Origin of the sequence: Streptomyces sp. AgN23 (genome assembly GCF_001598115.1) — a bacterium.
Lineage (GTDB): Bacteria > Actinomycetota > Actinomycetes > Streptomycetales > Streptomycetaceae > Streptomyces > Streptomyces antimycoticus.
The window spans coordinates 3,781,549-3,896,891 of record NZ_CP007153.1; the positions used below are offsets into that span (position 1 = coordinate 3,781,549).

Genomic DNA, 115,343 nt, shown 5'->3' on the forward strand with positions numbered 1-115,343 from the left:
GACAGTCAGTCGGAACCGGTCCGGCACGCCCAGGGCATCATCGAGGACGCCTTGTCCCGCGCGACCAAGGCCGACACCACGGCGGCGGCCGCGCTGCGGACCATCAGGGGCCTCACGGAGATCTCCGATCCGAAGCTGGTCAAGGAGGCGCTGAAGAAGAACAGCCCGCTGGCCATCGCGCTGCGCCTGACGGGAGCGCCGGACGGCCCGCATCAGATCAACGTCTCCCCCGCGCAGCTCGCCGCCGTGGAACGGGCCGCGAAGGAGACTGGGATGAGCAAGACGCTGCTGCTGTCGATCCTCTGGCAGGAGCAGCAGTGGTACCAGAACTACGACAAGGACGGCCGCGGTTTCCTGCCGAGCATCGGCAGGATGTTCAACTGGACGCTTCAGCAGACGATCAAGCCGGACAAGTCGCTCGGCATCACGCATATGAAGCTGGGAACGGCCCGCAACGTCATAGGGCAGCACCGACAGGCGTTCACCACGCCGGACGGCACCTATCTGGGAGACCTCAGCGATGCCCAACTCACCAAGTACATCGAGGAGAACCCCAACGAGGACATCCGCCTGAGCGCGTACCACCTGCAGGAGCTGCAGAAGAATCCGTACGGCGCGGACACGGACAAGCAGTTGTTCATGCTCTACGCCGCCGACACTCCCGACGTCCGCGAGAAGAACGAGCAGTACGGGGACGACTCGGACCACCGAGGGGGCGACATCAAGGCCCGCGGCGAGAACTGGGACAAGCTCCAGCCGCGTCTCGAGGACGCCAAGGCATGGGAGGCCCTGAGCGACGAGGAGCGCCAGAGGGCCCTGGAGCAGTTGGAGGGCGACACCCCCAAGGGGCACTCGTTCACCATCGACCCGATCTACGGCGGCGATTCGCACGGCACCGGCACCGGCGAGCCGGAGCCCGGCACACCGTCGCCGGAGCCCGGGCCCTCCCCCACCCCGCCGTCCGATTCCTCAGGCGGCAAGGATGACGGGGGCGGAGACAAGAAGCCGACCGAGCCCAGCCCCGGTCTCACACCGCGTCCCTCGGCGACGGGCTAGGCCCCCTGAAGAAGTGAGTTCATGAAGCGAGTGATCAGCGTGTTCGCGGCGGGGGTGGCCATGGCCGTCCTCGCCGCGTGCGGCAACACCACGCGGAACGGCGCCGACTCGTCGCCCAGCCCGAGCGCCACGATGCCGGGCAACGTGCCCACGAAGCCCGAGTACGCGAGCGCCGACGCGGTCGTGAAGGCCCTCGAAGCGGGGGGTGTCCCATGCGAGGTCACCCGCCGCTCGCAAGGCGGCAGCGCCGGAGGAAGCGGCCTCGGATGCGCCTCCGTCATCGACGGCACCAAGTTCGAGAACGACATCCAGGTACTGAACCCGAAGAAGTTCAGCCGCGACGAGATCGGCGAGTCCATCGCCTCCCACAGACAGCCGCCGACCAGCCACACGTTGGTTGCCGCTGGTCACTGGTTCGTATGGGTCACCGAGCCCCGCTTCGCGAACCGGATCGCGGCCGCTCTCGGCGGTGTCGTGCTGCCGCCCGAGAAGGCCAAGATCCCCGCGTATCCGCTCCCGGACATCCCCCGCACACCCCGCTACCGGACCGTCGGCGCCCTCGCCGACGACGTCGCGGCGGCGGTGGGCTGCGACGACCGAAAGCAGCGGTCGGACACGGTGCTGACCTGCACCACCGGCAAGAGCACCGGCGCGCCCAACTGCGCCACCCTCGCCCTGCACGCCTCGGACGCCGACCGTAATGCGGTGCTGCGCGAGGCCATCGCCTACAAGGGCGTGCCCGCGACGCTGGTCACGGCCGGCAACTGGACCGTCAACCTCTGCGACTACGACCTCGGTTCACGCGTCGCCGACGCCCTGCACGGCACGGTCGTGTCGTACGACGGAGGCTGACTGCCGATGCCGGTGCCGATGCCTTCGGGAAACCCCGACCGCGCTCCTGCCCGCGCGCTGCGCCGAGCGGGCTCCGCCCTCGGGCGCGGGAGGTCGGCATGCGTACACCACTGGTCCCATCCGTGCCTGAGGTGGCCCAAGCGCGTCGCCACGGGCACCGCCGTGCTCCTGGTCGTGCCCTTCCTGACCGCCGGAGTGTCGCTTCGGCTGCAGTACGCGGGAGACCCCGCCCCCGGAACGCATACTCGCGGGCGGGACGCGGTGTGGCTCGGGCACGCCTGGGTGGACGGGCGCCATGGCGAGGACCAGCTCGCCGAGCTGGTCCAGCGGGTGCGCGACACCGGCATCCGGGACTTGTATGTCCACGCGGGCCCGCTGGAGCACGACGGCACGCTGCCCACCTCGCGCTACCCGAAAGCCCGCTGGCTGGTGGAGGCGGTGCGGCGCGAACTGCCCGGCGTGCGCGTCCAGGCGTGGCTCGGCGACGTCCTGTCCACCGAGGGCCGAACAGGGATGGACCTCGGCGAGCGGGCGACGCGCGAACGAGTCGTGCGCTCGGCCCGCCAAGTGCTGGACGCGGGGTTCGCGGGCGTCCACTTCGACCTGGAGCCCCTGCACTCCGGCGACCGGGACTACCTGTCGCTGCTGGACGCCGTGCGCGCGATCACCCGCGCGCGCGGCGCACCGCTGTCGGTGGCCGCGCACCAGATCGATCCCCTTCCCTCCCTCCACTGCGTCGCGGGTTTCGTCGCCGGTCACCCCAAGTGGTGGTCGCGGTCGTATTTCGGCGCGGTCGCTCGCCGAGTCGACCAGATCGCGGTGATGTCCTACGACACGGCGCTGCCGCTGGAGAGCCTGTACGGGGGCTATGTGGCCCAGCAGACGCGACTGGCCCTGGAGGCGACCCCACGCGGCACCGACCTGCTGATGGGCCTCCCGGCGTTCCATACCGACGACATCGGCCACCACGAATCGGCCGAGACGGTGGCGGCGGCCGTCCGGGGCGTCCGCCTCGGCCTGAGCCGCGAAGACGCGCGCCGCGAGCGGTTCGGTGTCGCGCTGTATGTGGACTTCGCGGCGGCGCCGGGCGACTGGGCCGCGTACCAGCGGGGCTGGGGTGCGCCGACATCGGATTGATCTCCGTCGGGGATTGTGGATACGGTGCCGACGTGACGAGCCCTGAATCAGACAGAACGGAGCCGCCGGTCGCTCGGCGGCGAGCAGTTGGCTGAACCCCTGACCTGACGTTTGGGTCGATCTCGCTTCCAGCGACCGGACACGACTCCGTGTGTCTGGTTCCGTTTCGGGCTCGCCGTATCCATGGCGTCGTCATGACGTATTCATGGCTCGTCATGGCGTAGTCCGACATCCAGCACGCGGCTGTTCTCGCTCGCATCCGCTCTTCGCTGGAGTCGACCTCTTGCCTGTTTTCCTTTACGTCCTCGCGCTCGCCGTCTTCGCGCAAGGAACGTCCGAGTTCATGCTGTCCGGTCTCGTACCGGGCATTGCCCAAGACCTCTCCGTGTCGGTGGGAGCCGCGGCGAGCCTGACGTCCGCGTACGCGATCGGGATGATCGTCGGCGCCCCGGTGATGGCCGCGCTGAGCGCGCGATGGCCGCGGCGCAGGGCCCTGGCGGGGTTCTTGACGGCGTTCGTCGTGGTGCATGTGATCGGGGCGGTCACGACGGACTTCGCCGTGCTCTTCGGTACTCGGATCGTGGCCGCGATCGTCAATGCCGGTTTCCTGGCGGTCGCGATGTCCGTCGCGACGGCCCTCGTACCGGCGGCGCAGCACGCCAGGGCCACCGCCGTTCTGCTGTCCGGGGTCACGCTGTCGTGCGTCGCGGGCGTCCCCGCGGGGGCGTTGCTCGGGGAGTGGTCCGGCTGGCGCTCCGCGTTCTGGGCCGTGGCCGCCCTGTGCCTGCCCGCGCTGGCGCTGGTCTTCCACCAGGCGCCCACCGACGCGGCTGGTCGGAAGGAAGTCTCGATCAGGCGGGAAGCGCGTGTGGTGGCGTCGCGACCGGTGCAGTGGGCCATGGTCCTCGCGGCGGTCGTCAACGGGGCGACATTCGCGACCTTCGCCTACCTGGCCGTCATCGCGACGGACATCGCCCACCTCCCCGACGCCGCCGTCCCCGCCCTTCTCGCCGCGTTCGGGGTGGGCGCCTTCGTGGGGGTGACCACGGCCGGACGCAGGGCCGACGGCGGATTCGGGAAGGGCCTGCTCCTGGCCGTGTGTGCCCTGCCGCTCGGCTGGGCCGTACTGGCCGCGACCAGTCCCTATCCGGCACCGCTCTTCATCGTGACGGTCCTCCAGGGCGGCCTGTCGTTCGGCATCGGCTCGACGCTCGTCACGCGTGTCATGCGTACGGCCTCCCGGGCCCCTTCGCTGAGCGGCTCGTTCGCCACGGTCGCGCTGAACGCGGGCGCGTTCCTCGGCCCGTTGGTCGCGGGCGTCGTGACCGAGACGACGGGCGACTACCGGGGCGCGGTGTGGGTCAGCGCCGCGCTGGCCGCGACGGCGGTGGGTGCTGTCGCCGCTTCGCGGGAATGGGGTGCCCGCGTGGGCGCCGAGGAAGCCGGATAGTGATGTCGGCGAGCCGGACGATGGCGTTCCGCTGAAGCGAGTCTCCCCGGCGGTCAGTTGCTCGCGGGCGACCTGCAACACCCGAGCCCGATTCCGCGCAGCGTCCGCCCGCAGCCCCGGCCACTGCTCGCCCTTCGGCGTCACGGGCCCAGCACAAGGGGCCGCCTACCGCTCCACGGCAACGGTCACATGGAGAGGGTCAGGCAGCCCCACCGGGGCCTCGTCGGTGTACCAGGAGTACTCCAAAGCCGACAGACTCCCATCGCTTACCCATAGCAGATGCCCGGTCGCGGTGTCCGGGTCCCGCCGGCCCGGCTCGGCGAGATCCTGGCCGCTCTGCTGTCCGGCGCGCTCGCCTTCGAGGACCTGGTGCGCAACATGGACGTGTACGGCATGTACCAAGGCGGCGGTGGCCGACCGGCCTTCCCCACGCCGACGGTGCCGCCGCTCCGGTCCTTCCCCGCACTGCCCGCCACCGACGTGGCCCTGCTGGTCCGAACCTCCTTCGACGACGAGGACGGCTGGCGCGCTCTGCTCGACGAGCTGGGCGGGGCCGACGAGGACAGCTGGGTCGGTGCGGACCCGGACCCGGATGAGATCGATCCGGAGCACTACTCGTTGACCGCGCTGGTCGTCGACGACCGAGCCTTCGAGGGCCTTGGGCCGGGCCAGGTCCCTGCGCTGGTCCCGCCCACGGAACACACCACACTGGTCGCGCTCGCCGACGCCAGGACCTTTGCCGAGCCCGGCCGACCGCTGACCGTCGTCGACTTGTACGACACCCCGGGGCAGCCCGCCGTGCTTCCGTGCCGCCAGGTCGGATCAATGGCGTGCAACCTGGAGATCGGCAACATGGACTTCCACGAGTTCGTCGCCGTGGAGGGCACAGTGCCGTGGTGGGAGGGGTGATCAGCGATATCAGCGGCGGGTGAGGTGGGTGAGGGTGACGCCGTTGGGGAAGGCGGTGCGTTCGGCGACGTCGAAGACGGTGGGGTCGAAGGCGCCGTCGAAGACCGGGACTCCGGCACCCGCGACGACCGGGTAGTTCTTGATCACCAGCTCGTCGACCTCGGGCAGGAGGGCACCCGCCAGCTTGCCACCGCCGCAGAGCCACACGTCCAGCTCCGTGTCCTCCTCCCGCTTGAGCTCGCGTACGAGGGCGAGCGGGTCGCCCGGGACGACGGTGACGGCCGGGTCGATGTCGGGCTCGAGGGTGCTGGACACCACGTACTGACGCAGATGCGCGTACGGACTGCCGACGCCCGCGTCCAGGGCCGGGCGGTAGGAGCCGAGGCCCATGACGACGGTGTCGAAGTGGCGGTTGGGCGCGTCGGCCAGGCCGACCGCGGCGCGGTAGGCGGTCGGGACCGTCTCGGGAAACAGATTGTTGGTCCAGGCCGAGTAGGCGGCGGACTGCTGTTCGTCGCCTCCGGGGAAGAAGTCGTACTCGCCGCCAGGGCCCGCGATGCGGCCATCGAGCGTGACGGCGACGTAGTAGACGAGCTTTCGCATCGTTGGCAGCTCCATCCGTAGTACTCTGCTTGAAGTGGTTTGAACGTAGTACTACAGATGGAGTGGTGTCAATGGTGCGACGGAACGACGAGCGGCGCGCCGCACTCGTCGACGCGGCGATCGAGGTGTTGGCCAGGGAGGGCGCACGCGGCCTGACCTTCCGGGCGGTGGACACCGAGGCCGCCGTCCCCGCCGGTACGGCATCCAACTACTTCGCCAACCGCGACGATCTGCTCACCCAGGCCGGCGCCCGCGTCTATGAGCGGCTCCAGCCCGACGAGGCCACGATCGCCCGCCAGCGGGCGGCAGGCCGCGACCGGGAAACCTACGTGGAGCTGATGCGTGAACTCGTCGGCCGCGTCGCCTCGTTCCGCACCGGCTATCTGGCACTGCTGGAGCTCCGCCTCGAGGCCACCCGCCGCCCCGCGCTGCGTACGGTCCTCACCGAGCGGGTGCGGGCCGACGTCGATGCCAACGTCGCCTACCACGAGGCGTCGGGGCTCCCCGGCGACGCCATGGCCGTCAAGCTGCTGATACTGGCGCTGAACTGGCTGATCGTCGAGCAGCTCACCTTGCCGGACGTCTTCACGGAGGCGGAGCGTGACCGGCTGGTGGCGGCCGCGGTGGAGCGCATCGTGGCGGCGGAGTAGGCGGGGCGGCGGAGTAGGTGCGGCGGCGGAGTAGGTGCGGCGGCGGCATAAGCGGGCCGGCGGCATAAGCGGGCCGGCGGCATAAGCGGGCCGGCGGCATAAGCGGGGCGGCGGCATAAGCGGGGCGGCGGGGCAGGCGGGCCCCGCTCCTCCCATCTACGCGCCCGCCCGCTCAGGTTCTGTGCGGGGTCTGTTGCGGACGGTTCGACATCACCGTGCGCACAACCGGTCCAATGCCGACTGGCTCTCCTCGTCCGCGGGACGGAAGATCACCAACCGCTGCTCCGGATCTTCAAGCGGTATCAGCACTTCGAAATCCACCGCGATCACACCGACGTCAGGATGCCGCATCACCTTGTGCCCGCGGCCATTGACCTTGATGTCCCGCTCAGCCCACAATCGCGCGAATTCCTCGTCACGCGCGATGAATTCGGCAATGCGGTCGGTCAACACCCGATCCTCCGGATGCGTGGCCCACGCGGCGCGCAGATGGGCGATCCCCTCCCGCACGACGCGTTCCCGGTCGACGTAGAACTCGCGTATTTCCGGATGCATCAGGCACAGCCACATCGCATTGCGCTGCGCCGGGGGCAGGGTGTCGAAATCCAGCAGCACCCTGGTCATTTCGTGGTTCCAGGCCAGGATGTCGTAGCGGTGGTTCATCAGCATGGCCGGCAGCGGCGACACGTCGGCGACCAGCCCGGCCAGCGGCGGCGCCGCGGTGGTGGCGGGCTCGTCGGCGTTGCGGGGGCGCTGCCGGGTCAGGTTGAAGAGGTAGGCGCGTTCGACGGGGGCCAGGCGCAGCGCCCGGGCCAGCGCCTCCACCACGTCCGCCGAGGGCCGCAGCCCGCGCCCCTGTTCCAGCCGCACGATGTAGTCGACGCTGACCCCGGCCAGCTCGGCGACCTCTTCGCGGCGCAGTCCCGGGGTCCGCCGGGCCTGCCGACGCGACGGCAGACCGAGATCGCGCGGGTCCAGCCGTTCGCGCCGGGCCCGCAGGAACGCGGCCAGCTCCTGTGTGGTGTCCACGGTGGGGGTCGTCATGTTCGTTCCAACAGCCAGGGTAGGACTGACCTTCCCAGGAACTTCTCTCCCTTACCTCCGGCTCGCGGCGGTCACAGGCTGATGCTCGACAACGGATCACGAGCACAGGAGGACACCATGTCGCTCACCCTCGACACCTACCGGCTGCTGGGCCGCTCCGGGCTGCGGGTCTCACCGCTGGCACTGGGCGCGGCGACCTTCGGCACCGAGTCGGGCTGGGGAGCCGAGCAGGACGAGGCGCGCAAGCTGTTCGACCGCTACGTCGAGCGAGGCGGGAATTTCATCGACACCGCCAACACCTACAGCAATGGCACTTCCGAGCGCATGCTGGGCGAATTCACCCGCGACAACCGCGAAAGCCTGGTGCTCGCGACGAAATACACGACCCTGCGCCGGCCCGGCGACCCGAATTCCGCGGGCAGTCACCGCAAGAGCCTGTTCACTTCGGTAGAAGCGAGTCTGCGACAGCTCAATACGGACTACATCGATCTGCTCTATCTGCACGTGTGGGATTTCACGACACCGGTCGAGGAGATTCTGCGCGGCATGGACGATCTGGTCCGGCAGGGCAAGATCTTGTACGTGGCGATCTGCAATGCCCCGGCCTGGCAGGTTTCGCGCATGCAGGCCATCGCCGACCTGCGCGGCTGGTCGCCACTGGTCGCGCTCCAGATCGAATACAACCTGATCGAGCGCACCGGGGAACGTGACCTGATCCCCATGGCACACGAGATGGGGCTGGGTGTGCTCCCGTATTCGCCCCTGGCCGGCGGGGTACTCACCGGCAAGTACAGCCGCGACGACCTGACCGCGACGGGCGTCGCATCCGACGACGGCACCCGCAAGAGCTTCAACCTCGCCCTGGGCACGCTCACCGAACGTAACCTCGCCATTGCCGATGTCGTGAAGGAGGTCGCCACGGAGCTGGGCGTCACACCCGCCCAGGTCGGGCTGGCCTGGACCCTGCGGAACCCGACCGTGACGGCACCGATCATCGGCGCCCGCACCCCCGCGCAGCTGGAGGACAATCTGGGCGCCCTGTCGGTCGACCTCACCGCCGCCCAACTGGCCCGCCTCGACGAGGCCAGCGCGATAGGACTCGGCTTCCCGCACGACATGCTCGCCGGCGACCACATCCGCAATGTGACCGCAGGTGACCTGAGGCTCGAAACCCGCCGCTGATACCTGGGCGCTTACGCGGACGGCGAATCGCCCTTCGGCTGCTCCTCGTTCGGGATCGCCCCACCGAAGCGGCGGTCCCGCGAGGCGTACTCCAGACACGCCCGCCACAGGTCGCGGCGGTCGAAGTCGGGCCACAGCACGTCCTGGTACACCATCTCGGCGTACGCGCTCTGCCAGATCAGGTAGTTGGACGTCCGCTGCTCGCCCGACGGGCGCAGGAAGAGGTCCACATCCGGCATGTCCGGGTAGTAGAGGTACTTCGCGAACGTCTTCTCGTTCACCTTCGACGGATCGAGCCGCCCCGACCGGACGTCCTCCGCCAGCGCCTTCGCCGCGTCCGCGATCTCCGCCCGGCCGCCGTAGTTCATGCAGAAGTACATCGTCATGGCGTCGTTGTCCTTGGTCTGCTCCTGAGCGACCTGGAGCTCCTGCGCCACCGACTTCCACAGCTTCGGCATCCGGCCCGCCCAGCGGATCCGTACGCCCATCGCGTCCATCTCGTCGCGGCGGCGGCGGATGACATCGCGGTTGAAGTTCATCAGGAAGCGCACCTCGTCGGGCGAGCGCTTCCAGTTCTCGGTCGAGAAGGCGTAGAGGGAGAGGTTCTTGACGCCCATCTCGAGGCAGCCCTTGAGCACGTCCAGCACGACGCCCTCGCCGACCTTGTGCCCCTCGGTGCGCGGCAGCCCGCGCTCCTTGGCCCAGCGGCCGTTGCCGTCCATCACGCAGGCCACGTGCTGCGGTACCAGCTCACCGGGGATCTTCGGCGGCCGGGCGCCGGACGGGTGCGGCTCCGGGGTCCGGTACTCGCGCCGCTGTCGGCCCAGAAACCCGCGTCCTGCCATGCCTGCCACGTCTCCCTCAGCTCTTGCTCTCGCTCTTGCTCTCTGTGCTGCTCATGCTGCCGCTTGCAGCTATTTCTCTACGTACCGCAGCGACCGAAGTCCCCGCTCCAGGTGCCAGTGCAAATACGCCGCCACGAGGCCGCTGCCCTCCCGGGCGTGCCGCAGCTCACACGCGTCCGCCGTCTCCCAGTCCCCCGTCAGCAGCGCGCCCAGCAGTGTCAGCGACTCCGCCGAGGGTACGACGCTTCCGGGCACCCGGCACTCTCCGCAGATGACCCCGCCCGCGCCGACCGAGAAGAACCGGTTCGGACCGGGCATCCCGCACTTGGCGCAGTCGTCGAAACTCGGTGCGTAGCCGTTGACCGCGAGGGAACGGAGCAGAAACGCGTCCAGGACGAGATGCGGCTCGTGATCCCCGGCGGCGAGGGTGCGCAGCGCGCCGACGAGCAGCAGATACTGCTGTACGGCGGGCTCGCCCTCGTGGTCGGTGAACCGCTCGGCCGTCTCCAGCATGGCCGTACCGGCGGTGTAGCGGGCGTAGTCGGTGACGATCGACCCACCGTACGGAGCGATCGTCTCGCTCTGCGTACAGAGCGGCAGCCCGCGGCCGATCAGCTCGCCGCCACCGCGCGAGAAGAACTGCACGTCCACGTGGCTGAACGGTTCGAGCCGCGCGCCGAACTTCGACTTCGTCCGGCGCACGCCCCGCGCGACGGCGCGGACACGGCCGTTGTTGCGGGTGAGCAGGGTGATGATCCGGTCCGCCTCTCCCAGCTTCTGGGTGCGCAGCACGATGCCGTCGTCGCGGAACAGACTCATGGCGCCCATTGTCCCCTAGCGGGACAGATGATCGAACCGCCCTGCCTTCACGGCCCGGGCAAGCGCCCGGAGGGCGGCGGGGGTGGTGGCGATCACGGTCTGGGGTTCGTCGCTCTCGCGGAGGAGGACGGCGGCGTCGGCAGCCCGCGCGACCTCGACGCAGTTGTTGGCCGCGTCACCCGAGTACGAAGACTTCCGCCACTGACGTATGTCCGACATCCCCACGCCTTCAGAGTTGTTCTGCGATCGCGCGCACAAAGTCACGCGTGTCCTCGGGACTGAGTGACAGCCCTTGTGTCCGTTCCAAAACTTGCCAGTAATTGGTGACGAGCGTCTCCGCGTCCACCAAGGCGACTCCGGTCGCCACGTCGAGCTGCACCGTGTCCAACTGTGGCACCGGCCCGGCCGCGTACAGGACCGAGGCTCCGGCGCCCGGAAAACCTCCTGCGGAGAACGGGATGACGCGCACGGCCACGTTGTCCCGCTCTGATGCTTCCAAGAGGTGCCCCAACTGGCCACGGGCCACTTTGGCCCCGCCGAACTGCATCCGCAGCGCAGCCTCATGAACTAGGAAGGTGCACTCCGGGGCGTCATCCCTGTCCAGCACATCACGGCGCCTCAGCCGGTGGGACAGCCTGCGACGCAGCTCGACAGCGGTCAGGTCGGGTACGGCAGTGGAGAACACGGCTTTGGCGTAGTCCTCCGTCTGAAGAAGCCCCGGGATATGCATGGGCTGCATAGACCGCAAGCTCACGGCGTGGTGTTCGAGCTCAGCAAGATCGAGGGCGCCCGCGGGAAGCTTCCCGTGGTACTCCTCCCACCAACCCTGTACGCGCTCCAGGGCCATGTCCACAAGTGCGTCGATGTACGCCGTGTCGCCGCATGAGTAGATCGCCGCAAGCGCACGGACGCGCTCCTCGCTCACGCCGAAGCGACCGGCTTCCGTATTGCTGATCCGGGTCCTATCCACGCCCAGTTGCTGGGCGGCCTGCGCGACGTTCATCCCAGCGTGCTCGCGCATCTTGCGCAGCTCCGTACCGAGGCGTCGTTGCCTCGCGGTCGGCGCCGTCCTCGGCATGCGCTCTCCCCTTCGCTTCCGGACACAGTTTCGCGTGAGACGTTCCCACACGTCCAATGAGAGCATGTATTTCATGATGGCGTAGCACGAGTGCTCACCGATGCCTTATGGTCCTGCTAGCGCAGCGCATCGAACCAATCACGCACCGCGTTGGGAGCACCGTCATGCCCGAAGTCGCCGAGACCACTGAACCCCCATACGCCTACCGCCTCAGCGCCCCCAACTCCCCCAAGAGCCCCAGGGTCTGCCGGGACGCCATCGCCGCCCTCCTCCAGGCCAACGACCTGCACGACCTCGCGGACACGGCGAAACTCCTGGTCTCCGAGGCCGTGACGAACGTCAACCGGCACACGAACACCCAACTGATCCACATCGACACCCTCGTCCGCGACCGCATCGCGACGATCGCCGTACGCGACGACTCCCCGGACCGCCACCCGTACCCCCGCGACGCGGCGCCCGACGAGGAGGGCGGCCGGGGGCTGTTCCTGATGCAGGAGCTGGCCTACGCATGGGGCGTCACCTGGGAATACCGGCTGCGCCCCACCAGCAAGCACATCTGGTTCGAGCTGCGCGAGCCGGTGAACGAATGAGGGGTGGCCGGAGAGGACTCCTCCGGCCACCGCTACATCACCTCCCGGTAAGGAAGTTGGTGCGCACGGCACGGATTTGGTGGGGCGGCACGGATGTACGGACCGTCCGAAGTGATCCGCGTGATCCGCGATGTCACAGCCGTGTGCTGGGTGCGATCTGGGGCGGTCACAACCTGGCGGTGGGGCGGCAGTTGGCGGCCGTGCGGCGTTCTCCATTGCGCACACTGGTTCTACAGAGCAGGTCAGCACGGGCACAACGGACGACGAGTGGGGGGAATGCGCCATGGCGGACGGTTGCCGGGACTGTGAGACGTGTACGAGGTCGTGGCTGGGGCGGCTGCTCCAGAACGCGGCGGTGGGGCTGATGCATGTGGTGACGATCGGCATCAGCTATCTGGTCAAGAAGGGGTTCAGGCGGCACTGCCCGCAGTGCAAGCACCTGCTGTCGCGGCACTCGCGCAGGGCGGATGGTTCATTCCGGGACTGAGCACTCCTCACGGCGTGAAGGTCGGTTGTCCGAGGGTGCCCTTAAGGTCTTCGGATCAGCATGGAAGAGCTCATCGATGCCGAGCGCGCGAAGCGGGGTATCGCCTGAGCCCCGTAATGGATCAAGCGCCCTGGAGCTTGTCGAGTTGGTCGGCCAGGTCGGTCAGGCCGTCGGCGTGCAGGTCGAAGCGGTCCGAGGCGGTGGGCGGGTCGCCTAAACGGGGCACCGACTCCCAGTAGGCCGCCGTCGCTATGGGGCGGCCCCTGTTCCCGGTGGGGTTCCCGCCGGGCCCGGGGTGATTGCGCTGATCATGCCGGTCAGGCGGTGCAGTTGCGCGGCCAGGGCGCGGCGCTCCTGCGGGGTGAACTGCGACAGCGCCTCGTACTGGCGCGCCCGTAGCTCGGTCTGCATCGCCGTGAGGCGTTCGGCGCCTTCTTCGGTGAGGCGGACGAGGACCTGGCGCTCGTCCTGCGGGGAGCGACGGCGCGTGATCACGCCCTTGGCCTCCAGTTGCTGGAGCATGCGGGTCGCGGTGGGCACGCTGACCTCGGCGCCGGCCGCCAGGCGGCCGACCGGCAGGCCCTCCCCCTCGGCATCCTGCGCCAGGGGATCGAGCAGGGCCACCTGCGACATGGACAGGCCGACCGCGGACTGGCCGACGGTGGCGGCCCGCGAGCGCCGCATGGCGTAGAAGAGCCGGTCGGCGGCCTGGGCCAGGTCTTCCACGCCCGCTTCGGGGGCGGGGTCGGGCACGGGGCCGGGCCCTGGTCCGCCCGCCTCTTGGTTGCCTGCCTCTCGCATGATTGTTAGCTTACTAAATAAGATTGGTTAGCAACCTAAGTACTAGGAGGCTCATCATCATGACCTTCCCCGCCCGTATCGACGTCCACCAGCACATCGTCCCGCCCCTCTGGGCCGAGACCCTCGCCGCGCACGGCCTCGACTCCGGCGGCTGGGCCATCCCCGCCTGGAGCCCGACCAGCGCCCTCGCGATGATGGACCAGCAGGGCATCGCCACCGGCGTACTGTCGGTCACCTCCCCCGGCATCCACCTGGGCAGCGACGCACAGGCGCGCGACCTCGCCCGCGCGGTCAACGAGTACGGCGCCGATGTCGTCAGGGACCACGCCGGCCGCTTCGGCCACTTCGCCAGCGTTCCGCTGCCCGACGTGGACGCCGCCCTGGCCGAGACCGCGCACGCGCTGGACACCCTGGGTGCCGACGGCGTCGTCCTGATGTCCAACGCCCACGGCCGCTACCTCGGCGACCCCGACTTCGAACCCCTGTGGGCCGAACTCGACCGCCGCGGCGCCACCGTCTTCGTCCACCCCGCCCAGCCGCCGATGCCGCTGCTGCCCGGCACCCCCGCCCCGCTCGCCGACTACGTCTTCGACACCACGCGCACCGCCCTCAACCTGGTGCTGAACGGCGTCATGAGCCGCTACCCGAACCTGCGCGTGATCCTCTCCCACGGCGGCGGCTTCCTGCCCTACGCCGCGTACCGCTTCTCCGGCCTGGCCTCCACCGTCGACCGTGAGCGCAACGCCGAGGACCTCCTGCGCGACCTGAAGCGGTTCTACTTCGACACCGCCCTGTCGGCCAGCCCCAGCGCCCTGCCCGCGCTGCTGGCCTTCGCCGAGCCCGGTCACGTCCTCTACGGCAGCGACTGGCCCTTCGCGCCCCAGGACGCCGGCACCTACTACAACCACTACCTGGAGACCTACCCCGACTACGCCCCCGGCCAGGCCGAGGCCATCGACCGCGGCAACGCCGAGGCGCTCTTCCCCCGCCTCGTCCGCTGACCCGCCGCCTCGCTGCCCGGCCGCCTGGCTGCCTCGCCGCCTCACCGCCTCACCGGCTCGCCGCCTCGCCGCCTCACCGCCTCACCGCCGGGATGGAGACGCAGGCCACATGCGGTCCTGTCACATCTCCCCGAGCCGTTCCGTCAGGGAGGTGTCAGCACGGCAACGGCATAGGAGAACCCATCATGGATGCTCGCTTGAACCTCTTCGGCAGCCCGCTCCTCGGCACGGCCCTGAGGCACCTCAATTCCGCGGGCAAGGCGGTCACGGAATCGGCGCTGCCGACCGCGACGCAGGAGCTGGTGAAGCTCCGCGCCAGCCAGATCAATGGCTGCGGCTTCTGCACCGACATGCACACCAAGGAGGCCGCGAAGGCCGGCGAGACCTCGACGCGCCTCCACCTGGTGGCGGTCTGGCGGGAGGCCACGGTGTTCACCGATGCCGAGCGCGCCGCCCTGGAGCTGGCGGAGCAGGGCACGCGCATCGCCGACGCGGCCGGGGGTGTCACGGACGAGGTGTGGGCGAACGCGGCCAAGCACTACGACGAGGAACAGCTCGCCGCCCTGGTGGCCATCATCGCCATCATCAACACCTACAACCGCCTGAACGTCATCGTCCAGCAGCCCGCCGGGGACTACCAGCCCGGCCAGTTCGGCTGAGACCCGGCCCGGCGTCCGCCCGGCGTCCGCCGTTGGAAGCCCTCACGGGCGGTCGAGCCGGAGGCGATCGGCCTTCGGCAGCCCCGCGACCACCAGGTCGTAGGAGTCCTCGATAAGCTCCCGGACCAGCCGGTCCGGGAGGTCGCCGTCGACCGTCACCGTGTTCCAGTGGCGCTTGTTCATATGCCACCCCGGGATGATCAGCCCCGGATGCCCCTCACGGAGCCGGCCCGCGTCCGCCGGGTCGCACTTCAGGTTCACCGTGAGGGGACGCGCGTCCAGCGTCGTCAGGGCGAAGATCTTGCCGAGCACCTTGAAGGTCGAGACCTCCGGGTGGCGGGAGAACGGGGACTCCTCCGCCACCGCGTTGAAGGAGAGGCAGAAGGACCGCAGTTGTTCGGGGGTCACTCCGGATTCTCCTCGTACTCGACGTACTCGGCCGAAAAGGCTCAAGGGGTGCGACAACGAACCCACCGTAGCCCAGCCCTCCGACAGCCGACCGGCGAGAATCCGCGCAGGCTCCGCGGAAACGCTCGTCGTTGCTGTCACGGCCCGTGCATAACGTGCCGAAAACGCGATTCCACGCGCTTGCGGCACACCGGCGCCCGTCTGCGGTCCGGGGCCCATCCGCCGGCGTCATCCTCTCAGTCGACCCGGACCGGTTCGCCCAGGTCGTGGAGGCCGCGCGGCGGGCCGGGCCGACGGTCACCGGTGAGCAGCAGATCCTCGGGGCGCTGTCCGGGACCATCGCCGAGGACCGGATCCCGGTTCTGGAGGCGGTGGACGGCGTCGAGTCGGTGGACCGGGAACAGATCGTCCGGCTGCCGCCGCCGCCCGACGCGCCGATCCAGTGAGCTCCGGCTCGCGGCCTGGGGCTCGGTGGTCCGGGGCACGAGGTCCGGGGTCCGGGGTCCGGGGTCCTGCGTCGGTCCGGGGCCCGGGGCCCGCGTTCCGGGCCGCGGGCTGCCGGCCGCGGGCTCAGACGTGGTTGAACGGCTCGGCGTACGCGAAGGCCCCCTTGAGGGTGGGCTGATAGGCGGTCAGGGTCCGGACCTGGAAATAGTCGCCCCAGGCCGGATCCGGGGCCGTGATGCCGTAATCGGTTGACGGGCGGAAGCCGAACCGGCCGTAATAGGCGGGGCTGCCCAGCAGGGCCACCAGCGATTCACCGAAGGCGTCCGCGGCGCCGAGCACCGCGTGGACGAGGGCCTGGCCGACGCCGCGGCGCTGATGGGCGGGGTGCACGCTGAGCGGGCCGAGACCGAGGGCGAGGGCCAGGTCGGAGCCGACATGGCCGCGGGTGCAGACGACATGTCCGATCACCTCGTCCCGGTCGCCGGTGGCGACGAACGACAGCGCGGGCAACCAGCCGTCGCTGATCCGGAGTTCGTCCAGCAGCGTGGTCTCGACCGCGACCGGGGGATCCGGAGTACCCGTGGTATCCGAGGTGTCCGACTTCGCGAACGCGGCCGAGGTGACGGCCCGGATGGCGTCGATGTCGGAGTGGGTCTCTCGTCGGATCAACATCGGGTCAGGATGCGTCCCAACCCGGTGCGGTAGCAAACCAATTGTGCGCCGTCGCGCGGGACGGGCTCGGGGTCAGCCCTTCGTGGCGCGGGCGGTGAGGACCCGTTCGACCTGGATGTACGTCACGTCGTGATCGGCCAGGACATGCGCGGCGACACCGGGGCGGGCGGTGAGGGCGAGCAGCAGATGCTCATCACCGATGTACTTGTCGCCGCGGGCGAGGGCGATCCGCAGCGAGCGCTCCAGCACCGACTTGGCCTCCCGGGAGAACGGGCGGCGCAGGGGGCGCCTGCCGCGGCGGGGAGCGCGTGCGGAGGCGGATCCGGCGGTGGGGCCGGGGGTCGCTCCCGGGGTCGACCCGGCCGCGGCGAGGGCGCCCACGCCATGGGCCTCCTCCACCCGCGCGACGATCTCGTCCACATCGATGCCGAACCCGGCCAGCGCCTCCGCATCGGCGCCGGTGATGCCCCCGCGCCGACGGACCTCGGCCAGAGCCCGCTCGATCGAGGCGCGGCGGCCGTGCGCGCCGAGGGCGGTGAGAACCTCGGCGGCGGGGCTGCCCTTACGGTCGCCGCGGGTACGGCTGCGGTCCTTACGGCCGCCGGGATCCTCCGTACGGTTGCCGCCGGTAGCGCTGCCGCCCTTACGGTCGCCGTCCGTACGGTCCAGGAGCGCGAGCAGCAGCTCGGCCTCGCCGACCGTGTCGGCCCCGGTGTCCTCCGCGTGGCGGACGGCGCCGCGTACGACCTCGCGGGCACTGGTGGTGAACCTCTCGAACATCAACGCCTCCCGTGCTTCTTGTGGACCGCCTGCCTGCTGACGCCCAGTTCGGCGGCGATCTCCTGCCACGACCAGCCCTGGGCGCGGGCGCTGCGCACCTGAACGGCCTCCAGTTGCTCCAGCAGCCGGCGCAGCGCGGCGACGGCACGCAGTCCGACCCGGGGGTCCCGGTCGCCCGCGCGCTCGGCGAGATCCGTTGCTTCGGTCATGGTGTCAATGTAGGTTGACGCCCCGCCGCTGTCAACATGAGTTGACGAATGGGGGCGTAATTGGTTCGACGCGGTGGCCGTACGTCCGGCAGCCTCCCGTCATGGACCCCCATTACTGGCCCCTGTACGGCCTTCGCCTTCGTACGCCGCGCCTGGAACTGCGGCTTCCCGACATCCCCCTGCTCGACGAACTCGCCGCGGTCGCGGCGGACGGGGTGCACGACCCGGCCGAGATGCCCTTCAGCATCCCCTGGACCGACGCGCCCCCGGAGGAGCGCGGACGCAGCTCCTTCCAGCATCTACTGGGCACGATCGCCGAGTGGCGGCCGGAGAAGTGGGCACTGAGCCTCGCGGTGCTGTACGAGGGCGCGGCGATCGGGCGGCAGGACCTCTTCGCGACCGAATTCGCGGTCACGCGAGAGGCCGAGACGGGCTCCTGGCTGGGCGCGACCCATCAGGGCAAGGGTCTGGGCACGGAGATGCGGGCCGCGGTGGCGCACCTGGCGTTCGAGGGCCTGGGCGCGCTGTCGCTGACCTCGGGCGCGATGGTGGAGAACGGCCGCTCCTTGGGGGTCTCCCGGCGGCTCGGCTACCGCCCCGACGGGCTGTCCATGGTCGCCGTAAGGGGCGAGGCACGCACCATTCAGCGGCTGCGGCTGGACCGCGCGGCCTGGGAGGAACACCGCACCACCCCGGTCGAGATGGCCGGACTGGAGCCGTGCCGCCCGCTGTTCGGGGCTCCGTGACGGGCGCCTTGATGTGAGAGTACGCCGCATCGCCCGCTCTACGGGGGTTTGAGGGGGTCGGTGCGGCTCATGGAGGTGGCATCCATGGCGGGCACGTCAGGTAGCCGTGCCCTCGCGCGGGCAACCGCGTTCGCACGGCGCTGGTTACCCTCCCTTCCGTGGTCAAACCTCATATATCGAAGCCTCTGGCCAAGGGGCGCGCCTCGCTCCGGCGTCTGCGCAAGGCGTTCCTGCGCCGCTGGCGCCATCCGCGGCTGAAATGGCCCAAGCGGATCGTGGCCGCCTTCGTCGGCTGCCTGGTGCTGGCCGTAGTCGCCGCCGGGATCTCCCTGCGGCTGCTGTACGCGGGCGATCCCGGGCCCGGTACACAGACCCGGGGCCGGGACGCCGTATGGATCGGACACGCGTGGGTGGACGGCCGCAAGGGCGAGGCCGAACTCCAAGGGCTGGTGCGGCGGGTGCGCGGCACCGGGATCCGCGATCTGTACGTCCACGCGGGCCCGTTGGAGCATGACGGCAGCCTGCCCCGAGGCCGCTACCCGAAAGCGGGGTGGCTGCTGAAGGCGGTCCATCGCGAACTGCCCGGCGTCCGCGTCCAGGCGTGGCTCGGCGACGTGCTGGACACCGAGGGCCCGACCGGGCTCAGCCTCGCCGACGGCGACAACCGCACCCGGATCGTGGCCTCGGCACGGCAGGTGCTGGACGCGGGGTTCGACGGCGTCCACTTCGACCTGGAGCCGCTGCACTCCGAGGACCGCGCCTATCTCGCCCTCCTCGACGCGCTGCACGCCCTCACCCGTCCCCGCCACGTCCCGCTGTCGGTCGCGGCCCACCAGATCGACCCGCTGCCCGCCCTTCACTCGGTCGCGGGATTCCTCACCGGCCACCCCAAGTGGTGGTCGCAGTCGTACTTCGGGCAAGTGGCACGGCGGGTCGACCAGATCGCGGTGATGTCGTACGACACCTCGATGCCGCTGGAGAGCCTCTACGGCGGCTATGTGGCCCAGCAGACGGAACTCGCGCTCGAGGTCACCCCGCCGACCACGGATCTGCTGATGGGCCTCCCCGGCTATCACACCAACAACTTCGGCCGTCACGCCTGGGCGGAAACCGTCCCGGCGGCGGTGCGCGGCGCCCGCCTCGGCCTCGGCCGCGAGGACCGGCGGCGTGAGCGCTTCGGAGTGGCGCTGTACGTGGACTACGCGGCGACGGACGACGACTGGGCGGCGTACCGGGACGGCTGGGGGCGACGCGGGGCGGACTGACAGCGCTCTGGGCGGGCGTCCGGCTCGGGGGCGCCCGGTCAGGAGCGGGACGGGGTGACCAGGCCGGACTCGTAGGCCGCGATGACCAGTTGGGCGCGGTCGCGGGCGCCCAGCTTGCCCATGATGCGGCTGACATGGGTCTTGGTGGTGAGCGGTGAGAGACCGAGGGTCTGGGCGGCCTCGGCGTTGTTGAGGCCGCGGGCGACGAGGGCGAGCACCTGGCGCTCGCGCTCGGAGAGCGCGGCCAGTGCGGCGGGGGCCGGGGCGCCGGGCGGCGGGGCGTCCGGGAGCCGCAGGACGCGGGCGATGAGGCGGGCGGTGGGGCCGGGCGAGAGCAGGGACTCCCCCGCCGCCACCGTCCGTATGGCGTCCAGGAGTTCGGCGGGCCGGGTGTCCTTCACCAGGAAGCCGGACGCACCCGCGCGCAGCGCCTCGACGATGTGCTCGTCGGTGTCGTAGGTCGTCAGGACGAGGACCCTGACACCGGCGAGGTCCTCGTCGGCGGCGATGCGGCGGGTCGCTTCGATGCCGTCGAGGTCGGGCATCCGGATATCCATGACCACGAGGTCGGCGCGGGCGGTGCGGGCCAGTTCGACGGCCTCGCGGCCGGTGCCCGCCTGCCCGACCACGTCCATGTCACGGGCCGAGGAGACCAGCATGGCGAAGGCGGAACGGACCAGCCTCTGGTCGTCGGCGAGCAGCACCCTGATCGGCGCGGCGGTGCCGGACGCCGGATCCGGTGCGGCGCTGCCGGACGCCGGATCCGGTGCGGCGGCGCCGGAGGCGGAATCCACGGGGGCAGTACCTGACGCCGGGTCCGCTGGGCTGGTCCCCGGTGCCGGGTCCGGTGCGGTCGTCATGCGGTGGCCTCCCTGGGCGCTGCGACGGTCTGTCCGGTGCCGGTACCAGTGCCGGTGCCGACATCAGGGGTGGTACCTGTGCCGGTGCCTGCGCCGGTACCAGCGGTGGTACCTGTGCCGGTGCCTGCGCCCGTACGGCCGCCGGGCGGGCCGCTCCTCCCCCACGGCAGCGCGGCCCTGATCGCGAAGCCGGGGCCGTCCTCGCGCGGTCCGGCGGACAGGGTGCCCGCGACGCTGCGGGCCCGCTCACGCATGCCCACGATGCCGTAGCCCGTCTCGACGGGCACGGTAAGGGGCTCGCCCTCGCCCCTGGGCCCGTCGTCCACGGCGGCGACGCTCAGCTCCCCCTCGTCCCGTACGAGCGTGATCCGCACCCTCGTACCGGGCGCGTGGCGAACGGCGTTGGTCAGGGCCTCCTGCACGATCCGGTACGCGGCGGCGCCCACGGCGGGCGCCAGTTCGGACGCCTCCACGTCGACCGTAAGGTCCACACGGACGCCCGCCGCCTCCGCCGCCGCCGCCAGGTCGGCGAGTCCGGCGAGCCCCGGCAGCGGCCCGGTGTCCTCCTCGTCCGCGTGGTCGGCGTCGCCGCCCGCGCCGCCGCGGAGCACCTGGAGGGTGGCCCGGAGCTCGGCGCGGGCGTCCCGGCAGGTGTCGGCGATCGAGTCGAGCGACTTGGCCATCGCCTCGCGGTCCAGCCGTTCGGGGTCGGCGATCAGGACATGCGCCGCGACCGAGGTCTGGACGCCGATGAGGGTGATGCTGTGCGCGAGCAGATCGTGCAGATCGCGGGCGATGCGCAGCCGTTCCTCTGCGACCCGCCGGGCCGCCTCGTCCTCGCGGGTCCGCTCCGCGCGTTCGGCCCGCTCCAGGATCGCGGCGATGTACTTGCGGTGGATGCGCACCGCCTCGCCGATCACCACGACCGACAGCACCCAGCCGGAGGTGCGCAGCATGTCGAGGCCGGCGTGCGGCTTGCCGCTCAGGGTCATCGCCGACACCATGATCGAGATCACGGCGGTGACGGTGAGGAAGGACCGCAGCGGCGGGCCGATGACGGCGAGCGTGTAGACGGCGAGGAGCCCGGCCGGGACGACCGCGATATGGACGTTGTCCATGGCGTGGTACGGCCCGACCATGAACACCACCATCACGGTGACCAGCATCGGGCTGTGCCGCCGCCCGATGAGCACCATGGCGCTGGCGACGAGCAGCGCCCAGCCGAACGTGTCCGGGCGGTGGCCGTTCCGGTCGGGGTTGAGCAGCGCCAGAACCACCTGGAGGACCAGCACCGCACCGGCGATCCGGGCGTCCACCCGCCGCCGTCTGCGGGCGTCCTCCGGGGCCTCGGCCGGGCGGGGGCCGTTGTGCAGGGCGCGCGACGCGGAGGCGACCGCGCGGTGGACGGCGGAGCGCGCCGCGGGATGCGGGGCGTCGGCGGCACGCTCCGGCGGGTTGGTCGCGGAGTGGGTCGTAGGAGGCACGGGCACGGGCTCCATCCTCGGGGATCCGCCTCGGGCCGATCCATAGGGCTGTATGCGTCGCCCAGGGCGGTAAGGATCCCATGGGTACGGGTCCGGAGAGCGGCCTACGGGTCCGGAGAGCGGCCACAGAGCGCCTGGGGGCGGCCTGGGTCTGCCTGGGTCTGCCTGGGTCGGCCTGGGTCGGTACGAAGGGTGTCCCGGACCGGGCGTGTCGGACCGGCCGTCCCCCGTGCGGCCGGTCCGGGCTGAGGGACGGCGTCAGCCGCCGCGTACGGCCGGTTCCGGACGGGACCCGGCGGCGGGTCCGTCCTGGACGGCCGGGGCCGGTGCGGCGGGCGTACGGCGGAAGAGGGCACCCGGCCACCACACCCATCGCTTGAGCAGCAGGCTCGCCGACGTCACCAGATACGTCCGCACGAGGAAGGTGTCGAGCAGCACGCCGACCGCCACCACGAACCCCATCTCGACCAGCATCACCATCGGCAGCGTGGCCAGCACCGCGAAGGTCGCCGCCAGCACCAGACCGGCCGAGGCGATCACCCCGCCCGTAGTGCGCAGCGCGGTCACGGCCGCGTCCGGTACGTCCGCCCCGCGCAGCGACTCCTCCCGCATCCGGTGCATCAGGAAGATGCCGTAGTCGACGCCGAGGGCGACCAGGAAGACGAAGGAGAGCAGCGGGAGCCCGGGGTCCACTCCGGCGAAGCCGAAGACCGGGTCGAAGAAGAGCCCGCCGACTCCCATCGCGGCGGCCCATACGGCGACCACGGCGACGACCAGGACCAGCGGCGCGACGAGACTGCGCAGCAGGGCCGCGAGGATCAGCAGCACGGCGATCAGCACCAGCGGGATGACCAGCATCCGGTCGCGGGCGTTGGTGTCCTTCAGATCGAGTTGCTGGGCGCTGGGCCCGCCGACCACCGCGTCGGCGTCCTCGACCCGTACGAGACCCGAGCGCAGGGCGTGCAGGGTGGCGGTCTCCCCCGCCGTCTGCGGGGCGCCCCGGGGGAAGACGTCGATCTCCGTCCAGCCGCCACCGCTGCGTCCGCGGTCCGCCCGCGCGACCCCCTCCGTGTCGCGCGCCCGCCGCAGCACCTCGTCCGCCCCCGTGGTGCGCGTCATCACGCTGATGGGCTGGCTGCTGCTGTCCGGATAGGCGTGGGCGAGGGTCTGGGTCGCGGCCACCGACTCGGGCTTGTCGGTGAAGGTGTCGTCCTGTTTGAGGTCGCCGGGCAGATTGAGCACGCCGATGGCCAGGGCGCCCAGCAGCGCGGCGCCGCCGAGCAGGACGGCTCCGGGCCGATGGCGGGCCGAGGCACCCATGGCCTCGAAGAACCCGCGCCGGGTCGCCCGCGGCTCACTGCCGTAGGTCGGGATCAGCGGCCAGAACACCCGCCGCCCCAGCAGCACCAGCACCGCGGGCAGCAGCGTCATCATGGTCGCCAGCGCGCAGACGACCCCGACCGCGCCGACCGGGCCCAGTCCGCTGCTGCTGTTGAGGTCGGCGGCGAGCAGGCACAGCAGCCCGGCGGCGACGGTGCCGCTGGAGGCGAGCACGGCCGGACCGCAGCCGCGCAGGGCCTCGCGCATCGCGTCGTACGGGGCACGGTGGCGGCGGAGCTCCTCGCGGTAGCGGGAGACGATCAGCAGGGCGTAGTCGGTGCCCGCGCCGAAGACCAGCACCGTCATGATCGAGGAGCTCATGCTGGTGACGACGAGGTCGAAGCCCTGGACGAGGCCGTAGACGAGCGCCATCGCGGCCATGGCGGCGACCCCGACCACCCCCAGCGGAACCAGCCACAGCAGGGGGCTGCGATAGGTGATGATCAGCAGCAGGGCGACCACCCCGGCGGTGGCGAACATCAGCGTGCCGTCGGTGGAGGCGAAGACCTCCTGCGAGTCGGCGCTGAGCGCCCCTGGACCGCCGACCTGGACGCTCAGGCCCTCGGGGTGGGAGGCGAGCTCGGCGCGGACGTCCCTGACGGCGTCGGCCCGCTCCTTCTCGTCCGTCACGCCGGTGAGCGCCATGGGGTACATCAGGGTCGTGCCGTCCTTGGACGGTATGGCGCGCGGCGCCTGCCCGCCGACGATGTCGTGGCGCCCCGCCACCTCGGCGACCTTCCCGCCGGCCGCCTTACGGTCGGCGTCGGTCAGCCCGCCGTCGCGGTGGTAGACGAGGACGAGGTCGATGGTGTCGCCACCGGGCAGCCGCTCCTGGAGCCGGGCCACCCGGGTGGAGTCGGCGCCCGCCGGGAGGTAGCCGACGGCCGTGTCCCGCTTGACGCCCTCGAGCTTGCCCGCGAACGGGACGGCGACGAGGAGCAGCAGCACCCAGCCCGCGATGAGCGCCCAAGGCAGTGAGCGGCGTCGCTTGCCGCCGGGCCCGGAGGGCGGCCCGGCCGCGGAGGGCGGCCCGGCCGCGGAGGGCGGCCCGGCCGCGGAGGGCGGCCCGGCCGCGGAGGGCGGCGCCGCGTCCGGTTGATGGGGATCGCTCGGGACCCCTGACGATGTCGTCTGCATGCCCCCAGGCTTCCGGCGCGGGGGCGCCGATACGTCGCGCCGGCGACGGAGATGGCGGCTACTGCGCCGGGGGCGGGACAGGGCCGATTACTCCCTGGGGAGTACGGAGACGAACCGGAATTCCCGTTTCAGGACGCCTGACCTCGTGGCGGCTTCAGAACGCCGCCCGCGTCGCTGCCAGCAGCCGGGCCGTGTCGTCCGGGCAGATCATCAGGGCCCGGCCGACGGTTTCCAGGACCGCGCGCTCGGCCGGGCGGTACGGCCCGTCCGCCACGGCGATCCGGGCGCCCTGGAGGAGGATGGCCTCCCGGCCGGTGGGGGCCAGATGCGGGGCCAGCGGCTCCAGGGCCTCGTGCAGCTCGATGGCCAGCGCCGTACCGCACGGGTCCAGGCCGTCGCGCTCGCCGCACGCGCCCGGGAGCCGCCCGGTGTCGGCGGCGAGCGCCTCGATGAGCGCGAGGAGCTGGTCCTCACTGCAGTCGGCGAACCCGGCGGCGCGCACCGCGCCGACCGCGACCTGCCGGACCGCCGTCGCCTCGGTGCCGCCCGCGGCGAGGACCGCGAGGGCCACGGTGTGCACCGCGTCGCGGAGCATCGCGGAGAAGCGGATGGTGGTGGGGTGGTCGAGCACCTCCGTGCCATAGCGGCTGCCGCAGGCCGCGCATTCCACGATGGGCGCGACCGGTCCGCGCGGCAGCACGGGCAGGCCGAGCACCACGATGCGACGGCGGCCGGTACGGCGGCGGAAATTGCGGTCACCTCCGCACTCAGGGCAGAAGAACTCACCATCGCCGACGGTCCGCCACAGAGTGCGCACGCCTACCACACACAGGTCCCGGTCACGGCGGGCTCGCCGGTGCACCACGTCACACCTCCATAACGCTTCGGCCACGTTGCCGCGTTGACGTGATGCTAGCCACATCCGTGATGTGACGTCAGTACCCCGAACGGAGACAACAGGCCAAACCCGAGGCCCCGCCCACCTCGCATGGTGAACGGGGCCCGTGTGGGTGACAAGGTCAACGGGGTGATGAGCCCGTCGGATCCGTCGGTCGAGAGATCATCTACGCGCCGAAAAAATCACCGGCGCGCCCGGTTCACCGCGGAGACGACCGCCTTGAGCGAGGCCCGCACGATGTTGGCGTCGATCCCGACACCCCACAGCACCTGCCCGTCGATCGCGCATTCGATGTACGCGGCGGCCTGGGACGCGGCGCCCTCGCTCAGGGTGTGCTCGGAGTAGTCCAGCAGTCGTACGTCCACATCGATCGAGGCCAGGGCGTCGAAGAAGGCCGCCAGCGGGCCGTTGCCGGTGCCGGTCAGCACCGTCTCGGTGCCGTCCACGACCGTCTCGACGGTGAGCGCGTCGGTGCCCTCGCTGGTGGTGGACGTCTGCGCGCTGCGCAGCGCGATCCGGCCCCACCGGTTGTCGTCGGTCGGCAGGTACTCGTCCTGGAAGGCCGCCCAGATCTGGCCCGGGGTGACCTCGCCGCCCTCGGCATCGGTTTTGGCCTGAATCGTCTTGGAGAACTCGATCTGCATCCTGCGCGGCAGGTCCAGGTTGTGGTCGTTCTTCAGGACATAGGCGATGCCGCCCTTGCCGGACTGCGAATTCACCCGGATCACGGCCTCGTACGAGCGGCCGACGTCCTTGGGGTCGATGGGCAGGTACGGGACCGCCCACTCGATCTCGTCCACCGTCTTGCCCTGCTCGGCGGCGCTCGCCTCCAGCGCCTCGAATCCCTTCTTGATGGCGTCCTGGTGGGAGCCGGAGAAGGAGGTGTAGACCAGATCGCCCGCGTAGGGGTGGCGCGGGTGGATCTCCATCTGGTTGCAGTACTCGGCGGTGCGGCGGACCTCGTCGATCTGCGAGAAGTCGATCTGCGGGTCGACGCCCTGGGAGAACAGGTTCATGCCCAGCGTCACCAGGTCGACATTGCCGGTGCGCTCGCCCTGCCCGAACAGACAGCCCTCGATCCGGTCCGCCCCGGCCATGATCGCCAGCTCGGCGGCGGCGACGGCGGTGCCGCGGTCGTTGTGCGGATGCACCGACAGGCAGATGTACTCGCGCCGGGACAGCCGGCGGGACATCCACTCGAAGCGGTCCGCGTGGGTGGACGGGGTCGAGCGCTCGACGGTGGCCGGCAGATTGAGGATGATCTCGCGGCCCTCCTCGGGCTGCCAGACGTCCATGACGCCCTCGCAGACCTCCAGCGCGAAGTCCAGCTCGGTGTCGGTGAAGATCTCCGGGCTGTACTGGTAGCCGAAGACCGTCTCATCTCCGAGGATCTTGTCCGCGTACTCCACCACCAGCCGGGTGCCGTCCACCGCGATCTGCTTGACCTGCTCCCGGGTGCCGCGGAAGACGACGCGGCGGAAGGTGGGGGCGGTGGCGTTGTACAGGTGCACGGTGGCCCGGTGCGCCCCGCGCAGCGACTCCACGGTGCGCTCGATCAGCTCCTCGCGCGCCTGGGTGAGGACGGAGATCGTCACGTCCTCCGGGATCGCGCCCTCCTCGATGATCGACCGTACGAAGTCGAAGTCGGTCTGGCCGGAGGAGGGGAAGCCGACCTCGATCTCCTTGTAGCCCATGCGCACCAGCAGGTCGAACATCTCGCGCTTGCGGGCCGGGGACATCGGGTCGATCAGCGCCTGGTTGCCGTCCCGCAGATCGGTGGACAGCCAGCGCGGGGCGACGGTGATGCGGTTGTCCGGCCAGGTGCGGTCCGGGATGTCGACGGCCTCGTACGGGCCGTACTTGTGGATCGGCATACCGGAGGGGCGCTGGGTGACGGTCGCGGCCGTGAGGGGCGTGGGACGGCCGACGGCGCTGCCGGAGGTCGCGGAATGGCCGGGCGTATCGGAATGAGTCGTCATGGTGCGCGGGGCTCCTTGGGTAATCCGCTGTCCACAGGACCGATCCACTGTCGCGAAGGTCCTGGGGCGGCCGACAGGGCGTGATCACTGCAACGCCGAACTCCGCGGGGAGGGGGTCGGCCTTCGACTACAGGCCCTCGCCGCGGCAGCTAAGAAGAAGCAGCCCGAAACGCATGATGCGGAGCAGCCTAACCGAGACACATCGAAGCGGCGGAACCCGTATCACCATGCGGACGGAAACATGGTCCGCGGAGGAATACACATCTTCCACTCGTTTTCAGCAATCATGACCGCAAGGCGTGACACACACATCACGTGGTGCGACATTGCCAGCCATGGACGCCAACGCCAATGCCCCCACGCGGGCCCGCAGTCACCGCCGTGGCACCTTCTGCACGATCGTGCCGCCGCATGTCCTCGACAAGCTGTCCCATGCCGAGGACGCCTCGCTGGCCGATCTCGCCCGCCGCACCCTGGAGCACGACGCCCTGCAGCGCACCCGCCGCCGGATCACCACCGTGCGCGGGATCCCCGCCGCGCGGGCCGCCGCGCCCTCCGACAAGCCCGAGCGCACCATCTACGACGCCCACCGCAAGACCTCGCTGCCGGGGAAGAAGGTGCGCGGCGAGGGCGACCAGGCGAGCGGGGACGACTCGGTGAACCGCGCCTACGACGGGCTCGGCGCGACCTTCGAGCTCTTCCTCAAGGCGTACGGCAGGCGCTCGATCGACGACTCCGGCCTGCCGCTGAACGCGAGCGTCCACTACAGCGAGGACTACAACAACGCCTTCTGGGACGGCGAGCAGATGGTCTTCGGCGACGGGGACGGCGAGGTCTTCCTGGACTTCACCATCCCGGTGGACGTCATGGCCCATGAGCTCACCCACGGCGTCACGCAGTACACCGCCAACCTCGAGTACTTCGGCCAGTCCGGGGCGCTCAACGAGTCGATGTCCGACGTCTTCGGCTCACTGGTCAAGCAGCATGTGCTCGGCCACAGTGCCGAGGAGGCCGACTGGCTGATCGGCGCGGGGCTGCTGACGGACCGGGTCACCGGGGTGGCCCTGCGCTCCATGAAGGCCCCGGGCACGGCGTACGACGACGATGTGCTGGGCAAGGACCCGCAGCCGGGCACGATGGACGACTACGTCCGCACCTCACGCGACAACGGCGGCGTCCACATCAACTCCGGCATTCCCAACCACGCCTTCTACCTGGCCGCCACCGCCCTGGGCGGCAACGCCTGGGAGCGCGCCGGGCAGATCTGGTTCGACGTGCTGACCGGCGGCGATCTGGCCTCCGACGCGGAGTTCGCCGACTTCGCCCACCTTACGGTGGCCGCGGCGCACGCCCGCTACGGCGAGGGCGAGGAGCAGACGGCGGTGCAGGAGGCGTGGGCCGGGGTGGGCATCACCGATCTGCGGGCCCGCGTGGGCGCGCGGTAGAGCACGCCATCGGGTAGTGATGGAGCCATGCGCATCTCCGTCACCCGCACCGGCGGTTTCGCCGGAATCGAGCGCCGGGCCGAGCTGGACACCACCGGCCGGCCCGACGCCACGCATCTGGACGCCCTGGCCCATCAGGCCGTCGAGACCGGCCACATCACGGCCGCCCGCGGCGTCCCCGACGGCTTCCAGTACGAGATCACCGTCGACGGCCGCACCGTCCACGCCGCGGACCCCCAGCTGAGCGACGCCCAGCGGGAACTGATCCGCACGGTGCTGAAGGAAGGCGCGTAGGGGCGCTCAACGGGGGCTCAGAACCCCAGTCTCCGCAGCGGCGTGGGCCCAGGCTCCCCGGCTCAGAACCCCAGCTTCCGCAGCTGCTTCGGGTCACGCTGCCAGTCCTTGGCCACCTTGACGTGAAGGTCGAGGAAGACCGGCGTGCCCAGCAGTGCCTCGATGTGCTTGCGGGACTTGGTGCCGACCTCCTTGAGGCGGCGTCCCTTGGGGCCGATGATGATGCCCTTCTGGCTGGGCCGCTCGATGTAGAGGTTGGCATGGATGTCGAGGAGCGGCCGGTCCGCAGGGCGGTCCTCGCGGGGCAGCATCTCCTCCACGACCACCGCGATGGAGTGCGGCAGTTCGTCCCGTACGCCCTCCAGCGCGGCCTCCCGGATCAGCTCGGCGACCATGACCTGCTCGGGCTCATCGGTAAGGTCGCCCTGGGGGTAGAGCGCCGGGCCCTCGGGCAGCAGCGGGACCAGCAGATCCGCCAGCAGGCCCACCTGCTTGTCGCCCACAGCCGACACCGGGACGATCTCGGCCCATTCGATGCCCAGCTCCGTGCCGAGCCGGTCGATGGCGATCAGTTGCTCGGCCAACTGCTTGGACTCGACCAGATCGGTCTTGGTGACGATCGCGACCTTGGGGGTCTTCTTGATCCCCGCGAGTTCGGTGGCGATATAGCGGTCGCCGGGGCCCAGCTTCTGGTCGGCGGGCAGGCAGAAGCCGATGACGTCGACCTCGGCCCAGGTGGTGCGCACGACATCGTTGAGCCGCTCGCCGAGCAGGGTCCGCGGCTTGTGCAGACCGGGGGTGTCGACGAGCACCAGCTGGGCCTCGGGGCGGTGCACGATGCCGCGGACGGTGTGGCGGGTGGTCTGCGGGCGGTTCGAGGTGATCGCGACCTTCGTCCCCACCAGCGCGTTGGTCAGGGTCGACTTGCCCGCGTTGGGGCGGCCGACGAAGCAGGCGAAGCCCGAGCGGTGCGGGGTCTCCCGCTGCTCGGTCGGGGACGGGGAGGTACCGGCAGTCATGGACCCCATTCTCCCCGATGCCCCGACCCGCTCGGACCAGGCGTCCCGGACCTCTTACGGCCGGTGGTCCCGGCCCCGTACGGCCCGTCGCCCCGCGCCCCGTACAACCAGCCGTCCCGGCCCCGTACGACCGCCGAGGGCGGGGGGCCGGGGTCAGGCGTCCAGCGTGGCCCGCAGGGTGCCGTCGGGGCCCGCGAGCAGCATCGGGGTCCCGGCCCCGCCGAGGTCCCGGACGGCCGCGCGGTCCTCCTCCGAGGCGCTCTGCGCGTCGGTCACCACGGCCGCGGCCTCCAGGGACGTGGCACCGCTCGCCACGGCCATGGCGACGGCGGTCTGGAGGGCGCTCAGCTTCAGCGAGTCGAGGGCCACGGTCCCGGCGGCATACGTACGCCCCGTCTCGTCGCGGACGGCGGCGCCCTCCGGCACGGAGTTGCGGGCCCGCACGGAGCGGGCCAGCGTGATGATCTTGCGGTCTTCGGGGTCCAACTGCGCTGCTTCGCTCATGCGGATGAGCATATGCGGGGCGCCCACCGGCGGTGATGCCGGTGGGCGCACGGCGGCCCGCGCCGGGCCGCGGTGCGGCGGCCCGGCGCGGGCGATACGCGGTTGCGCAGTTGTGCTCAGCTCCTTACGGGAGGAGCGGCGTCGCCTGGAAGGTCAGCGAGGCCGAACCCGACGACGGGCTCAGGCCCGGAGCGCCCGCGAAGGAGGCCGTGTACGTGAAGGCGGTGATCACCGTCGACGGGACGGCGACGTTGCTGAGCGTCGCCGTGCCGCTGGCGTCGGTGACCGCGCTGCCCAGCGGGAGCGGGCCCACCACGGAGTTGGCGACGAAGGTGAGGGTCTGGCCGGGGAGCGGGTTGTTCGAGGCGTCCCTCAACGTCGCGCTCAGGGTCGGGATGACGAACGTGCCGTTGAACCGCAGCCGGATGGTGGCCGGGGTGGCGGTCACGGTGGTCGTGGTCGACGGCGGGGACACGACCTGGGTGATCGTCGGCGAGATGGAACCGGCGAAGCAGCTGTCGCCGCCATAGGTGGCGGTGACCGCGTGCGTTCCGGTGGTGAGGGCGTTGGTGCTGACGGTGGCCTGTCCCGCGGCGTTGAGTGTGCCGGTGAGGGTGGGCCCGCCGCTGATCACGAAGGTGACGGTTCCGGTCGGGGTGCCCGTCGCCGGCGGCACCGCGGCCACGGTGGCGGTGAAGGTCACGTTCTGGCCTGGGGCGGAGGGGTTCGTCGAGGAGGTGAGCACGGTCGTGGTGGTCGCCTGGCCGACGGTGACGGAGCCGGAGGCCGACGAGCCCGCGACACCGGTGTCACCGGCGTAGGTGGCCGTCACCGCGTGCGGACCCGCCGGAATGGCACTCGTCGTCACACACGCCTGACCACTGGCATTCAGCGTCCCCGTCAGGGTCGGACCACCCGCGACCGCGAACGTCACCGTCCCCGTCGGAGTACACGTACCCGGCGACGTCGTCGTCACCTGCGCACACAACGTCACCGACTGACCGCACACCGGAGAAGCCGGAGTGACGGTCAGCGCGGTCGTGGACGCGGCCTGACCGACCGTGACGGACCCCGAAGCCGACGAACCCGCGACACCGGTATCACCGGCGTAGGTGGCCGTCACCGCATGCGGACCCACCGGAATGGCACTGGTCGTCACACACGCCTGACCACTGGCATTCAACGTCCCCGTCAGGGTCGGACCACCCGCAATCGCGAACGTCACCGTCCCCGTCGGAGTACAGGTACTGGGCGCCGCGACCGTCACCTGGGCGCACAGGGTCACCGACTGACCGCACACCGGAGAGGCGGGCGTGATAGTCAGCGCGGTCGTGGAGACGCCCTGACCGACCGTGACGGACCCCGAAGCCGACGAACCCGCGACACCGGTATCACCGGCGTAGGTGGCCGTCACCGCATGCGGACCCACCGGAATGGCACTCGTCGTCACACACGCCTGACCACTGGCATTCAACGTCCCCGTCAGGGTCGGACCACCCGCGACCGCGAACGTCACCGTCCCCGTCGGAGTACACGTACCCGGCGACGTCGTCGTCACCTGCGCACACAACGTCACCGACTGACCGCACACCGGAGAAGCCGGAGTGACGGTCAGCGCGGTCGTGGACGCGGCCTGACCGACCGTGACGGACCCCGAAGCCGACGAACCCGCGACACCGGTATCACCGGCGTAGGTGGCCGTCACCGCATGCGGACCCACCGGAATGGCACTGGTCGTCACACACGCCTGACCACTGGCATTCAACGTCCCCGTCAGGGTCGGACCACCCGCAATCGCGAACGTCACCGTCCCCGTCGGAGTACACGTACTGGGCGCCGCGACCGTCACCTGGGCGCACAGGGTCACCGACTGACCGCACACCGGAGAGGCGGGCGTGATGGTCAGCGCGGTCGTGGAGACGCCCTGACCGACCGTGACGGACCCCGAAGCCGACGAGCCCGCGACACCGGTGTCACCGGCGTAGGTGGCCGTCACCGCATGCGGACCCGCCGGAATGGCACTCGTCGTCACACACGCCAGGCCGCTCGCGTCGAGCGTGCCGGTGAGCGTCGGACCACCCGCGACCGCGAACGTCACCGTCCCCGTCGGAGTACAGGTACTGGGCGCCGCGACCGTCACCTGCGCGCACAAGGTCACCGACTGACCGCACACCGGAGAGGCGGGCGTGATAGTCAGCGCAGTCGTCGAGACGCCCTGACCGACCGTGACGGACCCCGAACCCGACGAACCCGCGACACCCGTATCACCGGAGTACGTCGCCGTCACCACATGCGGACCCACCGGAATGGCACTCGTCGTCACACACGCCAGGCCGCTCGCGTCGAGCGTGCCGGTGAGCGTCGGACCACCCGCGACCGCGAACGTCACCGTCCCCGTCGGGGTACAGGTGCCGGGCGGCGTCGTGGTCACCTGCGCGCACAGGGTCACCGCCTCACCGCAGACCGGCGAGGCAGGGGTGATGACGAGGGCCGTGGAGGAGGACGCCGGGCTGATGGTGAGCGGCGTCAAGGGCGAGTTGGACGGGGCGAAGTTGGTGTCGCCGTTGTAGAACGCGGCGACCTGGTGGGTGCCCACACTCAAGCCGGGAACGGTCACGGAGACGTTGCCGGACGCGTCGAGGGCCCCGGTCACCGTGGGCCCGTCCGCGCTGACGATGAAGGTGACCGTACCGGTGGGGGTGCCGCTGCCCGGAGGCACCGCCGCCACGCTGGCCGTCAGGGTCACGCTCTGGCCGCAGACGGGCGCGGGCGGGACGAAGGTGACGGTGGTGGTGGTCGCCGATTGGTTGACCTGCTGGATGGTCGTGCCGGACGAATTGTCCGTCGCGTCGGTGGAGTTGACGAAGTTCGCCGTGACCAGATGGGAGCCGACGGCGAGGGTGGAGTCGGTCACGCTGGCCGTACCGGAGTCGGGCCCGGTCGGGGTGAGCGGCACAGGGCCGAGAGTCGGGCCACCGGCGATGGCGAAGGTCACGTCGCCCCATGGAGGGGCCCCGGCGGTGATACCGGTGACGGTGGCGGTGTAGGTGACGGATTGGCCGAAGACGGAGGGATCCGGTGTGGAGAGCACCGTGGTGGTGGACATGGAAGCGGCCGCCCTTTCCTGATCTCAGGGGGTGAGCCGCCCGGCTCCGCGCGGCGCGGAGCCTTGGCCTCTGCGCGGGGGTGCCCATACGGCCGGCCTGTCTACGTCAAGCAGAAAAGCCGGCAGTCCCCCGACAGAGGTATGGGCGACCCACCAGTCGGTAGTTGCAAGTAAGCGGGGGCCTACGTCAGATGAGCCAGGGAGCGGACAGCTATTCCACTCATATGGCGCAGCGCGAGCCGCGCGTTGCCGATGCGCCGGCGCGACGGCCCGCTTTCGCGCGACCGGATGCCGCGCCCCCGCGCATATGGCGGGGGCGCGGGAAGCGGCCGGTCCGGAGAGGCCGGCGGAAGTCCGCTACGGTTCGGCAGCGGCCCGGACGGGCGCGGGGCTGTATCGACATGCGGCTCCGCCGCGGCCGTGTCGATATGCGGCTCCGCCGCGTGGGACCAGCCACGACGGCGCCGCGGATGGCCACCGACCCATCGCGGCACTTCCGGCGGAGCGCTTACTCGGCCGCGGCGGTCTCGCGGACCGGCTCGACCAGCACCGTGACAATGCGGTTGCGGCGGCCCGCCGGGGACTCGGCGGTCAGCCGCAGCGCCTTGAGCGCGGGGTCGATGCCGCCCTCGGGGACGTCGACCTGGGCCGTGGCGCCGGCGATCGGCACCCGGCCCAGCGCCTTGGCGAGCAGCCCGCCCACCGTCTCGACGTCCTCGTCCTCCAGATCCGTGCCGTACAGCTCGCCCAGGTCGCCGAGGGCGAGCCGGGCGGTCACCCGGTGGGTGCCGTCGCCGAGGTCCTCGATGGGCGGCAGCTCGCGGTCGTACTCATCGGTGATCTCGCCGACGATCTCCTCGAGGATGTCCTCGATGGTGACGATGCCGGCCGTGCCGCCGTACTCGTCGATCACGACGGCGACGTGGTTGCGCTCCTGCTGCATCTCGCGCAGCAGATCGCCCGCGTTCTTGGTGTCTGGGACGAAGGTGGCGGGCCGCATCGCGGTGGAGACCAGCTCGGTCTCGGCCTCGCGGTTGATATGCGTCTTACGGACAAGATCCTTGAGGTAGACGACCCCCACGATGTCGTCCTCGTTCTCCCCGGTGACCGGGATCCGGGAGAAGCCGGAGCGCAGCGCGAGGGTGAGGGCCTGCCGGATGGTCTTGAAGCGCTCGATGACCACCAGGTCGGTGCGCGGCACCATCACCTCGCGCACGAGGGTGTCGCCGAGCTCGAAGACGGAGTGGACCATGCGCCGCTCCTCGTCCTCGATCAGCGACTCCTGCTCGGCGAGGTCCACCAGGGCGCGCAGCTCGGCCTCGGAGGCGAACGGGCCCTTACGGAAGCCCTTGCCGGGCGTGAGCGCGTTACCGAGGAGGATCAGCAGCGGTGGGATGGGGCCCATGACCCGGGCCAGCGGGATCAGCACATAGGCGGCGACGGTCGCGGTGTTGAGCGGATGCTGGGCGCCGATGGTGCGCGGGGAGACGCCGACGGCCACATACGACACCAGGACCATCACGCCGATCGCGACGGTCAGCGCCTTCCACGTCTCGTCGAACTCGCGCAGACTCGCGAACGTGACGACCGCGCCCGCCGCGACCTCGCAGGCGACCCTGACCAGCAGCGCCACATTGAGATAGCGGGTGGGGTCCTCGGCGACGAGCATCAGCTTGGCGCTGCCCCGCCGCCCGGAGCGCACGGCCTCCTCGGCCCGGAACCGGGTGGTGCGGGCGAGACCGGCCTCCGCGCAGGCCGCCAACCAGGCCACCACGACCAGCAGGACGGTCGCGGTGACGAGCTGGGCGCTCATCGGACGGTGGGGGCCGGGGAGGGGCCGGTCACGCCCTGCTCCGCGCGCCAGCCGTCGATGATGGCGGCCTGCAGGCCGAACATCTCGGCGCGCTCGTCCGCCTCCTCGTGGTCATAGCCGAGGAGGTGGAGGACGCCGTGGACGGTGAGCAGCTGCAGCTCCTCGTCCATGGAGTGCCCGGTCGGCGCCTCCTCCCCCTGCTTCTTGGCCACTTCGGGGCAGAGCACGATGTCCCCGAGGAGGCCCTGCGGGGGCTCCTCGTCGTCCTTGGCCGGCGGGCGCAGCTCGTCCATCGGGAAGGACATGACATCGGTCGGCCCCGGCAGGTCCATCCACTGGATGTGCAGCTGCTCCATGGCGTCGGCGTCGACGACGATCACCGAGAGCTCGGAGAGCGGGTGGATACGCATCCGGGCCAGCGCGTAGCGGGCGACGTCGAGCACAGCCCGCTCGTCGATATCGGTACCGGACTCGTTGTTGACGTCGATCGCCATGGGGGTTCGTGGTTACTTTCCGTTGCGGCTGTCATACTGGTCGTATGCGTCGACGATACGGCCGACCAGCTTGTGACGGACCACGTCGGTGCTGGTGAGCATGGAGAAGTGCACGTCCTCGACGCCATCCAGGATCTCCCGCACCTGACGCAGACCGCTCTTGGTCCCGCCGGGAAGGTCGATCTGGGTGATGTCGCCCGTGATCACTATCTTGGAGTCGAAGCCGAGCCGGGTGAGGAACATCTTCATCTGCTCGGGGTTCGTGTTCTGGGCCTCGTCGAGGATGATGAACGCGTCATTGAGCGTCCGGCCGCGCATATACGCCAGCGGCGCGACCTCGATCGTACCCGCGGCCATCAGGCGCGGGATGGAGTCGGGGTCGAGCATGTCGTGCAGCGCGTCGTAGAGCGGCCGCAGATACGGGTCGATCTTCTCGTAGAGGGTGCCGGGCAGGAAGCCGAGCCGCTCCCCCGCCTCGACCGCCGGCCGGGTGAGGATGATCCGGGTGACCTGCTTGGACTGCAGGGCCTGGACCGCCTTGGCCATGGCCAGATAGGTCTTGCCGGTGCCCGCCGGGCCAATGCCGAAGACGACCGTGTGCTTGTCGATGGCATCGACATAGCGCTTCTGGTTGAGCGTCTTGGGACGGATGGTGCGACCGCGGTTGGAGAGGATGTTCTGGGTGAGCACCTCGGCAGGCGTCTCCTGCCCTCCGCCCTCTCCATTTTCGGCCGCGCGCAACATGGAGATCGAGCGCTCCACCGCATCCTCCGTCATCGGTTGACCGGTGCGGAGCACCAGCATCATCTCGTCGAACAGACGCTGGACCAGGGCGACTTCCTTCGGGTCCCCGGTGGCGCTGACTTGGTTGCCCCGTACGTGGATATCGGTCGCCGGGAACGCGTTCTCGATCACACGCAGCAGCGAGTCACCGGATCCCAGGACCATGACCATGGGGTGCTTGTTCGGGACCGTGAACTGCGCATGCGCCTGCGGTGCTGTGGTTGGTTGCGTCATGGGCCGGCTCTCTGGCCTGCTTCTACCTCCTGGCACAAGGGTTCTCGCCGCTCGACAACCTTGGCTACAAGGGTACGACGGAGCACCGACAAGACCCGAGTACTTTTCCTCCTCATCCACTCATCACCTCACCCACCTGGGGCTCCCGCGCTCCGGCCGCTCCAGGGCCCGGGGCCTCGGTGCTACGCCTGGCGGAAACCGATCGTCGGAACGGCCCGGCGCAGCGGCCAGGGGCGGGCGGCGGCCGGGAGCAGACGGTCGAGGAAGGCGTAGCGGCGCAGCGCGCGGCCGGGCTGGTCGTCGTAGGAGCGGGCGTGCTGCCACCAGGCGGCGATCTCGACCCAGCCGGGCGCGGACAGCGAGCCGCCGAACTCCTGCACCGACAGGGCAGCGGTCAGCCCGGCGAAGGCCAGCCGGTCGGCGAGCGGCCAGTCGGCGAGCGTGCCGGTGACGAAACCGGCGACGAACACGTCCCCGGCGCCGGTCGGGTCCAGGGCCTCCACGGAGATCGCGGGCACCTCGGCGGTCTCGCCGGTGCGGCCGTCGACCGCGTACGCCCCCTCGGAGCCGAGCGTGACGACGGCGAGCGGGACCAGGTCGGCGAGGGCCCGGGCGGCGGCGCGCGGGCAGTCGGTGCGGGTGTAGCGCATCGCCTCCTCGGCATTGGGCAGGAACGCCTCGCAGTGCTCCAGCTCGGCGAGGTCGGCCGGATCCCAGCGGCCGGTGTCGTCCCAGCCGACGTCGGCGAAGACCCTGCTGCCGTGGCGGGCGGCCTCGGCGACCCACTCCTGGCCGCGGCCGGGCACCAGGGAGGCCACGGCGGCCCGGGCCGGAGGCGGGCAGCTGGGCGCGGGCTCCTCGGGCGGCGGGGCCTCATGGCCGTGGGAGACCATGGTCCGCTCGCCCTCGTAGGCCATCGAGACGGTCACCGGGGAGTGCCAGCCGGGGATCGTGCGGGAGAGCGAGAGATCGATGCCCTCGCCGCGGTCCAGGGCGTCCTGGCAGTAGTCCCCGTAGTGGTCGTCGCCGAAGGCGGCGGCGAGCGAGGTGCGCAGGCCGAGCCGGGCCAGGGCGGTGGCCATATTGGCGACGCCGCCGGGGCTCGACCCCATGCCGCGGGCCCAGGACTCGGTGCCGCGGACGGGGGCGGTGTCCAGACCGGTGAAGATGATGTCGAGGAAGACGGTGCCGGTGAGATAGACGTCGCACGCCGGATCGCCGGGCCGGCGAACGGCCTCGAGCGGGTCGAGCAGGGGATAACCCGCTGTGAGCTTGTCGCCGTTGTGTGTCGTCACCGCGCTCTCCCAGGTCTGACCGGTCCGCCTCCGTCGTCGGATGCGGGTGCGGACAGTGTGCACGATGGGACGGACAACGGGCCGGGGACCGGCAGGCGTCACCCCCTCGGGGCGCCGCCGTCTCCACGAGCCGCGGCGCGGGAAGCACCGTCCCCGCGGGGCCCGTACGCCGCGTTGCGGTGCCCTCAGCGCCGTTTGGGCAGCGCCACCGTCATCAGGTCCTCGGCGACTGTGAGCTCCCCCTCGAACCCCGCCGCCCGCGCCTGGCGCTCGAAGTCGGACGGATCGCCGTAACGCTGCGAGAAGTGCGTCAGCACCAGATGCCGCACCCCCGCCCCGGCCGCGACCCGGGCCGCCTGCCCGGCGGTCAGATGCCCGTACTCGACGGCCAGCGCCTCCTCCTCGTCCAGGAAGGTCGACTCGATGACCAGCAGATCGCACCCCTGCGCCAGCGCGAAGACGCCGTCGCACAGCCGGGTGTCCATGATGAACGCGAAGCGCTGGCCCCGGCGCACCTCGCTGACCTCTTCGAGCGTGACCGTACGCCCCTCGGTCTCCAGTGCCCGCTCCCGCTGCAGCCGGCCGATGTCCGGGCCGCGGACGCCGAGCGCGGCGAGCCGCTCGGGCAGCATCCTGCGGCCGTCCGCTTCGATCAGGCGATAGCCGTAGGACTCGACGGGGTGCGAGAGCCGGGCCGCCTCCAGGGTGTACGCGGGGGTGCGGGCCAGCACCGCGCCGTCACCGGCGACCGGCTCCTCGGTCAGCGCCACCGTCTCGCGGTAGGCGGTCGCGTACCGCAGCCGCTCGAAGAACCGCTGTCCGCTCGCCGGGTAGTGGGCGGTCACCCGGTGCGGCACCCGGTCGAGGTTGATCCGCTGGATCACCCCCGCCAGGCCCAGCGAGTGATCCCCGTGGAAGTGCGTGACGCAGATCCGGTCGATGTCATGGGCGGCGACCCCGGCCCGCAGCATCTGGCGCTGGGTGCCCTCGCCGGGGTCGAACAGCAGGCCCTCGCCGTCCCAGCGCAGCAGATAGCCGTTGTGGTTGCGGTGCCGGGTCGGCACCTGGCTGGCGGTGCCGAGGACGATCAGTTCCCGTGCGGACAAGGGTTATCCGGGAGGCCAGTTGAGCCCGCGGCCGCCCAGGACGTGGGCATGGGCGTGGAAGACGGTCTGGCCGGCGCCGGAGCCGGTGTTGAACACCACGCGGTAGCCCGTCTCGACGAGCTTCTCATCGACGGCGACCGCGCCCGCCTCGCGCAGCACATCCGCGGCGACCTGCGGTTCGGCCGCCGCGAGGGAGGTCGCGTCCGGGTAGTGCACTTTGGGGATCACCAGGATGTGCGTGGGTGCCTGGGGGTTTATGTCGCGGAAGGCGACGGTGGTGTCCGTCTCGCGGACGACGGTGGCCGGCACCTCCCCCGAGACAATCTTGCAGAACAGGCAGTCGGCCTGCGGTTCTCCCGCCACCGGTGGCTCCTTACGGATCGTCGGCACATACGGTCCGGATGGTACCGGGAGCCCCTGCCGGCGGGAGAGACCGCGGCCTATTCGCCCTGACCGCCGCCCTCGGTATCGCCCTTACCGGCGCTGTCCCCGGTGTCGGCCTGCCCGGCGCCGCCCTCGGTGGTCGGGTGGTCCCAGGAGTGGCTCCGGGTCGGCTGGGGGGCCTCGGTGCTCGGGCGGTCCCACGGGTGACTACGGGTCGGCTGGGGGGCCTCGGTGGTCCGGTGGTCCCACGGGTGACTACGGGTCGGCTGGGGGGCCTCGGTGCTCGGGCGGTCCCACGAGTGGCTGAAGGTGGGCCGGGGGCTGTCGGTGTCCGGGCCGCCGCCCTGGCACTCCCCGATCACCTGCGCCTCGAAGACCTTCCGGCCGTCCACCTCGCCGGTCACATCGCCCCGGACGCAGTGGTCCGCCCGTACGTAGGTCACCCGGCCCTTGATCCTGATGTCCTTGTCGTTGTCGGTCCTGCCGTGGCAGTCCACCCGTGCGTCGGTCTCCCCGGACCGCTCGCTCCGCGAGGGCGAAGCACCGGCCGTATGGCCGTTCTTGAACTCGGCGTTGCAGCTCATCCACCGGACGCCGACACCGCCCCGCTCCAGCGCCTCCGTGACGACCCGGTCCGTGGTGATCGCGACCGTCACGGAGCTGATGCCGCCGCCCGTCGGCTCACACGCCGTCACCGCGACCGCCGCGCCGACCGCCGCGACGGACAAGAGCGCCCGTCCCCGTCCTGCCTGACTCCATACCCCCATAGGGGATAGGTTCCCATCGGCCGACGCGTAGCGGAAGGCCGTCCTCGGCCAGGTACGGGCGCACAGGAGCGCGAAGAGGCCCCAGAGGGGGTCTCTCGTTCCAAAGGGCCTCGGACGGGCCCTCTCATCCCCAGCGGCCGGTGCGGCCGAGCAGCAGCGCGGCGGCCGCCGTTCCGGCCGTGGAGGTGCGCAGCACGCTCGGGCCCAGCCGGTACGGCCGCGCCCCCGCCTCGGCGAAGGCCGCCAACTCCTCGGGGGACACGCCCCCTTCGGGCCCGACGACCAGCACGATCTGGCCACTCGCGGGCAGTTGGGCCGTCGCGAGCGGTTCGCCGCCCTCCTCGTGGAGCACGGCAGCGAACGCGGCTCCGGCGAGAAGCCGGGCCACCTGCTTGGTCGTCATCGCGTCCGTGACCTCGGGGAAGGTCAGCCGACGGGACTGCTTGCCCGCCTCGCGCGCGGTCGACCGCCACTTGCCGAGCGCCTTGAGGCCGCGCTCGCCCTTCCACTGGGTGATGCAGCGGGACGCCGACCACGGAACGACGGCGTCCACGCCGGTCTCCGTCATGGTCTCCACCGCCAGCTCGCCCCGGTCGCCCTTGGGCAGCGCCTGGACGACGGTGATCCTCGGGTCCGGGGCCGCCTCCTGGCGCACCTCGTCCACCGCGATCTGCAGCCGGTCCTTGCCCTCGACGGCCGCCACGGTGCCCTGGACGCCCGTGCCGTGGCCGTCCGTCAGCACCACGGGCTCACCGACGCGCAGCCGCCTTACGGACGCCGCGTGGCGCCCCTCCGGGCCCTCCAGCCAGACCCGGGCCCCCGCGGCCGCACCCGCCAGGGAATCGGCCACGAACACCGGGGCGGTCACGACACCGCACCACGCTGAGACTGAAGGCCCAACTCGGACCGCGCGGCGTCGAGTTCCGTCGCGAGCGTCTCCACCAGCCGCCCGGCGGGCAGTTCGCGCGCCAGCCGGTGCCCCTGCCCGGCCCACAGCGCCATCCCCTGCGGATCGCCCGCCTTGGCGGCCGCCTTACGGAGGCCGGACGTCATGTGGTGCAGCTGGGGGTAGGCGGCGGGCGCGTGCGGGCCGTGCTCACGCATGAAGCGGTTGACCAGGCCCCGGGCCGGGCGGCCGGAGAAGGCGCGGGTCAGCTCGGTCCGGCCGAACAGCGGATCCGTCATCGCCTGCTTGTGCAGGGCGTTCGCCCCGGACTCGGGACACACCAGGAACGCGGTCCCCATCTGGGCCGCGACCGCGCCCGCGGCCAGCGCCGAGGCGATCTGCGAACCACGCATAATCCCGCCCGCCGCGATGATCGGGATCTGGACGTACTCACGGACCAGCGTGATCAGCGACAGCAGACCGAGCCCGGCGCCCATTCCGTCGACGGCCGGGTCATTGCTGTAGGTGCCCTGGTGGCCGCCGGCCTCCACTCCTTGCACGCAGACGGCGTCGGCGCCCGCCCACTGGGCGGTCTGCGCCTCGACGGGCGAGGTCACGGTCACGATCGTGCGGGTGCCGGCCTGGGCGAAGGCGTCGAGGACGGCACGGGTCGGACAGCCGAAGGTGAACGAGACGACCGGAACCGGATTGTCGAGGAGCACGGCGAGCTTCGCGTCGTACGCGTCGTCCGTGCCCGCGTCCGGGTCGCCCAGCGGAGTCTCGTACCAGGCCGCCTCGCCCGTGAGCCGCGCCCGGTAGGCCCCGACGGCGGCCGTGTCGGCGTTGGACGGCTGCGGCATGAACAGATTGACACCGAAGTGCCGTCCGGTCAGCCCTCGCAGCTGTTTGATCTCCTCATACATCGCTTCCGGCGTCTTGTAGCCGGCAGCGAGGAAACCGAGACCACCGGCCTCGGAGACAGTGGCGGCGAGCTGCGGGCAGGAGGCTCCACCCGCCATCGGCGCCTGCACGATCGGGTACCGGTAGAGATCGGTCAGCGCGGAGGACATGGCCACATCGTGCCATGCCCTCCACACGGGCTCACCACCGGATCAGCGGTGCTGCGGGCGTCGGCGGCGCTACCGGCCGTACCCCCGGCCGGAGCGCCTACCGCCCGTTGAACGCGTCCTTCAGCCGCGAGAACAGCCCCTGCTGCCCCGGCTTACCGCACTCCCCCGGGGGACAACCCCCGTACCCCCGGCCGGAGCGCCTACCGCCCGTTGAACGCGTCCTTCAACCGCGAGAACAGCCCCTGCTGCCCCGGCTTGAATTCGCCGACCGGGCGCTCCTCGCCGCGCAGCTTGGACAGCCGCCGCAGCAGCTCCTCCTGCTCCGGGTCGAGCTTGGTCGGGGTGGTCACCTCGACATGCACGATCAGGTCGCCCCGGCCGCCGCCCCGAAGATGGGTGATGCCGCGCTGGTGCAGCGGGATCGACTGGCCGGACTGGGTGCCGGGCCGGATGTCGACCTCCTCCAGGCCGTCCAGCGTCTCCAGCGGCACCTTGGTGCCCAGCGACGCCGCCGTCATCGGGATGGTCACCGTGCAGTGCATATCGTCGCCGCGCCGCTGGAAGACCGGGTGCGGGACCTCGTGGATCTCCACATACAGGTCGCCCGCCGGGCCGCCGCCCGGTCCGACCTCGCCCTCACCGGCCAGCTGGATCCTGGTGCCGTTGTCCACACCGGCGGGGATCTTCACGGTCAGGGTGCGCCGCGAGCGGATCCGGCCGTCGCCCGCGCACTCCGGGCACGGGGTGGGCACCACGGTGCCGAAGCCCTGGCACTGGGGGCACGGCCGCGAGGTCATGACCTGACCCAGGAAGGACCGCGTCACCTGGGAGACCTCACCGCGGCCACGGCACATGTCACAGGTCTGCGCCGAGGTGCCCGGCGCCGCGCCCTCGCCGCTGCACGTGGTGCAGACGACCGCGGTGTCGACCTGGATGTCCTTGGTGGTCCCGAACGCGGCCTCGTTGAGCTCCACGTCCAGACGGATCATCGCGTCCTGACCGCGCCGGGTCCTGGAGCGCGGACCGCGCTGCGAGGCGGTGCCGAAGAACGCGTCCATGATGTCGGAGAAGTTGCCGAAGCCCCCGCCGAAGCCTCCGGCGCCACCGCCGCCGGCCCCGGACATCGGGTCCCCGCCCAGGTCGTAGACCTGCTTCTTCTGTGGGTCCGACAAGACCTCGTAAGCGGCGTTGATCTCCTTGAACCGCTCCTGGGTCTTCGGATCCGGGTTCACATCCGGATGCAGCTCGCGTGCGAGCCGGCGGAATGCCTTCTTGATCTGGTCCTGCGAGGCATCACGCGGCACGCCCAGGACTGCGTAGTAGTCCGTCGCCACTTACGACTCCGCCAGGATCTGTCCGACGTAACGTGCCACTGCGCGTACCGCTCCCATCGTTCCGGGGTAGTCCATGCGGGTCGGTCCGACCACGCCGAGTTTGGCGACCGCCTCGTCGCCGGAACCGTAGCCGACCGCGACGACCGAGGTGGCGTTGAGCCCCTCGTGAGCATTCTCATGCCCGATCCGCACGGTCATACCCGAGTCCTTGGCCTCGCCCAGCAACTTGAGGAGGACGACATGCTCCTCGAGTGCCTCCAGGACGGGCCGGATCGTCAGGGGGAAATCATGCACGAAACGCGTGAGGTTCGCGGTGCCGCCGATCATCAGCCGCTCCTCGGTCTCCTCCACCAGCGTCTCGAGCAAGGTCGACAACACGATCGAGACGGTCCCCCGGTCCTCCTGTTCGAAGGACTCCGGAAGATCCTGCACCAACTGCGGCACATCCGCGAAACGCCGACCCACGACCCGGCTGTTGAGCCGGGCGCGCAGATCGGCCAGCGAGTCCTCGGTGATCGGAGTGGGGCAGTCCACCATGCGCTGCTCCACCCGGCCGGTGTCCGTGATCAGCACCAGCATCACCCGGGCCGTGGCCAGCGGCAGCAGCTCCACATGGCGCACCGTCGAGCGGGTCAGCGACGGATACTGCACCACCGCCACCTGCCGGGTCAGCTGCGCCAGCAGCCGGACCGTACGGCCCACCACGTCATCGAGGTCGACCGCGCCGTCCAGGAAGTTCTGAATGGCCCGCCGCTCCGGGCTGGACAGCGGCTTCACTCCGGCCAGCTTGTCCACGAAGAGGCGATAGCCCTTGTCGGTGGGGATCCGCCCGGCGCTCGTATGCGGCTGGGCGATGAACCCCTCGTCCTCCAGAGCGGCCATGTCGTTACGCACCGTGGCCGGGGAGACCCCCAGCCGGTGCCGCTCGGTGAGCGCCTTGGAGCCGACCGGCTCCTCCGTCCCCACATAGTCCTGGACAATGGCACGCAGCACCTCGAGTCTGCGTTCGCTGAGCACCCCGCGCACCTCCAGTCCAGCGGTCTCATCAGATCGTCCGCCCTGGCACTCACCGGGCACGAGTGCCAGAACCCCTCCGCCAGTGTACGGCGGGGTGCGGTGGCATGGGCAAGAGCCGCCGCTGGCAGCAACTCTCCCCCATCCCCGTTGAGCTAGCGTCGCGGTATGGAGACGTGTTGGGAAGAGGCAGGCTGGGAGCGGCTCGCGCCCGGTGTGGCCCGCCGTCGGTTGCCGGAGTGGGACGAGACGGTCGGCGTGGTCGTCGGCCGGACCGACATCCTCGTCGTGGACACCGGCGCGACCCTGCGCGCCGGGGCCGAGCTGCGCGCCCTGATCACCCGGCTGACCGGCCGCCGCCCCACCCGGATCGCGCTCACCCATCCGCACTTCGACCACGTCCTGGGCTCGGCCGCCTTCGCGGGCTGCCAGGTGTACGGGGCCATGGGCATGGACGAGCTGCTGCGCCGTGAGCGGGAGACACTGCGCGAGGACGCGATCCGCCACGGGGTGGAACAAAACGCCGCCACCGAGGCCGTGGACCATCTGGTCGGCCCGCACCACCTGGTCTCCGGCGAGCTCACCTTGGACCTGGGCGACCGGCAGGTGCTGCTGGCCAATGTGGGGCCCGGCCACACCGCCCATGACCTGGCCGTTCTGGTGCCCGGCCGGCCCGAGGTGGTCTTCTGCGGCGATCTGGTGGAGGAGTCCGGCACGCCGCAGGCCGGGCCCGACGCGATCCCCGGCCGCTGGCCCGCCGCCCTCGACCGGCTGCTCGCCCTCGGCGGCCCGGACGCGCGGTATGTCCCGGGGCACGGCTCGGTCGTGGACGCCGGGTTCGTCCGGGCCCAACGTGACGAATTGGCGGCCCGCTTCGGCGTGTCCCTCTAGGTGTCCGCCCAGCCGCCCAACTAGGCGTCCACCTAGTTGTCCGCACCGCAGGAGCGGGGGGTCGTCGCGCGCTATCGTCATCCGGATGCGACAGTACGACCCGGACCTGACCCCGCCCTGGAAGCGGCAGCGGCCCGCCCCCGAGGTCCCCGCCGAACCGGACCTCGTCGTGGAGGAGGTCACCACCGGCTTCTGCGGCGCCGTGATCCGCTGTGAGAAGACGGCCCAGGGCCCCACGGTCACTCTGGAGGACCGCTTCGGCAAACATCGCGTCTTCCCCATGGAGCCGCGCGGTTTTCTGCTCGAGGGGCGTGTCGTCACCCTCGTACGCCCGCGCGCGGCGGCCCCCAGTGCGCCCCAGCGCACGGCCTCGGGGTCGATCGCCGTTCCGGGAGCGCGCGCGAGGGTCGCCCGTGCGGGGCGCGTCTACGTCGAGGGGCGCCATGACGCGGAGCTGGTGGAGCGGGTCTGGGGCGACGATCTGCGCATCGAAGGCGTCGTCGTGGAGTACCTGGAGGGCGTCGACGACCTGCCCGCCATCGTCGACGACTTCTCCCCCGGCCCGGACGCCCGGCTCGGCGTCCTCGTCGACCATCTGGTGACGGGCTCCAAGGAGTCCCGTATCGCCGGGCAGGTCACCGGCGAGCATGTGCTGGTCCTCGGCCACCCCTATATCGACATCTGGGAGGCCGTGAAGCCGTCCTCCGTCGGCATCCGGGCCTGGCCGACAGTGCCGCACGGCCAGGACTGGAAGAAGGGCGTCTGCCGCGCCCTGGGCTGGCCGGAGAACACCGGGGCCGCCTGGCAGCGGATCCTGTCCTCGGTCCACTCCTACAAGGACCTCCAGCCGGAGCTCCTGGGCCGGGTGGAGGAATTGATCGACTTCGTGACGGCCCCGCAGGGCTGACGGCCCCCGTCCCCACAGGGCTGACGGCTCCCGTCCCCACAGGGCTGACGGTCCCGTCTCAGTCCACCAGGTCCCGCACCACCGCGTCCGCCAGCAGCCGCCCGCGCAGCGTGAGCACGGCCCGCCCCCGTCCGTACGGCTCCGGGTCCAGCAGACCGTCCTCCAGCGCCCCGGCCGCGGCCACGGCCCCGGCCGGGCGCAGCAGCTCCAGCGGGCAGCCCTCGACCAGCCGCAGCTCCAGCAGGATCCGCTCCACCCGGCGCTCCTCGGCGGTCAGCAGCTCCCGGCCCGCGCCGGGCGACCTGCCCTCGCCCAGGGCCTGTGCGTACGCCCCGGGGTGCTTCACGTTCCACCACCGCACGCCGCCCACATGGCTGTGCGCGCCGGGGCCGGCGCCCCACCAGTCGGCGCCGCGCCAGTACAGCTCGTTGTGCCGGCAGCGCCCGGCGGGCGAAGTGGCCCAGTTGGAGACCTCGTACCAGGCGAACCCGGCGGCCGACAGGATCTCCTCGGCGATCAGATAGCGGTCCGCGTGCACATCGTCGTCGGTCATCGGGACCTCGCCGCGCCGGATCCGCCGCGCCAGCTGGGTGCCCTCCTCCACGATCAGTGCATACGCCGACACATGGTCCGGCCCCGCCCCGAGCGCCGCCTCCAGCGAGGCCCGCCAATCCGCGTCACTCTCCCCCGGCGTCCCGTAGATCAGGTCCAGGTTCACATGGTCGAACCCGGCCGCCCGGGCCTCGGCCACGCACGCCTCCGGCCGCCCGGGGGTATGCGTACGGTCCAGCACCTTCAGGACGTGCTGCCGGGCGCTCTGCATCCCGAAGGAGATCCGGTTGAACCCCGCCTCCCGCAGCTCCGCCAGATAGCGCGGATCGACCGACTCCGGATTCGCCTCGGTCGTGACCTCGACCCCCTCGGCCAGCCCGAACTCCTCCCGGATCGCGCCGAGCATCCGCCCGAGATCCGCCGCGGCGAGCAGGGTCGGGGTCCCGCCGCCGACGAAGACGGTCTCCACGGGCCGCGGGTCGTCGCCCAGCACCTTCCGCGCCAGCCGCACCTCCTCGACGACCTGCTCGGCGTAGTTGTCCCGCGAGGCGAGCACACCGCCGGAGCCGCGCAGCTCACTGGCGGTGTAGGTGTTGAAGTCGCAGTAGCCGCAGCGGGTGGCGCAGTACGGCACATGCAGATAGAACCCCAGCGGCCGCCGCTCCGCCCCCGCCAAAGCGGTCGCGGGCAGTGCGCCGTCCTCGGGCATGGGCTCACCATCTGGCAGTACGGAAGGCATGCCCCCCATTCTCCGTCACGGCCCGCGTCGCCCGGGACCACGAGGTGCGGACCCCGGAACCCCGCGGCCCGCCGGACAAGGTCTCGCCGGAGTGGGCCTCGCCGGACGGCGCCTAGCTAGACCACCTTCAGGACCAGCATCGCCAGGTCGTCGTCCGGCGGCTCCGCCGCGAACTCGTCCACCGCCTGCCGCACCCGCTCCGCGACCTCCCGGGCGCTCAGCCCCGCGCACAGCGCGAACGCCGCCGCCAGGCCGTCCTCGTCGTCGAACTGCCGGTCGCCGGATCGATGCTCCGTCACCCCGTCCGTCACACAGAGCAGCGTTTCCCCGGGCGTCAGATCGAACGATTCACTCTCGTACGTCACATCGTCCACAACGCCCAGCAGTATCTGCGGCGCCGCGACGGTCCGCACCTCGCCCTCGGGCCGCAGCACCAGCGGCAGCGGATGCCCCGCGCTGGCCAGCGTGCAGCGCACCCCTTCGCCCTCGCCCAGCGGCTCCAGCTCCCCGTACAGCAGCGACAGGAACCGCGCGACCCCGCCGCCCGCCGGGAGCCCCCTGCCGACCAGGCCGCCGTCCATCAGCTCCACGACCCCGGCAGGGCCTCCCACGGCCTCCACACCGGCCTCCACACCGGCCGCCACGGCCTCCGCCGCGCCCTCGACCGCCTGTTCCACCGCCTCCTCGCCCAGAAGCTGGTTGAGCCGGTCCAGGACCTCGCCCACGCCGTATCCCTCGCGGGCGAGCAGCCGCAGCCAGGGCCGGACGAGGCCGGTCACCACGGCCGCCTCCGGGCCGTTTCCGCAGACGTCGCCCAGGACGAAGCACCAGCGGCCGTCACCGGCCGGGAAGACGTCGTAGAAGTCGCCCCCGGCCGAGATGTCGCCGGTCGGCTCGTACACGACCGCCGACTCGACGCCGGGGATGCGCGGGATGACGGACGGCAGCAGGCCGCGCTGCAGCACCCGGCTGATGGTCGCCTGCCGGGTGTAACGGCGGGCGGAGGCGAGTGCCAGGGCGACGCGGCGGGCGAAGTCCTCGACCAGACCGACCGCTTCGTCCGGCATCCGCACCAGCCCGGCCCGCCCGAGCAGCAGCGTGCCGAGCGCGCGGCCGCCCGCGACCAGCCGGCAGGCCATGGCCGCGCCGCCGGGCCCGTACGCGGCGGGGTCGGCCGGCCAGGGCCACTCCACGGCGCTCCCGCGGACGGCGGCGGGCACCTGGGGCGGCTCCTTCTCCAGCACCCGCCGCAGGCCCTCGATGCGCCCCTCGCTGGCGTGCCAGACGCGGGCCAGCCGCGGCGGGCCGCTCGTGGAGTCGAGCCAGATCGCGCACCAGTCGGCGAGCCGGGGCACCAGCAGCTGGCCGGCCAGCGAGGTCACCATGTCCTCGTCGAACTGCCCGGCCAGCAGGTCGGACGCCTCGGCGAGGAAGGAGAGCGCGCCGCGCTGGATCCAGTCGGGGTCCAGGCGGACGGGGGCGCGGCCCGGCGCGGGCGCGACGATCTCGACGGCCTCCTTGCGGCCTTCACAAACGACTCCCGCGCCCTCGGGGACGGGGCCCAGGCCCTCGCGGACGGTCCCCGCGCCGAACCCGCCCTCGGGCTCGGCCGCGGTGGCGGTCGCCGGGTCCATGGCGGCCGCGGCGTCCATGAAGCCCGAGCCCATGGCGCCCGTCCCCGCGGCGGCCGCGCTCGTGGGCGCCACCGCCATCTGGAACCACACCGACTTGGTCGCCCGCCGGTAGGTCGTCCCCCAGGACTCGGCGATCTCGGCCACCAGCCGCAGCCCGTGGCCACCGGCGTACTCCGGCCGCTCGTCCGGATCCGGCGGATCGCCGTTCACCACCCGGGTGGGATGGTGATCGGTCACCTCCACGACCAGGGACGGCGGTTCGCCCTCGCGGTCGGACACATCGAGCGCACAGCTCACCTCGACGGCGGTGCCGGCGTGCACCACCGCGTTGGTGACCAGCTCGCTCACCAGCAGTATGGCCTCGTCCGCGACCCGTTCGGTGACCCGGTCGGCGGCCGGGACCTCGAGCGCGGCCCAGTCGGCGAGGGCGGCACGGACGAACCGGCGGGCGGCCGAGGCCGCCAGCGGAGTGCCGGGCAGGCTGACGCGTGCCGAGGCGCTGGTACGAATGGGGCCGACCCCACCCCCGACCGGTAGAACAACCCCACCGCCCTCAACCGACCCACCAGAAGTGGCAGAAGATGACGTCCCCACTGTGCGGCTCCTGAAGAAGCTCCGTCATAACGCCGTATCCGTAACCGTATCCGGCACGGACAGAGTGACAGACGGACCGCCCTCATATGCACCGGGTCACGCAAGTGAACCGCGATAAGGGGAAAATTCATGTGTCCGGCGGGCCGGTCAACCTGAAATCCGGTGCGGGGTCGTATCCTTGGCCGTTAAACCTCCCGCGTGCCCGCGTACATGTCCTCGATCAGAGCCTTGTACTCACGCTCGACCACCGGCCGCTTCAGCTTCAGACTGGGCGTCAACTCCCCGTGTTCCACGTCGAGATCGCGCGGCAGCAGCCGGAACTTCTTGATCGTCTGCCAGCGCTGCAGCCCCTCGTTGAGCCGGAGCACATAGCTCTCGATCAGCTTCTGTGTCTCATCGGTGGCCACGACCTCCGCGTAGGACTTGCCGCCGAGGCCGTGCTCGGCCGCCCACTTCATGATCGTCGGCTCGTCGAGGGCGATCAGCGCGGTGCAGTAGTTGCGGTCGGCGCCGTGCACCAGGATGTTGGAGACGAACGGGCACACCGCCTTGAACTGGCCCTCGACCTCCGCCGGGGCGACGTACTTGCCGCCCGAGGTCTTGATCAGGTCCTTCTTGCGGTCGGTGATCCGCAGATAGCCGTCGGGGGACAGTTCGCCGATGTCTCCGGTGTGGAACCAGCCGTCGGACTCGAGCACCTGCTCGGTCAGCTCCGGCAGCCCGTGGTAGCCCTGCATGATGCCGGGTCCGCGCAGCAGCACCTCGCCGTCGTCGGCGAACCGCACCTCCAGGCCGGGGAACGCCTTGCCGACCGTGCCCGTGCGATAGTCCGCCGGGTTGAGGAAGCTGGCGGCGCTGGACTCGGTCAGGCCGTAGCCCTCCAGGATGTTGATCCCGGCGCCCGCGAAGAAGTAGCCGATGTCGGGGGCGAGCGCGGCGGAGCCGGACACCGCGGCCCGCAGCCGGCCGCCGAACGCCTCGCGCAGCTTGCCGTAGACCAGCTTGTCGGCCACCGCGTGCTGAGCCTTGAGGCCGAAGGGCACGGAGGCGGTGCCGGTGCGGCGGAAGGTGTCCTGTGAGGTCTTGGCGTACTCCCGGGAGACCTCGACGGCCCACTGGAAGATCTTGTACTTGGCGCCGCCGCCCTCGCGCGCCCGCTGGGCCACCCCGTTGTAGACCTTCTCGAAGATCCGCGGCACGGCGCACATGTAGGTCGGCCGGACCACCGGCAGATTGTCGATGATCTTGTCGACCCGGCCGTCCACCGCCGTGGTGTGACCGACGTAGATCTGCCCCGCCGTCAGTACCTTGCCGAAGACATGCGCGAGCGGCAGCCACAGGTACTGCACATCGTCGGGGAAGAGCAGCCCGTCCCGGGTGCCGATCACAATGGCCATGTACGACCACGAGTCATGCGCCAGCCGTACGCCCTTGGGGCGCCCGGTGGTACCGGAGGTGTAGATGAGCGTCGCCAGCTGATCGCCGCGCAGGGCGTCCATCCGCTCCCGTACGGCGCCCGGCTCGCGCTCCAGACGGGCCGCGCCCCGCTTCTCCAGCTCGGCGAGCGAGAGCACCCAGCCCTCGGGGTCGTCCTCGGCGGGGATCGCGTCCCCGGCCTCGATCACCACCACATGGGCCAGCTCGGGGAGTTCATCGCGCTGCGCCCGCACCTTGGCGAGCTGCGTCGCGTCCTCGGCGATCAGCACCCGGCTGCCCGAGTCGGAGAGGATGAAGGAGGTCTCGTCGGCGTTGGTGGTCGGGTAGACCGTGGTGGTGGCCGCGCCCGCGCACAGCACGCCGAGGTCGGCCAGGATCCACTCGACGCGGGTCGAGGAGGCCAGCGCCACCCGCTCCTCGGGGCGGATGCCCAGTTCGATCAGTCCGGCGGCGATGGCGAAGACCCGATCCGCGCTTTCCCGCCAGGTCAGCGGCCGCCAGTCATCGGGGCCTGTGCCCGAGGCGGGAGGCACCGGATAGCGGTACGCCTCCCCGTCCGGTGTCGCCTCGACGCGCTGGAGGAAGTGCGTCGCCAAAGACGGCGGCCGGTTCTCGAGCAAGGTCTGTGTGTCGGTCACGGCATCCTCCGGGGCCCGCCTCATTGCTTGGTGACTCGCGAGTAACCTTCGAGTGATGATCAGAGTAGGGGCCGAATCCTTACCGCGTAAGGGGGCCCGCGTCACGTTGTTCTCACGAGATGCCCAAGAGGTTCCCCCGCACACAGCAGGCCCGGCGCAACCATCACGCCGGGCCCGCTGACCACACTCGCTCCGTGGGCTCCGCCCTCACCTCAGCCAGGGCTCCGCGCCCGCCCGGGGCGGCTGCTACTTCTTCGCCTTGGCGTCCTTACCGTCGGAGTCGGAGGACAGCACCGCGATGAAGGCCTCCTGCGGGACCTCCACGTTGCCGACCACCTTCATCCGCTTCTTGCCTTCCTTCTGCTTCTCCAGCAGCTTCCGCTTACGGGAGATGTCACCGCCGTAGCACTTGGCGAGGACGTCCTTACGGATGGCACGGACCGTCTCACGGGCGATGACCCGGGAGCCGATGGCCGCCTGGATGGGCACCTCGAAGTTCTGCCGCGGGATGAGCTCGCGCAGCTTGGCGACCAGCCGGACGCCGTACGCGTACGCCTTGTCCTTATGGGTGATCGCCGAGAACGCGTCCACCTTGTCGCCGTGCAGCAGGATGTCGACCTTGACCAGGTCCGAGGTCTGCTCACCGGTGGGCTCGTAGTCGAGCGAGGCATAACCGCGGGTCTTGGACTTCAGCTGGTCGAAGAAGTCGAAGACGACCTCGGCCAGCGGCAGGGTGTAGCGGATCTCGACCCGGTCCTCGGAGAGGTAGTCCATGCCGAGCAGCACCCCGCGGCGGTTCTGGCACAGCTCCATGATCGCGCCGATGAACTCGCTCGGGGCGAGGATCGTGCCCCGGACGACCGGCTCGTGCACCGTGTCGATCTTGCCCACGGGGAACTCGCTGGGGTTGGTCACCGTGTGCTCGCTGCCGTCCTCCATCTCCACCCGGTAGACCACATTGGGTGCGGTGGCGATCAGGTCGAGATTGAATTCGCGCTCCAGGCGCTCACGGATGACCTCCAGGTGCAGCAGCCCGAGGAAGCCGACGCGGAAGCCGAAGCCGAGAGCGGCCGAGGTCTCCGGTTCGTAGACCAGCGCGGCATCGTTGAGCTGCAGCTTGTCCAGGGCCTCACGCAGCTCCGGATAGTCGGAGCCGTCCAGCGGATACAGCCCCGAGAACACCATCGGCTTCGGGTCCTTGTAACCGCCCAGAGCCTCCTGCGCACCGCGGGTGACCTGGGTGATCGTGTCACCGACCTTGGACTGGCGGACGTCCTTCACACCGGTGATCAGATAGCCCACCTCGCCCACGGACAGCCCGTCGGCCGGGGTCATCTCCGGGGAGTTGGTGCCGATCTCCAGCAGCTCATGGGCGGCGCCGGTGGACATCATCTTGATTCGCTCACGCTTGCTGAGCGTGCCGTCGACGACCTTCACATAGGTCACCACGCCCCGGTAGGCGTCATAGACGGAGTCGAAGATCATCGCGCGGGCGGGGGCGTCATAGACGCCCACCGGGGACGGAACGAGCTCGACGACCCGGTTCAGCAGCTCGGCCACGCCCTCGCCGGTCTTCGCGGAGACCCTGAGCACGTCGGAGGTGTCGCAGCCGATCAGATGGGCCAGCTCGGAGGCGTACTTCTCGGGCTGGGCCGCGGGCAGGTCGATCTTGTTGAGGACCGGGATGATCGTGAGGTCGTTCTCCATCGCCAGATAGAGGTTGGCGAGGGTCTGGGCCTCGATGCCCTGGGCCGCGTCGACCAGCAGGATGCAGCCCTCACAGGCGGCGAGGGAGCGCGAGACCTCATAGGTGAAGTCCACATGGCCGGGGGTGTCGATCATGTTGAGGATATGGGTGGCCGGCTCGCCGCCCTCGTCCTTCGTCGGCGCCCAGGGCAGCCGGACCGCCTGGGACTTGATCGTGATGCCGCGCTCGCGCTCGATGTCCATGCGGTCGAGGTACTGCGAGCGCATCTGCCGCTGATCAACCACACCGGTCAGCTGGAGCATGCGGTCGGCTAGCGTCGACTTGCCGTGGTCGATGTGCGCGATGATGCAGAAGTTACGGATCAGAGCCGGATCGGTACGGCTAGGCTCCGGCACATTGGTAGGGGTCGCGGGCACGCAGGGTCCTGTGTCTAGGCGGGACTCGGTGTTATCGGTATGGGTCAGTCCCGTCCATGGTCCCATGAACGGCGACCTCTTCCGGGTTTGGGACGCCATGGACCCTGCTGGTAACCTGGCCGACTGTGTCTCGTGCCCCTCGCTGACGGACATCTCCATGGACCCTCATGGACACCTCCGCGGGCACCGACGCACACCGAAGCAAGCGAAACCCAACGAACCTGCGAAGGCTTTCTACGTGGCGAACATCAAGTCCCAGATCAAGCGGAACAAGACGAACGAGAAGGCGCGCCAGCGCAACAAGGCGGTCAAGTCCGAGCTGAAGACCGCCATCCGCCGCACCCGTGAGGCCGTGGCCGCCGGTGACGCCGAGAAGGCCACCGAAGCCGCCCGCGCCGCCGCGCGCAAGCTCGACAAGGCCGTCAGCAAGGGTGTTCTGCACAAGAACAACGCCGCCAACAAGAAGTCGGCGATCGCCCAGCAGGTCGCCGGCCTCAAGGGCTGACACCCTCCCGGCCGATCTCGAAGGCTGACCCTTCCGGGGCACACCGCCCCACCCCGCCGCCGGTTTGGGCACAGCGGTCCCTCTCACCCGCTCCGACCGGCAGCCGAGAGCTTCTTCAGCTCTCTCAGCGGCACCGCGCCGCACGCGGCCTGCGTTCGCCACGCGGGTGCGGCGCACTCGATCGACACGAAGACCCCGCGCCTGTCCTTTCCCCAAGGACAGGGCGGGGCTTTCGCGATTAATTCGGGTATGTTCACGTCATGTCGACACCGGGGGAAACACCCAATCCGTACGGCCCGCCGCAGCCGCCCCAACCCCCTCAGCCCCCTCAGCCGCCTCAGCAGAGCGCGCCGCAGAACCCTCCGCAGAGCCCGCCGGAGATTCTGTCGCAGGGGCGCCAGGAATCACCGCAGGGACCGCCGCAGAACCCGCCGCCCAGCCCGTACGGTCAGGTGCCGCCTCAGCCTCAGACGCCGCAGCACCATCCGTACACGTACGCCCAGCCGACGATGCCGTCCATCCCCCTGGGCGGTGGGTACGGGCCGATGGGCATGCCACCCGGGGCGCCGCCCACCGGCCCCGGAGGCGGAGGCGGCGGCAAGGGCTGGCTGTGGGGGCTGGGCGGGGCCGTCGTCGCCTCGGCGGTCTGGGCCGGGGTGCTGTTCGCCACCGGAGGGTTCGAGGACGAGACGAAGGCCGATCTCGCGGGCTACCGCTATCGGACCAATCTGTGCACCCCGACGGATACCCAGCCCTTCGAGGACGCCGGGTACGAGCAGAAGGACGAGAGCGGGTCGTCGTCGACATCGGCCTCGAACCCGCAGCACAGCAGCTCCGAGAACGCCGCGCTGGACTCGATGACCTGCAATATCGACTTCGAGCCGAGCGGCTCGAGCAGCAGCGACTACTCCTCGGTCTGGCTCTACACCACGGCGTCGTTGCACAAAAAGACCAACCCCGGGCCGGAGTTCGAGGCCCAGTACCGGTCGTACGAGGACCAGAAGACGTCCACGTACAGCTACGAGGTGAGCCCGGTCAGCGGGCTGGGCGACGAAGCGTATGTGGTGAAGCAGAACAACAGCAGCAGCTCCAACACCGGCGCCTATGTGATCCTCGCCGTGCGGGACGGCTGGATGACCTATCAGTCGACCTGGTCGCAGTACGTGTCGTCCTCGTCCAGCGGCTCGGCCAAGACGCCCGAGGAAGCCACCGAGCTGCTCAAGAAGAGCGCCAAGGCGACGCTGGAGAAGATGAAGGAGTAGCTCACCGGGCCGGGCCGGGGCCGCCGCTCCGATCGGATGCGTCCTGTACGCGGCAACTCGGCCGGGGCCTACGGCTGACCTCGGCCCGCCCGGGCGGCGCGGACGATCGTGACGACCGCCTTCTCCAGGGCGTACGCCGGATCGTCTCCGCCGCCCTTGACCCCCGCGTCGGCCTCGGCGACGGCGCGCAGCGCGACCGCCACTCCATCCGCCGACCAGCCACGCATCTGCTGCCGCACCCGGTCTATCTTCCAGGGCGGCATGCCCAGCTCACGGGCGAGATCGCCGGGGCGGGCGTTACGCGGTGCGGAAGCCAGCTTGCCGATGGCGCGGACGCCCTGGGCCAGGGCGCTGGTGATCAGCACCGGCGGCACCCCGGTGGAGACGGCCCAGCGCAGCGCCTCCAGCGCCTCGGCCGCGCGGCCCTCGACGGCGCGGTCGGCGACGGTGAAGCTGGATGCCTCGGCACGGCCGGTGTAATAACGGGCGACGATGGCTTCGTCGATCGTGCCCTCGACATCGGCCACGAGCTGGGAGACCGCGCTGGCCAGCTCGCGCAGATCGCTCCCGATGGCGTCGACCAGGGCCTGGCATGCCTCGGGGGTGGCGGACCGGCCGGTGGCGCGGAACTCCGAGCGCACAAACGCCAGTCGGTCGGCGGGCTTGGTCATCTTCGGGCAGGCGACCTCGCGTGCCCCGGCCTTACGGGCGGCGTCGAGCAGCCCCTTGCCCTTGGCCCCGCCCGCGTGCAGCAGCACCAGCGTGATCTCCTCGGCGGGGGTGCCGAGATAGCCCTTCACGTCCTTGATCGTGTCGGCCGACAGATCCTGTGCGTTCCGCACCACGACCACCTTGCGCTCGGCGAAGAGCGAGGGGCTGGTGAGCTCGGCGAGGGTGCCGGGCTGGAGCGCGTCGGGCGTCAGGTCGCGCACATCGGTGTCGGGGTCGGCCGCGCGGGCAGCCGCCACCACCTGCTGCACGGCGCGGTCGAGCAGCAGCTCCTCCTGGCCCACGGCGAGCGTCACGGGGGCGAGCGGATCGTCGGTCGTCGTCTTCCTGGCCATCGCGGTCCAGCATCCCACGGACCACCGACAGCCCCGCCGCATGCCGCCGCCCGGATGTCCGACAATGTTCCGGTGATCGATGAAGGACTGACCGGCGCCCGGCACATCCTGGTGCTGCCCGACCGCGAGGCCGCGGAGGAGGTGGCCGAGGCGCTGCCGGAGCGCTTCGGCATTGCCCAGGAGCCCCAGCTGGTGCGGGACGCGCTGGCGGGTGAGGACGACGCCGAGGACGCCCAGTGGCTGGTGGTGATCGAGGACCCGGCCGGGGGCCTGGACCCGGCGGCGCTGGAGGCGTTCGCGGACGAGTACGAGGGCTGGCTGGAGGCCGAATAGCCTCGCGCCCGGCCAGGGTCATGGCGCATCGTGGTCACGGAAGATGGCCACTGAGGGTGGTCGCTGAGGGTGGTCGCTGAAGAGGGAGGTTCCAAGGATGAGTGGGACAGTGACGGCAGTGAGCAGCAACGGCGAGTACTCGTTCACCAAGCCGAACCGGGACGGCATCACGCTGCTCGCCGGCCTCGGTGTCGAGGGCGACGTACACGCCGGCGTGACGGTCAAGCACCGCTCACGCGTCGCCCAGGACCCCACCCAGCCGAATCTGCGCCAAGTCCACCTCATCCATGAAGAGCTGTTCACCGAGGTCGGTGCGGAGGGATTCACGGTGGTGCCCGGCGACCTCGGCGAGAACATCACCACCCGCGGCATCGATCTGCTCGGCCTGCCCGTCGGCACGCTGTTGCGCATCGGCGATGACGCGGTGCTGGAGGTGACCGGCCTCCGCAATCCCTGTCTGCAGATCGACAACTTCCAGAACGGGCTCCTGAAGCAGGTCGTCGGCCGCGATGAGGCCGGGAACATCGTGCGCAAGGCCGGAATCATGAGCATCGTGAAGGAAGGCGGCACGGTGCGCCCGGGCGACACGGTCACGGCGGAACTCCCCACCGGCCCCCACCGCCCCCTGGACCGGGTCTGACGGCTTCCCGGCGGGGCGGGATCGTCCTGGGCTCTCTTCCGGAGGCGCTCATATTCCCGTGCGCGGCATCGGGCCGGGTCCCACACTGCGGGCATGGATCAAAACGCCGGCCCCGCGGCCGTCACGCCCGCACAGCGGTCGAGTGAGTTGCTGGGGTATCCGCCCGATGCGCGGCTGCTGATCGTCAACTGCGATGACTTCGGCATGTATCCAGCGATCAACGCCGCGGTGATCGAGTCGATCGAAGAGGGCATCGCCAGTTCATGCAGTCTGATGGTCCCGTGCCCCGCGGCGGCGCAGGCCATGGAGCTGCTCAGCCGACGGCCGCGGATCCCGTTCGGCATCCATCTCACCCTGGTGTGCGAGATGCCCGAACACCGATGGGGGCCGATCGCCGCCAGGGACCGCGTTCCCTCGCTGCTGGACCCCGCGGGTGAACTGTTCCCCCCGACGCCCGCCGGACGCGCGGCTCTGCTGGGCCGGGCCCGGCTCGAGGAGATCGAGCTCGAATTCCGCGCCCAGATCGACGCCGTCGCCGACGCCGGGCTCGCGCCGACCCAGCTGGACTTCCACTGCCTGGCCGATGGCGGTCGCGACGACATCCTCGATCTGACGGTAGGGCTGGCCGCGGAGTACGGCCTCGCGGTCCGGGTCTGGCTCGAACCCGCGCGCCGGAGAATGCGGCACCGCGGGCTGCCGGTCATCGACAACGACTTCCTGGATAGCTTCTCGCTCGCCCTTGAAGGAAAGGCGGCCCGATACGTTCGGATGCTGCGCGACCTGCCCGCCGGGCTCAATGAATGGGCGGTGCACCCGAGCGTGGGAAACAACGAGTCACAGGCCGTCGACGATGGCTGGCGCGTGCGCCGGACGGACTACGAGTTCCTGATATCGCCGCAGGCCCGTGAAATCCTCCGGCAGGAGGACATCACCGTGCTCGACTACCGGACGATCCAGCACGTCTGGGGCATGACGGTGGCGCCGGAGAGGACCGCCGCGGCCTTCACTCGGCGTGTGCCAGGGCCTTGACGAGCTCTTGTGCGACCCATGCGATGGCGATCAGGAGCTCCGCCGCCCTCTGCGACAGGCCCGTCCCTCCCCCTTCGGGGGCAGGCCAACCTGACAGCGGTGAGGAACCACACCTCGTCCGTGGTGACAGACTCCAAGGTACAACTGGGTCCCGATGATCGGTAGTTGGCGCAGAGGGGTCGGGGCTCACCGACGCGGGCGCCAAGCGGCTGTGACCGGCCCGACAGTGCCTAAACTTGCGCCGTGACCGACACGACACCTCGCATATACGTCAGGCCGGGCAGCCTCGCCGACGCACCGGTCATCCTGGACATGCTCGACTCCGCGGTGGCCTGGATGAACGCTCGGGGCAACACCGAGCAGTGGGGCACGACGCCGTATTCGCAGAAGACGGGCGGGGTGGCGCGGGTCCAGCGGTACACGACCGAGAATGCCCCGTACATCGCGGAGTTGGACGGAACGCCTGTCGGGGCCATGGTGCTGGACTCCGGGCCCAGCCCGCAGGTGCCGATCGCACCGGCCGGCGAACCCGAGCGGTACGTCCGGCTGCTGGTCTCCGACCGACAGCGCGCCGGCCTGGGCATCGGGGCGGCGCTGCTGGCCCATGCCGTCGAGGAGACCCGGCGGGCCGGGGTGGGGCTGCTGCGGGTCGACTGCTGGGCGGGCGGCGGGGGCGAACTGGTCGCGTTCTACGAGCGCAACGGTTTCACCGCCACCGACCGTTTCCTGTCCGGGGCCTGGCCCGGACAGGTACTGGCCCGGCGGGTCGACTGACGGCACGGGCAGGGCAGAGCGAGGCAGGGTGCCACAGTGGCATCACGCGGTGCCACTGGATGCGCCAGGGTGAGCTCGACTCCACATGGCACCGCATTGACGCAACCTGACACCAACGCGTTCCTCCAGGTCAGAGCTGTTCGGTGAACCCTGCTCCACAATCACCCCCTTCACGGCCTTGCACATGGCGCCATCGTGGTGCCACTATGGCGCTATGGACCTCACGCCGTATGTCGACAACCTCCGCCGCGAACTCGCGGTGGCCGCCGAAGCCGGCGGCGAAGAAGCTCGCGAGCTGGCCGACCGGCTCACCGCTCCTCTGGAGTCGGCGACCCGGCTGACGATGCTCAATGTGCTCTCCGCCGCGATGGACGAGATCACCCGTGAACTCGCCCCCGGCTCGGTCGACGTACGGCTGCGCGGGCTCGACCCCGACTTCGTGGTGACGCGGCCGGAGGGCGACGAGGCGCACGAGGGCAAGAGCGGACCCGCCGAGCCGCTCAAGGCACCGGCCCCGGCACCCGCCGACGGCGACGACGGCGGCACCGCCCGCGTCAATCTGCGGCTGCCCGCCCACCTCAAGGCGCGCGCCGAGGAGGCCGCGCACCGCGAGGGCCTGTCGGTCAACGCGTGGCTGGTACGAGCCGTGTCGGCCGCGGTCGACGGCGGCACCCCGTCACGTACGACGGAGCAGCCCCGCGCCACCCGCACCGTCGGACAGAGCTTCACGGGCTGGGTGCGCTAACCGCGGCCCGCCTACCCCACCTCCCCTACGCCACTTCGCCCACACCACTTCTCCCACACCACGTCCCACCAGCAGGGACGCCACGAAGACCCAAGAGAACGGGACAGCCATGCCTTCTTTCGACGCCCCCTTCGACACTCCCGAGCCGATCTCGGTCACCGCCCATGTGGAAGCCGGATCCATCCGGTTCATCGCCGCCGACCGGCTCGACACCCTCGTCGACGTGCGGCCCCGCAACCCGAAGAAGGACCAGGACGTACGGGCGGCCGAACAGTCCGAAGTGCGGTACGCGAGTGGTCTGTTGACCATCCGGACACCGAAGCAGCGCTACCTCGTCGGGCGCACCGGCACCGTCGATGTGACGGTCGAACTGCCCACCGGCTCGCAGGTGGAGATGACGGGCGCCTGGGCCCAGGTGCACGGCGAGGGGCGGCTCGGCGAGGTCCGGGTGAAGACCTCGTCGGGCGATGTCCGCCTGGACACCACCGGGCCGCTGCACCTGATCGCGTCCCACGGCACCATCACCGTGGACCGCGTCGAGGGGTCCGCCGAGATCACCACCAGCTCCGGCAGCCTGCGCGTCGGTGCCATCAACGGCGCGGGTGTCCTGAAGAACTCCCACGGCACCACGACCGTCGGCGACGCCCTGGGCGACCTGCGGGTGAGCGGCGCCAACGGTGACATCTTCATCGAGCACGCCGAGGGCTCGGTCACCGCCACCACCGCCCACGGAGCCGTGCGCCTCGATGAGGTCGCGCGCGGCACCGTCCAGTTGGAGACCTCCTACGGCGCCATCGATGTCGGCATCCGTGAGGGCACCGCCGCCTGGCTCGACGTCAGCTCCAGCGCCGGCCAGGTGGTCAACGCGCTCACCGCGTCCGAGAGCCCGGACACGTCCGAGGACACCGCCGAGGTCAGGGCCCGTACCCGCTTCGGCAACATCAACATCCGCCGTGCCCGGGCCTGACCCGCCTCTTCTCCCGACAACCACGATCACTTCACCGCTCACCACGCCTTCGAAGGGGAGGGCTCCATGCAGTCATCTGTCATGCCCACGTCCAGGCAGGGCGGCCAGCAGCCGCCCGCCGCCGTCTCCACCGCCGATCTGCGCAAGTCGTACGGCGACAAGACCGTCCTCGACGGCATCGATCTGCGCATCCCGTCCGGCTCCGTGTTCGCGCTGCTCGGGCCGAACGGCGCCGGAAAGACCACCACCGTGCAGATCCTGTCCACGCTGATCGCGGCCGACGGCGGCCAGGCCCAGGTCGCGGGCCACGACGTCGCCACCTCACCGGAGGGGGTGCGTGCCGCGATCGGTGTCACCGGGCAGTTCGCCGCACTCGACGACCTGCTCACCGCCGAGGAGAACGTGCTCCTCATGGCCGACCTGCTGCGCCTGGGCAAGCGCGAAGGACGCAGGCGGGCCAAGGAGCTGCTGGAGCGGTTCGACATCGCGGACGTCGCGCACAAGCGCGCCGCCTTCTTCTCCGGCGGTATGCGGCGCCGGCTCGACCTCGCCATGACGCTGGTCGGCGACCCGCAGGTGATCTTCCTCGACGAGCCGACGACCGGGCTGGACCCGCGCAGCCGCCGCACCATGTGGGAGACCGTGCGCTCGCTGGTCGCCGACGGCGTCACCGTCTTCCTCACCACCCAATACCTGGAAGAGGCCGACCAACTGGCGGACCGGATCGCCGTGCTCGACGGCGGCCGGATCGTCGCCGAGGGCACCGCAGACGAGCTCAAGGCGCAGATCCCCGGCAGCCATGTACGCCTGCGGTTCACCGATCCCGACGAGTACGAGCGCGCGGCCGCCGCCTTCTCCGGTGCGGCCCGGGACGATGAGCAGCTCGCCCTGCGTGTCGCGGGCGACGGCGATCTCGACGCGCTGCGCGCCCTGTTCGACCGGCTCGACGCCGCCGGTATCCGCGCCGCCGACTTCTCCGTGCACACCCCCGACCTCGACGACGTGTTCCTCGCCCTGACCGGCGACGGCAGCACCAACACCGCCCTCCACGCGAAGGAGACCCTGCGATGAGCACGCTCAGCTACGCCGTGCACGACTCGATGACGATGCTGCGGCGCAATATCAAGCACGCGCTGCGCTATCCGGGCGTCTCGCTGGGCGCCTCCATGATGCCCATCATGATGCTGCTGCTGTTCGTGTACGCCTTCGGCGACTCGATCGGCTCCGGCATGGGCGGCGGCCGGGACGCGTATCTGAACTATCTGACGCCCGGCATCATCATCATGGGGGTGGCCGCCGGGTCGATGTCGACCTCGATCGCGGTCTGCACCGATATGACCGAGGGCATCATCAACCGCTTCCGCACCATGAACATCACGCGCTCGTCGTTCATGACGGGCCATGTCGTCGGCAGCGTCCTCACAACGATGGTGAGCCTCGTCCTGGTGGTGGGCGTCGCCCTCGCCATCGGCTTCCGGCCGGACGCCAATCCGCTGGAGTGGCTGGCCGCCGCCGGCCTCCTCACGGCCATCGCGTTCGCCGTGACATGGCTGTCGTGCGCACTCGGCCTGATCTCCAAGACGGTGGAGTCCGCGAGCAACAAGCCGCTGCTGGTCCAGTTCCTGCCGTTCCTGGGCTCCGCGTTCGTACCGGCCGAGTCGATGTCCCCGGGCCTGCGCTGGTTCGCCGAGTACCAGCCGTTCACACCGATGACCGAGACACTGCGCGGCCTGCTCTCCGGCTCGGAGATCGGCAACGACGGCTGGGTCTCGCTCGCCTGGTGCGCCGGGATCGCCCTGGTCGGCTACGTCTGGTCGCGCTCGCTCTTCAACAGCAACACCAAGCGCTGAGCACCGGAACACACCCGGGCGGGGTGCCCACTCATCGACGGGGAGCGGGCACCCCGCCCGGGTGTGTCCGCGCTCAGGGCCCACCGCGGCCTCCGAACACCGCGCGCAGCCCCGGGTCTCGTATCACCGCGATCGGCCCGTCGGTGTCGGTCCGCAACACGGCGGCTCCCTGGGCGCGCAGGGAGGCGATGGTGCGGGGCGACGGATGGCCGTAGGGGTTGTCGGCGCCGCAGGAGATCAGGGCGAGGCGGGGGCTGAGACGCCGGAGCAACTGCGGGTCCTGGTAGGCGGAGCCGTGGTGGGCCACCTTGAGGACATCGACCTCGGGGAGGGCGGGGTGCGCTGTCCGCAGGGCCTGCTGGGCCGGGGGCTCCAGGTCGCCGAGGAGGAGCAGGGTCAGGCCCGCCGTGCGGACGAGGAGGGTGACGCTCGCGTCGTTCGGCCCCTCGGCCCCGGCCGGGGCGGGCGGCGGCGCGGGCCACAGGACCTCCCAGGACAGCGGACCGAAGCGCCGCCGCTCCCCCGGCACCGCCGCGACGACCGGGACATGCGCCGACCGGGCCCTGCGCCGTACGAACTCGGCCTGGCCGGGCGGCTCTTCCAGACCGGTCGTCTCGATGGCGCCGACCGCGCGCCCGCGTAACGCGCCGGTCAGCCCGGCCACATGGTCGGCGTGGAAGTGGGTCAGGACCAGCAGCGGAATCCGGACGACACCCAGCGAACGCAGACAGCGGTCGACCGCCCGCGGCTCGGGCCCGGTGTCCACGACGACGGCCGTACCGGGCCCCGCGGCCAGGACGAGGGCGTCGCCCTGGCCGACATCGCATGCCACCATTCGCCAACCGGGCGGTGGCCAGCCGGTGATGATCCGGGCCAGGGGCGCCGGGCGTACAACGGCCAGCAGCACCAGCAGGGCGCACACGGCGCACAGCAGGCGGTGCTGCAGCAGTCGGCGGCCGACGAGGACCACGGCCAGAGTGACGAGGGCCAGCAGCAGCGCGCCTGTCCAGCCGTCCGGCCAGTCCGCCTCGGCCCCGGGCAGTGCCGCACCGGTGCGGGCCACCTGGGCGATCCACCCGGCGGGCCAGCCCGCCGGCCAGGCGATCCACGCGGCGACCGGCGGCGCGACGGCGGCCACCGCGAGCGCGGCGAACCCGAGGACAGTGGCGGGGGCGACCGCGACCTCCGCGATGAGATTGCAGGGAATCGCCACCAGGCTCACCCGCGCGGCCATGGCCACCACGACCGGTGCGCAGACCGCCTGGGCCGCGGCGGCGGCCGCCAGCGCCTCGGCGAGCCGGGGCGGTACGCCACGGCGCCGCAGGGCCGCGCTCCATCCCGGCGCGATGGTGAGCAGGGCGCCGGTGGCCAGCGCGGAGAGCAGAAAGCCGTAGCTCCGGGCCAGCCAGGGGTCGTAGAGCACCAGCGCGAGGACGGCGGCGGCCAGGGCCGGGAGCAGCGAGCGGCGGCGGCCGGTGCCGAGGGCGAGCAGCGTGATCAGCCCGCAGGCGGCGGCCCGCAGCACACTGGGATCGGGTCTGCAGACGATGACGAAGGCGAGCGTGAGCCCGCCGCCGAGGAGGGCGGTGGTCCGCAGCCGGATGCCGAGCGCGCCCGCGAGACCGCGCCGCTCGGCCCGCCCGGCCAGCTGCGGCGGACCCGTGAGCAGGGCGAGCACCAGCGTCAGATTGCTGCCGGACACGGCCATGAGATGGAGCATGTCCGTGGCCCGGAACGCCTCGTCCAGCTCGGGCGGCACCCGTGAGGTGTCCCCCACGACCAGTGCCGGAAGCAACGCCCGCGCGTCCGGGGAGAGTCCGTCGCTCGCGGTGCGCAGCCCGGCGCGCAGCCGCCCGGCCAGCCGCTGGACCGCGCTGGGCCGACCCGTGATCCGCGGGGGCCCACCGCCGTTCACACGCACCACGGCCGCTATACGGTCCCCGTCACGCAGCGGCGGCACCAGGCGGCCGGGGACACGCAGACGGGTGGACGGCAACAGCCCGAGCCAGGCCGTCCGCTCCTTACCGGCCCTCGGGTGGACCGTCACCAGGACCGGCGCGCTGGTGGTGGTCGTGGTGCCGTCGGGGCCGGTCACCCGGTCGGCCTCGGCCTCCAGAACCACGGACGCGGGCGCGAGCGCCGCGCCCCGCACACGTGGCCGGGTGAGCCGTGGATCCCCCGTGACCGTCACCTCGGCGGTGGCCTCGGCGTACTCCCGGGCCAGCGCGGGCACCGGGCCACGGCGTACGTCCGCCCCATACAGTCCGGCGACCGCCCCCGCGGCGGCCCCGCACAACAGCACGGCCGCCACCGCCCCTGCCGTACGGCGCCCACGCCACGCGCCGGTGCGGGGCGGCGAAGTGGCTTGCCGCCGCGGCGCGGTGTGGCCTTCGCCGGTGCCCGGACGGCCGTAAGTCCCGGGCGCGGCACCGGGCGACCGGCCGGCCGTCGGCGGCGGCGCCTTCCGCGCCCGCTGCCGAGGCTGGGCGCCGCGTGGCCGCGATGGGGTGGGTTCGAGCGGCTGTCGGTCGTGCGGGAGCGGCACCGGCGAGGACACGTCCGGGCCGGGCCTGGGATGGGGTGCGCTACGCCGTCGTCCACCCGTTGCCGGGTCTCGTCGGCGAGCCCCGATGAGCAGCGCTGCCGCCACGAGGGAGGCAACCGTGCAGACGAGAGCCACCAGATGGGCCGGTGCGTCCAGGGCGAGCGCCGCGGCCGCCCAGGCGGCCAGGGCCGGGGCCACGAGGCGGAGGTCGGGTGGGCCCTCCTGGTGTGGCTGTGACGCACCGCGCGGGGACGCGGCCGCCTCGTGGACCGGGGCGCGGGGCCGCGGGGGCCTCGCGACCGTCATGGCCGGACCAGTGGACGCAGATCGGCGAACCGGCGCTCACCGATGCCGTTCACCTCACGGAGTTCATCGATGGAGCGGAAACCTCCGTGCCGGCTGCGGTAGTCGAGGATGTGCCGGGCCAGGACGGGGCCGACTCCCGGGAGGGTGTCGAGCTGTTCGGCGGTCGCGGAGTTGAGGCTGACCGAGCCACCGGGCGCTCCGGGGCCGGCCGGTGCGTTCGCGCCGTTGGCCACGTTCGGATCACCGGGCGTGTTCGGGCCGTTGGGTGCGTTCGGTGCCCCAGCGGCCGGACCTGCGGCCGCGCCCGGTGCCGGTGGTCCGCCCGCGGGGGCGCCGACGACGATCTGCTCCCCGTCCACCAGTGGCCGGGCCCGGTTCAGCCCGCTCAGGTCGGCGCCCGGCCGTACTCCACCCGCCGCTTCGAGGGCGTCGGCGACCCGCGCCCCGGGCGGCAGCTTCCGCAGCCCCGGACGGCGGACCTTGCCGGTCACATCCACCACGACCGTGCGACCGCCGCCGGATGGGGTGAGCCGTCCCCTGGGCATCGGACCGGGTTCCGAGGGCGCAGCGCGCGGGGGCTCCGGATCCGGCGCCCGCACGGTCTGAGGACGGCCGGTCCAGAAGTGATACGCCGCGAAGGCCACCGCGGCGAGCAGGGCGACCACCAGTGCGGCGACCGTTCTCAGCTCCATACCGCAGCGCAGCTGAAGCCACACCGGCAGCCGCTCGCGCAGGGCGAGCCTTACCCGGTCGCGGCGACGCAGCGGACCGTCCCCGGCCTCGTCCTCAGATACCTCCTCGAACGGCCGCTCGTGCACGCCCCGAGGCGGCTCCTCGGGCTCGTCCCCGAGGGGCCCCTCGTTCCTTACCTCCCTGCTCCGTACCTCCTCCGCCTCCGCAGCCGCCGCTTCCCTGGCCGGGAGCTCCTTGTCCCGGGCCTTCGCCACGCCTCCCGGCCCATCCCGGCTGCCCAAGGCGATCGGCCCGACCACGATCGGGGGCGCCGACGGTGTGGAGAAGAGCGCCGCCACTCGGCCGGCGCGTGAGGGGGTGGTGGGCTGGGTCTGGCGGTGGGTGCTGCGGTGGTGGCCCCCGGCCCGGGACGACCCGGCGCCGGACGGCAGGCGGGGGCGGCGGCCGGCCCCGCCGTCGCGATGACGGCCGCGCCCCGGACCCGTGGTTACTGTACGTGATCGTGTTTTCATGCACCCGACGGTAGGCACAAGCGGCCGATCGTGCCGATCCGCCTCAATTCCCGGGGATAACCCCCAGGTTGTGGATAACTCCGCCACCCCACCGAGTGAGGAGCGTGGCCGAAGTACCGCCCACCCTCCGCTACCGCGGAGAGACCACCGCTCCCAGCAGCCCCGGCCCGGTGTGGGCGCCGATCACCGCACCCACCTCGCTCACATAAAGCTCCGCCAGCCCCGGCACCCGGTCCCGCAGCCGCTCCGCGAGCGCCGCCGCCCGTTCGCCCGCCGCGAGGTGCTGCACCGCGATGTCCACCGGACTCCGGCCCGCCCGCTCCACCACGATCTCCTCGAGCCGGGCGATGGCCTTCGAAGCCGTGCGGACCTTCTCCCGCAGCTCGATCCGCCCCTCGTCGAGCTGGAGCAGCGGTTTGACCGCGAGCGCCGAGCCGAGCAGTGCCTGGGCCGCGCCGATCCGGCCGCCGCGCCGCAGATAGTCGAGGGTGTCGACGTAGAAGTAGGCGGCGGTGCCGTCGGCCCGTTTTTCCGCCGCCGCCACGGCCTCGTCCAGCGTGCCACCGCCCTCCGCCGTCTCGGCCGCCGCCAGCGCGCAGAAGCCCAGCGCCATCGCGACCATTCCGCTGTCCACCACCCGTACCGGAACGGGCGCGTCCTGTGCCGCGAGCGCCGCCGCGTCGTAGGTGCCGGAGAACTCGGCCGACAGATGCAGGGAGACGATGCCCGTCGCGCCCTCCTCGGCGGCGGCCCGGTAGGCGGCCGCGAACATCTCCGGACTGGGCCGGGACGTCGTCACCGGCTTCCGCTTCTGCAACGCCTGCGCGAGGGACCGGGCCGAGATCTCGGTGCCTTCTTCCAGGGCCCGGTCTCCGAGCACGACCGTCAGCGGCACCGCGGTGATGCGATGCCGCTCCATCGCATCCTGCGGCAAGTAAGCCGTTGAATCGGTCACGATCGCGACATGGCGGGACATGACTGGGAGGTTATCGGGGGATGGAGCCCGCCGACAGCGCGACCCCAGCGGATGATCAATTGCCTTACCCATCATGCCCTGTTCAGACGTGGCTCAGTTCCTGTTCTCGGGCCGGGTTCCGGGGTCTCGGGCCGGGGCGTGGGATCCCAGGCCGGACGATGGGAATCAGGCGGTGTTCTCGGGCCGGCGGGACTGCTGCTGCCAGGGCTTCTGCCAGTCCTGGGGCTCCGTCTGGGGCCTCGCCCCGAGCGACGGCCGCGGCGGCTCCGGCTCCCGCACCGCCTCGGGCCCCGATCGCGCCCCTGTCCCAGGCCGAGCCCCCGCCTCAGGTCGAGACCCTGTCTCGGGCCGCGCCCCCGCATCGGGCGGCGGCCACGCCCCCACATCCGTCCGCGGCTCCTCCGGCTCCACCGCAGTCCAGTGCCGCAGCGCCCCGGCCTCCATCTCGATCTCGCGGTTCAGCGAGTCCAGGTCGTCATGCGCAAACCGCTGCGTCCGCTCCTGCACCGCCCAGCGCAGCGAGTCGGCGGAGTGGGTGATCCGCTCCGTGCGCTGCCGCAGATCGGGCAGCAGGGCGGCGAGGCGGGACTTGTCGGGCTCCTGCTCCAGCCGCTTCAGATCCGCTTCCAGATCCTGCGCATGGGCGCTCAGCCGCTGGAACAGGATCAACGACTCCGACAGCGACTGGTCTTGCGGGGCGGCCGCCTGCAGGGCCTGGCCGGTGGCGCGCATCGAACCGCGCAGGGAGAGCCGGAGCTGGGCGAGCTCACCGGCCGCGCCCGGCTGCGCGAGCTGCCGGGCCCGGAGTCTGGTCTCCTCCACCGTGCGGCGGGCCTGGTGCACCGTGCGGTCGATACCGCGCTTGGCCGCCCTGACCGCGCGAACGGCCGCATAGACCCCCGCCAGCATGATCAGGACGAAAAGCAGCAACAGGATCCAGATGGCTTCCATGTGCGCTCCTTGGGGCGGCGGTCACGGCACGGTGGCGGTCGTCCTCTCAGCGTAAACGCGCCGGGCGGGCCAGAGGTTCCTGACGAACCTCCAACCCGCCCACAGGTGGCACTCCGCGGCTGGGACGGCCCTTACCGTGCGGACCCGTCCCCGCCCCGCATCACGCCGGAACGATGTTGACCAGCTTCGGCGCCCGCACGATGACCTTACGGATGCCCGCGCCGTTCAGCGCCGCCACGACCGCCTGGTCACCCAGCGCCAGCGCCTCCAGCTCCTCGTCCGAGACCGAGGGCGCGACCTCCAGCCGGGCCTTGACCTTGCCCTTGACCTGGACCACACAGGTGACGGTCTCGTCCACGACATACGCCGGGTCGGCGACCGGGAAGGGCTCGTGGACGACGGAGGCGGGGTGGCCCAGCCTGCACCACAGCTCCTCGGCGACATGCGGGGCCAGCGGCGAGATCAGCAGCACCAGCCCCTCGGCCACCGAGCGAGGCACCTCGCGCACCTTGGTGACGTGGTTGTTCAGCTCGGTGATCTTGGCGATGGCGGTGTTGAAGCGCAGGCCCTCCATGTCCTGCCGGACGCCGTCGATCGCCTTGTGCAGGGCGCGCAGGGTGGCCTCGTCGGGCTCGGTGTCGACGACGGTGACCTCACCGGTGCCCTCGTCGATGACATTGCGCCACAGCCGCTGCAGCAGCCGGTACTGACCGACCACGGCGCGGGTGTCCCAGGGCCGCGAGACATCCAGCGGCCCCATGGCCATCTCGTACAGCCGCAGGGTGTCGGCCCCGTACTCGGCACAGATCTCGTCCGGCGTGACGGCGTTCTTCAGGGACTTGCCCATCTTGCCCAGCAGCCGGCTGACCTGCTTGCCCTGGTACCAGTAGGCCCCGTCCCGCTCCTCGACCTCGGCGGCCGGGACGGCGATACCGCGGCTGTCCCGGTAGACATACGCCTGGATCATGCCCTGGTTGTACAGCTTGTGGAACGGCTCGACCGAGGAGACATGCCCCAGGTCGAACAGCACCTTGGACCAGAACCGGGCGTACAGCAGATGCAGCACCGCATGCTCGGCGCCGCCGACGTACAGGTCGACACCGCCGTGCGGCTGGCCCTCGCGCGGCCCCATCCAGTAGCGCTCGGTCTCGGGGTCGACCAGCCGCTCGCTGTTGTGCGGGTCCAGGTAGCGCAGCTCGTACCAGCAGGATCCGGCCCAGTTGGGCATGGTGTTGGTCTCGCGGCGGAAGGGCCGCGGCCCGCGCCCGTCGCCCAGGTCCAGCACCACGTTGACCCAGTCCTCGTTCCGGGACAGCGGGGTCTCCGGGGAGGTGTCGGAGTCGTCCGGGTCGAAGGTGCGCGGCGAGTAGTCCTCGACCTCGGGCAGCTTCAGGGGCAGCATCGACTCGGGCAGGGCGTGGGCCACGCCCTCCTCGTCGTAGACGATCGGGAACGGCTCGCCCCAGTAGCGCTGCCGGCTGAACAGCCAGTCGCGCAGCCGGAAGTTGACGGTGCCCTCGCCGATGGCGCGGGACTCCAGCCATTCGGTGATGCGCGCCTTGGCCTCCACGACGCCCAGCCCGTCCAGCGATACGGACTCCCCCGTCGAGTTGACGATCTTCGCGTCGTACGAGGCGAAGGCGTCGTCCCAGGTGGACGGGTCCGTGCCGCGGTCGTCGGACGGCTCGACGACGCAGCGCATGGACAGCTCGAAGGCGCGGGCGAAGGCGAAGTCACGGCTGTCGTGCGCCGGAACGGCCATGATCGCGCCGGTGCCGTAGCCCATCAGGACGTAGTCGGCGATGAAGACCGGCACCTGCTCGCCGCTGACCGGGTTGATGGCGTACGCGCCGGTGAAGACGCCGGTCTTCTCCTTGACCTCGGCCTGCCGCTCGACGTCGGACTTGGCCGCGGCCTGCTTGCGGTAGGCGTCGATGGCCTGGGCCGGGGTGGCGTGGCCGCCGGTCCAGGCGTCGCGGGTGCCCTCGGGCCAGGCGTCCGGGACGATCTCGTCCACCAGGCCGTGCTCGGGCGCCAGGACCATATAGGTGGCGCCGAACAGGGTGTCCTGGCGGGTGGTGAAGATCGTGATCTTGGCGTCGGCGTGGTCGGTCACCGGGAAGTCGACCCGGGCGCCCTCGCTGCGGCCGATCCAGTTGCGCTGCTGCAGCTTGATGGCCTCGGGCCAGTCCAGCTCGTCCAGGTCGTCCAGCAGCCGGTCGGCGTAGGCGGTGATGCGCATGTTCCACTGGCGCAGCTTGGCCTTGAAGACCGGGAAGTTGCCGCGCTCGGAGCGGCCGTCCGCGGTGACCTCCTCGTTCGCCAGCACGGTGCCCAGGCCGGGGCACCAGTTGACGGGCGCGTCCGAGGCATAGGCCAGGCGGTATCCGCCCAGGATGTCGGCGCGCTCGGATTCGGTCAGCTCGGCCCAGGGGCGGCCGTCGGGGGTCGGGCGCTCAGCCGAGGCGAACTGTTGGACCAGGGTGTCGATGGGGCGCGCGGTCTTCGCCTCCGGGTCGTACCAGGAGTTGAAGATCTGCAGGAAGATCCACTGGGTCCAGCGGTAGTAGTCCGGGTCGATCGTCGCGAAGGAGCGGCGCCGGTCGTGACCCAGGCCCAGACGGCGCAGCTGCCGCCGCATGTTCTCGATGTTGGCCTCGGTGCTGACCCGCGGGTGGGTGCCGGTCTGCACCGCGTACTGCTCGGCGGGCAGGCCGAAGGCGTCGAAGCCCAGGGTGTGCAGGACGTTGTGACCCGTCATGCGGTGGTAGCGGGCGAAGACATCGGTGGCGATGTAGCCCAGCGGATGGCCCACGTGCAGCCCCGCGCCCGAGGGGTACGGAAACATGTCCATGACGAACTTCTTGGGCCGGGCGACGGCCTCGGCGTCGCCGGCCAGGTCGCCGCCCGGGTTGGGCGCCTCATACGTGCCGTGCGCGTCCCAGAAGTCCTGCCAGCGGGCTTCGATGTCGGCGGCCAGGGCGGCCGTGTAGCGGTGCGGCGCGGCCACCTCGGCCGCGGCGTTGGTCTCGCTCATGGTCCTCAAAGCTCCATCGGTCGTCTCTGCCTGCGGCAACGCAGCGGATCCCTCACGCTTCCGAAACAAAAAGACCCCTCACACAGGAGGGGACGCCGCGCTGATGCCGACCGGGGCTGTTCTCGGTCGGTACTGGTCAGCGCGGCCCGCTAAGCAGAAGGCGTACGGCACGCATGGAGCCAGGTTACCGCAGGGCACTGACGGCCCGCACGGAGGTGACCCCCGTCACGCACGACGAAAAGCGGGCCGTCCGTATCGGACGACCCGCCTCCTGGATGTGGAGCTAAGGAGAATTGAACTCCTGACCTCCTGCATGCCATGCAGGCGCTCTACCAACTGAGCTATAGCCCCAGGTCTCGCTCCGCCCGGTTTCCCTGGCGGCGACGCCTACATTACACGGACGCCCCGGCCTTCCGCCAAATCGATTACCCGGGGGCCGGAGCAGAGCCCCGTTACGCCGTCGCGAACGAATAGAAACGCTTCAGCGTGCAGTGCTCGTCGAGGAGCCGACCATAGATCGGCTCTCCTTCGAGCTCGCGGTAGGTCTCAATGGGATCGCCCCTGATGATCAGCGCCCGCGCGCACTCCGCACACCAATACTGGTAGTCGGAATTGAGCGGCTCCATGTCGCGGACGATCGGTGTGCCGGTGCCGCACCAGTCGCACTTCCGGCTGTGGGCTCCCATCTCACTCAGCTCCAGCTATGGCCACAGGCCGTACACACGTAGGAAACACCACCGTTGTCACCGAGGACCTGGGCCACATGCGCGGAGCCGCAGGACGGGCACACAATGCCCGCTCGTGCCCTGCGGGACGGGTCCTCGATCGCATCGAGGATGCTGGTCCGCATCCCACCTGCCCTCCCCATCGGACGTGTCGGCCCCATCCCCCTCCGGCCGTCCGATTCTGCCACGGGACGACGCGCAGGTCAGCGGAGATTCCCCACTCGTCTCACCAGACTCATCAGTACTCCGCACAGCGCGGCCCCGGCCAAGGCGACGCAGGTCACCCACAGGGCGTCCGCGGAGGCACCCGCACTGGGCACCGTACCGTCCGTCGCGCCCAGGAACACGGCCCCGAAGACCGCGACGCCGGTGAGCAGGCCGAGTTGAGCCGCTGTCACCAGAACCCCGCTGGCGTCCGCCGCGTCCTGCTCCGCCTTACGGTCGCCAACGTCCGTGCGAGCAGGGGGCTGTAGGCGAACGAGAGCCCCGCGCCGGAGGCCGTAAGGGCGACGGGAAGCCAGGGGCCGCCGTTCGTTCCCCCGCGCAGTACCAGACCGGTCCCGGCGAACGAGGCGGCGGCCAGCAGGAATCCGCCCGGTACCGCCACGGCCTGCCAGCGCACGGACAGCCGCTGCCAGTTGAGGCCGACGACGCCGAACGCGACCGCCGTGGGGACGAACGTCAGCCCCGCCCTCGGCGGGCTGTAGCCGAGTCCGCCCCGCACATGCGGGGTCATGGCGAACAGGAAGCCCGCGTTGGCCGCCATCCCCAGCGCGATACGGATCACCGCGAGCGGCATCCCCGGCGCCCGCACCACCCGCGGAGAGATCAGCGGCGCACCGCCGCGCCGGGCCAGCCGTGTCTCGTACGCGGCGAAGAGCGCCACGAGGACCGCGCTCATACCTGGAGCGATCCAGCCCCACAGCGGCCAGCCCCGCTCCTGCCCCAGCACCAGCACCAGCACCAGCGGCAGCGGCAGCGGCAGCGGCAGCGGCAGCGGCAGCGGCAGCGGCACGGTGAACAGCAGCACGGCCGCCGCGAGCAGCACCGGACCGGGCAGGTCCAGGCCGCTCCGTCGGGCGGCCGGGCCTTCCGCGCGAGGGCGTGGCGGACCGGCGGGTTCGTGCAGCAGCCGCGGCCCGAGGATCAGCAGCACGGCGTAGGAGATGGTGTAGCCCGCGATGACGAGTTGCAGCCCGGTGCCGGGGGCGTGCAGATCGGCGCGGACGGCCGGGGCGGCGATATTGACGATGAAGACGTCGAGGACGGCCATGAGCTGGCCGGTGAGGACGATCGCGAGCAGCCAGCCGGGGCGCGGTGCCCGGCTGTCTCCGGCCCGGCTCTCAGCTGCCCGGTTGTCAGTGGCCTCGCTTTTGCTGAATCCACCGAGGCCCCCCGTCGGGGGAAGGGTGGTCGGGGTGGTGTGTCCCATGGACCGAGCCTGTGGCCGGGCCGATACCGGTAACGAGAGCCCGCCGATGCTGGTACTGGCAGCACCTGGCAGCCGCCCGCCGCGTCCGGCTGCTGGAAGCCAGCGACGACTTCGCCCGGCTGTGGCGGAGCGGGGACATCGCGCCGCCGGGCTCCCGGATCAAGGTGGTGCGGCATGCCTCGGTCGGCGAGATCCGGCTGACCTCGACCTCGATGCTGGTCAGTGGGGCACCGGAGACCCGGGTCGTGGTCTACACCCCCTGCGACGAGGAGGGCCGCGACCATGTCCGGCGGGTGCGCACCCTCCACGACCCGCTGATCGGCTGCCCGCCGCACGCCAAGCCGCTCTCCGTGATGCGGGCGGAACAAGCCGCGGCCAAGGAGACGGTGCCGGCGGCGGCGAGAACCCCGGAAGTGGAGACGGCCCCGGCGGCGGAGCGAGCCGCCGGAAGCTGCGCCGAAAGCAGCGATCCCGCCTCCCTGTGAGGGAGACGGGATCGTGGATCTGTGGAGCTAAGGAGAATTGAACTCCTGACCTCCTGCATGCCATGCAGGCGCTCTACCAACTGAGCTATAGCCCCGCTCTTCTCGGCGCCGGAGCGCTTCGAACGAGAAGGAGCATAGCCGGTGACCTGCCGGAAAAGGAAATCCGCTCAGTCGTCGTCGCCGAGCACCGGCTCGGGCAGCGATCCGGCGTTGTGCTCCAGCAGCCGCCAGCCCCGCGCCCCCTCGCCCAGAACGGACCAGCAGCAGTTGGACAGGCCGCCCAGTGCCTCCCAGGTCCGGGGCTCCAGGCCGAGCAGCCGGCCGATGGTGGTGCGGATCGTGCCGCCGTGGCTGACCACCACGAGCGTGCCGCCGTCCGGCAGCTTGTCGGCGCCCTCCAGCACCACCGGCGCCGCCCGGTCGGCGACCTCGGTCTCCAGCTCACCGCCACCGCGCCGGACCGGCTCGCCACGCTTCCACGCCGCGTACTGCTCGCCGAAGTTCTCGATGATCTCCTCGTGGGTCAGCCCCTGCCACGCGCCCGCGTAGGTCTCCCGCAGCCCCGCGTCATGCGTGACCGACAGCCCCGTGACGGCGGACAGCTCGGCGGCCGTGGCCGCCACCCGCTTCAGATCGGACGCGATGATCGCGTCCGGCTTCAGGGCGGCCAGCAGCCGGGCCGCCCGGTGTGCCTGCGCGACACCTGTGTCGGTGAGCTCGATGTCCAAGGAGCCCTGGAAACGCCGCTCTATGTTCCAGGCGGTCTGGCCGTGGCGCCACAGGACGATGCGGCGGTCACGGCCGCCGTGCGTGCCGTTCAGCTCAGCTCACCGCCCACGCCGCCGTCCACGGCCTGCGCCTGCGCGTACTCCTGCCCCTTGCCGCGGGTGGCCTCGGCGTCGGCCGGGAGCTCGAGCTGCGGGCAGTCCTTCCAGAGCCGCTCCAGGGCGTAGAACACCCGCTCCTCGCTGTGCTGGACGTGCACCACGATGTCCACGTAGTCCAGCAGCACCCAGCGGGCCTCACGGTCGCCCTCGCGGCGCACCGGCTTGGCGCCCAGGTCCTTGTTCAGCCGCTCCTCGATCTCGTCGACGATCGACTTGACCTGGCGGTCGTTGGGGGCCGAGGCCAGCAGGAAGGCGTCGGTGATGGAGAGCACGTCGCTGACGTCGTACGCGATGATGTCGTGCGCGAGCTTGTCGGCGGCCGCCTGGGCGGCGGCGTTGATGAGCTCGAGGGAGCGGTCCGTGGCGGTCACAGGCAAGCTTTCGGTCGGTGGTACGTCGAAGGTCTGGCTTCCCCCAGGATCTCACGCCCCACCGTCACGCCGGATGGCCGTTCCTCGGCCGCCCGGCGTGCCCGGGGAGAACGCCGGGAGTACCCCGGGCAAACGCCCGGAGGCCGGGGCGCCCGGGGGAACGGGGCGCCCCGGGCGCGGCACGGCTCAGCCCGTGGCGTCGTAGTCCGGGCCGAGGAGGACCGTGATGTCCGCGTTGGCCGCGCCCTTGCCCTTCCGCACCGCCGTCTCCGGCAGCCCGAGCGTCTTGGCGACCTCCTTGGCCTGGCCCGCCTGTGCGGCGTCCGCGTAGGTCACCCGCGAGGCCGACTGCGGCGTACCGCCGCCCTCGGTGGCCGTGACGACCGTAAAGCCGCCATTGACCAGCGCGACCCGCGCGGCACCCGACCCGTCCTTGGGGCCTCCGGCGTTGGTCACGCTGACCCGGGGCGCGGTGTTCTTGTCGGTGTTCTTGACCGTGCCGCCCAGGATGTCCTTGACCACATGGTCGGTCGCCTGGCTGCTGAGCGTCCCGTCCGACTGGACCGGCAGCATGGCCGTGTCGTACGCCCCGCTCTTGGCCTGCCCGGCCAGCCTCGCCAGCGACGCGCCGAGCTGCTGCTCGGACAGCGACGGGTCGGGGATCTGGGCCAGCGACTCCACGGTGCTGGTGGCGCCCTTCGCATCGCTGGAGACCTTCTTCAGCGCCGCCTGCATGACCTGCCCGAACCGCGCGAGCTGCTTGGACTGTGCCTCGCCGGACGCCCGGTAAGTGGCGTACGCCACGGCCGCCTGGCCACTCAGGATCTGGTCCTTGCCCTGCTTGACCAGGGGGTCCTCGCCCTTCTGGGGGCTGGGGACGCTCGCGTCGGTGTCGAGGGTGATCCCGCCGACCAGCTCCACGAGGTTCTCCAGATACGGAGTGTCCAGCCGCCAGGTGCCCTGGATCTTCGAACCCAGCAGGGTGCTCAGGGAATCCCGGGTGGAGTCGGAGCCCTCGTCGGTCACCGACTTGCCGAGCGTGGTGGAGGCGCCGTCCTCGGTGGAGACGGACAGCGAGTTCGGCAGCAGGACGGTGGTGCCCTTCTTGGTGGTCTCGTTGTCCACCAGCAGGGCCGTGGAGGTGCCGCCGCCCTTGGTCTCGCGCAGATGGACGACGATCACATCGCGCTTCTGCGGACCGCCCGCGGCCGCCTGGTCCCCGGCGCCGTCGGAGAGCCCCGGGAGCTTGCCCGCGTACCAGAGGTAGCCGACACCGCCCGCCGCGGCGATGACCAGGACCACGACCAGCGCGATGACGCGGTTGCGGCCCTTACGGCGGCGCTCGTCACGGCGCTCGGAGCGGGTCTCGGCGAACTTCAGCCAGTCGATGACGTCGTCGGATTCCTCGTCCTCCTCCTCGACGAAGGAGAACTGCTCGGTGTGGTACTCCTCCTGATCGGAATCCCCGGGGTCACCGGGCCCCCCAGACCGCTTCGGCTGCGCGGACCGGGGTTCCTCGGCCGGAAGCGCCTCGGGTCCGCCGCGCAGCTGCTCCGGGCTCAGCTCCTCGTAGGGGTTCGCCTCACGCTGCGGGGGGACAGCGGCCGGGGCGGTGGCCTGTGGATAGCCATAGCCGTAACCCTGTGGCTGTTGCTGTTGCTGGTGGTACTGCTGCGGCTGCTGTTGGTACTGCTGTTGCTGTTGCTGAGCGTATGGGTCGTAACTCTGCGTCTGGGTGTGCTGCTGCTGAGGCTGCTGGGGCTGGTGATGCTGCGGCTGGGCGTAGGGGTCGTAGCCGTACCCGTCCTGCTGTTGTTGCTCCCCGTACTGTTGCTGCGGCTGTTGCGGGGCGTACGGGTCGTAACTCTGCTGCTGTGCCGCCTGCGGCTGGTAGACGGGACGCCCATAGGCGTCATAGCCGTAGATCTGCGGCTCCTGGCCATACGGGTCCTGTGCGTACGGGTCGTACGGATCCTGCCGGTCGTTCACCGGTACCCCTTCAGCAGTCGTGCCGGTACAGCTCGCGCTTGTCGATGTAGCGCACCACGCCGTCCGGCACCAGGTACCAGACGGGGTCGCCATGAGCGACCCGCGCCCGGCAGCCCGATGACGAGATCGCCAGTGCCGGAACCTCCACCAGCGACACCCCGCCCTCCGGCAGCCCCGGGTCGGCCAGTATGTGCCCCGGTCTGGTCACCCCGATGAAGTGGGCCAGCGAGAAGAGCTCTTCGGCGTCACGCCAGGTGAGGATCTGGGCGAGTGCGTCGGCCCCGGTGATGAAGAACAGATCCGCGTCACCGTTGAGCGCGCGTAGCTCCCGGAGCGTGTCGGTGGTGTAGGTGGGCCCGCCGCGATCGATGTCGATACGGCTGACCGAGAACTGCGGATTCGACGCGGTCGCGATGACCGTCATCAGATAGCGGTCCTCGGCCGGGGAGACCTTTTTGTGGCTCTTCTGCCAGGGCTGACCGGTGGGCACGAACACCACCTCATCGAGGTGGAACTGCGAGGCCACCTCGCTCGCCGCGACCAGGTGACCGTGGTGGATCGGGTCGAACGTCCCGCCCATCACGCCGAGTCGCCGCTTGCCGGACCCTTTCTGCTCTTCCATGCGTGCAGACCCTACTGGGCCCGGCCCGGAGCCGGGGCCCATAGGGGCAATCGCCCAGCTCAGCGGTCCCGGTTGAAGCGCGTGGTGATCCACAGCAGCAGGAAGAGGATCACCAGGGCCGCACCGCCGGTCATGAAGGGGCTGATGGTCGGATGGGTGTCGGTGTGCTCACCGCCCTCGGCCGCGAGCGTGGTCAGGGCAGCATGTGCGGTGCTGATAGCGGTCATCGCAGGCAGTACCTATCCGGGTCTAGGCGAGACAACACGTCGGCCACATCGTATGCGAGGCGGTTTTCGGCCTCGCTGTCCGTCCTGCCGGTATCCGCTCAGTCCTGCTTGTATCCGCGCAGCAGGAACCAGGCGAGCAGGGCGGCGCCCACCACGCCGACCACGATGACGATGCGCAGCAGCGCTCCCGGACCGTCGTTGCTGTGGGAGGTGGCGGCGAGGGCTTCGGTGAGGCCAGTCATATCGGGCATGTCTCCACGCTAACCCTCGGACCCTCAGGGCCTAGGCTGGGGGCCGCCGGACGAGGGGCCCGGACCGGGCGTCCCGTCGAGCGGGCAATCGACCGAGGGGGCCAGATGAGCGACACTCATGAGACCGGCGGCGGAAGCGGGACGGGGGACGCCCGGGAGCATGTGCCCAGCCGGGAGCGGCGGCGGTTCCCCGGGATCTCCTCACGGGCGTACGAACATCCGGCGGACCGCTCCGCACTGGTCGCGCTGCGCAAGCTGACCGGCTTCGACACGGTCTTCAAGGCGATGAGCGGCCTGCTGCCCGAGCGGAGTCTGCGGCTGCTCTACCTGTCCGATTCGGTGCGGGTCGGCGACCGGCAGTTCGCCCATCTCCACGACATGCTGCGGGACGCCTGCTACATCCTGGACCTGGAGCGGGTCCCGGCCATGTACGTCACCCAGAACCCGCAGCCGACCGCGATGTGCATCGGCATGGACGCGCCGATCATCGTGATCTCCACCGGTCTGGTCGAGCTGCTCGACGAGGAGGAGATGCGGGCGGTCATCGGCCATGAGGTGGGCCATGCGCTGTCGGGGCACTCGGTCTACCGGACGATACTGCTGTTCCTCACCAGCCTCGCGATGAAGGTCGCCTGGATCCCCCTCGGCAATGTGGCGGTGCTGGCGCTGGTGACGGCGCTGCGGGAGTGGTTCCGCAAGTCGGAGCTGTCGGCGGACCGGGCGGGGCTGCTGGTCGGGCAGGATCTGCGGGCCTCGATGCGCGGGCTGATGAAGCTCGCGGGCGGCCACCACCTCCATGAGATGAACGTGGACGCGTTCCTGGAGCAGGCGGAGGAGTACGAGTCGAGCGGCGATCTGCGGGACTCCGTCCTCAAGATCATGAACATGCTGCCGCGCAGCCATCCGTTCACCACCGTGCGCGCCGCCGAGCTCAAGAAGTGGGCCGCGACCCGCGACTACCAGCGGCTCATGGACGGCCACTACCCGCGCCGCGACGAGGACGGGGACGCCTCGGTCAGCGACTCGATCCGGGAGTCCGCGACCCACTACGCGGAGTCGGTGCGCAACAGCAAGGATCCGTTGTTCGCCTTCGTCAGGGACGTGGCGGGCGGCGCCGGGGACCTGGGCAGCAAGCTGCGCGACCGGTTCACCGGCGGCGGGGGCAAGCAGGGTGGGGAGACCCCCGAGGAGGGCACCACGCCCCGGGACGAGCGCCAGGACGGGACGGAGCGGGCCCAGGACCAGCGGCCCGGGGACGGACCGGACGAGCGGCCGGGGAACGAGCACCCGGGGAACGACGACGGGCCCGGGGACACCCCGCCGCGGCGCTGAGACCGGCCGAGGCGGCCACTGGAGGCCCTCAGAGCCGCCCGAGGCCCTTCAGGACCGCCCGTCGAGGGCGGGCTGGGTTCCGGGGGCCATGACGCCGCACAGCGAGACCTTGGTGCGGCCCGTGGTGTACGGGTCGGTGCCCGTGGGGGCGTCGCCCTTGGCGCTCTGGCCGGCGAGCATCGGCCGCAGATAGCCGGAGGCGTTCGCGGCACATGCCTGCGGGCCCGCCAGTACGGTGCTCTGCACCAGCTCCAGATGATGGTCGCGCAGATCGCTCCGGTCGAAGCGGAACCGCGCCTCTCGGCGCACCGTGAAGAGCGAGGCATGATCCGGTCCGCGCTCATGGGCCTGCTGGACCGCGTAGACGAAGACGTGGTCGGCGGCGACCTCCAGGGTCGCGGGGCTGCGCTCGACGACCGTAAGGGTGCCGCGGACCCGCACCGGGGTGTCGGCCAGGGTCACCTCGGCCGGGTTGAAGCGGGTCAGCCAGCCGGTGGCCGCATGCCGTCCGTCGTCGACCGGGTGGGCGAAGCTCTGGTCGAACTGGGTCTGCTGGGCCGGGTCCAGCAGCAGCCTTACGGCCTGCACCGGGCCGCCGGTGAGCACGCCCGGGTCGATGGCGGACTTGACCAGGTACTCCTTGGCGGTGGTGAGCGCCGTCATCACCTGGCTCTCGGAGAAGCTCTGGGTGCGGCGGGCCCCGGGCACCGTGACCCCTTCGGCGCCGCTGCGGAACTCGGCGGCCGGGCTGCTGCGGAACAGCCGGTCCGGCGGCCCTCCGGGCACCTCACCGCGCGGTGCGAGCGGCACCACGCTGCTGTGCAGCGGCTCCACGGTCTGCGGCTGCGGCGTCTGGTACGGATGGCGCACGCCCATGTAGACGGCCGCGGCGAAGGCGATGGCGATCAGCAGGACGAGCGCGACGGCCTGGCGCGACGCCCCGGCCCTGGCCCAGGCGTGCCTGCTGCGCACCGCCCGCGCGTGCTCGCCCATGCGCTCCTGGGCGGAGAATTCCTGGAGCCGGGCAGCACGGACGAACGACTCGTCGAATACGACGGAGCGGTATTCGTCCTCACCACCTCCCGGGACGCCCTCGGGTGTCCCCTCGGGAGGGTCTCCACGCCCGGCCATATCTCAAGAGTAGGTCGCCAGGGCCGACGGTAAACGCGGTGATACTCCACAACTTGGGAGGCGGCTGGGGAGGAAACGCCCCATAGGCCACGACGTGCTAGCGATGCGCGAGGTCGTCACCGCGCCGGCGGTACGGCGGAGGCGGGCGAGCCCTTGGACCCGGTCGGCTCCGGGGCGGGCGACTCCGACCCCGACGGCTCCAGACGCGGCTGCCCGCTGGGCGAGCCGTCGACACCGCTGGTGGCGGGCGGCGGAGCGGGGTCCTGGCGGTTGCCCGAGGCGCCCCGGTAGACGGCCGTGAAGGCCAGGGCGACCACGCCGATGCCCATCAGGATGGCCAGCAGCCAGGCCACCGGGCGGTGCCAGCGGGCATGACCGCGGTAAGGACGCCCCGCGCTGCCGTACCGCCCATAGGGGCCGTAGGCGTCGTCCGCGTCCCGCCCGGGGCCGAGGCGCCCGTCGGGGTCGTCCACACCGTAGAACTCGGCCTCCTGGCCGTAGCCGTCCTCGAAGAGCTCGTCCTCGGGAGGCACACCGGCCCGGCGGCGCCGGGACGCCTCGGCCTCGGCACGGGCCTCGGCGGCGGCCAGCATCCGCTCGATGGCGGTGGGCTCATGGATCGGGGCCGACCGCACGAAGTCCTCGTCGAAGACCACGGCGGCGAACTCGTCGTTCGTCTCGCCGTGGCTGCGCTCGTCGGGCTCGTCGCCGTCCGGGAACGGCTTGCCCCCCACGTCGTCCGGCACCCATTCAGAGTAGACCGGACGGGTCATTTTGGGCAGGGTGAAATGGTATTCGGGGGAAGATCCACCCCAGCGCCGCCGGGAATCGGGTACCCCCCGAACGGGTGAGTCAGCGGGTGTGGCCGTCGCCGGTGACGATGTACTTCGTCGATGTCAGCTCGGGCAGCGCCATGGGTCCCCGGGCGTGCAGCTTCTGGGTGGAGATGCCGATCTCGGCGCCGAAGCCGAACTGCCCGCCGTCGGTGAACCGCGTGGAGGCGTTCACCGCGACCGTGGTGGAGTCCACCAACTGGGTGAAGCGGCGGGCGGCCTGCTGGGAGGAGGTGACGATGGCCTCGGTGTGCCCGGAGGACCACAGGCGGATGTGGCTCACCGCGGCGTCCAGGGAGTCCACGACGCCCGCCGCGATGTCGTACGAGAGGTACTCGGTCTCCCAGTCCTCGATCACCGCCGGGACCACCGTGGCCTTGGAGCCCTCCGCGAGCGCCATCACGCGCTCGTCCGCGTGGACCGTGACCCCGGCCTCCGCCAGCGCCTCCAGGGCCCGGGGCAGGAACCGGGGGGCGATGTCCTGGTGCACCAGCAGCGTCTCCGCCGCGTTGCACACGCTCGGCCGCTGGGCCTTGGAGTTCACCAGGATCTCGACCGCCATGTCGAGGTCGGCGTCGGCGTCCACGTACACATGGCAGTTGCCGGTGCCGGTCTCGATGACCGGGACCGTGGACTCCTCGACGACCGTACGGATGAGGGACGCGCCGCCGCGCGGGATCAGCACGTCCACCAGACCGCGGGCGCGCATCAGCTCGCGCACCGACTCCCGGCTCTCGCCCGGCACCAGCTGCACCGCGTCCGCGGGCAGGCCCGCGCCGCCGACGGCGTCGCGCAGGACCTTCACCAGCGCGGCGTTGGAGTGGGACGCCGACGAGGAGCCACGCAGCAGCACCGCGTTGCCCGACTTCAGGCACAGCGCCGCGGCGTCCACCGTCACGTTCGGCCGGGCCTCGTAGATGATCCCGACGACGCCGAGCGGCACGCGCACCTGGCGCAGGTCGATCCCGTTGGGCAGCGTGGAGCCGCGCACCACCTCGCCGACCGGGTCGGGCAGCGCGATCACATCGCGGACATCGGAGGCGATGGCCCGCACCCGCTCGGGGGTGAGCGTCAGCCGGTCCACGATGGCATCGCTGGTGCCGGCCTCGCGGGCCCGCTCCACATCGGCCGCGTTGGCCTCGACGATCTCCTTGGTGCGCACCTCCAGCGCGTCGGCCATCGCGAGCAGCGCGTCGTCCTTGACGGCGCGCGGCAGCGGCGCGAGATCGGCGGCCGCGGCCCGGGACCGGTAGGCGGCCTGGAGGACCGGGGACTTCGGCCAGGGGTCGGTGAGCGGCGACGTGGGTGCGCTGGTCATGCACGTAGCGTACTGAGCCGACGGGTGGAAGCCGCGCGCTATTCCGCAGTTCGAGATGGCATTCTCATATCCCGGCGCCGCACATCCGTCCTCAGAACGGAGTACGCCGCACATCCGTCCTCAGAACGGATGCACGCCCACCGGGGAGGCCGGTGGCGGCCCGTACCCCTCCGCGACCCGCTGGTGGTACGTATCACGGTCGATGACCTCGAGCCCCACGATCTCCCAGGGCGGCAGATTGGCCGAGGCCCGGTGCTCGCCCCACAGCCGCAGCGCGACCGCCGCGGCGTCATGCAGATCACGGGCCTCTTCCCAGTAACGGATCTCGGCGTGATCGACCGCATAGCGGCTGGTCAGCAGGAATGGATGGTCATGGGCCAGCTGCTCCAGAGCCCTGCGGACCTCCCGCAGCGGCGCCTCGCTCCCCGAGACGCTGAGGGTGATGTACCACAGCCGGGACGCCTCGCCGCGCTCGGCGGCGTGCGCCGTGGCGTCGCCGGTCGCGGCGTCGCTCGCTCCGACACTGGTCAGCGTGCGCTCCGCCGCCCCTCTGGGCGACGCCCCCGGGCGCCCTCGTCTCACCGGCGGCCTCCTGTAACTCGCTGCTCCGCTCACGCGCGGGCGGAGCACTCGTGACGGTGCCATGGCCGCGGCGTTCCGCTCGCTCTCCGCCGCGTCTCCCACAGCCGGCGCGCTGCCCCGCGCGACCCCGTTGAACAAAGTTGACCAGCCCTCGCCCGCCCGCGGGGCGCTTTTGAGGTTTTTCGGAGGTGGGTGTTTTCCGCGGGCCCGGTTCGCCCCCGGGTACCGCCGGAAGGTGCCCCGCCTGGGTGCTCGGGCCGCCGGAGCGGCTCAGTCCAGGACGACGAGGTCGTCGCGGTGGACCACCTCGCGCTCGTAGGCCGGGCCGAGCTCCCGGGCCAGATCCCGGGTCGAGCGGCCGATCAGCTGGGGAATCTCCTTGGCGTCGAAGTTCACCAGTCCACGGGCCACGGGGCGGCCCTGGGTGTCCCGCAGCTCGACCGGGTCACCCGCGGTGAATTCGCCCTCCACGGCCGCGATCCCGGCCGGCAGCAGCGAGGTGCGCCGCTCCACGACGGCCCGTACGGCGCCGTCGTCCAGGGTCAGGGCGCCACGCGGCGCGGAGGCGTGGGCGAGCCACAGCAGCCGGTTCGCGGAGCGGCGGCCGGTGCGGTGGAAGAACGTGCCCGTAGGGCGGCCGAGCAGGGCGTCACCGGCCCGGCTGGCGGAGGTGAGCACCACCGGGACCCCGGCCGCGGTGGCGATCCGGGCCGCCTCGACCTTGGTGACCATGCCACCGGTGCCCACTCCGGAGCGGCCCGCGCTGCCGATGGAGACGCCGTCCAGGTCCTCGGGCCCCCGGACCTCGTCGATCCGGGAGGTGCCGGGGGTCCTGGGGTCTCCGTCGTAGAGGCCGTCCACATCGGAGAGCAGCACCAGCAGATCCGCCCGTACGAGATGGGCGACCAGGGCCGCGAGCCGGTCGTTGTCGCCGAACCGGATCTCGTCCGTGGCCACCGTGTCGTTCTCGTTCACGATCGGCAGCGCGCCCATGGCCAGCAGCTGGTCCAGGGTGCGGGTGGCGTTGCGGTAGTGGGCTCGGCGGCTGGTGTCGTCCGTGGTGAGCAGCACCTGGCCGACCCGGCGCCCATAGCGCGCGAAGGAGGCGGTGTAGCGGGCCACCAGGAGCCCCTGCCCGACGCTGGCGGCCGCCTGCTGGCGGGCGAGGTCGCGGGGGCGCCGGTCCAGGCCCAGCGGCGCCAGCCCGGCGGCGATGGCGCCGGAGGAGACCAGCACTATCTCCTTGCCGTTCGCGCCGCCCTTACCGTCGCCGTCCCTGCCGCCGTCGCCCTTACCGTCGCCGTCGAGCACCTTGGCGAGCACGTCGACCAGCGCGTCCACGCGATCCGCGTCCAGGCCCCCCGCCGCGGTGGTGAGGGAGGACGAACCGACCTTGACCACGATCCTGCGGGCGGCGGCCACCTCGTCCCGTACGGCCGACCCGTCCTGCTCCGCCACGCCGCTCCCCTGCTCGTCCCCGGCTCACCACACGTCCCGAAGAAACGCATGCCCTACACACTCATCATGACAAGTGGGCAATCTACGACAGACGAGGCCCGGCCCGCCTCGGCATTTCAGCCCCCGGACACCTCCGCGCACACCGCCCCACACACCGGCGCGAGCACCCCGCGGGCTCCCTCGGGTGACCATTGACACCGATTGCGACCGGTTGGCACCGGCGCGGATTGTCACCGGGCGGGGCGTCGGCATACGGTCAGGGGTCCCCCCATCAGTCCCTCGCCCTCCTGCCAGGAGCCCACCCCGTGCCCTCTGCCGGAATCGCCCCACGCCGGGTCGTACAGCTGACGGCGCTGCTCGCGATGCTCGTGTTCTTTGCCACACAGCTCGTCGGCGCCGTGCTTCCGAACGTACCGCTTCTCATCGCCGCCTCGGCGTGCGGTCTCGCGCTCGATCTCTTCCTTCAGCACAAGCAGCCCGGTCTGCTGTCGCTGCTGGGCAAGATCCGCCTTGACGTCACGGTGCGCCAGCTGTTTCGCGACATGCTCATCATGGTCGGGCTGCTGCGCATCGAGGGCATCAATCCCCTGCATGAGCAGGCGCCCCTGACCGTGGGACTGCTGCTCTTCTACCTGGTGCACTTCGCCTGCCAGGCGGCGGCCATCCTGGTCCGCCGGAGCCGGCAGCTGCCGTTCGTCACGCGCAACATCGACGCGTCCGCGCTGCGCCTGAGCGACGCCCCGCCGCGGCTGTTCGCCCGTCAGCACGGGCGCCGTCTGCTGCGGCTGGCCGCGCCGGTCACCGCCGGTCTGCTGGTCACCGCCGGTACCAAGGACGCCGTCTGGGGCGGTGCCGGTCTGGTGATCGGGCTGCTGATCGGCATCGGTGGCACGGCGCACCTCGCCACCTGGCTGCTGCCGCGCAAGCGCGTGGCGCACGAGGCCGCCGCCCTGCGGTGGCTCGACAAGTGGCTCGCCGACTACCAGCCGACCGTGGGCATGTACTTCTCCGGCGGCAACTCCTCGGCGTACCAGGCGAACATGTGGCTCTCCACGCTCGCCGCGCTCGACGGCAAGCCGATCATCGTGCTCCGTGAGCGGTTCATGGTGCAGAAGATCGACGCGACGGACGTGCCGGTCGTCTGCCTCCCCAAGGTGGCCCATCTGATGCGTCTGGAGCACTCGACGCTCAAGGTGCTGCTGCACCCGGCCAACTCCGGCAAGACCTCGCAGGTGCTGCGCATCCCCTCGATCAAGCACGCCTTCATCAACCACGGCGAGAGCGACAAGCTCTCCAGCTGCAACCCGTACGCCAAGGCGTACGACGAGGTGTGGGTCGCGGGTCCGGCGGCGCGCGAGCGCTACCAGCTCGCCGACATCGGCGTCGAGGACAAGGACGTCGTGGAGGTCGGCCGACCGCAGCTGGCCCCCATCCGCCCCTACGCGGGCGTGCCCACCGGCGCCCTCGGCGGAGCCGGTACGGATCACTTCACCACCGTGCTCTACGCGCCGACCTGGGAGGGCTGGGACGGCAATCCCGGCAACACCTCGGTGATCCTGGCCGGTGAGAACATCGTCCGCGAGCTGCTCACCGACCCCAAGGTGCGCCTGCTGTACAAGCCTCACCCGATGACCGGCTCGGTGGACCCGCGCGCGGGCCGCGCCAACGACCGCATCAGGGCGATGATCACCGAGGCCAACACCAAGCGCAGCGGCGACCGCCCCGGCCCGGAGGCCGCCGCCGAGCTGGCCCGGCGCACCGATGAGCTCAACCGCCTCACCAGCACCGCCTTCCGCCCCAGCGCGGACGAGATCGAGCGCATGAAGCTCCAGGGGGCCCCGGAGGGCGACCGCGCAGCGGCCGTCGCCGCGGCCACGACCGCCTGGGAAAGCGCCTATTGGGCCTCGCTGCCGGTCTGGGAGCACCAGATCGTCACCGGCCCGCGTCCGGCGATCTTCACCTGCTTCAACCAGGCCGACGTGCTGATCAGCGATGTCTCCAGCGTGGTCTCGGACTACCTGACGAGCGAGAAGCCGTACGCGGTGGCGAACACCAGCGGGATGACGGAGGAGGAGTTCCGGGCAGGCTTCCCGACGGTGCGCGCCGCCACGATCCTCACCCCGGAGGCCGAGGGCATGGCCGGACTGCTGGAAGCCGTCCGCGACCCCGAGAAGGACACCCTCGCGTCCGCCCGCTCCGAACTGAAGGTGCATCTGCTCGGCCCGTCCGACCCGCCGTCCCTGGTGCGCTTCAACCAGGCCACGCAGGCGCTGTGCGACAAGGCCGACGAGCGCCGGGCCCGGATGGCCACCCGGCTGTCCGACGAGATCCCCTCGCAGCGTGAGGCCCGGGACGCGGCGGAGGAGATGGAGCTGGAGTCCGGCTCGCCGGAGCCGGAGGAGACCGCGACGGTCTGAGACCGGCCGTACGCGCGGCTGAGCGCGACCGCCGAGAGCCACGACGAAGGGCCCGGGAGATCCCTCCCGGGCCCTTCGTCGTACCACCTGCCAGGCGGCGCGGAGACACCCGCTCAGAGCCTTTCAGGGGCCAAGGGGCGGCTGCCCACCCCTCAGAACGGCTTGAACGCGTCGTACTCCTGGTCCGCCTCGTCCCGCTCCACATCCCGCTCACGCCGCCGCTGCGCGGCCGGGCGCGGGGCGTCGAAGCGGTGGTCCTCGCCGCGGCGGCCCAGCATCTCGGCGCCGGTCGCAAGGCTCGGCTCCCAGTCGAAGACGACCGCGTCGTCCGCGGGGCCGATGACGACCTCGTCGCCCGAGTGGGCGCCCGCCTTCACCAGCTCGTCCTCGACGCCGAGGCGCGCCAGGCGGTCGGCGAGGTAGCCGACGGCCTCGTCGTTGGCGAAGTCGGTCTGGCGGACCCAGCGTTCGGGCTTCTCGCCCAGCACGCGGTAGAAGCCCTCCTCGGCGACGACCGAGAAGCCCGCGTCGTCCACGGCCTTCGGCCGGATGACGATCCGGGTCGCCTCCTCCTGCGGCTTGGCCGCCCGCGCCTCCGCGACGATCTGCGCCAGGGCGAAGGACAGTTCCTTGAGGCCGAGGTGGGCGACCGCCGAGACCTCGAGGACCTGGTAGCCACGCGCCTCCAGATCGGGCCGGATGATGTCGGCGAGGTCCTGGCCGTCGGGGATGTCGACCTTGTTGAGCACGACGACCCGCGGCCGGTCGTCCAGACCGCCGTACTGGGCCAGCTCCGCCTCGATGACATCGAGGTCGGTCAGCGGATCGCGCTCGGACTCCAGGGCCGCGGTGTCCAGCACATGCACCAGCACCGAGCAGCGCTCGACGTGGCGCAGGAACTCCAGGCCCAGGCCCTTGCCCTGGCTGGCGCCGGGGATCAGGCCGGGGACGTCCGCGATGGTGTAGACCGTCGAACCGGCCGTGACCACACCGAGGTTGGGCACCAGCGTGGTGAACGGATAGTCGGCGATCTTCGGCTTGGCCGCCGAAAGCACCGAGATCAGCGACGACTTGCCGGCGCTCGGGTAGCCGACGAGGGCCACGTCCGCGACGGTCTTGAGCTCGAGGACGACATCCCCGGAGTGACCCGGCTCACCCAGCAGCGCGAAGCCGGGGGCCTTACGGCGGGCCGAGGCGAGCGCGGCGTTGCCGAGGCCGCCGCGGCCGCCCTGGGCGGCGATGTAGGTGGTGCCCTGCCCGATCAGATCGGCCAGTACGTTGCCCTGCTTGTCGAGGACGACGGTGCCGTCCGGGACCGGCAGGATCAGGTCGGTGCCGTCCTTACCGGAGCGGTTCCCGCCCTCGCCGGGCTTGCCGTTGGTGGCCTTGCGGTGGGGGCTGTGGTGGTAGTCGAGGAGCGTGGTGACGGATTGGTCCACGACCAGGATCACATCGCCGCCACGGCCGCCGTTGCCCCCGTCCGGCCCCCCGAGCGGCTTGAACTTCTCGCGGTGCACGGAGGCGCAGCCGTGGCCCCCGTTACCCGCGGCGACGTGCAGTTCGACGCGGTCCACGAAGGTGGTCATGACGGGTGCCTCCAGTTAATGCGGATTCAGGGGTGTTCTGATGTGCCTCACGCTCGTAACGCGCCGAGGGCGGACCCGCTTCCCCTCACGGGAAGAGCGGTCCGCCCTCGGAAAGGCTGTGCGATATCGCCCGGGCCGATTACTCAGCGACGGGGACGATGTTCACGACCTTGCGGCCCCGGCTGGTGCCGAACTGCACCGCACCGGCGGCCAGCGCGAACAGCGTGTCATCGCCGCCGCGGCCGACACCCGTGCCCGGGTGGAAGTGCGTGCCGCGCTGGCGGACCAGGATCTCGCCCGCGTTGACGGTCTGGCCGCCGAAGCGCTTGACGCCGAGCCGCTGGGCGTTGGAGTCGCGACCGTTCCGAGTGGACGATGCGCCCTTCTTGTGTGCCATCTCTCCTCAGTCCCTTACTTCGCAGCCGAGTCGATGCCGGTGATCTTCAGCGCGGTGTGCAGCTGGCGGTGGCCGATCCGCTTCCGGTAACCGGTCTTGTTCTTGTACTTCAGGATGTCGATCTTTTCACCCTTGTGGTGATCAACGACCTCGGCGTGAACCCTCACGCCGGCCAGCACCCACGGGTCGCTGGTGACGGCGTCGCCGTCGACAACGAGCAGAGTCGAGAGCTCGACGGTGTCGCCGACCTTGTTGTTGGCCAGACGGTCGACCTCGATGACATCGCCCACGGCCACCTTCTGCTGGCGGCCGCCGGTGCGCACGATTGCGTACACGCGGTTCTCACTCTCTCGCTAGAAATCAGGACCTCTGATGCCAGCCGCCCAACACGGCCCACAGGGGGTCGTGACAACCGAGTGATTCAGGTGATTCACCATCGGCCGAACGGCCTCTTCCGGCGAAGCGGAAGGGATGTGCTCAGGGGTTTGGCGTATAGACGCCGAAGGTTAAGGCTACCAGAGCCCGGAGGGGCACCCTGCCACATGGCAGAGTGCCCCCGATCGGCCGGACGGCCGGGTCAGTCGTCGGCGGCGGCCGAGACCGACTGCGGAGTCTGCTGCTCCGCCGCCGCGGTCTTCTTCGTCGCCGTCTTCTTGGCGGTCGTCTTCTTCGCCGTGGTCTTCTTGGCCGCCGTCTTCTTCGCCGCCGGCTTCTTCTCGGCGGTCTTCTTGGCCGCCGTCTTCTTGGCGGGGGCCTTCTTGGCGGCCTTACGGGCGGTCTTCTTCGCCGGCGCCTCGGACTCGGCCTCGCCCTCGGGCGCCGCCTCCGCCTTCGGCTCGGGCTCCGACTCCGCCGAAGACGCGCTCACGACCACCACGGCCGCCTCCTCGGAGCCCGTCGGCGAGCCCGCGGGGGCGGTCACCTTACGGGTCACCCGACGGCGCGTACGCGGCGCGGGAACGGCCTCCAGCGGGGCCGCGGACTCCGGCTCCTCGGCGGGAGCGGGGGCCTCGGCGACCGTCTCCGGCTCCGCCTTGGGCGCCTCCTTCGGCTCGTCGGCCACCACGACCACCGAGCCCTCCGGCTCCTTGGCGGCCTTCGGGGCGCCCGCCGGGGCGGACGCCTTACGGGTGGCACGGCGACGCGTACGCCCACGGGTCGCGGCGGCCTCGGCCTCCGCGGCGCTGCTGTACAGCTCCTCGTCGGCCGCGAAGACCGGCTCGGGCTCCGGCTTCGGCTGGGCGGCCTCCGCCGCGATCTCGGCCGCCGCCTCGGTGACGTCCTCGGGCTCGGCCTCCACCACGGCGGCCTGCTCCTGCTCGGCCGGCTGCTGGACGACACCGGCCGACTTCTTCTTCTTGCGCTTGCCGCCGCCGCCGGCGGCCGACGCCTGGTCCATGTGGACGATCACGCCGCGGCCGTTGCAGTGCACACAGGACTCGGAGAAGGACTCCAGCAGCCCCTGGCCGACCCGCTTACGGGTCATCTGGACCAGGCCGAGCGAGGTGACCTCCGCCACCTGGTGCTTCGTACGGTCCCGGCCCAGGCACTCCAGCAGCCTGCGCAGCACCAGATCGCGGTTGGACTCCAGCACCATGTCGATGAAGTCGATCACGATGATGCCGCCGAGGTCGCGCAGCCGAAGCTGGCGCACGATCTCCTCGGCCGCCTCCAGGTTGTTCCTGGTGACCGTCTCCTCCAGGTTGCCGCCCTGGCCGGTGAACTTGCCGGTGTTGACGTCGATGACGACCATCGCCTCGGTCCGGTCGATCACCAGCGAGCCGCCGCTGGGCAGCCAGACCTTGCGGTCCAGCGCCTTCATCAGCTGCTCGTCGATCCGGTAGGTGGCGAAGACGTCGACGTCCGAGGTCCACCTCTGGAGCCGGTCCGCGAGGTCGGGCGCCACGTGCGAGACATAGCCGTGGATGGTCTCCCAGGCGTCGTCACCGCTGACGATGACCTTGGAGAAGTCCTCGTTGAAGATGTCGCGGACGACCCGGACGGTCATGTCGGGCTCGCCGTAGAGCAGCGACGGGGCGTTACCGCTCTTCGACTTCTTCTTGATCTCTTCCCACTGCGCCTGCAGCCGGGCGACGTCGCGGGACAGCTCCTCCTCGCTCGCCCCCTCGGCGGCGGTGCGGACGATCACGCCCGCGTCCTCGGGGACGATCTTCTTGAGGATCTGCTTCAGCCGCGCCCGCTCGGTGTCGGGCAGCTTGCGGCTGATGCCGGTCATCGAGCCCTCGGGCACATAGACCAGATACCGGCCCGGGAGGGAGACCTGGCTGGTCAGCCGGGCGCCCTTGTGGCCGATCGGGTCCTTGGTGACCTGCACCAGGACGGACTGGCCGGACTTCAGGGCGGTCTCGATGCGGCGCGGCCCGTTGGAGAGCCCCAGCGCCTCGAAGTTCACCTCGCCCGCGTACAGCACGGCGTTGCGGCCCTTGCCGATGTCGACGAAGGCGGCCTCCATCGACGGCAGCACGTTCTGGACCTTGCCCAGGTAGACGTTGCCGACGTAGCTGGCCGCCTGCTCCTTGTTCACGAAGTGCTCGACGAGGACGTTGTCCTCCAGCACGCCGATCTGGGTACGGTCGCCGTTCTGCCGGACGACCATGACCCGCTCGACCGCCTCGCGGCGGGCCAGGAACTCGGCCTCGGTGATGATCGGAACGCGGCGGCGGCCCTGCTCACGGCCCTCGCGACGGCGCTGCTTCTTGGCCTCGAGACGCGTCGATCCCTTGATCGACTGCACCTCGTCGGCGCCGGACTCGGACTCCTTGCCGCGCCGCTCGCGGGGCTCCCGGGGCTCGCGGACCTTGACGACCGTACGCTCCGGGTCGTCACCGCCCGCTTCCGCCTCGACCGCGTCACCGCTGCGACGGCGGCGCCGACGGCGACGACGGCTGCTGGTGCTGCCGGAGCCGCCGTGTTCACCGGCCTCGGCGTCCGCCTCGTCCCGGCCCTCGCCCTGCTCCTCGGCGCTCTCGCCCTCGGCGGACGACTCGTCCTCGTACCGCTCACCGGTCTCGGCCTCGGAGCGCCCCTCGGCACCCTCGCCCTCGGCGGTCTCACCCCGGCGGCGACGCCGTCCACCACGGCGACGACGACGGGACGGACGGTCGCCCTGCTCCTCATCGCCGTGCTCGCCCTCGGGCTGACCGGACTCGGCCTCGGCGGCCTCGGGCTCGGCGGCCTCGGGCTCCTCGGCCTCCGGCTGCTCCTCGGCGGGCTCACCACCACGGCGGCGGCGCCGACGGCGGCCGGTGGCCACCTCGGGCTCGACGACCTCGGTGGTCTCCTCGGCCGTCGGCTGCTCCTCTTCCTCCTCCTCGGGCTCCTCCAGCGCGGCGGCGGCCTCGGCGGCGGCGCTCTCCGGCGTCTGGAAGACCGGCTCGGTGAAGACCGGCGCCTGGAACACGGCCGTCGGCGGGCGGACCGCCCGGCGCCGCGAACGGGGCGCGGGCTCCGACTCGGCCTCGGCGGCCGGGGCCTCGGCGGTCTGCGGCTCGGGAGCGCTGCCCGGCTCCTCGGCGGTGGTGCCTCGGGTGGCGCGGCGGCGGGTGCGGCCGCGCGGCGCCTCCTCGGCCTGCGTACCGGCGGGCTCCTCGGCGCTCTCGCCCCGCTGCTCGGCGGCGGGCTCCTCGGCGGCCTCGGCCTCCGCGGGCGCTCCGGCGGGGGCGGTGGCCTTACGGCTCGCACGGCGACGGGTACGGGCGGGCGCCGGGGGCACGGTCTCCGCTTCGGCCTCGGCCTCCGCGGCCTCCTCCGGCTCCACGGCCTCCGCCTCAGCGGGCGCTCCCGCCGGAGCGGTCGCCTTACGGCTCGCACGACGACGCGCACGGGTGCGCGGCGCCTCGTCGGCCGGGACCTCATCGGCCGGGGCATCGGCTGCGACTGCGGCTGGGGCCGTGGCCTCGTCGCCACTGCCACCAGCGGCCGCCGCAGACGACGCGTCCGCGTCGGCGGCCTCCGCCTGCGGCGGACCCGCGGGGGCCGTGGCCTTACGGCTCGCACGACGGCGCGTACGGGCAGGGACCGCGGGCGCGGTCTCCGCCTCGGCCTCCGGAGCCGCCACCGGCTCCTCGGCCCGCTCGGGCTCCACGGCCTGCTCCGGCGTGGCGGCCTCCGCGGGCGCACCCGCCGGAGCGGTCGCCTTACGGGTCGCACGACGGCGCGTACGGGCGGGCGGAGCGGCCTCGGGGGCGGCCTCCGCCACGGGCTCGGCAGCGGCCTGGGGCTCCTCGCCGCCACGGCCGGCATCGGCCGTCACCACGGTCTCCGCGGCCTCGGGCGCACCCGCCGGAGCCGTCGCCTTGCGCGCCACCCGACGCCGCGTACGGGCGGGCGGAGCGGCGGATTCGGTGTCGGACCCGGATGCGGATCCACTCGCGGTGACCACGGCGGCGCCGGCGGCGACGGGCTCGGAAGCGGCCTCGGACGCGGCGATGGCAACGATCTGATCAGCCGGTATGGCCGGCGAAGAGGGCGTGGTGACCTCGGCGCCGCTCACTCCGCCGACCGGCGGGCCGGCCGGGCGGGAGGCCGCACGGCGGCGGCGCGGCGGCAGGGTGTCGCTGGGCGTGCTCTCGTTGGGATCCCCGGGCGCCGCGGCAAGCGCGGACGGCCCAAGGGGCTGGACAGGTTGGGTCGGCTCAATTGGTTCGAGCATGCGGGCGTTTCTCCCGTCACGCTCCCGGGCGCCGCGCCTGCCTCCGGCCGGCAACCCGCGCACTGTGCGCGTGTGCCGCCGCCCGGGGCGCGGTCGCCGCACGGGAGCTGTCGTCTCGCTCACCGGGACCGAATGTGTCGGGACCGGCGAAAGTCTCCTGGTCAGTGCGCCAGCCGGACCCGGGTGGCTCCCAAGTGCATTCGGCGGCGCATCGACGGCGGCCCTACGCGGAACCTCCCGGCGCCATCGCGGCGGTCAGCTCGGCGGCCGTGGTTGGGGCGGCCTGAACTGCCTCGCGATCGGGCGCGAGCGGGTCGGTCACCGTGCCGGACTCCTCATCGAGCAGCCCCTGCGCCAGCCTGGTCACCGCTGCGGGGACCGGCGGCGCCAGGTCGGCCGTAGCGCGGAGACCGGACAGGACGTCGTCGGGTCGCACGGCAGGTGTCAGATGCCGTACCACCAGCCGCAGTATCGCACAGCCAGCGTCTCCGGGCCTATCGGCCCGAGGCGGAAGCACCTCCAGTCGGGCCACCGCCGCACGGGCGTCGAAGGTTCGCAACCCGTTTTTCGTCCGGCGCTCCACCTCGACCGTGTCGGCCTCGAGGAAGGCGGCGGCGGCGCGCTCGGCGTCCGCCCGGGCGACCTGGTCGAGCCGGATCTCCCATACGGACGCCTGCAGCCGGTCGGCGAGCCCCGAGGTGCGGGCCTCCACGGACTCGATCACGTCGAGCCCCGCGGGCAGCGACTCGTTGAGCAGCGCCCGGAGCTTCTCGGGGTCGCGCTCCTCGGTCAGCTGGATCTCCAGGTACTCCGCCTCGCTGCCGGTGCCGGTGGGTGCGGCATTGGCGTAAGACACCTTCGGATGCGGGGTGAAGCCCGCCGAGTAGGCCATCGGCACCTCGGCGCGGCGCAGCGCCCGCTCAAAGGCGCGCTGGAAATCGCGGTGGCTGGTGAACCGGAGGCGGCCGCGCTTGGTGTAACGCAAACGGATGCGCTGCACCGCGGGAGCGGGCGGCGGGCCTTCGGGCTGTCGCTTGCCCAGGGGACTGTCTCCTTGTACTTCCTTGCGGTCGAGCACCAGGGCCGCAGGGCCCCGGTCTCTTCCAGCCTACTTTGTGGGCCCCCCGGTGACGGAGGGCCGCCGGACGGCTACTTCACCGACAGCGGCAGCAGCTTCCGGCCGGTGGGGCCGATCTGGATCTCGGTCTGCATCTGCGGGCAGACGCCGCAGTCGAAGCAGGGGGTCCAGCGGCAGTCCTCGACCTCGGTCTCGTCGAGCGAGTCCTGCCAGTCCTCCCACAGCCAGTCCTTGTCGAGGCCCGAGTCGAGGTGGTCCCAGGGCAGGACCTCCTCGTAGGTGCGCTCGCGCGTGGTGTACCAGTCGAGGTCGAGGCCGAACCGGGGCAGGGCCCGCTCGGCGCACTCCATCCACCGGTCGTACGAGAAGTGCTCACGCCAGCCGTCGAAGCGGCCGCCGTCCTCGTAGACGGCGCGGATGACCGCGCCCACCCGGCGGTCGCCGCGCGAGAGCAGACCCTCGACGATGCCGGGCTTGCCGTCGTGGTACCGGAAGCCGATCGAGCGGCCGTACTTCTTGTCGCCGCGGATCTTCTCGCGCAGCTTCTCCAGCCGGGCGTCGGTCTCCTCGGCGCTCAGCTGCGGGGCCCACTGGAAGGGGGTGTGCGGCTTGGGGACGAAACCGCCGATCGAGACGGTGCAGCGGATGTCGTTCTTGCCGGACACCTCGCGGCCCTTGGCGATGACCTTGGTCGCCATGTCGGCGATCTGCAGCACATCGTCGTCGGTCTCGGTGGGCAGACCGCACATGAAGTACAGCTTCACCTGCCGCCAGCCGTTGCCGTACGCGGTGGCCACCGTACGGATGAGGTCCTCTTCGGAGACCATCTTGTTGATGACCTTACGGATGCGCTCACTGCCGCCCTCGGGGGCGAAGGTCAGGCCCGAGCGGCGCCCGTTGCGGGTCAGCTCGTTGGCGAGGTCGATGTTGAAGGCGTCCACCCGGGTCGACGGGAGGGACAGGCCGATCTTGTCCTCCTCGTACCGGTCGGCGAGGCCCTTGGCGATGTCCCCGATCTCGGTGTGGTCGGCGGAGGAGAGCGACAGCAGGCCGACCTCCTCGAAACCGGTGGCCTTCAGCCCCTTGTCGACCATCTCGCCGATCCCGGTGATGGACCGCTCGCGCACCGGGCGGGTGATCATGCCCGCCTGGCAGAAGCGGCAGCCCCGGGTGCAGCCGCGGAAGATCTCCACCGACATCCGCTCATGGACGGTCTCGGCCAGCGGCACCAGCGGCTGCTTCGGGTAGGGCCACTCGTCGAGGTCCATGACGGTGTGCTTGGACACCCGCCACGGCACGCCCGAGCGGTTCGGCACGACGCGCGCGATCCGCCCGTCGGCCAGGTACTCCACGTCGTAGAACTTCGGGACGTAGACGCTGCCGGTGCGGGCGAGACGGAAGAGCAGCTCGTCGCGGCCGCCCGGGCGGCCCTCGGCCTTCCAGTCGCGGAGGATCGCGGTCATGTCGAGCACGGCCTGCTCACCGTCGCCGATCACCGCGCAGTCGATGAAGTCGGCGATCGGCTCCGGGTTGAACGCGGCGTGGCCGCCCGCGACCACGACGGGGTGGTCCTCGGTGCGGTCCCGGGCGTCCAGCGGGATGCCCGCGAGGTCGAGCGCGGTGAGCAGGTTGGTGTACCCCAGCTCGGTGGAGAAGGAGACGCCGAGGAAGTCGAACGCGGACACCGGGCGGTGCGAATCCACGGTGAACTGCGGCACCTTGTGCTCGCGCATCAGCTCCTCGAGGTCCGGCCACACGCTGTAGGTGCGCTCGGCGAGCACACCCTCGCGCTCGTTGAGGACCTCATAAAGGATCATGACGCCCTGGTTGGGGAGACCGACCTCGTAGGCGTCCGGGTACATGAGCGACCAGCGGACGTCGCAGGAGTCCCAGTCCTTGACGGTGGAATTGAGCTCACCGCCTACGTACTGGATGGGCTTCTGCACATGCGGCAGCAGGGCCTCGAGCTGTGGGAAGACCGACTCGACAGACATCGCGGACTTTCGTGAAGCTGACAGGGGTGACCCTCTAGGCTACCTGCCGCGCCGGACTCCCTCGCCACGGATCTACGCCTCCAGGGCCGCCCGGTGCTTCTTACGGGAGACATCGGCCCACAGACCGGGCAGCTCGCGCTCGCGGGCGGCGGCCCGCGCCTCCTCCCTGCCGTACAGCAGGCCGAAGGTGAAGTCGCTCTCCCCCGCGCCGTGGGCCTGGGTGGCCAGCGCCTGCAGCGCCCGGCGCACGACGACGCTGTCCTGGTGGTCGCCGAGCACGTCCTGTACGGCCTGCATACGGCGGGCGAACTTCTTGGCGGGCTTGCCGAGCGCGGGCCGGGCCGTCTCGGCGGCGTAGCGGACACGCTTGGCGGCCTTACGGGCCTGATGGACGGCGACGTCGCGGTCCGGCCCCGGGGGCGTCTCCAGGGCGGTGGTCATACGGGTGGCGAGCCGCTCGTAGTCGCGCAGCACGGCCTTGAGGACCACCGGCGCGGCCGGCTTCGCGGCGGCGGGCCGCAGCGGCGGATCGGCCGCCAGGGCGTCGAGGGTGTCCAGGAGCGTGAGATAGCGCTCGCTGTCCAGCGCGCCCAGGACGGCCGCGCGGGCGCTGTCGCGCCGCCCCTGCGACCAGTGGTGCAGCCGGGCCGGCACCGGGCCGAGCAGGAGGTCGTCCGGCAGCTCGGCGAGACGGCCTTCGAGGTGCTCGGTGAGCACCTCGCGGTCGCGCTCCAGGCCGAGCTCACCGGCCAGCCACTTCAGCTCGTCGCCGATCGGATCGGTCACCGTACGGTCCAGGACCTCGCGGTAGGAACGGAAGGCGCTGCGCAGCCGGCGGGTGGCGACCCGCATCCGGTGCACCGCGTCCGGCAGGTCCCTGCGCACGGCGGGGTCGAGCCGCACCATGGCGTCGATCTGACGGCGTACATAGTCCAGGAGGACATCGTCGGCGCCGAGCGGCCGCCGGACCGCCGACGCGGCCTGCTCGACCTGACGGGCGCTCTTCGCGGGCTTCCCGGGCTTGGCGGACCGGCCAAGCCCGGCTCCGCCGGTCTGGACTGCGACCGCGACCTTCTCCGTCTCGGCCAGGGCCTTGGCGAGCTTGGAGGGGGTGCCGGCGCGGTGCAGACCGCCGTCGCGCAGCCGCCCCTCGACCGCGTCGAGCAGCCGCTGATCGTGACCCCGGCCCTCGGCGAGCTCGACCTCGACCTCGGTCCACCGCACCGGCTCGCTCTCCTCCGGCGCCAGCCGCCGGGCCGTCACGCGGTCGACGGCCACCTCGGCGAGCACGGTGCCGTCGGCGTCCACCAGATCCTTGCGGTCCCGCTCGGTGTGCAGATGGGCGAGCGGGCGCAGCGGATCGTGGCGGACCCGCGAGCGCAGCAGCGCGGCCATCCCGGCGGGCACCGCGGTGCCGAGCGGCGCCCGCAGCTCCTCCCGGGTGTCCTGGCCGACGGGCAGCTTCAGATGCCAGCCCTCGTCGGCGCCGCCGGTGCGGTGGCGCAGGGTGATGCCGTCGGCCAGCAGCCGTCGCCCGGGGGTGTCGTAATAGGTGGCCTCGAGGGTCACGACACCGCGACTCACCACGGTCGCGACCGGACCCGCCCCGGTCAGTTCGGGAAGACCCGGCAGGTCGGGCCGCCCGGACGGACCGGCTTCTTCGGCGGTGGCCTCGTACTTGCGTTCTATCTCCTGCTTCGTGTCCACCATGTGATGTCACGTACCCGAACTCGGGCCAATCAGCCCTAAGCGGAGACGGGCCGCTGCACTCGGATGGACTGCAGCAGCCCGATCGCGATCCATACGGCGAACATCGACGTTCCACCGTAGGAGACGAACGGCAGCGGCAGACCGGCCACCGGCATGATGCCCAGCGTCATCCCGATGTTCTCGAACGACTGGAAGGCGAACCAGGCGATGATCCCGGCCGCGACGACGGTCCCGTACAGCTCCGTGGTGTCGCGCGCGATCCGGCAGGCGCGCCACAGCACGACCCCCAGCAGCACGATGATCAGGCCCGCGCCGAGGAAGCCGAGCTCCTCCCCCGCGACCGTGAAGACGAAGTCGGTCTGCTGCTCGGGGACGAACTGACCGGTGGTCTGGGTGCCGTGGAAGAGCCCCTTACCGGTGAGACCGCCCGAGCCGATCGCGATCCGCGCCTGGTTGGTGTTGTAGCCGACCCCGGCCGGGTCGAGTGCGGGGTTGGCGAACGCGGCGAAGCGGTCGATCTGGTACTGGTCGAGGACGTGCAGCTGCCAGATGAGCAGCGCGCCGACCACGGCCGTGAGGATCAGCCCGGCGATCCAGCGGTTGGACGCGCCGGAGGCGAGCAGCACGGCGAGCACGATCACCGCCATGACCATCACCGAACCGAGGTCCGGCATCAGCAGCACGATCGCGATGGGCAGTGCGGCCAGGCCGAGCGACTGAACGACGGTGCGGTGGTCGGGGTTGAGCCGGTCACCCGCGTCCACGCGCGCGGACAGCAGCATCGCCATGCCCAGAATGATCGTGATCTTGGCGAACTCGCCCGGCTGCAGGGAGAATCCGCCGCCGACCACGATCCACGCGTGCGCCCCGTTGATCGTCGAGCCCAGCGGGGTGAGCACGGCGAGGACGAGGACGACGGACAGGCCGTACAGGACCGGGACCGCGCCGCGCAGGGTGCGATGGCCCAGCCAGACGGTGCCGATGGCGAGCAGCAGCCCGATGCCGGTGTTGAGGGCGTGCCGGACCAGGAAGTAGTACGGGTCGCCCTGGTTGAGCTCGGTGCGGTTGCGGGTGGCGGAGTAGACGAGCGCCCCACCGATCGCGGACAGGGCCAGCGCGGTGAGCAGCAGCACCCAGTCGAGGCGGCGCACGATGGAGTCGCGCGCCATGAGCTTGCTCCAGGCGCCGCGCTCAGGGGTGAAGCGGCGTACGGAGTATCCGTGCGTGGACGTGCTCACCCCTGCCTCCTGTTCGCCCCGCCGCGGCAGCGGCTCAGGTCACTGTCGCCCGCGCGGCGCGGAGGTGCGGCATGCGTCGTCGTCCGCGGCCCGGCGGCCGCGCGTGCGTCGCTCATGAATCCGCTCCCCGCCGCCGCTCCCTCGAAGCCGCCTCGAACCGCTTGCCCAGGGGCTGGGGCTCGATGGAGCCGTCCGAGGAGATCTTCGGCAGGTTGGCCTGCGGCTGGGGCAGCAGCGCCTTCTTCTTGTCGATGCCGCCCTTGGCGTCGACTCCGTACAGCGCGTTGTAGATCTTGCGCACGGCCGGGCCGGAGGCCCCGGAGCCGGTACCGCCCTGGGAGATCGTCATGACGATCGAGTAGTCCTTGGTGTACGTCGCGAACCACGAGGTGGTCTGCTTGCCGTAGACCTCCGCGGTACCGGTCTTGGCGTGCATCGGGATCTTGTCCTGCGGCCAGCCCTGGAACCGCCAGGCGGCGGTGCCCCGGGTGGCGACGCCCGCGAGCGCGCTGTCGATCTTGTCGCGGGTCTGGCCCTTCATCGGCAGCTTGCCGTGCGACTCCGGCTTGATCTCGCGGACGTCCTTGCCGTCGGGGCTGACGATCGCCTTGCCGACGGTCGGGTTGTAGAGCGTTCCGCCGTTGCTGATGGCCGAGTAGATGGTGGCCATCTGGATCGGGGTGACAAGGGTGTCGCCCTGGCCGATGGAGTAGTTCACGGAGTCACCGGCACGCATCTTCATGCCCTCGAGGCAGTTCTCGTAGGCGATCCGCTGGCCGTAGTCGCCGTCCTTCTTACCGGTCTTGCACCAGGCGTCCTTGTTGGCCTTCCAGTAGTCCTTCTTCCACTGGCGGTCCGGGACCCGGCCGGTGACCTCGTTGGGGAGGTCGATGCCGGTCTCCTTACCGAGGCCGAACTGGTGGGCGGTCCGGTAGAACCAGTCCCCCGGCTTCTTCTTGGGCTTGTTGCCGCCGTCCTTCTTCCACTGCTCGTAGGCCAGGTGGTAGAAGACGGTGTCGCAGGAGACCTCCAGCGCGCGGCCGAGGCTGATCCCGCCGTAGTTCTCGGACTCGAAGTTCTTGAAGACCTGGCTGCCGATGTTGAACGAGCTGGTGCAGGGATACGGTCCGTTGAAGGAGTAGCCGGCGTTGATCGCGGCGGTCGTCGGGACGACCTTGAAGATCGAGCCGGGAGCCGCCTGGCCCTGGATCGCCCGGTTGAGCAGCGGGTAGTTGGACTTCTTGCCGGTGAGCTGCTTGTAGTCCTTGCCGGAGATGCCGCCGACCCAGGCGTTGGGGTCGTACGTCGGGTTGGACGCCATGGCCACCACCCGGCCGGTCTTGGCCTCCATGACCACGACCGCGCCGGAGTCCGCCTTGTAGTTGGTGCCGGTGTTCCGGTCGTGCTGCTTGCGGGCGTCCCGCATCGCCTGCTCCAGCTCCTTCTCCGCGACCGATTGGACGCGCGAGTCGATGCTGGTGACGACGTTGTCGCCGGGGCGGGCCCGCTGGCTCTCCCGCTGACCGATGACACGGCCGAGGTTGTCGACCTCGTAGCGGGTCACCCCGGCCTTGCCGCGCAGCTCGCTGTCGTACTGGCGCTCGAGGCCGTTGCTGCCGACCTGGTCCGAGCGGAGCAGCGGCGACTTGGTGTGCTCGGCCTCCTTCACCTGCTCATCGGTGACCGGGGAGAGATAGCCGAGCACCTGGGCGGCGTTGGAACCGGCCGGAGCGGCGTAGCGGCGCACGGCGGTGGGCTCGGCGCTGATGCCGGGGAAGTCCTCTTCGCGCTCGCGGATCTGCAGCGCCTGCTTGGCGCTGGCCTCGTCCGTGATCGGGATGGGCTGGTACGGGGAGCCGTTCCAGCACGGCTGCGGGGTCTTGGCGTCGCACAGCCGGACCTTGTCCATGACGTCCTTGGGCTTCATGCCCAGGACGTCGGCCAGGCGGGTGAGGGCGGCCTTGCCGTCGTCCGGCATCTTCATCAGCTCGGTACGGCTGGCGGAGACGACCAGACGGGTCTCGTTGTCGGCGAGCGGCACACCGCGGGCGTCCAGTATGGAGCCGCGCACGGCGGGGTGGACGACCTGCTGGACGTGGTTGTTGGCGGCTTCGGCGGTGTACTCGTCGCCGTTGCGGATCTGCAGGTACCACAGGCGCCCGCCGAGAGTCAGCAGCAGCGAGAAGACCAGGATCTGGAGGCCGACGAGCCGGATGGTGACCCGGGGGGTCCGTCCGGTCTCGGGGATATTACTCATGGCATCCCCTGAGGGCGGTGGTGGGCGACGAGAGGACGACAGAGGGGAGGGCGACGGGCAACGGGAGGGCGGTGCTCACAGGCGCTTGACCCCCTTGATGCGTGCCGTCCTGTTCTTCCCGGTGCGGGCCAGCAGCCCGCCGCGCTGGCTGCCGATCCGGGCCGCCCGGCCCGGACGCCTGAGCCGGCTCATCCGGCCGACCCGGCCGGTGCTGACGCCGCCCGCCGCGCTGATCCAGCGGGACGTGCTCTCACCGCCGCCGCCCGCGCTGTCGGCCATCGGATCGTTCTCACTCCGTCTGGCGAGCCCCATGATCAACGGCACCGTGAAGGGTGCCAGCAGCAGGTCGTAGAGGGCCGCGGTGAACAGCAGCTTGCCCAGGCCCACCTGACGGGCCGCGTCGTCGCCGACGAGGATGCCGACCCCGGCGTACAGCAGCGTGGCGCCGATGGCCGCCGCCACGACCACCAGCATCGGTCCGGTGGCCGACCTGAGCTGGCCGGACTCCGGCTTGGCGAGCCCCGCCAGATAGCCGATGACGCAGAGCACCAGGGCATAGCGGCCGGCGGCGTGGTCGGCGGGCGGGGCGAGGTCGGCGAGCAGGCCCGCGGCGAAGCCGATGAGCGCACCGCCGGTGTGGCCGTAGACGAGCGCGAGACCGAGCACGACGAGGAGCAGCAGGTCCGGGACGGCGCCGGGCAGTTGGAGCCGGGCCAGCACGCAGATCTGGACGACGAGGGCGAAGACCACCAGGCAGGTCGACAGGACGATCCGGTTGAGGTGCAGCATCGGTCAGCTCCTGTTGGCGGCCGGGTTCGTGGCGGTGGCGGAGGGGTTGGCCGTGACGGTGACCGTGGGCGTCGGCTTGGGCTTCGCGGGCTTGGGCGGCAGCACGGTGTCACGCGGGTTGCCGCGCGGCGGCTGGACGACGACCCCGACGATGTCCAGCTTGCTGAACCGCACGTACGGGCGCACTTGAAGCGTTCGGGTGAGATCCCCTCCGGTGGGGTCGACGCGCACGACCTTGCCGACCGGGACTCCGGGGACGAACGGCTTGTCCGCCTGGGAGCCGAAGGTGACCATCCGGTCGCCCTGCTTGATCCGGGCCTTGCCGTTGAGGAGCTGCACATGGAGCGAGCGGTCGCCGCGCCCGGTGGCGAAGCCGAGCTCGCCCGACCCCTCCATACGGGTGCCGACGGTGAAGTCCGGGTCGATGGCGAGCAGCACGGTCGCCGTCGAGGAGCCGACGGTGGTGACCCGGCCGACCAGGCCGTCGCCGTTGATGACGGTCATGTCGCGGCGGACGCCGTCGTTGCTGCCGATGTCGAGGGTGACGGTCCAGGAGAAGCCCTGGGCGGCGCCGATGCCGATGACCTGGGCGCCCTTGATGCCGTATTGGCCGGCGCCCGCGGTCTTGAGCAGCTTGTCCAGCTCGGCCGAGCGGGCGCGGTTACGGGAGTCGTTGCCGAGCTTTTGCTTGAGTTTGGTGTTCTCTTCCTCCAGGCGGCGGACCCGGTCGTGCCGGTCGCCCGATTCCCGTACAGCCGCGACGGCGTTGCCGACCGGGTCGACGGCGGACGCGACGCCGTCCTCCACAGGCCCGAAGACGGAAGCGGCGGCCTGACGGGCGCCATCGAGGGGTGAGTCCTCGCCGCCGCGGATATCCACCGTGATCAGCGCGAACGCGATGGCGACCAGCAGCACCAGGAGCAGCCGGCTCTCTCGTGTGTCCCTCACGTGCGGCGACGTGCCTTCCTCGTCGAAGTCGGACCGGTGCCGGTGCCGGTGATGTGGTGGCCGGCCGGTCCTGGGGAGCCTTATGCCTGTATATCAGCGTTCCGCCGCACGGGCAGCCAAGCACCCGCACGGCCGGTTCGCCGGATTGTCATCTGCGGGGCTGGGCGTCCAGCACCTGCTGGAGCGCCTCGAACTCCTCCACGCACTTGCCGGATCCGAGCGCGACGGAGTCCAGCGGGTCCTCGGCGATATGGATCGGCATCCCGGTCTCCTGGCGCAGCCGCTCATCCAGGCCGCGCAGCAGCGCACCGCCGCCGGTGAGCACGATGCCGCGGTCCATGACGTCGCCGGAGAGCTCCGGGGGGCACTTGTCGAGGGTGGTCTTGACGGCGTCGACGATCGAGTTGACCGGCTCCTCCATGGCCTTGCGGACCTCGGCGGCCGAGATCACGACGGTCTTGGGGAGGCCGCTGACGAGGTCACGGCCGCGGATCTCGGTGTGCTCCTCCTCGTCGCTCTCGAAGGCGGAGCCGATGGTGATCTTGATGTTCTCGGCGGTGCGCTCGCCGAGCAGCAGGCTGTACTCCTTCTTGATGTGCTGGATGATCGCGTTGTCCAGCTCATCGCCCGCCACCCGGATGGACTGCGCGGTGACGATGCCGCCCAGCGAGATGACGGCGACCTCGGTGGTGCCGCCGCCGATGTCCACGACCATGTTGCCGGTGGCCTCGTGGACCGGAAGGCCGGAACCGATGGCCGCGGCCATGGGCTCCTCGATGATGTGCACCTGGCGGGCGCCCGCCTGGGTGGACGCCTCGATGACGGCCCGGCGCTCGACTCCGGTGATACCGGACGGCACACAGACGACCACACGGGGCCGGGCGAGATAACGGCGCTTATGAATTTTCAGGATGAAGTACCGCAACATCCGCTCGGTGATCTCGAAGTCGGCGATAACGCCGTCCTTGAGCGGACGCACAGCGACGATGTTGCCAGGGGTGCGGCCGATCATCTTCTTCGCCTCGGCGCCCACGGCGAGAATTCCGCCCGTGTTGGTGTTGATGGCGACGACGGATGGCTCGTTGAGGACGATCCCGCGGCCCCTGACGTACACCAGCGTGTTGGCGGTCCCGAGGTCGACAGCCATGTCACGGCCGATGAACGACATGTTGTTCCCCATGAGGATACGTCAGGCCTTCCCTGCTGGAGCGATTGCTTGCTAGAGGTCGGCAGGATGGGTGTGCGCTGCGAGGCGCGGAAGCTTCATCGTAGTCACGCCCGCTCGAACACGCTGCGGGGGTCCTCCGCCATTGTCAGCAGAACACGACCCCGCCCCCTCTAATGGTGACGTCGTGTCGCGGAGATGCGTTCCCCCGATCGGCTCCCATATGCCGAAGGGCGGCCGGGCAATTCGGCCGCCCCCAGGTCAGCAGGGGTGTGACAAGCTGATGATCAAACTGATGGCCGATCAGTACCGATCGGATCGGGATCAGGCGAGCCCGGGAAAGAAAATCTTGATTTCCCGTTCGGCGGACTCCTCCGAGTCCGAGGCATGGATCAGGTTTTCCCGAACGATGGTGCCGAAATCGCCACGGATGGACCCGGGCGCGGCGGCGATCGGGTCGGTCGGCCCGGCCAGCGCCCGGACGCCCTCGATGACCCGCTCGCCCTCGACGACCAGCGCCACGGCCGGAGCGGAGGCCATGAACTCCACCAGGGGCTCGTAGAAGGGCTTGCCGACATGCTCGGCGTAGTGCTGCTCCAGGACCTCACGGTCCAGCTGACGCAGCTCGAGGGCACTGATCGTCCAGCCCGCCTTCTTCTCGATCCGCCCCAGAATCTCGCCCACCAGACCGCGTCGGACGGCGTCGGGCTTGAGAAGGACGAGCGTGCGCTGGCTCACGGTGCGGGCTCCTTTGGGAAATGGCATGCGGGTGGCGCTGTGAGGCAGAGGCTACATGGGTGAACGAGAGCCATGTCACGCAGTGTCAGGCGAGGCGGCCGAGGCCGCGGCGAACCGCGCCTTCGCCTCGTCGACCTTACGGCCGAAGTGGACCGAGGCCCACCACAGCGCGGCGAAGACCACCCCGAGGACGAACATGGTGGTCACCACGAAGCCGCTCAGCACCAGGCCGATCTGCAGGGCCCAGCCGATCTGTACCGCGCCCGGACGGCTCAGCATCCCGCACAGCAGCACACAGAGCGCCATGGCGATCCCGCTCACCGTCCAGACGGTGGCCATCGACAGTCCGGACGTCTTCATCGCGACCAGCCCGGCGAAGCCGATCACAAAGAACTCACCGATGAGGGTGGAAGCGCACAGCGTTCGCATATCAGCCCCTTCCCAGAAGCAGCCGGGCCTCGCCGACCGTGATCACCGACCCGGTCACCAGCACACCCGCTCCGGCGTATTCGCCCTCTTCCTCCGCCAGGGTGATGGCTTCCTCCAGGGCGTCGTCCAGCCGCGGCTCGACCTGGACCCGGTCGGGGCCGAAGACCTCGACGGCGATCGCGGCCAGCTCGTCCGGGTCCATCGAACGATGGCTGGAATTGCGGGTCACCACGACCTCGGCGAAGATCGGCTCGAAGGCTTCCAGCAGACCGCGGACATCCTTGTCGGCGCTCGTTCCGACCACGCCGACCAGCCGGCTGAAGTCGAAGGACTCCGTGACCGCCTCGGCCGCCGCACGGGCGCCCGCGGGGTTGTGCGCGGCGTCCAGCACCACGGTGGGGCTGCGGCGCACGACCTCCATCCGGCCCGGCGAGGTCACGGAGGCGAAGGCGGAGCGGATCGTGTCGATGTCGAGCGTGCGGGCGTGCTGGGAGCCGACGCCGAAGAACGCCTCGACGGCGGCCAGCGCCATCGCCGCGTTGTGCGCCTGGTGGGCGCCGTGCAGCGGGAGGAAGACATCGGGGTACTCCCCGCCGAGGCCGCGCAGGGTCAGCAACTGGCCTCCGACCGCCACCTCCCGGGAGAGCACACCGAACTCCAGGCCCTCACGGGCGACCGTGGCGTCCACCTCGACCGCGCGCTTGAGCACCACGGAGGCGGCCTCCACCGGCTGCTGCGCGAGCACCACGGTGGCGTCCTGCTTCACTATGCCGGCCTTCTCCGTGGCGATCTGCTCCGGAGTGGTGCCGAGCCGGTCGGTGTGGTCCAGCGAGATCGGCATGATCACCGCGACGCCCGCGTCGACCACGTTGGTGGCGTCCCAGGAGCCGCCCATGCCGACCTCGACCACCGCGATGTCCACGGGCGCGTCCGCGAAGGCCGCGTACGCCATCCCGGTGAGCACCTCGAAGAAGGACAGCCGGTGCTCCTGCTGGGCGTCGACCATCTCGATGTACGGCTGGATGTCCTGGTACGTCTCGATGAACCGCTCGGCGGAGATCGGCGCCCCGTCCAGGCTGATCCGCTCGGTGATCGACTGGACATGGGGGCTGGTGTAGCGGCCGGTGCGCAAGTCGAAGGCGCCCAGCAGCGACTCGACCATACGGGCGGTGCTGGTCTTGCCGTTCGTGCCGGTGATGTGGATCGAGGGATAGGCCCGCTGCGGCGAGCCGAGGATGTCCATCAGCGACTCGATGCGCACCAGCGATGGGTCCAGCTTGGTCTCCGGCCAGCGCTTGGCCAGCTCGCCCTCCACCTCGCGCAGGGCGCGGTCAACCTCCGGGTCGGCCGGGCGGGAGGGAATGCCGTCCCCCTGCGGTGGCCCGGACTGCGCACGCAGCGTCCGGCTACCGGCCTCGATCACCGCCAGATCGGGGTCACGGTCGGTCTCGGCTTCGACGATCTCTTCGAACTCGTCGGACTCGTTCTGGGGGCGCTCCTCGCTCACGCCGACCAGTCTACGAGGCAGGGGTGACAAGCCGGGCCAGCGCCATCCCCGAGGTCACGACCCGGTATCTGTGACAAGGCGGCTCGCCTCCGAGGCGCTCCAGTCTCCCCCCGCTACCGCTGGGAGGTGCCCCCTGTCGACGGTCGGCCGTGCTCGGTCACCCACGCGGCGGAGCCGCATATCGATCGGAGCCCTCGCTCCCCGCGCGCTCCCCTACGACAGCGACGCGCCCCTTCGGCTCATTCGCCGCCGAGAGCGGCCTTCATCATCGACTTCGCGATCGGTCCCGCCAGGCCGCCGCCGGAGATGTCGGCGCGGGCCGCGTCGCTGTCCTCGACCACCACCGCGACCGCGACCTTGTGGCCGTTGCCGGCGTCCGCGTAGCTGATGAACCACGCGTAGGGATTGGCGCTGTTGTTCTCACCGTGCTGGGCGGTGCCGGTCTTGCCGCCCACCGTCACCCCGGGAATCTTCGCGTTGGTCCCGGTGCCCTCGTCCACGACCGTCCCCATCGCGGACTGCAGCTCGGACGCGGTGTGCTTGGACATCGCCTCGCCGTAGGTCTTGCCCTGGTTACGGTCCAGGGCGGAAGCACTGCCGTCCGTGGTGCGGTCGACCTCGTACGGGGTCATCAGCTTGCCGTCGTTCGCGATGGCCGAGGAGACCATCGCCATCTGCAGCGGAGTGGCCGTCACATCGAACTGGCCCATTCCGCTCAGGGCCGTCTGCGAGTCGTTCATCCCGCTCGGGTACAGGCTCTTCGCGGCGCGCACCGGGATGTCCAGCTTGGAGTCGTCGAAGCCCAGCTTCTCGGCCTGCGCCGCCACCTTGGACTGGCCCAGGTCCACGGCCATCTTCGCGAAGACCGTGTTGCACGAGTACTCCAGGGCGGTGCGTATCGTCGCGTCCTTACAGGGCGCCGACCTGTTCTCGTTGTGCATATCGGTGACCGTGCCCGGCAGCCGGTATGGATCCGGGCTCTTGGTCGGCTCGTCCACCGACGAATACAGCCCGTTCTCCAGCGCCGCGGCGGCGACCAGGACCTTGAAGGTCGAGCCCGGCGGGTACGTCTGGCGCAGCGCGCGGTTCAGCATCGGCTGCTTGTCGTCCTTCTGCAGTGCGAGCCACGCCTTCTGGTCTTTGGTGGAGGAGCCCGCGAAGCTGCCGGGGTCGTACGAGGGCGTGCTGGCCAGGCCCAGGACGGCACCGGTCGTGGGGTCGAGCGCCACGGCCGCGCCGGTCTTGTCGCCCAGGCCCTCATAGGCGGCCTTCTGCACGGCCGGATTGATCGTGGTGACCACATCGCCGGGCTTGGACCGCTCCCGCGTCACCGCCTCGAGCGGGTTCTTCAGCCGGCTGTCGGAGCCGTCGAGGACCTGCCGGTCCAGGGCCTCCAGCTGAGTGCTGCCGTAGGACTGGGAGGCATAGCCGGTGACCGGGGCCCAGAGCTTGCCGTCGGTGTAGGTGCGCTTGTACTTCAGGTCGCCGTCGGTGGAGGCCGAGCCGGTGATCGGCTTGCCGCCGGCCAGGATGTCGCCCAGCGGGCCGGCGTACTGGGAGATGGCCACACGGCTGTTGTGAGAGTTGTCCCGGAGACTGTCGCCTCTCGCCAGCTGCACATAGGTGGCCCAGGCGAGCAGGGCCAGCACGAGCAGAAGCGAGAAAATGGAGGCCCTTCGCAGCGGCTTGTTCATGGAGGGTGGAGCTCCTTCCGGGACGTACTGCCGGAGAACTCCCGGAAGGCAGTGTTTGGTTCCCGGTGGGGCTTTGCTGTGCGGCGTCTGTGAGGCGTTTGTGTGGCTTCTCCGGGCGTCTGTGGCACATCGCACGCACCAAAGCGCCCCCGCCGGAATCCGGCGGGGGCGCCTCGTGCGATCAGTGCCGACCGGCTTTCGGTCGGCTCTCGGTCAACCCTTGTCAGCCCTTGGGGAGGGCCGCCAACTGGGCGGTGATCCGCGCGATATCGGCCTCGGCGGTCGCCTGCCGGGTGCGGATCTTCTCCACGACATGGTCGGGGGCCTTGGCCAGGAAGCCCTCGTTGGACAGCTTCGCGGTCGTCTGCGCCTTGTCCTTCTCGGCCGCGGCGAGGTCCTTGGCCAGCCGCTTGCGCTCGGCCTCGACGTCGATCGCACCGGAGAGGTCCAGCGCCACGGTCGCACCCGCGACCGGCAGCGAGGCGGTGGCCGTGAAGTCCTCACCGGCCGGCTGGAGGCGCAGCAGGGAGCGCATCGCGTCCTCGTGGGCGGCGAGCGAGGTGCCGGACAGCTCCAGCCGCGCCGGGACCCGCTGACCGGGCTGAAGGCCCTGGTCCGCGCGGAACCGGCGGACCTCGGTGACCACCTGCTGGAGGTTCTCGATCTCCCGCTCGGCCGCCTCGTCCCGGAACCCGCTGTCGCCGGGCCAGTCCGCGATGACGACGGACTCCTGGCCGGTCAGCGAGGTCCACAGCTTCTCGGTGACGAACGGGACCACCGGGTGCAGCAGCCTCAGCGTGACGTCCAGGACCTCGCCGAGGACGCGGCGCGCGGCGTCGGCCTCCGCACCGCCCTTGGCGAAGGTGGTCTTGGACAGCTCGACGTACCAGTCGAAGACCTCGTCCCACGCGAAGTGGTAGAGGACGTCGGAGAGCTTGGCGAACTGGTAGTCCTCGTAGTACGCGTCGACCTCGGCGACGACCTCGTTCAGCCGGGACAGGATCCAGCGGTCGGTGGCGGACAGCCGCTCGGGGGTGGGCAGTTCACCCTCGACCGTCGCGCCGTTCATCAGCGCGAAGCGGGTCGCGTTCCAGATCTTGTTGGCGAAGTTGCGGGACGCCTGGACCCAGTCCTCGCCGATCGGGACGTCGACGCCGGGGTTGGCACCCCGGGCCAGGGTGAAGCGGACCGCGTCCGAACCATAAGTGTCCATCCAGTCCAGCGGGTTGACCGCGTTGCCAAAGGACTTGGACATCTTCTTGCCGAACTGGTCACGGACCATGCCGTGCAGCGCGATGGTGTGGAACGGCGGGGTGCCGTCCATCGCGTACAGGCCGAACATCATCATCCGGGCGACCCAGAAGAAGAGGATGTCGTAGCCGGTGACCAGAACCGAGTTCGGATAGAACTTCTCCATGCTCTCGGTCTGCTCGGGCCAGCCGAGCGTGGAGAACGGCCACAGGCCGGACGAGAACCAGGTGTCCAGGACATCGCTGTCCTGGTGCCAGCCCTCGCCGCTCGGCGGCTCCTCGTTCGGTCCGACGCAGACGACCTCGCCGTTCGGCCCGTACCAGACCGGGATCCGGTGGCCCCACCACAGCTGGCGCGAGATGCACCAGTCGTGGAGGTTGTCGACCCAGTCGAAGTAGCGCTTCGACATGTCCTGAGGGTGGATCTTCACCCGGCCGTCGCGGACCGCGTCGCCCGCGGCCTTGGCCAGCGGGCCGACCTTGACCCACCACTGCATGGACAGCCGCGGCTCGATGGTCGTCTTACAGCGCGAGCAGTGGCCCACGGAGTGGGTGTACGGGCGCTTCTCGGCGACGATCCGGCCCTCGGCGCGCAGCGCGCCGACGACGGCGCTGCGCGCCTCCAGCCGGTCCAGGCCCTGGAAGGGGCCATGGGCGGTGATGACCGCGTGCTCGTCCATGACGGTCAGGTTCGGCAGGCCGTGCCGCTGCCCGATCTCGAAGTCGTTCGGGTCATGGGCCGGGGTGACCTTGACCGCGCCGGTGCCGAACTCGGGGTCGACATGCTCGTCGGCGACGATCGGGATCCGGCGGCCGGTGAGCGGCAGTTCGATCTCGGTGCCGATCAGATGGCGGTAGCGCTCGTCGTCGGGGTGGACCGCGACCGCGGTGTCGCCCAGCATCGTCTCGGCGCGGGTCGTCGCGACGACAATGGCGGCATCGCCCTCGCCGTATCGGATCGAGACGAGCTCGCCGTCATCGTCGTCGTACTCCACCTCGATGTCCGAGATGGCCGTAAGGCAGCGCGGGCACCAGTTGATGATGCGCTCGGCGCGGTAGATCAGCTCGTCCTCGTAGAGCCGCTTGAAGATCGTCTGGACGGCCTTGGAGAGCCCCTCGTCCATGGTGAAGCGCTCGCGGTTCCAGGCGACGCCGTCGCCCAGGCGCCGCATCTGGCCGGAGATCTGCCCGCCGGACTCGCCCTTCCACTGCCAGACGCGCTCGACGAACGCCTCGCGGCCCAGGTCGTGGCGGGAGACGCCCTCCTTGGCCAGCTCGCGCTCGACGACGTTCTGCGTGGCGATACCGGCGTGGTCCATACCGGGCTGCCAGAGCGTCTCAAAGCCCTGCATTCGCTTGCGCCGGGTGAGCGCATCGATGATCGTGTGCTCGAAGGCATGGCCGAGGTGGAGCGAGCCGGTCACATTGGGGGGCGGGATGACGATGGTGTAGGGCTCTTTGTCGCTCTTCGCGTCCGCCTCGAAGTAACCGCGCTCTACCCAGCGCTCGTACAGCGGCCCCTCTACATCGGCCGGCGCGTACTGGGTCGGCAGTTCGGGGTGGCTGTTCGGCCCGCTCGTGGGGCGCTGCGAAGAGTTCTCGGTCACCACCGCAGTCTAAAGGGCCGCGGCCTTCCGTTACGAACCCGTTGTGGCCCCGGGGCCAAGGCGCCCTGAGGCGTCGGGAAGGATGTTTGGAACTGTCATGCGCATAAGGAGAGGCACATGAGCCATCAGCAGCCGCCGCCGCAGCCCGGCCCCTATGGGGGCCAGCCAGGGCCGTACGGCGCCGGTCAGCCTCCCGTGCCCAATCCGTATGCGCAGCCGGGCTATGGCTATCCACAGCAGCCCCAGCAGGGCGGCTACGGGCAGCCGACTCCGTACGGCGGGTCCGGCGGCGGCTATGGCCATCCTCAGCCCGCGAACCCTTACGGTCAGCCGCCGCAGCCGCCCCAGCAGGGCCCCGTGCCCCAGCCGGGCCCGGGCTACTACGGCGGGCCCCAGGCGCCGCCGCCCCAGGGGCCGGCGGCCGGTGGCCGCGGTAAGGGCCGCACGGTGGGTCTCGTGGTCGGCGCGGTGGTGGTCGCGGGGGCGCTGGGAGTGGGGGCGTTCATGCTGTTCGGCGGCGGCAGCGGCGGCCCGTACAAGCTGACCACGCCCAAGACCGTGGCCGCGGACTACGAGCGCCAGGGCTCGGGCACGGACGACAGCGATCTGTCCGCGGCGGGCCGGAAGGACCTCCAGCAGGTGCCGGTCGTCAAGGACCCGCATCTGGTGGCGGCCGACTATCAGACCTCCGGTAAGGAGATGCTGAAGTTCACCGGCGTCTGGGGCGATGTGACCGACCCGGCGCGGGGCGCGGACCTCGCACTGGCGGTCATCGTCAAGACGCTGCAGGACAACGGCACGGCGCAGGCCAAAGGCAGCCCCCAGACGTTCTCCCCGGACGGCTTCGACGGGGACGTCCTGAAGTGCCAGTCCATGAAGTTCACCTCGGATCAGGGATCCATGGAGGCCCCCGCGTGCGTCTGGGGCGACAAGGACACCCTGGGCGTCACAGTCATGGCGGACCCGGCAGCCGCGGTACTCGGCGGTGGTATGTCCCTCGAGGACGCCGCCGGCCTCACGGCCAAGGTGCGCAAGGACGCGCGCGTCGAGATCGACGGCTAGCCCGCGGCCGGCGAACAGCAACACAACAGCGGTTTCACCAACGAGGGATACAGATGAGCTACAACCAGCCGGGCCCCTATGGCCAGCAGCCCCAACAGCCGGGTCCCTACGGACAGGGTGGTGCGGCCGGACAGCCCGGCTACGGCTACCCGCAGCAGCCGGGTCCCTACGGACAGCCGCCGCAGCCGCCGCAGCCGGGCTACGGCTACCCCGGGCAGCCGCAGGGGCAGCCGGGCCCCTACGGGCAGCCCCCGAACCCGTACGGCCAGCAGCAGCCGTACGGCCAGCCGGGCATGCCGGGCCCGTACCAGCCGGGGCCGGGGCAGGGCGGCGGCAAGAAGAAGGGCCTGGCCATCGGGATCGGCGCGGTGGTCGTGGTGGCCGCGATCGTCGGCGGCGTCCTGGTGCTCCAGGGCGGGGACGACAACGGCGGCGGTGGCGGCGGTAAGGTCGCCGACGACGGCAAGCGGTACAAGCT

At 71.0% G+C, this 115,343-nt stretch carries 104 protein-coding genes and 2 tRNA genes (2 of these 106 only partly in view); 33 read left to right on the forward strand and 73 right to left on the reverse strand.

All coding sequences use genetic code 11. The features are described 5' to 3' along the window. The 5 genes from AS97_RS16685 to AS97_RS16705 all read left to right on the forward strand — a co-directional run. Positions 1-1,056: the 3' portion of a hypothetical protein gene (locus tag AS97_RS16685; protein ID WP_185929917.1), read on the forward strand. The gene continues 381 nt to the left of window position 1, outside the view; the window shows 1,056 of its 1,437 coding nt (coding positions 382-1,437); its start codon lies beyond the left edge, outside the window; the stop codon is at positions 1,054-1,056. A 21-nt stretch (positions 1,057-1,077) separates the two neighbouring features. Beyond that, complete coding sequence (locus AS97_RS16690) at positions 1,078-1,908, forward strand: hypothetical protein (RefSeq protein ID WP_185929918.1); 831 nt, start codon at positions 1,078-1,080, stop codon at positions 1,906-1,908. Positions 1,909-1,926: 18 nt separating this feature from the next. Then, positions 1,927-3,045, forward strand: a complete 1,119-nt coding sequence (locus tag AS97_RS16695; RefSeq protein WP_247204811.1) for a hypothetical protein — start codon at positions 1,927-1,929, stop codon at positions 3,043-3,045. A 283-nt stretch (positions 3,046-3,328) separates the two neighbouring features. Then, on the forward strand, positions 3,329-4,495 hold the full coding sequence (locus tag AS97_RS16700) for a Cmx/CmrA family chloramphenicol efflux MFS transporter (RefSeq protein WP_210565211.1): 1,167 nt from the start codon (positions 3,329-3,331) through the stop codon (positions 4,493-4,495). Positions 4,496-4,774: 279 nt separating this feature from the next. Beyond that, on the forward strand, positions 4,775-5,404 hold the full coding sequence (locus AS97_RS16705; RefSeq protein WP_247204395.1) for a hypothetical protein: 630 nt from the start codon (positions 4,775-4,777) through the stop codon (positions 5,402-5,404). A gap of 9 nt (positions 5,405-5,413) precedes the next feature. Here the strand turns inward: AS97_RS16705 and AS97_RS16710 are convergent, their stop codons facing one another. After that, positions 5,414-6,007, reverse strand: a complete 594-nt coding sequence (locus tag AS97_RS16710; protein WP_059146335.1) for a dihydrofolate reductase family protein — start codon at positions 6,005-6,007, stop codon at positions 5,414-5,416. A gap of 71 nt (positions 6,008-6,078) precedes the next feature. Here AS97_RS16710 and AS97_RS16715 point away from each other — a divergent pair, with 71 nt between their 5' ends. Beyond that, positions 6,079-6,657: a TetR/AcrR family transcriptional regulator gene (locus AS97_RS16715; RefSeq protein ID WP_137965698.1), complete on the forward strand. Its 579-nt coding sequence runs from the start codon at positions 6,079-6,081 to the stop codon at positions 6,655-6,657. A gap of 210 nt (positions 6,658-6,867) precedes the next feature. Here the strand turns inward: AS97_RS16715 and AS97_RS16720 are convergent, their stop codons facing one another. Then, positions 6,868-7,701: a helix-turn-helix transcriptional regulator gene (locus tag AS97_RS16720; protein WP_210565212.1), complete on the reverse strand. Its 834-nt coding sequence runs from the start codon at positions 7,699-7,701 to the stop codon at positions 6,868-6,870. Positions 7,702-7,818: 117 nt separating this feature from the next. On the opposite strand from AS97_RS16720, the gene AS97_RS16725 reads away from it, so the two are divergent. After that, positions 7,819-8,883, forward strand: coding sequence for an aldo/keto reductase (locus AS97_RS16725; RefSeq protein WP_125758587.1), 1,065 nt, complete (start codon positions 7,819-7,821; stop codon positions 8,881-8,883). Between the two features lie 11 nt (positions 8,884-8,894). Here AS97_RS16725 and AS97_RS16730 read toward each other — a convergent pair whose 3' ends face one another. The 4 genes from AS97_RS16730 to AS97_RS16745 form a co-directional block, all read right to left on the reverse strand. Further along, a complete protein-coding gene (locus AS97_RS16730) occupies positions 8,895-9,728 on the reverse strand; it encodes an isoprenyl transferase (RefSeq protein ID WP_059146339.1) in 834 nt (277 codons plus the stop codon). 69 nt (positions 9,729-9,797) lie between these two features. Further along, positions 9,798-10,547 carry a DNA repair protein RecO gene (gene recO / locus AS97_RS16735; RefSeq protein WP_044575559.1) on the reverse strand — a complete coding sequence of 250 codons (750 nt, stop codon included), beginning with the start codon at positions 10,545-10,547 and terminating at the stop codon, positions 9,798-9,800. Between the two features lie 15 nt (positions 10,548-10,562). Further along, positions 10,563-10,766 (reverse strand): DUF397 domain-containing protein, encoded by a 204-nt coding sequence (locus AS97_RS16740; RefSeq protein ID WP_059146340.1) that lies wholly within the window; start codon positions 10,764-10,766, stop codon positions 10,563-10,565. Between the two features lie 10 nt (positions 10,767-10,776). Continuing rightward, positions 10,777-11,625, reverse strand: coding sequence for a Scr1 family TA system antitoxin-like transcriptional regulator (locus AS97_RS16745; RefSeq protein WP_059146341.1), 849 nt, complete (start codon positions 11,623-11,625; stop codon positions 10,777-10,779). A gap of 164 nt (positions 11,626-11,789) precedes the next feature. Here AS97_RS16745 and AS97_RS16750 point away from each other — a divergent pair, with 164 nt between their 5' ends. Beyond that, positions 11,790-12,218 carry an ATP-binding protein gene (locus AS97_RS16750; protein WP_059146342.1) on the forward strand — a complete coding sequence of 143 codons (429 nt, stop codon included), beginning with the start codon at positions 11,790-11,792 and terminating at the stop codon, positions 12,216-12,218. 283 nt (positions 12,219-12,501) lie between these two features. Then, positions 12,502-12,705, forward strand: coding sequence for a hypothetical protein (locus tag AS97_RS16755; protein ID WP_059146343.1), 204 nt, complete (start codon positions 12,502-12,504; stop codon positions 12,703-12,705). A gap of 249 nt (positions 12,706-12,954) precedes the next feature. Here the strand turns inward: AS97_RS16755 and AS97_RS16760 are convergent, their stop codons facing one another. After that, positions 12,955-13,506 (reverse strand): MarR family transcriptional regulator, encoded by a 552-nt coding sequence (locus AS97_RS16760; RefSeq protein WP_059146344.1) that lies wholly within the window; start codon positions 13,504-13,506, stop codon positions 12,955-12,957. Between the two features lie 59 nt (positions 13,507-13,565). Here AS97_RS16760 and AS97_RS16765 point away from each other — a divergent pair, with 59 nt between their 5' ends. Both AS97_RS16765 and AS97_RS16770 read left to right on the forward strand, forming a co-directional pair. Further along, a complete protein-coding gene (locus AS97_RS16765; protein ID WP_210565213.1) occupies positions 13,566-14,507 on the forward strand; it encodes an amidohydrolase family protein in 942 nt (313 codons plus the stop codon). A 185-nt stretch (positions 14,508-14,692) separates the two neighbouring features. Next, the gene (locus AS97_RS16770; protein WP_210565214.1) at positions 14,693-15,166 is read left to right on the forward strand and encodes a carboxymuconolactone decarboxylase family protein; all 474 of its coding nucleotides are present in this window, start codon (positions 14,693-14,695) and stop codon (positions 15,164-15,166) included. A gap of 42 nt (positions 15,167-15,208) precedes the next feature. Here the strand turns inward: AS97_RS16770 and AS97_RS16775 are convergent, their stop codons facing one another. After that, on the reverse strand, positions 15,209-15,574 hold the full coding sequence (locus tag AS97_RS16775; RefSeq protein WP_059146347.1) for an MmcQ/YjbR family DNA-binding protein: 366 nt from the start codon (positions 15,572-15,574) through the stop codon (positions 15,209-15,211). 155 nt (positions 15,575-15,729) lie between these two features. Between AS97_RS16775 and AS97_RS16780 the strand changes: the two genes are divergently transcribed. After that, positions 15,730-16,020, forward strand: coding sequence for a hypothetical protein (locus tag AS97_RS16780; RefSeq protein WP_247204396.1), 291 nt, complete (start codon positions 15,730-15,732; stop codon positions 16,018-16,020). Between the two features lie 124 nt (positions 16,021-16,144). On the opposite strand, the gene AS97_RS16785 is transcribed toward AS97_RS16780, so the two are convergent. The 3 genes from AS97_RS16785 to AS97_RS16795 all read right to left on the reverse strand — a co-directional run bounded on the left by AS97_RS16785 (position 16,145) and on the right by AS97_RS16795 (position 17,682). Continuing rightward, on the reverse strand, positions 16,145-16,693 hold the full coding sequence (locus AS97_RS16785) for an N-acetyltransferase (RefSeq protein WP_086706473.1): 549 nt from the start codon (positions 16,691-16,693) through the stop codon (positions 16,145-16,147). A 72-nt stretch (positions 16,694-16,765) separates the two neighbouring features. Beyond that, complete coding sequence (locus AS97_RS16790) at positions 16,766-17,473, reverse strand: Clp protease N-terminal domain-containing protein (protein ID WP_210565215.1); 708 nt, start codon at positions 17,471-17,473, stop codon at positions 16,766-16,768. Continuing rightward, positions 17,473-17,682 carry a helix-turn-helix domain-containing protein gene (locus AS97_RS16795; protein ID WP_018087470.1) on the reverse strand — a complete coding sequence of 70 codons (210 nt, stop codon included), beginning with the start codon at positions 17,680-17,682 and terminating at the stop codon, positions 17,473-17,475. Before AS97_RS16795 ends, AS97_RS16790 begins: the two co-directional genes overlap by 1 nt. 101 nt (positions 17,683-17,783) lie before the next feature. Here AS97_RS16795 and AS97_RS16800 point away from each other — a divergent pair, with 101 nt between their 5' ends. Both AS97_RS16800 and AS97_RS16805 read left to right on the forward strand, forming a co-directional pair. Then, complete coding sequence (locus AS97_RS16800) at positions 17,784-18,428, forward strand: GNAT family protein (protein ID WP_210565216.1); 645 nt, start codon at positions 17,784-17,786, stop codon at positions 18,426-18,428. Between the two features lie 158 nt (positions 18,429-18,586). After that, positions 18,587-19,693, forward strand: a complete 1,107-nt coding sequence (locus AS97_RS16805) for a glycosyl hydrolase family 18 protein (protein ID WP_059146350.1) — start codon at positions 18,587-18,589, stop codon at positions 19,691-19,693. A 38-nt stretch (positions 19,694-19,731) separates the two neighbouring features. Here the strand turns inward: AS97_RS16805 and AS97_RS16810 are convergent, their stop codons facing one another. The 5 genes from AS97_RS16810 to leuA form a co-directional block, all read right to left on the reverse strand. Continuing rightward, a complete protein-coding gene (locus AS97_RS16810; RefSeq protein WP_282615683.1) occupies positions 19,732-20,487 on the reverse strand; it encodes a response regulator transcription factor in 756 nt (251 codons plus the stop codon). A gap of 62 nt (positions 20,488-20,549) precedes the next feature. After that, a complete protein-coding gene (locus tag AS97_RS16815) occupies positions 20,550-22,052 on the reverse strand; it encodes a sensor histidine kinase (RefSeq protein ID WP_210565217.1) in 1,503 nt (500 codons plus the stop codon). 243 nt (positions 22,053-22,295) lie between these two features. Further along, positions 22,296-24,554: an MMPL family transporter gene (locus tag AS97_RS16820; protein ID WP_247204397.1), complete on the reverse strand. Its 2,259-nt coding sequence runs from the start codon at positions 24,552-24,554 to the stop codon at positions 22,296-22,298. 154 nt (positions 24,555-24,708) lie between these two features. After that, entirely contained in the window at positions 24,709-25,419 is a 711-nt protein-coding gene (locus tag AS97_RS16825; RefSeq protein ID WP_059146351.1) for a TerB family tellurite resistance protein, read from the reverse strand. 215 nt (positions 25,420-25,634) lie between these two features. Next, positions 25,635-27,431: a 2-isopropylmalate synthase gene (gene leuA, locus AS97_RS16830; protein WP_059146352.1), complete on the reverse strand. Its 1,797-nt coding sequence runs from the start codon at positions 27,429-27,431 to the stop codon at positions 25,635-25,637. Positions 27,432-27,766: 335 nt separating this feature from the next. Between leuA and AS97_RS16835 the strand changes: the two genes are divergently transcribed. Beyond that, on the forward strand, positions 27,767-28,876 hold the full coding sequence (locus tag AS97_RS16835) for a M4 family metallopeptidase (protein WP_210565218.1): 1,110 nt from the start codon (positions 27,767-27,769) through the stop codon (positions 28,874-28,876). A gap of 27 nt (positions 28,877-28,903) precedes the next feature. Next, positions 28,904-29,170: a protealysin inhibitor emfourin gene (locus AS97_RS16840; protein WP_059146354.1), complete on the forward strand. Its 267-nt coding sequence runs from the start codon at positions 28,904-28,906 to the stop codon at positions 29,168-29,170. A 62-nt stretch (positions 29,171-29,232) separates the two neighbouring features. Here the strand turns inward: AS97_RS16840 and era are convergent, their stop codons facing one another. From era to hrcA, 14 genes are all read right to left on the reverse strand, one after another. Continuing rightward, complete coding sequence (gene era, locus AS97_RS16845) at positions 29,233-30,189, reverse strand: GTPase Era (protein ID WP_086706614.1); 957 nt, start codon at positions 30,187-30,189, stop codon at positions 29,233-29,235. Between the two features lie 153 nt (positions 30,190-30,342). After that, positions 30,343-30,693 carry a hypothetical protein gene (locus AS97_RS16850; RefSeq protein WP_059146369.1) on the reverse strand — a complete coding sequence of 117 codons (351 nt, stop codon included), beginning with the start codon at positions 30,691-30,693 and terminating at the stop codon, positions 30,343-30,345. Between the two features lie 124 nt (positions 30,694-30,817). Beyond that, positions 30,818-33,799: an Ig-like domain-containing protein gene (locus AS97_RS16855; protein WP_210565219.1), complete on the reverse strand. Its 2,982-nt coding sequence runs from the start codon at positions 33,797-33,799 to the stop codon at positions 30,818-30,820. Between the two features lie 508 nt (positions 33,800-34,307). Next, positions 34,308-35,612, reverse strand: a complete 1,305-nt coding sequence (locus AS97_RS16860; RefSeq protein WP_059147903.1) for a hemolysin family protein — start codon at positions 35,610-35,612, stop codon at positions 34,308-34,310. Next, positions 35,609-36,106, reverse strand: coding sequence for an rRNA maturation RNase YbeY (gene ybeY / locus AS97_RS16865; protein ID WP_059147904.1), 498 nt, complete (start codon positions 36,104-36,106; stop codon positions 35,609-35,611). Before ybeY ends, AS97_RS16860 begins: the two co-directional genes overlap by 4 nt. Positions 36,107-36,118: 12 nt before the next feature. Next, the gene (locus AS97_RS16870; RefSeq protein ID WP_059147905.1) at positions 36,119-37,123 is read right to left on the reverse strand and encodes a PhoH family protein; all 1,005 of its coding nucleotides are present in this window, start codon (positions 37,121-37,123) and stop codon (positions 36,119-36,121) included. Between the two features lie 182 nt (positions 37,124-37,305). Further along, positions 37,306-38,418, reverse strand: a complete 1,113-nt coding sequence (locus tag AS97_RS16875) for a PfkB family carbohydrate kinase (RefSeq protein WP_059147906.1) — start codon at positions 38,416-38,418, stop codon at positions 37,306-37,308. A 185-nt stretch (positions 38,419-38,603) separates the two neighbouring features. Next, complete coding sequence (locus AS97_RS16880; protein WP_059147907.1) at positions 38,604-39,524, reverse strand: ribonuclease Z; 921 nt, start codon at positions 39,522-39,524, stop codon at positions 38,604-38,606. Between the two features lie 3 nt (positions 39,525-39,527). Then, entirely contained in the window at positions 39,528-39,887 is a 360-nt protein-coding gene (locus tag AS97_RS16885; RefSeq protein WP_059147908.1) for a histidine triad nucleotide-binding protein, read from the reverse strand. Positions 39,888-39,964: 77 nt separating this feature from the next. Beyond that, entirely contained in the window at positions 39,965-40,636 is a 672-nt protein-coding gene (locus AS97_RS16890; RefSeq protein ID WP_063804993.1) for a hypothetical protein, read from the reverse strand. A gap of 163 nt (positions 40,637-40,799) precedes the next feature. Beyond that, positions 40,800-41,543, reverse strand: a complete 744-nt coding sequence (locus AS97_RS16895) for a 16S rRNA (uracil(1498)-N(3))-methyltransferase (protein WP_086706616.1) — start codon at positions 41,541-41,543, stop codon at positions 40,800-40,802. Then, on the reverse strand, positions 41,540-42,631 hold the full coding sequence (locus AS97_RS16900) for a nitronate monooxygenase (protein ID WP_210565220.1): 1,092 nt from the start codon (positions 42,629-42,631) through the stop codon (positions 41,540-41,542). The genes AS97_RS16895 and AS97_RS16900 overlap by 4 nt, the downstream gene beginning before the upstream one ends. Positions 42,632-42,831: 200 nt before the next feature. Next, complete coding sequence (gene dnaJ, locus AS97_RS16905; RefSeq protein ID WP_059147911.1) at positions 42,832-43,965, reverse strand: molecular chaperone DnaJ; 1,134 nt, start codon at positions 43,963-43,965, stop codon at positions 42,832-42,834. Continuing rightward, positions 43,966-44,982: a heat-inducible transcriptional repressor HrcA gene (gene hrcA / locus AS97_RS16910; protein WP_014060643.1), complete on the reverse strand. Its 1,017-nt coding sequence runs from the start codon at positions 44,980-44,982 to the stop codon at positions 43,966-43,968. It abuts the gene before it with no gap. Positions 44,983-45,147: 165 nt separating this feature from the next. Here hrcA and AS97_RS16915 point away from each other — a divergent pair, with 165 nt between their 5' ends. Further along, the gene (locus tag AS97_RS16915) at positions 45,148-45,870 is read left to right on the forward strand and encodes an MBL fold metallo-hydrolase (RefSeq protein WP_059147912.1); all 723 of its coding nucleotides are present in this window, start codon (positions 45,148-45,150) and stop codon (positions 45,868-45,870) included. 85 nt (positions 45,871-45,955) lie between these two features. Next, positions 45,956-46,777, forward strand: coding sequence for a DUF3097 domain-containing protein (locus AS97_RS16920; protein WP_086706618.1), 822 nt, complete (start codon positions 45,956-45,958; stop codon positions 46,775-46,777). 58 nt (positions 46,778-46,835) lie between these two features. Here AS97_RS16920 and hemW read toward each other — a convergent pair whose 3' ends face one another. The 4 genes from hemW to lepA form a co-directional block, all read right to left on the reverse strand. Next, positions 46,836-48,068: a radical SAM family heme chaperone HemW gene (hemW, locus tag AS97_RS16925; protein ID WP_059147914.1), complete on the reverse strand. Its 1,233-nt coding sequence runs from the start codon at positions 48,066-48,068 to the stop codon at positions 46,836-46,838. A gap of 116 nt (positions 48,069-48,184) precedes the next feature. Continuing rightward, positions 48,185-50,296 carry a SpoIIE family protein phosphatase gene (locus AS97_RS16930; protein ID WP_210565221.1) on the reverse strand — a complete coding sequence of 704 codons (2,112 nt, stop codon included), beginning with the start codon at positions 50,294-50,296 and terminating at the stop codon, positions 48,185-48,187. A gap of 185 nt (positions 50,297-50,481) precedes the next feature. Next, positions 50,482-52,371, reverse strand: coding sequence for a long-chain fatty acid--CoA ligase (locus AS97_RS16935; RefSeq protein ID WP_059147916.1), 1,890 nt, complete (start codon positions 52,369-52,371; stop codon positions 50,482-50,484). A gap of 246 nt (positions 52,372-52,617) precedes the next feature. Beyond that, positions 52,618-54,495: a translation elongation factor 4 gene (lepA, locus tag AS97_RS16940; RefSeq protein ID WP_210565222.1), complete on the reverse strand. Its 1,878-nt coding sequence runs from the start codon at positions 54,493-54,495 to the stop codon at positions 52,618-52,620. Between the two features lie 238 nt (positions 54,496-54,733). On the opposite strand from lepA, the gene rpsT reads away from it, so the two are divergent. Both rpsT and AS97_RS16950 read left to right on the forward strand, forming a co-directional pair. Then, complete coding sequence (gene rpsT / locus AS97_RS16945) at positions 54,734-55,000, forward strand: 30S ribosomal protein S20 (protein WP_059147918.1); 267 nt, start codon at positions 54,734-54,736, stop codon at positions 54,998-55,000. A 452-nt stretch (positions 55,001-55,452) separates the two neighbouring features. Then, on the forward strand, positions 55,453-56,262 hold the full coding sequence (locus AS97_RS16950) for a hypothetical protein (RefSeq protein WP_247204398.1): 810 nt from the start codon (positions 55,453-55,455) through the stop codon (positions 56,260-56,262). Positions 56,263-56,330: 68 nt separating this feature from the next. Here AS97_RS16950 and holA read toward each other — a convergent pair whose 3' ends face one another. Next, entirely contained in the window at positions 56,331-57,326 is a 996-nt protein-coding gene (gene holA / locus AS97_RS16955) for a DNA polymerase III subunit delta (protein ID WP_059147920.1), read from the reverse strand. Positions 57,327-57,413: 87 nt separating this feature from the next. Between holA and AS97_RS16960 the strand changes: the two genes are divergently transcribed. The 8 genes from AS97_RS16960 (at position 57,414) to AS97_RS16995 (ending at position 63,664) form a co-directional block, all read left to right on the forward strand. Next, on the forward strand, positions 57,414-57,659 hold the full coding sequence (locus AS97_RS16960; protein ID WP_236669529.1) for a hypothetical protein: 246 nt from the start codon (positions 57,414-57,416) through the stop codon (positions 57,657-57,659). Between the two features lie 97 nt (positions 57,660-57,756). Continuing rightward, complete coding sequence (locus AS97_RS16965; protein ID WP_210565223.1) at positions 57,757-58,299, forward strand: MOSC domain-containing protein; 543 nt, start codon at positions 57,757-57,759, stop codon at positions 58,297-58,299. Between the two features lie 93 nt (positions 58,300-58,392). Then, positions 58,393-59,328 (forward strand): polysaccharide deacetylase family protein, encoded by a 936-nt coding sequence (locus tag AS97_RS16970; RefSeq protein WP_125761865.1) that lies wholly within the window; start codon positions 58,393-58,395, stop codon positions 59,326-59,328. 243 nt (positions 59,329-59,571) lie between these two features. Continuing rightward, a complete protein-coding gene (locus AS97_RS16975; protein ID WP_059147924.1) occupies positions 59,572-60,102 on the forward strand; it encodes a GNAT family N-acetyltransferase in 531 nt (176 codons plus the stop codon). Between the two features lie 214 nt (positions 60,103-60,316). Then, the gene (locus tag AS97_RS16980; RefSeq protein WP_086710336.1) at positions 60,317-60,847 is read left to right on the forward strand and encodes a toxin-antitoxin system HicB family antitoxin; all 531 of its coding nucleotides are present in this window, start codon (positions 60,317-60,319) and stop codon (positions 60,845-60,847) included. Positions 60,848-60,956: 109 nt separating this feature from the next. Next, entirely contained in the window at positions 60,957-61,814 is an 858-nt protein-coding gene (locus tag AS97_RS16985) for a DUF4097 family beta strand repeat-containing protein (RefSeq protein ID WP_059147926.1), read from the forward strand. 81 nt (positions 61,815-61,895) lie between these two features. Next, on the forward strand, positions 61,896-62,885 hold the full coding sequence (locus AS97_RS16990) for an ATP-binding cassette domain-containing protein (protein WP_059147927.1): 990 nt from the start codon (positions 61,896-61,898) through the stop codon (positions 62,883-62,885). Next, positions 62,882-63,664: an ABC transporter permease gene (locus AS97_RS16995; RefSeq protein ID WP_137965738.1), complete on the forward strand. Its 783-nt coding sequence runs from the start codon at positions 62,882-62,884 to the stop codon at positions 63,662-63,664. Before AS97_RS16990 ends, AS97_RS16995 begins: the two co-directional genes overlap by 4 nt. Positions 63,665-63,737: 73 nt before the next feature. Here the strand turns inward: AS97_RS16995 and AS97_RS17000 are convergent, their stop codons facing one another. From AS97_RS17000 to AS97_RS17035, 9 genes are all read right to left on the reverse strand, one after another. Next, on the reverse strand, positions 63,738-65,975 hold the full coding sequence (locus AS97_RS17000) for a ComEC/Rec2 family competence protein (protein ID WP_247204399.1): 2,238 nt from the start codon (positions 65,973-65,975) through the stop codon (positions 63,738-63,740). A gap of 536 nt (positions 65,976-66,511) precedes the next feature. After that, a complete protein-coding gene (locus AS97_RS17005) occupies positions 66,512-67,720 on the reverse strand; it encodes a ComEA family DNA-binding protein (protein ID WP_210565224.1) in 1,209 nt (402 codons plus the stop codon). Between the two features lie 130 nt (positions 67,721-67,850). Next, positions 67,851-68,696, reverse strand: coding sequence for a DegV family protein (locus AS97_RS17010; protein WP_059147931.1), 846 nt, complete (start codon positions 68,694-68,696; stop codon positions 67,851-67,853). Between the two features lie 165 nt (positions 68,697-68,861). Further along, entirely contained in the window at positions 68,862-69,647 is a 786-nt protein-coding gene (locus AS97_RS17015; RefSeq protein ID WP_125759968.1) for a hypothetical protein, read from the reverse strand. A gap of 160 nt (positions 69,648-69,807) precedes the next feature. Further along, positions 69,808-72,684 carry a leucine--tRNA ligase gene (gene leuS / locus AS97_RS17020; RefSeq protein ID WP_210565225.1) on the reverse strand — a complete coding sequence of 959 codons (2,877 nt, stop codon included), beginning with the start codon at positions 72,682-72,684 and terminating at the stop codon, positions 69,808-69,810. 278 nt (positions 72,685-72,962) lie between these two features. Next, positions 72,963-73,035 (reverse strand) — tRNA-Ala (locus AS97_RS17025). 101 nt (positions 73,036-73,136) lie between these two features. Further along, positions 73,137-73,370, reverse strand: a complete 234-nt coding sequence (locus AS97_RS17030; protein WP_030835565.1) for a hypothetical protein — start codon at positions 73,368-73,370, stop codon at positions 73,137-73,139. A 242-nt stretch (positions 73,371-73,612) separates the two neighbouring features. Then, positions 73,613-73,807, reverse strand: coding sequence for a hypothetical protein (locus AS97_RS48965; protein WP_338069277.1), 195 nt, complete (start codon positions 73,805-73,807; stop codon positions 73,613-73,615). Beyond that, complete coding sequence (locus AS97_RS17035; protein WP_349017594.1) at positions 73,804-74,841, reverse strand: hypothetical protein; 1,038 nt, start codon at positions 74,839-74,841, stop codon at positions 73,804-73,806. The genes AS97_RS48965 and AS97_RS17035 overlap by 4 nt, the downstream gene beginning before the upstream one ends. An 11-nt stretch (positions 74,842-74,852) precedes the next feature. Between AS97_RS17035 and AS97_RS17040 the strand changes: the two genes are divergently transcribed. Further along, entirely contained in the window at positions 74,853-75,326 is a 474-nt protein-coding gene (locus tag AS97_RS17040) for a hypothetical protein (protein WP_210565226.1), read from the forward strand. A 22-nt stretch (positions 75,327-75,348) separates the two neighbouring features. On the opposite strand, the gene AS97_RS17045 is transcribed toward AS97_RS17040, so the two are convergent. The 7 genes from AS97_RS17045 to AS97_RS17075 all read right to left on the reverse strand — a co-directional run bounded on the left by AS97_RS17045 (position 75,349) and on the right by AS97_RS17075 (position 79,673). Next, positions 75,349-75,421: transfer RNA gene (locus tag AS97_RS17045), tRNA-Ala, on the reverse strand. A 72-nt stretch (positions 75,422-75,493) separates the two neighbouring features. Further along, positions 75,494-76,147 carry a histidine phosphatase family protein gene (locus AS97_RS17050; RefSeq protein ID WP_059147938.1) on the reverse strand — a complete coding sequence of 218 codons (654 nt, stop codon included), beginning with the start codon at positions 76,145-76,147 and terminating at the stop codon, positions 75,494-75,496. Further along, the gene (rsfS, locus tag AS97_RS17055; RefSeq protein ID WP_059147939.1) at positions 76,144-76,584 is read right to left on the reverse strand and encodes a ribosome silencing factor; all 441 of its coding nucleotides are present in this window, start codon (positions 76,582-76,584) and stop codon (positions 76,144-76,146) included. The genes AS97_RS17050 and rsfS overlap by 4 nt, the downstream gene beginning before the upstream one ends. A 186-nt stretch (positions 76,585-76,770) precedes the next feature. Beyond that, entirely contained in the window at positions 76,771-78,573 is a 1,803-nt protein-coding gene (locus AS97_RS17060; protein WP_210565227.1) for an LCP family protein, read from the reverse strand. Between the two features lie 10 nt (positions 78,574-78,583). After that, positions 78,584-79,195, reverse strand: coding sequence for a nicotinate-nucleotide adenylyltransferase (nadD, locus tag AS97_RS17065; RefSeq protein WP_059147941.1), 612 nt, complete (start codon positions 79,193-79,195; stop codon positions 78,584-78,586). A 59-nt stretch (positions 79,196-79,254) separates the two neighbouring features. Next, a complete protein-coding gene (locus AS97_RS17070) occupies positions 79,255-79,422 on the reverse strand; it encodes a hypothetical protein (RefSeq protein WP_086710183.1) in 168 nt (55 codons plus the stop codon). A gap of 98 nt (positions 79,423-79,520) precedes the next feature. Continuing rightward, positions 79,521-79,673 (reverse strand): hypothetical protein, encoded by a 153-nt coding sequence (locus AS97_RS17075; RefSeq protein WP_156107794.1) that lies wholly within the window; start codon positions 79,671-79,673, stop codon positions 79,521-79,523. A 105-nt stretch (positions 79,674-79,778) separates the two neighbouring features. Here AS97_RS17075 and AS97_RS17080 point away from each other — a divergent pair, with 105 nt between their 5' ends. Further along, positions 79,779-81,005 carry a M48 family metallopeptidase gene (locus AS97_RS17080; RefSeq protein WP_125756949.1) on the forward strand — a complete coding sequence of 409 codons (1,227 nt, stop codon included), beginning with the start codon at positions 79,779-79,781 and terminating at the stop codon, positions 81,003-81,005. Positions 81,006-81,053: 48 nt separating this feature from the next. Here AS97_RS17080 and AS97_RS17085 read toward each other — a convergent pair whose 3' ends face one another. The 5 genes from AS97_RS17085 to proB form a co-directional block, all read right to left on the reverse strand. Then, complete coding sequence (locus AS97_RS17085) at positions 81,054-82,136, reverse strand: hypothetical protein (protein WP_210565228.1); 1,083 nt, start codon at positions 82,134-82,136, stop codon at positions 81,054-81,056. A gap of 116 nt (positions 82,137-82,252) precedes the next feature. Then, the gene (locus AS97_RS17090; RefSeq protein WP_079059519.1) at positions 82,253-82,882 is read right to left on the reverse strand and encodes a hypothetical protein; all 630 of its coding nucleotides are present in this window, start codon (positions 82,880-82,882) and stop codon (positions 82,253-82,255) included. A gap of 106 nt (positions 82,883-82,988) precedes the next feature. Beyond that, positions 82,989-84,287 carry a glutamate-5-semialdehyde dehydrogenase gene (locus AS97_RS17095; protein ID WP_059145724.1) on the reverse strand — a complete coding sequence of 433 codons (1,299 nt, stop codon included), beginning with the start codon at positions 84,285-84,287 and terminating at the stop codon, positions 82,989-82,991. Between the two features lie 120 nt (positions 84,288-84,407). Further along, positions 84,408-84,869, reverse strand: a complete 462-nt coding sequence (locus tag AS97_RS17100) for a hypothetical protein (protein ID WP_059145723.1) — start codon at positions 84,867-84,869, stop codon at positions 84,408-84,410. Between the two features lie 270 nt (positions 84,870-85,139). After that, the gene (proB, locus tag AS97_RS17105) at positions 85,140-86,291 is read right to left on the reverse strand and encodes a glutamate 5-kinase (RefSeq protein ID WP_125756959.1); all 1,152 of its coding nucleotides are present in this window, start codon (positions 86,289-86,291) and stop codon (positions 85,140-85,142) included. 341 nt (positions 86,292-86,632) lie between these two features. On the opposite strand from proB, the gene AS97_RS17110 reads away from it, so the two are divergent. Then, positions 86,633-88,744: a hypothetical protein gene (locus AS97_RS17110; protein WP_059145721.1), complete on the forward strand. Its 2,112-nt coding sequence runs from the start codon at positions 86,633-86,635 to the stop codon at positions 88,742-88,744. A gap of 152 nt (positions 88,745-88,896) precedes the next feature. Here AS97_RS17110 and obgE read toward each other — a convergent pair whose 3' ends face one another. From obgE to AS97_RS17195, 17 genes are all read right to left on the reverse strand, one after another. Next, positions 88,897-90,330 (reverse strand): GTPase ObgE, encoded by a 1,434-nt coding sequence (gene obgE / locus AS97_RS17115; RefSeq protein WP_059145720.1) that lies wholly within the window; start codon positions 90,328-90,330, stop codon positions 88,897-88,899. A gap of 139 nt (positions 90,331-90,469) precedes the next feature. Further along, positions 90,470-90,727 (reverse strand): 50S ribosomal protein L27, encoded by a 258-nt coding sequence (rpmA, locus tag AS97_RS17120; protein ID WP_014060683.1) that lies wholly within the window; start codon positions 90,725-90,727, stop codon positions 90,470-90,472. 14 nt (positions 90,728-90,741) lie between these two features. Next, positions 90,742-91,062: a 50S ribosomal protein L21 gene (rplU, locus tag AS97_RS17125; protein WP_059145719.1), complete on the reverse strand. Its 321-nt coding sequence runs from the start codon at positions 91,060-91,062 to the stop codon at positions 90,742-90,744. Between the two features lie 242 nt (positions 91,063-91,304). Continuing rightward, complete coding sequence (locus AS97_RS17130; RefSeq protein ID WP_210565229.1) at positions 91,305-95,399, reverse strand: Rne/Rng family ribonuclease; 4,095 nt, start codon at positions 95,397-95,399, stop codon at positions 91,305-91,307. 223 nt (positions 95,400-95,622) lie between these two features. Further along, positions 95,623-96,399 (reverse strand): TIGR03936 family radical SAM-associated protein, encoded by a 777-nt coding sequence (locus AS97_RS17135; RefSeq protein WP_059145717.1) that lies wholly within the window; start codon positions 96,397-96,399, stop codon positions 95,623-95,625. A 149-nt stretch (positions 96,400-96,548) separates the two neighbouring features. After that, positions 96,549-98,471 carry a TIGR03960 family B12-binding radical SAM protein gene (locus AS97_RS17140; RefSeq protein WP_086706510.1) on the reverse strand — a complete coding sequence of 641 codons (1,923 nt, stop codon included), beginning with the start codon at positions 98,469-98,471 and terminating at the stop codon, positions 96,549-96,551. A 72-nt stretch (positions 98,472-98,543) separates the two neighbouring features. Further along, entirely contained in the window at positions 98,544-100,181 is a 1,638-nt protein-coding gene (locus AS97_RS17145) for a CYTH and CHAD domain-containing protein (RefSeq protein WP_210565230.1), read from the reverse strand. 35 nt (positions 100,182-100,216) lie between these two features. Continuing rightward, positions 100,217-101,350: a rod shape-determining protein RodA gene (rodA, locus tag AS97_RS17150; protein WP_228054079.1), complete on the reverse strand. Its 1,134-nt coding sequence runs from the start codon at positions 101,348-101,350 to the stop codon at positions 100,217-100,219. Between the two features lie 181 nt (positions 101,351-101,531). Then, entirely contained in the window at positions 101,532-103,676 is a 2,145-nt protein-coding gene (gene mrdA, locus AS97_RS17155) for a penicillin-binding protein 2 (RefSeq protein ID WP_210565231.1), read from the reverse strand. A 75-nt stretch (positions 103,677-103,751) separates the two neighbouring features. Beyond that, on the reverse strand, positions 103,752-104,462 hold the full coding sequence (gene mreD, locus AS97_RS17160) for a rod shape-determining protein MreD (protein ID WP_059145737.1): 711 nt from the start codon (positions 104,460-104,462) through the stop codon (positions 103,752-103,754). 6 nt (positions 104,463-104,468) lie between these two features. Further along, on the reverse strand, positions 104,469-105,413 hold the full coding sequence (mreC, locus tag AS97_RS17165; RefSeq protein WP_059145712.1) for a rod shape-determining protein MreC: 945 nt from the start codon (positions 105,411-105,413) through the stop codon (positions 104,469-104,471). Between the two features lie 148 nt (positions 105,414-105,561). Further along, positions 105,562-106,581: a rod shape-determining protein gene (locus AS97_RS17170; RefSeq protein ID WP_059145736.1), complete on the reverse strand. Its 1,020-nt coding sequence runs from the start codon at positions 106,579-106,581 to the stop codon at positions 105,562-105,564. Between the two features lie 321 nt (positions 106,582-106,902). Continuing rightward, positions 106,903-107,316 (reverse strand): nucleoside-diphosphate kinase, encoded by a 414-nt coding sequence (ndk, locus tag AS97_RS17175; RefSeq protein WP_059145711.1) that lies wholly within the window; start codon positions 107,314-107,316, stop codon positions 106,903-106,905. Positions 107,317-107,391: 75 nt separating this feature from the next. After that, positions 107,392-107,745: a DUF4233 domain-containing protein gene (locus AS97_RS17180; RefSeq protein WP_059145710.1), complete on the reverse strand. Its 354-nt coding sequence runs from the start codon at positions 107,743-107,745 to the stop codon at positions 107,392-107,394. A gap of 1 nt (position 107,746) precedes the next feature. Continuing rightward, positions 107,747-109,252 (reverse strand): folylpolyglutamate synthase/dihydrofolate synthase family protein, encoded by a 1,506-nt coding sequence (locus AS97_RS17185; protein WP_059145709.1) that lies wholly within the window; start codon positions 109,250-109,252, stop codon positions 107,747-107,749. Positions 109,253-109,491: 239 nt separating this feature from the next. Next, positions 109,492-110,946 carry a penicillin-binding protein 2 gene (locus AS97_RS17190; protein WP_086706513.1) on the reverse strand — a complete coding sequence of 485 codons (1,455 nt, stop codon included), beginning with the start codon at positions 110,944-110,946 and terminating at the stop codon, positions 109,492-109,494. A gap of 223 nt (positions 110,947-111,169) precedes the next feature. Further along, entirely contained in the window at positions 111,170-113,803 is a 2,634-nt protein-coding gene (locus AS97_RS17195) for a valine--tRNA ligase (protein ID WP_125756955.1), read from the reverse strand. A 117-nt stretch (positions 113,804-113,920) separates the two neighbouring features. On the opposite strand from AS97_RS17195, the gene AS97_RS17200 reads away from it, so the two are divergent. Both AS97_RS17200 and AS97_RS17205 read left to right on the forward strand, forming a co-directional pair. Beyond that, complete coding sequence (locus tag AS97_RS17200; RefSeq protein WP_210565232.1) at positions 113,921-114,865, forward strand: hypothetical protein; 945 nt, start codon at positions 113,921-113,923, stop codon at positions 114,863-114,865. Positions 114,866-114,918: 53 nt separating this feature from the next. Further along, a protein-coding gene (locus tag AS97_RS17205) for a hypothetical protein (protein WP_059145706.1) crosses the window boundary here: on the forward strand, positions 114,919-115,343 show its 5' end (the start). Its footprint extends 565 nt past the window's final position; only the first 425 of its 990 coding nucleotides appear in the window; it begins with the start codon at positions 114,919-114,921; its stop codon lies beyond the right edge, outside the window.

Bases quoted from the DNA above. Each gene is read 5' to 3' on its own strand.
- hemW (WP_059147914.1), bottom strand. From the start codon at position 48,068: ATGCCTTCCGTACTGCCAGATGGTGAGCCCATGCCCGAGGACGGCGCA.
- ybeY (WP_059147904.1), bottom strand. From the start codon at position 36,106: ATGGCGATCGACGTCAACAACGAGTCCGGTACCGATATCGACGAGCGG.
- obgE (WP_059145720.1), bottom strand. From the start codon at position 90,330: ATGACCACCTTCGTGGACCGCGTCGAACTGCACGTCGCCGCGGGTAAC.
- AS97_RS16800 (WP_210565216.1), top strand. From the start codon at position 17,784: ATGGACCCCCATTACTGGCCCCTGTACGGCCTTCGCCTTCGTACGCCG.
- AS97_RS16980 (WP_086710336.1), top strand. From the start codon at position 60,317: ATGGACCTCACGCCGTATGTCGACAACCTCCGCCGCGAACTCGCGGTG.
- leuA (WP_059146352.1), bottom strand. From the start codon at position 27,431: ATGACGACTCATTCCGATACGCCCGGCCATTCCGCGACCTCCGGCAGC.
- AS97_RS16860 (WP_059147903.1), bottom strand. From the start codon at position 35,612: ATGAGCGCCCAGCTCGTCACCGCGACCGTCCTGCTGGTCGTGGTGGCC.
- AS97_RS16835 (WP_210565218.1), top strand. From the start codon at position 27,767: ATGGACGCCAACGCCAATGCCCCCACGCGGGCCCGCAGTCACCGCCGT.
- AS97_RS16760 (WP_059146344.1), bottom strand. From the start codon at position 13,506: ATGCGAGAGGCAGGCAACCAAGAGGCGGGCGGACCAGGGCCCGGCCCC.
- AS97_RS16995 (WP_137965738.1), top strand. From the start codon at position 62,882: ATGAGCACGCTCAGCTACGCCGTGCACGACTCGATGACGATGCTGCGG.
- AS97_RS16870 (WP_059147905.1), bottom strand. From the start codon at position 37,123: ATGACGCAACCAACCACAGCACCGCAGGCGCATGCGCAGTTCACGGTC.
- AS97_RS16900 (WP_210565220.1), bottom strand. From the start codon at position 42,631: ATGTCCTCCGCGCTGACCGATCTCTACCGGTACCCGATCGTGCAGGCG.
- AS97_RS17095 (WP_059145724.1), bottom strand. From the start codon at position 84,287: ATGACCAGCGCACCCACGTCGCCGCTCACCGACCCCTGGCCGAAGTCC.
- AS97_RS16850 (WP_059146369.1), bottom strand. From the start codon at position 30,693: ATGAGCGAAGCAGCGCAGTTGGACCCCGAAGACCGCAAGATCATCACG.
- era (WP_086706614.1), bottom strand. From the start codon at position 30,189: ATGACTGCCGGTACCTCCCCGTCCCCGACCGAGCAGCGGGAGACCCCG.
- AS97_RS16720 (WP_210565212.1), bottom strand. From the start codon at position 7,701: ATGACGACCCCCACCGTGGACACCACACAGGAGCTGGCCGCGTTCCTG.
- mrdA (WP_210565231.1), bottom strand. From the start codon at position 103,676: ATGAGTAATATCCCCGAGACCGGACGGACCCCCCGGGTCACCATCCGG.
- AS97_RS16695 (WP_247204811.1), top strand. From the start codon at position 1,927: ATGCCTTCGGGAAACCCCGACCGCGCTCCTGCCCGCGCGCTGCGCCGA.
- AS97_RS16985 (WP_059147926.1), top strand. From the start codon at position 60,957: ATGCCTTCTTTCGACGCCCCCTTCGACACTCCCGAGCCGATCTCGGTC.
- rodA (WP_228054079.1), bottom strand. From the start codon at position 101,350: ATGGCGCGCGACTCCATCGTGCGCCGCCTCGACTGGGTGCTGCTGCTC.
- AS97_RS17005 (WP_210565224.1), bottom strand. From the start codon at position 67,720: ATGAAAACACGATCACGTACAGTAACCACGGGTCCGGGGCGCGGCCGT.
- AS97_RS16915 (WP_059147912.1), top strand. From the start codon at position 45,148: ATGGAGACGTGTTGGGAAGAGGCAGGCTGGGAGCGGCTCGCGCCCGGT.
- AS97_RS16920 (WP_086706618.1), top strand. From the start codon at position 45,956: ATGCGACAGTACGACCCGGACCTGACCCCGCCCTGGAAGCGGCAGCGG.
- AS97_RS17180 (WP_059145710.1), bottom strand. From the start codon at position 107,745: ATGCGAACGCTGTGCGCTTCCACCCTCATCGGTGAGTTCTTTGTGATC.
- AS97_RS17145 (WP_210565230.1), bottom strand. From the start codon at position 100,181: ATGGTGGACACGAAGCAGGAGATAGAACGCAAGTACGAGGCCACCGCC.
- AS97_RS16785 (WP_086706473.1), bottom strand. From the start codon at position 16,693: ATGTTGATCCGACGAGAGACCCACTCCGACATCGACGCCATCCGGGCC.
- AS97_RS16745 (WP_059146341.1), bottom strand. From the start codon at position 11,625: ATGCCGAGGACGGCGCCGACCGCGAGGCAACGACGCCTCGGTACGGAG.
- AS97_RS17130 (WP_210565229.1), bottom strand. From the start codon at position 95,399: ATGCTCGAACCAATTGAGCCGACCCAACCTGTCCAGCCCCTTGGGCCG.
- AS97_RS16815 (WP_210565217.1), bottom strand. From the start codon at position 22,052: ATGGAGCCCGTGCCCGTGCCTCCTACGACCCACTCCGCGACCAACCCG.
- AS97_RS16705 (WP_247204395.1), top strand. From the start codon at position 4,775: ATGCCCGGTCGCGGTGTCCGGGTCCCGCCGGCCCGGCTCGGCGAGATC.
- AS97_RS17015 (WP_125759968.1), bottom strand. From the start codon at position 69,647: ATGGAAGCCATCTGGATCCTGTTGCTGCTTTTCGTCCTGATCATGCTG.
- AS97_RS17190 (WP_086706513.1), bottom strand. From the start codon at position 110,946: ATGAACAAGCCGCTGCGAAGGGCCTCCATTTTCTCGCTTCTGCTCGTG.
- AS97_RS16765 (WP_210565213.1), top strand. From the start codon at position 13,566: ATGACCTTCCCCGCCCGTATCGACGTCCACCAGCACATCGTCCCGCCC.
- AS97_RS16820 (WP_247204397.1), bottom strand. From the start codon at position 24,554: ATGCAGACGACATCGTCAGGGGTCCCGAGCGATCCCCATCAACCGGAC.
- AS97_RS17035 (WP_349017594.1), bottom strand. From the start codon at position 74,841: ATGGGACACACCACCCCGACCACCCTTCCCCCGACGGGGGGCCTCGGT.
- AS97_RS16690 (WP_185929918.1), top strand. From the start codon at position 1,078: ATGAAGCGAGTGATCAGCGTGTTCGCGGCGGGGGTGGCCATGGCCGTC.
- AS97_RS17030 (WP_030835565.1), bottom strand. From the start codon at position 73,370: ATGGGAGCCCACAGCCGGAAGTGCGACTGGTGCGGCACCGGCACACCG.
- AS97_RS17070 (WP_086710183.1), bottom strand. From the start codon at position 79,422: ATGACCGCTATCAGCACCGCACATGCTGCCCTGACCACGCTCGCGGCC.
- nadD (WP_059147941.1), bottom strand. From the start codon at position 79,195: ATGGAAGAGCAGAAAGGGTCCGGCAAGCGGCGACTCGGCGTGATGGGC.
- AS97_RS16740 (WP_059146340.1), bottom strand. From the start codon at position 10,766: ATGTCGGACATACGTCAGTGGCGGAAGTCTTCGTACTCGGGTGACGCG.
- holA (WP_059147920.1), bottom strand. From the start codon at position 57,326: ATGGCCAGGAAGACGACGACCGACGATCCGCTCGCCCCCGTGACGCTC.
- AS97_RS16715 (WP_137965698.1), top strand. From the start codon at position 6,079: ATGGTGCGACGGAACGACGAGCGGCGCGCCGCACTCGTCGACGCGGCG.
- AS97_RS17075 (WP_156107794.1), bottom strand. From the start codon at position 79,673: ATGCCCGATATGACTGGCCTCACCGAAGCCCTCGCCGCCACCTCCCAC.
- AS97_RS16840 (WP_059146354.1), top strand. From the start codon at position 28,904: ATGCGCATCTCCGTCACCCGCACCGGCGGTTTCGCCGGAATCGAGCGC.
- AS97_RS16710 (WP_059146335.1), bottom strand. From the start codon at position 6,007: ATGCGAAAGCTCGTCTACTACGTCGCCGTCACGCTCGATGGCCGCATC.
- leuS (WP_210565225.1), bottom strand. From the start codon at position 72,684: ATGAGCGAGACCAACGCCGCGGCCGAGGTGGCCGCGCCGCACCGCTAC.
- AS97_RS16750 (WP_059146342.1), top strand. From the start codon at position 11,790: ATGCCCGAAGTCGCCGAGACCACTGAACCCCCATACGCCTACCGCCTC.
- AS97_RS17200 (WP_210565232.1), top strand. From the start codon at position 113,921: ATGAGCCATCAGCAGCCGCCGCCGCAGCCCGGCCCCTATGGGGGCCAG.
- recO (WP_044575559.1), bottom strand. From the start codon at position 10,547: ATGAGTCTGTTCCGCGACGACGGCATCGTGCTGCGCACCCAGAAGCTG.
- AS97_RS16755 (WP_059146343.1), top strand. From the start codon at position 12,502: ATGGCGGACGGTTGCCGGGACTGTGAGACGTGTACGAGGTCGTGGCTG.
- AS97_RS16990 (WP_059147927.1), top strand. From the start codon at position 61,896: ATGCCCACGTCCAGGCAGGGCGGCCAGCAGCCGCCCGCCGCCGTCTCC.
- AS97_RS16770 (WP_210565214.1), top strand. From the start codon at position 14,693: ATGGATGCTCGCTTGAACCTCTTCGGCAGCCCGCTCCTCGGCACGGCC.
- AS97_RS17080 (WP_125756949.1), top strand. From the start codon at position 79,779: ATGAGCGACACTCATGAGACCGGCGGCGGAAGCGGGACGGGGGACGCC.
- AS97_RS17140 (WP_086706510.1), bottom strand. From the start codon at position 98,471: ATGTCTGTCGAGTCGGTCTTCCCACAGCTCGAGGCCCTGCTGCCGCAT.
- AS97_RS16965 (WP_210565223.1), top strand. From the start codon at position 57,757: ATGAGTGGGACAGTGACGGCAGTGAGCAGCAACGGCGAGTACTCGTTC.
- AS97_RS16725 (WP_125758587.1), top strand. From the start codon at position 7,819: ATGTCGCTCACCCTCGACACCTACCGGCTGCTGGGCCGCTCCGGGCTG.
- AS97_RS16855 (WP_210565219.1), bottom strand. From the start codon at position 33,799: ATGTCCACCACCACGGTGCTCTCCACACCGGATCCCTCCGTCTTCGGC.
- AS97_RS17170 (WP_059145736.1), bottom strand. From the start codon at position 106,581: ATGTCGTTCATCGGCCGTGACATGGCTGTCGACCTCGGGACCGCCAAC.
- AS97_RS16790 (WP_210565215.1), bottom strand. From the start codon at position 17,473: ATGTTCGAGAGGTTCACCACCAGTGCCCGCGAGGTCGTACGCGGCGCC.
- AS97_RS16795 (WP_018087470.1), bottom strand. From the start codon at position 17,682: ATGACCGAAGCAACGGATCTCGCCGAGCGCGCGGGCGACCGGGACCCC.
- AS97_RS17085 (WP_210565228.1), bottom strand. From the start codon at position 82,136: ATGGCCGGGCGTGGAGACCCTCCCGAGGGGACACCCGAGGGCGTCCCG.
- AS97_RS16730 (WP_059146339.1), bottom strand. From the start codon at position 9,728: ATGGCAGGACGCGGGTTTCTGGGCCGACAGCGGCGCGAGTACCGGACC.
- AS97_RS17010 (WP_059147931.1), bottom strand. From the start codon at position 68,696: ATGTCCCGCCATGTCGCGATCGTGACCGATTCAACGGCTTACTTGCCG.
- AS97_RS16970 (WP_125761865.1), top strand. From the start codon at position 58,393: ATGGATCAAAACGCCGGCCCCGCGGCCGTCACGCCCGCACAGCGGTCG.
- rpmA (WP_014060683.1), bottom strand. From the start codon at position 90,727: ATGGCACACAAGAAGGGCGCATCGTCCACTCGGAACGGTCGCGACTCC.